115 protein-coding genes, 1 tRNA gene and 1 pseudogene (2 of these 117 only partly in view) are annotated in these 109412 nt (G+C 62.4%); 57 read left to right on the top strand and 60 right to left on the bottom strand.

Annotated elements, in window-relative coordinates:
* The 3 genes in view from ACIPO9_RS10975 to ACIPO9_RS10965 are tightly spaced (each overlapping or abutting the next) and all read left to right on the top strand, a layout consistent with a single transcriptional unit that may run on beyond the window.
* Positions 1 to 206 carry the 3' end of an acyl-CoA dehydrogenase family protein gene (locus ACIPO9_RS10975; RefSeq protein ID WP_400780815.1) on the top strand. The gene continues 826 nt to the left of window position 1, outside the view, so the window shows 206 of its 1032 coding nt (coding positions 827–1032); its start codon lies off the left edge, out of view; the stop codon is at positions 204 to 206.
* On the top strand, positions 203 to 976 hold the full coding sequence (locus ACIPO9_RS10970) for a PIG-L deacetylase family protein (RefSeq protein WP_400780812.1): 774 nt from the start codon (positions 203 to 205) through the stop codon (positions 974 to 976). Before ACIPO9_RS10975 ends, ACIPO9_RS10970 begins: the two co-directional genes overlap by 4 nt.
* Complete coding sequence (locus ACIPO9_RS10965) at positions 973 to 1578, top strand: class I SAM-dependent DNA methyltransferase (protein WP_400780809.1); 606 nt, start codon at positions 973 to 975, stop codon at positions 1576 to 1578. The genes ACIPO9_RS10970 and ACIPO9_RS10965 overlap by 4 nt, the downstream gene beginning before the upstream one ends.
* Before the next feature lie 746 nt (positions 1579 to 2324).
* Here the strand turns inward: ACIPO9_RS10965 and ACIPO9_RS10960 are convergent.
* Complete coding sequence (locus ACIPO9_RS10960) at positions 2325 to 3032, bottom strand: GNAT family N-acetyltransferase (protein ID WP_400780806.1); 708 nt, start codon at positions 3030 to 3032, stop codon at positions 2325 to 2327.
* Between the two features lie 110 nt (positions 3033 to 3142).
* On the opposite strand from ACIPO9_RS10960, the gene ACIPO9_RS10955 reads away from it, so the two are divergent.
* The 6 genes from ACIPO9_RS10955 (at position 3143) to ACIPO9_RS10930 (ending at position 10963) form a co-directional block, all read left to right on the top strand.
* Positions 3143 to 4000 (top strand): LysR family transcriptional regulator, encoded by an 858-nt coding sequence (locus tag ACIPO9_RS10955; RefSeq protein WP_400780804.1) that lies wholly within the window; start codon positions 3143 to 3145, stop codon positions 3998 to 4000.
* A gap of 98 nt (positions 4001 to 4098) precedes the next feature.
* Complete coding sequence (locus ACIPO9_RS10950) at positions 4099 to 5304, top strand: MFS transporter (RefSeq protein ID WP_400780801.1); 1206 nt, start codon at positions 4099 to 4101, stop codon at positions 5302 to 5304.
* Between the two features lie 242 nt (positions 5305 to 5546).
* On the top strand, positions 5547 to 6239 hold the full coding sequence (locus ACIPO9_RS10945; protein ID WP_400780798.1) for a response regulator transcription factor: 693 nt from the start codon (positions 5547 to 5549) through the stop codon (positions 6237 to 6239).
* A complete protein-coding gene (locus ACIPO9_RS10940; RefSeq protein ID WP_400780797.1) occupies positions 6239 to 7588 on the top strand; it encodes a histidine kinase sensor domain-containing protein in 1350 nt (449 codons plus the stop codon). The genes ACIPO9_RS10945 and ACIPO9_RS10940 overlap by 1 nt, the downstream gene beginning before the upstream one ends.
* 231 nt (positions 7589 to 7819) lie before the next feature.
* Positions 7820 to 10060 (top strand): TonB-dependent siderophore receptor, encoded by a 2241-nt coding sequence (locus tag ACIPO9_RS10935; protein WP_400780795.1) that lies wholly within the window; start codon positions 7820 to 7822, stop codon positions 10058 to 10060.
* Between the two features lie 18 nt (positions 10061 to 10078).
* On the top strand, positions 10079 to 10963 hold the full coding sequence (locus tag ACIPO9_RS10930) for an alpha/beta hydrolase (RefSeq protein ID WP_400780794.1): 885 nt from the start codon (positions 10079 to 10081) through the stop codon (positions 10961 to 10963).
* Between the two features lie 150 nt (positions 10964 to 11113).
* Here ACIPO9_RS10930 and ACIPO9_RS10925 read toward each other — a convergent pair whose 3' ends face one another.
* Positions 11114 to 12022 carry a LysR family transcriptional regulator gene (locus ACIPO9_RS10925; protein WP_400780792.1) on the bottom strand — a complete coding sequence of 303 codons (909 nt, stop codon included), beginning with the start codon at positions 12020 to 12022 and terminating at the stop codon, positions 11114 to 11116.
* A 98-nt stretch (positions 12023 to 12120) separates the two neighbouring features.
* Between ACIPO9_RS10925 and ACIPO9_RS10920 the strand changes: the two genes are divergently transcribed.
* A complete protein-coding gene (locus ACIPO9_RS10920; RefSeq protein ID WP_400780791.1) occupies positions 12121 to 13104 on the top strand; it encodes an aldo/keto reductase in 984 nt (327 codons plus the stop codon).
* Positions 13105 to 13167: 63 nt separating this feature from the next.
* Entirely contained in the window at positions 13168 to 13935 is a 768-nt protein-coding gene (locus tag ACIPO9_RS10915; protein WP_400780788.1) for a carboxymuconolactone decarboxylase family protein, read from the top strand.
* A 14-nt stretch (positions 13936 to 13949) separates the two neighbouring features.
* Here the strand turns inward: ACIPO9_RS10915 and ACIPO9_RS10910 are convergent, their stop codons facing one another.
* Both ACIPO9_RS10910 and ACIPO9_RS10905 read right to left on the bottom strand, forming a co-directional pair.
* Positions 13950 to 14918, bottom strand: coding sequence for an XdhC family protein (locus ACIPO9_RS10910; RefSeq protein ID WP_400780787.1), 969 nt, complete (start codon positions 14916 to 14918; stop codon positions 13950 to 13952).
* Between the two features lie 378 nt (positions 14919 to 15296).
* A complete protein-coding gene (locus ACIPO9_RS10905) occupies positions 15297 to 16643 on the bottom strand; it encodes an MFS transporter (RefSeq protein WP_400780785.1) in 1347 nt (448 codons plus the stop codon).
* A gap of 134 nt (positions 16644 to 16777) precedes the next feature.
* On the opposite strand from ACIPO9_RS10905, the gene ACIPO9_RS10900 reads away from it, so the two are divergent.
* Both ACIPO9_RS10900 and ACIPO9_RS10895 read left to right on the top strand, forming a co-directional pair.
* A complete protein-coding gene (locus ACIPO9_RS10900) occupies positions 16778 to 17656 on the top strand; it encodes a LysR family transcriptional regulator (RefSeq protein WP_400780783.1) in 879 nt (292 codons plus the stop codon).
* 413 nt (positions 17657 to 18069) lie between these two features.
* Positions 18070 to 19305: a carbohydrate porin gene (locus ACIPO9_RS10895; RefSeq protein ID WP_400781065.1), complete on the top strand. Its 1236-nt coding sequence runs from the start codon at positions 18070 to 18072 to the stop codon at positions 19303 to 19305.
* Positions 19306 to 19516: 211 nt separating this feature from the next.
* Here ACIPO9_RS10895 and ACIPO9_RS10890 read toward each other — a convergent pair whose 3' ends face one another.
* Both ACIPO9_RS10890 and ACIPO9_RS10885 read right to left on the bottom strand, forming a co-directional pair.
* Positions 19517 to 20422, bottom strand: coding sequence for a LysR family transcriptional regulator (locus tag ACIPO9_RS10890; RefSeq protein ID WP_400780780.1), 906 nt, complete (start codon positions 20420 to 20422; stop codon positions 19517 to 19519).
* 81 nt (positions 20423 to 20503) lie between these two features.
* Positions 20504 to 21160: a peroxiredoxin-like family protein gene (locus ACIPO9_RS10885; RefSeq protein ID WP_400780777.1), complete on the bottom strand. Its 657-nt coding sequence runs from the start codon at positions 21158 to 21160 to the stop codon at positions 20504 to 20506.
* 348 nt (positions 21161 to 21508) lie between these two features.
* On the opposite strand from ACIPO9_RS10885, the gene ACIPO9_RS10880 reads away from it, so the two are divergent.
* Complete coding sequence (locus ACIPO9_RS10880; protein WP_274133945.1) at positions 21509 to 22363, top strand: CAP domain-containing protein; 855 nt, start codon at positions 21509 to 21511, stop codon at positions 22361 to 22363.
* 172 nt (positions 22364 to 22535) lie between these two features.
* On the opposite strand, the gene ACIPO9_RS10875 is transcribed toward ACIPO9_RS10880, so the two are convergent.
* Both ACIPO9_RS10875 and ACIPO9_RS10870 read right to left on the bottom strand, forming a co-directional pair.
* Positions 22536 to 22961, bottom strand: a complete 426-nt coding sequence (locus ACIPO9_RS10875) for a hypothetical protein (protein WP_400607559.1) — start codon at positions 22959 to 22961, stop codon at positions 22536 to 22538.
* A 336-nt stretch (positions 22962 to 23297) separates the two neighbouring features.
* Positions 23298 to 23921: a cell wall hydrolase gene (locus ACIPO9_RS10870; protein WP_274133946.1), complete on the bottom strand. Its 624-nt coding sequence runs from the start codon at positions 23919 to 23921 to the stop codon at positions 23298 to 23300.
* Between the two features lie 300 nt (positions 23922 to 24221).
* Here ACIPO9_RS10870 and ACIPO9_RS10865 point away from each other — a divergent pair, with 300 nt between their 5' ends.
* On the top strand, positions 24222 to 24893 hold the full coding sequence (locus ACIPO9_RS10865) for a murein L,D-transpeptidase catalytic domain family protein (RefSeq protein WP_400780776.1): 672 nt from the start codon (positions 24222 to 24224) through the stop codon (positions 24891 to 24893).
* Here the strand turns inward: ACIPO9_RS10865 and ACIPO9_RS10860 are convergent.
* Both ACIPO9_RS10860 and ACIPO9_RS10855 read right to left on the bottom strand, forming a co-directional pair.
* The gene (locus tag ACIPO9_RS10860) at positions 24884 to 26224 is read right to left on the bottom strand and encodes a dicarboxylate/amino acid:cation symporter (RefSeq protein ID WP_274133947.1); all 1341 of its coding nucleotides are present in this window, start codon (positions 26222 to 26224) and stop codon (positions 24884 to 24886) included. The two genes, ACIPO9_RS10865 and ACIPO9_RS10860, sit on opposite strands and share 10 nt — an antisense overlap.
* Positions 26225 to 26418: 194 nt before the next feature.
* Positions 26419 to 27474 carry a tartrate dehydrogenase gene (locus ACIPO9_RS10855; protein ID WP_400780773.1) on the bottom strand — a complete coding sequence of 352 codons (1056 nt, stop codon included), beginning with the start codon at positions 27472 to 27474 and terminating at the stop codon, positions 26419 to 26421.
* Positions 27475 to 27611: 137 nt separating this feature from the next.
* Between ACIPO9_RS10855 and ACIPO9_RS10850 the strand changes: the two genes are divergently transcribed.
* Positions 27612 to 28535, top strand: coding sequence for a LysR family transcriptional regulator (locus tag ACIPO9_RS10850; RefSeq protein ID WP_400607568.1), 924 nt, complete (start codon positions 27612 to 27614; stop codon positions 28533 to 28535).
* Positions 28536 to 28642: 107 nt separating this feature from the next.
* Here the strand turns inward: ACIPO9_RS10850 and ACIPO9_RS10845 are convergent, their stop codons facing one another.
* Entirely contained in the window at positions 28643 to 29809 is a 1167-nt protein-coding gene (locus ACIPO9_RS10845) for an ABC transporter ATP-binding protein (RefSeq protein ID WP_400780771.1), read from the bottom strand.
* 225 nt (positions 29810 to 30034) lie between these two features.
* Between ACIPO9_RS10845 and ACIPO9_RS10840 the strand changes: the two genes are divergently transcribed.
* The 6 genes from ACIPO9_RS10840 to ACIPO9_RS10815 all read left to right on the top strand — a co-directional run bounded on the left by ACIPO9_RS10840 (position 30035) and on the right by ACIPO9_RS10815 (position 36143).
* On the top strand, positions 30035 to 31066 hold the full coding sequence (locus tag ACIPO9_RS10840; RefSeq protein WP_400780770.1) for a zinc-binding dehydrogenase: 1032 nt from the start codon (positions 30035 to 30037) through the stop codon (positions 31064 to 31066).
* A gap of 76 nt (positions 31067 to 31142) precedes the next feature.
* Positions 31143 to 32477, top strand: a complete 1335-nt coding sequence (locus ACIPO9_RS10835) for an ABC transporter substrate-binding protein (RefSeq protein WP_400780768.1) — start codon at positions 31143 to 31145, stop codon at positions 32475 to 32477.
* A gap of 135 nt (positions 32478 to 32612) precedes the next feature.
* Entirely contained in the window at positions 32613 to 33518 is a 906-nt protein-coding gene (locus ACIPO9_RS10830; RefSeq protein ID WP_400607575.1) for a carbohydrate ABC transporter permease, read from the top strand.
* A 1-nt stretch (position 33519) separates the two neighbouring features.
* Positions 33520 to 34386 (top strand): carbohydrate ABC transporter permease, encoded by an 867-nt coding sequence (locus ACIPO9_RS10825; protein WP_400780765.1) that lies wholly within the window; start codon positions 33520 to 33522, stop codon positions 34384 to 34386.
* A gap of 34 nt (positions 34387 to 34420) precedes the next feature.
* Positions 34421 to 35401, top strand: coding sequence for a sugar-binding transcriptional regulator (locus ACIPO9_RS10820; RefSeq protein ID WP_274133955.1), 981 nt, complete (start codon positions 34421 to 34423; stop codon positions 35399 to 35401).
* Between the two features lie 22 nt (positions 35402 to 35423).
* A complete protein-coding gene (locus tag ACIPO9_RS10815) occupies positions 35424 to 36143 on the top strand; it encodes an SDR family oxidoreductase (protein ID WP_400780763.1) in 720 nt (239 codons plus the stop codon).
* On the opposite strand, the gene ACIPO9_RS10810 is transcribed toward ACIPO9_RS10815, so the two are convergent.
* On the bottom strand, positions 36130 to 37650 hold the full coding sequence (locus ACIPO9_RS10810) for an FGGY-family carbohydrate kinase (RefSeq protein WP_400780761.1): 1521 nt from the start codon (positions 37648 to 37650) through the stop codon (positions 36130 to 36132). The two genes, ACIPO9_RS10815 and ACIPO9_RS10810, sit on opposite strands and share 14 nt — an antisense overlap.
* Before the next feature lie 109 nt (positions 37651 to 37759).
* Positions 37760 to 38728 carry an XdhC family protein gene (locus tag ACIPO9_RS10805; protein WP_400780759.1) on the bottom strand — a complete coding sequence of 323 codons (969 nt, stop codon included), beginning with the start codon at positions 38726 to 38728 and terminating at the stop codon, positions 37760 to 37762.
* A gap of 205 nt (positions 38729 to 38933) precedes the next feature.
* Here ACIPO9_RS10805 and ACIPO9_RS10800 point away from each other — a divergent pair, with 205 nt between their 5' ends.
* The 4 genes from ACIPO9_RS10800 to ACIPO9_RS10785 all read left to right on the top strand — a co-directional run bounded on the left by ACIPO9_RS10800 (position 38934) and on the right by ACIPO9_RS10785 (position 42459).
* Positions 38934 to 39845, top strand: a complete 912-nt coding sequence (locus ACIPO9_RS10800; RefSeq protein WP_274133959.1) for a LysR family transcriptional regulator — start codon at positions 38934 to 38936, stop codon at positions 39843 to 39845.
* Positions 39846 to 39984: 139 nt separating this feature from the next.
* The gene (locus tag ACIPO9_RS10795; protein ID WP_274133960.1) at positions 39985 to 41187 is read left to right on the top strand and encodes an NAD-dependent formate dehydrogenase; all 1203 of its coding nucleotides are present in this window, start codon (positions 39985 to 39987) and stop codon (positions 41185 to 41187) included.
* 6 nt (positions 41188 to 41193) lie between these two features.
* A complete protein-coding gene (locus tag ACIPO9_RS10790; protein ID WP_400780756.1) occupies positions 41194 to 41706 on the top strand; it encodes an HPP family protein in 513 nt (170 codons plus the stop codon).
* A 339-nt stretch (positions 41707 to 42045) separates the two neighbouring features.
* Complete coding sequence (locus ACIPO9_RS10785; RefSeq protein WP_400607593.1) at positions 42046 to 42459, top strand: PaaI family thioesterase; 414 nt, start codon at positions 42046 to 42048, stop codon at positions 42457 to 42459.
* Here the strand turns inward: ACIPO9_RS10785 and ACIPO9_RS10780 are convergent, their stop codons facing one another.
* The 5 genes from ACIPO9_RS10780 to ACIPO9_RS10760 form a co-directional block, all read right to left on the bottom strand.
* Complete coding sequence (locus ACIPO9_RS10780) at positions 42460 to 44910, bottom strand: TonB-dependent siderophore receptor (protein WP_400780754.1); 2451 nt, start codon at positions 44908 to 44910, stop codon at positions 42460 to 42462.
* A gap of 104 nt (positions 44911 to 45014) precedes the next feature.
* Positions 45015 to 45968 (bottom strand): FecR domain-containing protein, encoded by a 954-nt coding sequence (locus tag ACIPO9_RS10775; protein ID WP_400780751.1) that lies wholly within the window; start codon positions 45966 to 45968, stop codon positions 45015 to 45017.
* Complete coding sequence (locus tag ACIPO9_RS10770) at positions 45965 to 46501, bottom strand: sigma-70 family RNA polymerase sigma factor (protein WP_400780749.1); 537 nt, start codon at positions 46499 to 46501, stop codon at positions 45965 to 45967. Before ACIPO9_RS10770 ends, ACIPO9_RS10775 begins: the two co-directional genes overlap by 4 nt.
* Positions 46502 to 46754: 253 nt before the next feature.
* Positions 46755 to 47477 (bottom strand): dienelactone hydrolase family protein, encoded by a 723-nt coding sequence (locus ACIPO9_RS10765; protein WP_400780746.1) that lies wholly within the window; start codon positions 47475 to 47477, stop codon positions 46755 to 46757.
* 74 nt (positions 47478 to 47551) lie between these two features.
* Complete coding sequence (locus tag ACIPO9_RS10760; protein WP_400780743.1) at positions 47552 to 48094, bottom strand: sterol desaturase family protein; 543 nt, start codon at positions 48092 to 48094, stop codon at positions 47552 to 47554.
* Between the two features lie 235 nt (positions 48095 to 48329).
* On the opposite strand from ACIPO9_RS10760, the gene ppnN reads away from it, so the two are divergent.
* The 3 genes from ppnN to ACIPO9_RS10745 all read left to right on the top strand — a co-directional run bounded on the left by ppnN (position 48330) and on the right by ACIPO9_RS10745 (position 51022).
* Positions 48330 to 49703, top strand: a complete 1374-nt coding sequence (ppnN, locus tag ACIPO9_RS10755) for a nucleotide 5'-monophosphate nucleosidase PpnN (RefSeq protein ID WP_274133968.1) — start codon at positions 48330 to 48332, stop codon at positions 49701 to 49703.
* Between the two features lie 129 nt (positions 49704 to 49832).
* Positions 49833 to 50414 carry a GNAT family N-acetyltransferase gene (locus ACIPO9_RS10750; protein ID WP_400607605.1) on the top strand — a complete coding sequence of 194 codons (582 nt, stop codon included), beginning with the start codon at positions 49833 to 49835 and terminating at the stop codon, positions 50412 to 50414.
* A gap of 161 nt (positions 50415 to 50575) precedes the next feature.
* Positions 50576 to 51022, top strand: coding sequence for a CBS domain-containing protein (locus tag ACIPO9_RS10745; protein WP_274133970.1), 447 nt, complete (start codon positions 50576 to 50578; stop codon positions 51020 to 51022).
* A 173-nt stretch (positions 51023 to 51195) separates the two neighbouring features.
* On the opposite strand, the gene ACIPO9_RS10740 is transcribed toward ACIPO9_RS10745, so the two are convergent.
* Entirely contained in the window at positions 51196 to 51891 is a 696-nt protein-coding gene (locus ACIPO9_RS10740) for a hypothetical protein (RefSeq protein WP_400607786.1), read from the bottom strand.
* Positions 51892 to 52167: 276 nt separating this feature from the next.
* On the opposite strand from ACIPO9_RS10740, the gene ACIPO9_RS10735 reads away from it, so the two are divergent.
* From ACIPO9_RS10735 to ACIPO9_RS10725, 3 genes are all read left to right on the top strand, one after another.
* Complete coding sequence (locus ACIPO9_RS10735) at positions 52168 to 53325, top strand: murein transglycosylase A (RefSeq protein WP_400781064.1); 1158 nt, start codon at positions 52168 to 52170, stop codon at positions 53323 to 53325.
* Between the two features lie 21 nt (positions 53326 to 53346).
* Positions 53347 to 53949, top strand: a complete 603-nt coding sequence (locus ACIPO9_RS10730; protein WP_274133990.1) for a GNAT family N-acetyltransferase — start codon at positions 53347 to 53349, stop codon at positions 53947 to 53949.
* A gap of 198 nt (positions 53950 to 54147) precedes the next feature.
* On the top strand, positions 54148 to 54654 hold the full coding sequence (locus ACIPO9_RS10725; protein ID WP_400780742.1) for a MarR family winged helix-turn-helix transcriptional regulator: 507 nt from the start codon (positions 54148 to 54150) through the stop codon (positions 54652 to 54654).
* On the opposite strand, the gene ACIPO9_RS10720 is transcribed toward ACIPO9_RS10725, so the two are convergent.
* From ACIPO9_RS10720 to thrS, 13 genes and pseudogenes are all read right to left on the bottom strand, one after another.
* A complete protein-coding gene (locus ACIPO9_RS10720; protein WP_274133973.1) occupies positions 54651 to 54854 on the bottom strand; it encodes a DUF2934 domain-containing protein in 204 nt (67 codons plus the stop codon). The genes ACIPO9_RS10725 and ACIPO9_RS10720 overlap by 4 nt on opposite strands.
* A gap of 204 nt (positions 54855 to 55058) precedes the next feature.
* Positions 55059 to 55406, bottom strand: a complete 348-nt coding sequence (locus tag ACIPO9_RS10715) for a glycine zipper domain-containing protein (protein ID WP_274133974.1) — start codon at positions 55404 to 55406, stop codon at positions 55059 to 55061.
* A gap of 120 nt (positions 55407 to 55526) precedes the next feature.
* Entirely contained in the window at positions 55527 to 55946 is a 420-nt protein-coding gene (locus tag ACIPO9_RS10710) for an RDD family protein (RefSeq protein ID WP_274133975.1), read from the bottom strand.
* 92 nt (positions 55947 to 56038) lie between these two features.
* Positions 56039 to 56251, bottom strand: a complete 213-nt coding sequence (locus tag ACIPO9_RS10705) for a hypothetical protein (RefSeq protein ID WP_400780740.1) — start codon at positions 56249 to 56251, stop codon at positions 56039 to 56041.
* Between the two features lie 179 nt (positions 56252 to 56430).
* A tRNA-Pro gene (locus ACIPO9_RS10700) sits at positions 56431 to 56507 on the bottom strand.
* Between the two features lie 90 nt (positions 56508 to 56597).
* A complete protein-coding gene (locus tag ACIPO9_RS10695) occupies positions 56598 to 56954 on the bottom strand; it encodes a MerR family transcriptional regulator (RefSeq protein WP_274132880.1) in 357 nt (118 codons plus the stop codon).
* Positions 56935 to 57237: an integration host factor subunit alpha gene (ihfA, locus tag ACIPO9_RS10690; protein ID WP_002553164.1), complete on the bottom strand. Its 303-nt coding sequence runs from the start codon at positions 57235 to 57237 to the stop codon at positions 56935 to 56937. Before ihfA ends, ACIPO9_RS10695 begins: the two co-directional genes overlap by 20 nt.
* A 3-nt stretch (positions 57238 to 57240) precedes the next feature.
* A complete protein-coding gene (gene pheT, locus ACIPO9_RS10685; RefSeq protein ID WP_274132879.1) occupies positions 57241 to 59622 on the bottom strand; it encodes a phenylalanine--tRNA ligase subunit beta in 2382 nt (793 codons plus the stop codon).
* A 35-nt stretch (positions 59623 to 59657) separates the two neighbouring features.
* Positions 59658 to 60673, bottom strand: a pseudogene (gene pheS, locus ACIPO9_RS10680) (phenylalanine--tRNA ligase subunit alpha).
* A gap of 102 nt (positions 60674 to 60775) precedes the next feature.
* The gene (gene rplT, locus ACIPO9_RS10675) at positions 60776 to 61132 is read right to left on the bottom strand and encodes a 50S ribosomal protein L20 (RefSeq protein ID WP_081818697.1); all 357 of its coding nucleotides are present in this window, start codon (positions 61130 to 61132) and stop codon (positions 60776 to 60778) included.
* Positions 61133 to 61160: 28 nt separating this feature from the next.
* The gene (gene rpmI / locus ACIPO9_RS10670; protein WP_274132877.1) at positions 61161 to 61355 is read right to left on the bottom strand and encodes a 50S ribosomal protein L35; all 195 of its coding nucleotides are present in this window, start codon (positions 61353 to 61355) and stop codon (positions 61161 to 61163) included.
* Between the two features lie 60 nt (positions 61356 to 61415).
* Positions 61416 to 61967: a translation initiation factor IF-3 gene (infC, locus tag ACIPO9_RS10665; RefSeq protein WP_274132985.1), complete on the bottom strand. Its 552-nt coding sequence runs from the start codon at positions 61965 to 61967 to the stop codon at positions 61416 to 61418.
* The gene (gene thrS / locus ACIPO9_RS10660; protein ID WP_400607622.1) at positions 61967 to 63889 is read right to left on the bottom strand and encodes a threonine--tRNA ligase; all 1923 of its coding nucleotides are present in this window, start codon (positions 63887 to 63889) and stop codon (positions 61967 to 61969) included. Before thrS ends, infC begins: the two co-directional genes overlap by 1 nt.
* A gap of 391 nt (positions 63890 to 64280) precedes the next feature.
* Here thrS and ACIPO9_RS10655 point away from each other — a divergent pair, with 391 nt between their 5' ends.
* Positions 64281 to 64595: a hypothetical protein gene (locus ACIPO9_RS10655; protein ID WP_274132875.1), complete on the top strand. Its 315-nt coding sequence runs from the start codon at positions 64281 to 64283 to the stop codon at positions 64593 to 64595.
* A 297-nt stretch (positions 64596 to 64892) separates the two neighbouring features.
* On the top strand, positions 64893 to 65105 hold the full coding sequence (locus ACIPO9_RS10650) for a cold-shock protein (RefSeq protein ID WP_003179963.1): 213 nt from the start codon (positions 64893 to 64895) through the stop codon (positions 65103 to 65105).
* Between the two features lie 60 nt (positions 65106 to 65165).
* Here ACIPO9_RS10650 and ACIPO9_RS10645 read toward each other — a convergent pair whose 3' ends face one another.
* The gene (locus ACIPO9_RS10645) at positions 65166 to 65489 is read right to left on the bottom strand and encodes an I78 family peptidase inhibitor (protein ID WP_400780736.1); all 324 of its coding nucleotides are present in this window, start codon (positions 65487 to 65489) and stop codon (positions 65166 to 65168) included.
* 334 nt (positions 65490 to 65823) lie between these two features.
* Here ACIPO9_RS10645 and ACIPO9_RS10640 point away from each other — a divergent pair, with 334 nt between their 5' ends.
* Positions 65824 to 66021: a hypothetical protein gene (locus tag ACIPO9_RS10640; RefSeq protein ID WP_274132873.1), complete on the top strand. Its 198-nt coding sequence runs from the start codon at positions 65824 to 65826 to the stop codon at positions 66019 to 66021.
* Positions 66022 to 66028: 7 nt separating this feature from the next.
* Here the strand turns inward: ACIPO9_RS10640 and ACIPO9_RS10635 are convergent, their stop codons facing one another.
* From ACIPO9_RS10635 to ACIPO9_RS10605, 7 genes are all read right to left on the bottom strand, one after another.
* Entirely contained in the window at positions 66029 to 67057 is a 1029-nt protein-coding gene (locus tag ACIPO9_RS10635) for a nucleoside hydrolase (protein WP_400780734.1), read from the bottom strand.
* Between the two features lie 41 nt (positions 67058 to 67098).
* The gene (gene rbsD / locus ACIPO9_RS10630) at positions 67099 to 67503 is read right to left on the bottom strand and encodes a D-ribose pyranase (protein ID WP_400780732.1); all 405 of its coding nucleotides are present in this window, start codon (positions 67501 to 67503) and stop codon (positions 67099 to 67101) included.
* Complete coding sequence (rbsK, locus tag ACIPO9_RS10625) at positions 67500 to 68417, bottom strand: ribokinase (protein ID WP_400780731.1); 918 nt, start codon at positions 68415 to 68417, stop codon at positions 67500 to 67502. Before rbsK ends, rbsD begins: the two co-directional genes overlap by 4 nt.
* Positions 68418 to 68451: 34 nt before the next feature.
* Positions 68452 to 69477: a LacI family DNA-binding transcriptional regulator gene (locus tag ACIPO9_RS10620; RefSeq protein ID WP_400780728.1), complete on the bottom strand. Its 1026-nt coding sequence runs from the start codon at positions 69475 to 69477 to the stop codon at positions 68452 to 68454.
* A gap of 1 nt (position 69478) precedes the next feature.
* The gene (locus ACIPO9_RS10615) at positions 69479 to 70474 is read right to left on the bottom strand and encodes an ABC transporter permease (protein WP_274132867.1); all 996 of its coding nucleotides are present in this window, start codon (positions 70472 to 70474) and stop codon (positions 69479 to 69481) included.
* Complete coding sequence (locus ACIPO9_RS10610) at positions 70474 to 72024, bottom strand: sugar ABC transporter ATP-binding protein (protein ID WP_400780726.1); 1551 nt, start codon at positions 72022 to 72024, stop codon at positions 70474 to 70476. Before ACIPO9_RS10610 ends, ACIPO9_RS10615 begins: the two co-directional genes overlap by 1 nt.
* A gap of 67 nt (positions 72025 to 72091) precedes the next feature.
* Entirely contained in the window at positions 72092 to 73051 is a 960-nt protein-coding gene (locus tag ACIPO9_RS10605) for a sugar ABC transporter substrate-binding protein (RefSeq protein WP_400607638.1), read from the bottom strand.
* Positions 73052 to 73361: 310 nt separating this feature from the next.
* On the opposite strand from ACIPO9_RS10605, the gene ACIPO9_RS10600 reads away from it, so the two are divergent.
* Positions 73362 to 73631, top strand: a complete 270-nt coding sequence (locus ACIPO9_RS10600; RefSeq protein WP_274132863.1) for a hypothetical protein — start codon at positions 73362 to 73364, stop codon at positions 73629 to 73631.
* 8 nt (positions 73632 to 73639) lie between these two features.
* Here the strand turns inward: ACIPO9_RS10600 and ACIPO9_RS10595 are convergent, their stop codons facing one another.
* Positions 73640 to 73942: a DUF1883 domain-containing protein gene (locus tag ACIPO9_RS10595; protein WP_400607641.1), complete on the bottom strand. Its 303-nt coding sequence runs from the start codon at positions 73940 to 73942 to the stop codon at positions 73640 to 73642.
* Between the two features lie 55 nt (positions 73943 to 73997).
* On the bottom strand, positions 73998 to 74222 hold the full coding sequence (locus ACIPO9_RS10590; protein WP_274132862.1) for a YgdI/YgdR family lipoprotein: 225 nt from the start codon (positions 74220 to 74222) through the stop codon (positions 73998 to 74000).
* A 203-nt stretch (positions 74223 to 74425) separates the two neighbouring features.
* Here ACIPO9_RS10590 and ACIPO9_RS10585 point away from each other — a divergent pair, with 203 nt between their 5' ends.
* On the top strand, positions 74426 to 74677 hold the full coding sequence (locus ACIPO9_RS10585) for a DUF1654 domain-containing protein (RefSeq protein WP_400780724.1): 252 nt from the start codon (positions 74426 to 74428) through the stop codon (positions 74675 to 74677).
* Between the two features lie 113 nt (positions 74678 to 74790).
* Positions 74791 to 75855 (top strand): endonuclease/exonuclease/phosphatase family protein, encoded by a 1065-nt coding sequence (locus ACIPO9_RS10580; protein ID WP_400607643.1) that lies wholly within the window; start codon positions 74791 to 74793, stop codon positions 75853 to 75855.
* 58 nt (positions 75856 to 75913) lie between these two features.
* On the opposite strand, the gene ACIPO9_RS10575 is transcribed toward ACIPO9_RS10580, so the two are convergent.
* Positions 75914 to 76243 carry a hypothetical protein gene (locus ACIPO9_RS10575; protein ID WP_400780721.1) on the bottom strand — a complete coding sequence of 110 codons (330 nt, stop codon included), beginning with the start codon at positions 76241 to 76243 and terminating at the stop codon, positions 75914 to 75916.
* Positions 76244 to 76724: 481 nt separating this feature from the next.
* On the opposite strand from ACIPO9_RS10575, the gene ACIPO9_RS10570 reads away from it, so the two are divergent.
* Both ACIPO9_RS10570 and ACIPO9_RS10565 read left to right on the top strand, forming a co-directional pair.
* Entirely contained in the window at positions 76725 to 76949 is a 225-nt protein-coding gene (locus tag ACIPO9_RS10570; protein ID WP_274132858.1) for a DUF6555 family protein, read from the top strand.
* Positions 76950 to 77032: 83 nt separating this feature from the next.
* Positions 77033 to 77287 carry a hypothetical protein gene (locus tag ACIPO9_RS10565; RefSeq protein ID WP_274132857.1) on the top strand — a complete coding sequence of 85 codons (255 nt, stop codon included), beginning with the start codon at positions 77033 to 77035 and terminating at the stop codon, positions 77285 to 77287.
* Between the two features lie 200 nt (positions 77288 to 77487).
* Here ACIPO9_RS10565 and map read toward each other — a convergent pair whose 3' ends face one another.
* The 3 genes from map to ACIPO9_RS10550 all read right to left on the bottom strand — a co-directional run bounded on the left by map (position 77488) and on the right by ACIPO9_RS10550 (position 78948).
* Positions 77488 to 78273: a type I methionyl aminopeptidase gene (map, locus tag ACIPO9_RS10560; protein WP_274132856.1), complete on the bottom strand. Its 786-nt coding sequence runs from the start codon at positions 78271 to 78273 to the stop codon at positions 77488 to 77490.
* Entirely contained in the window at positions 78270 to 78521 is a 252-nt protein-coding gene (locus ACIPO9_RS10555) for a ParD-like family protein (RefSeq protein WP_274132855.1), read from the bottom strand. The genes map and ACIPO9_RS10555 overlap by 4 nt, the downstream gene beginning before the upstream one ends.
* Before the next feature lie 88 nt (positions 78522 to 78609).
* On the bottom strand, positions 78610 to 78948 hold the full coding sequence (locus ACIPO9_RS10550; RefSeq protein WP_400607648.1) for a helix-turn-helix domain-containing protein: 339 nt from the start codon (positions 78946 to 78948) through the stop codon (positions 78610 to 78612).
* A 190-nt stretch (positions 78949 to 79138) separates the two neighbouring features.
* On the opposite strand from ACIPO9_RS10550, the gene ACIPO9_RS10545 reads away from it, so the two are divergent.
* Complete coding sequence (locus ACIPO9_RS10545; protein WP_274132852.1) at positions 79139 to 79294, top strand: hypothetical protein; 156 nt, start codon at positions 79139 to 79141, stop codon at positions 79292 to 79294.
* A 37-nt stretch (positions 79295 to 79331) separates the two neighbouring features.
* Here the strand turns inward: ACIPO9_RS10545 and ACIPO9_RS10540 are convergent, their stop codons facing one another.
* Positions 79332 to 79547, bottom strand: coding sequence for a hypothetical protein (locus tag ACIPO9_RS10540; RefSeq protein ID WP_400607650.1), 216 nt, complete (start codon positions 79545 to 79547; stop codon positions 79332 to 79334).
* Between the two features lie 134 nt (positions 79548 to 79681).
* Positions 79682 to 80713, bottom strand: a complete 1032-nt coding sequence (locus ACIPO9_RS10535; protein ID WP_400780718.1) for an Ldh family oxidoreductase — start codon at positions 80711 to 80713, stop codon at positions 79682 to 79684.
* Positions 80714 to 80852: 139 nt separating this feature from the next.
* On the opposite strand from ACIPO9_RS10535, the gene ACIPO9_RS10530 reads away from it, so the two are divergent.
* Positions 80853 to 82136: an NAD(P)/FAD-dependent oxidoreductase gene (locus tag ACIPO9_RS10530; RefSeq protein ID WP_400780717.1), complete on the top strand. Its 1284-nt coding sequence runs from the start codon at positions 80853 to 80855 to the stop codon at positions 82134 to 82136.
* On the opposite strand, the gene ACIPO9_RS10525 is transcribed toward ACIPO9_RS10530, so the two are convergent.
* Positions 82057 to 82311, bottom strand: a complete 255-nt coding sequence (locus ACIPO9_RS10525; RefSeq protein WP_274132849.1) for a hypothetical protein — start codon at positions 82309 to 82311, stop codon at positions 82057 to 82059. The two genes, ACIPO9_RS10530 and ACIPO9_RS10525, sit on opposite strands and share 80 nt — an antisense overlap.
* Before the next feature lie 347 nt (positions 82312 to 82658).
* On the bottom strand, positions 82659 to 82847 hold the full coding sequence (locus ACIPO9_RS10520) for a hypothetical protein (protein WP_274132848.1): 189 nt from the start codon (positions 82845 to 82847) through the stop codon (positions 82659 to 82661).
* A 224-nt stretch (positions 82848 to 83071) separates the two neighbouring features.
* On the opposite strand from ACIPO9_RS10520, the gene ACIPO9_RS10515 reads away from it, so the two are divergent.
* Positions 83072 to 84889, top strand: a complete 1818-nt coding sequence (locus ACIPO9_RS10515; protein ID WP_274132847.1) for a monovalent cation:proton antiporter-2 (CPA2) family protein — start codon at positions 83072 to 83074, stop codon at positions 84887 to 84889.
* Positions 84890 to 84896: 7 nt separating this feature from the next.
* Here the strand turns inward: ACIPO9_RS10515 and ACIPO9_RS10510 are convergent, their stop codons facing one another.
* Positions 84897 to 85802 carry a LysR family transcriptional regulator gene (locus tag ACIPO9_RS10510; protein ID WP_400780714.1) on the bottom strand — a complete coding sequence of 302 codons (906 nt, stop codon included), beginning with the start codon at positions 85800 to 85802 and terminating at the stop codon, positions 84897 to 84899.
* A 114-nt stretch (positions 85803 to 85916) separates the two neighbouring features.
* On the opposite strand from ACIPO9_RS10510, the gene ACIPO9_RS10505 reads away from it, so the two are divergent.
* Complete coding sequence (locus ACIPO9_RS10505; RefSeq protein WP_400780712.1) at positions 85917 to 86774, top strand: NAD(P)H-binding protein; 858 nt, start codon at positions 85917 to 85919, stop codon at positions 86772 to 86774.
* Here the strand turns inward: ACIPO9_RS10505 and ACIPO9_RS10500 are convergent, their stop codons facing one another.
* Complete coding sequence (locus ACIPO9_RS10500; RefSeq protein WP_400607666.1) at positions 86775 to 87650, bottom strand: LysR family transcriptional regulator; 876 nt, start codon at positions 87648 to 87650, stop codon at positions 86775 to 86777.
* Positions 87651 to 87888: 238 nt separating this feature from the next.
* On the opposite strand from ACIPO9_RS10500, the gene ACIPO9_RS10495 reads away from it, so the two are divergent.
* Positions 87889 to 89418, top strand: a complete 1530-nt coding sequence (locus ACIPO9_RS10495) for an MFS transporter (RefSeq protein WP_400780709.1) — start codon at positions 87889 to 87891, stop codon at positions 89416 to 89418.
* Between the two features lie 18 nt (positions 89419 to 89436).
* Here ACIPO9_RS10495 and ACIPO9_RS10490 read toward each other — a convergent pair whose 3' ends face one another.
* Together ACIPO9_RS10490 and ACIPO9_RS10485 are read right to left on the bottom strand one after the other, a co-directional pair.
* Positions 89437 to 90726 (bottom strand): diguanylate cyclase domain-containing protein, encoded by a 1290-nt coding sequence (locus ACIPO9_RS10490; RefSeq protein WP_400780708.1) that lies wholly within the window; start codon positions 90724 to 90726, stop codon positions 89437 to 89439.
* A 112-nt stretch (positions 90727 to 90838) separates the two neighbouring features.
* Complete coding sequence (locus tag ACIPO9_RS10485) at positions 90839 to 91975, bottom strand: glycerate kinase (protein WP_400780705.1); 1137 nt, start codon at positions 91973 to 91975, stop codon at positions 90839 to 90841.
* Here ACIPO9_RS10485 and ACIPO9_RS10480 point away from each other — a divergent pair.
* Both ACIPO9_RS10480 and ACIPO9_RS10475 read left to right on the top strand, forming a co-directional pair.
* Positions 91962 to 92261: a hypothetical protein gene (locus tag ACIPO9_RS10480; RefSeq protein ID WP_400780703.1), complete on the top strand. Its 300-nt coding sequence runs from the start codon at positions 91962 to 91964 to the stop codon at positions 92259 to 92261. The two genes, ACIPO9_RS10485 and ACIPO9_RS10480, sit on opposite strands and share 14 nt — an antisense overlap.
* Positions 92252 to 93457, top strand: coding sequence for a diguanylate cyclase (locus tag ACIPO9_RS10475; protein ID WP_400780701.1), 1206 nt, complete (start codon positions 92252 to 92254; stop codon positions 93455 to 93457). The genes ACIPO9_RS10480 and ACIPO9_RS10475 overlap by 10 nt, the downstream gene beginning before the upstream one ends.
* A gap of 123 nt (positions 93458 to 93580) precedes the next feature.
* On the opposite strand, the gene ACIPO9_RS10470 is transcribed toward ACIPO9_RS10475, so the two are convergent.
* Complete coding sequence (locus ACIPO9_RS10470; RefSeq protein WP_274132838.1) at positions 93581 to 94666, bottom strand: sugar diacid recognition domain-containing protein; 1086 nt, start codon at positions 94664 to 94666, stop codon at positions 93581 to 93583.
* Between the two features lie 190 nt (positions 94667 to 94856).
* On the opposite strand from ACIPO9_RS10470, the gene ACIPO9_RS10465 reads away from it, so the two are divergent.
* On the top strand, positions 94857 to 95183 hold the full coding sequence (locus ACIPO9_RS10465; RefSeq protein WP_274132837.1) for a helix-turn-helix domain-containing protein: 327 nt from the start codon (positions 94857 to 94859) through the stop codon (positions 95181 to 95183).
* Between the two features lie 166 nt (positions 95184 to 95349).
* On the opposite strand, the gene ACIPO9_RS10460 is transcribed toward ACIPO9_RS10465, so the two are convergent.
* Positions 95350 to 96051, bottom strand: coding sequence for a FadR/GntR family transcriptional regulator (locus tag ACIPO9_RS10460; protein ID WP_400780698.1), 702 nt, complete (start codon positions 96049 to 96051; stop codon positions 95350 to 95352).
* Positions 96052 to 96412: 361 nt separating this feature from the next.
* On the opposite strand from ACIPO9_RS10460, the gene ACIPO9_RS10455 reads away from it, so the two are divergent.
* The 8 genes from ACIPO9_RS10455 to ACIPO9_RS10420 all read left to right on the top strand — a co-directional run bounded on the left by ACIPO9_RS10455 (position 96413) and on the right by ACIPO9_RS10420 (position 105221).
* Positions 96413 to 97741, top strand: coding sequence for an MFS transporter (locus tag ACIPO9_RS10455; RefSeq protein WP_400610449.1), 1329 nt, complete (start codon positions 96413 to 96415; stop codon positions 97739 to 97741).
* A 61-nt stretch (positions 97742 to 97802) separates the two neighbouring features.
* Positions 97803 to 99146, top strand: coding sequence for a glucarate dehydratase (gene gudD, locus ACIPO9_RS10450; RefSeq protein ID WP_400610295.1), 1344 nt, complete (start codon positions 97803 to 97805; stop codon positions 99144 to 99146).
* Positions 99147 to 99420: 274 nt separating this feature from the next.
* The gene (locus ACIPO9_RS10445) at positions 99421 to 100074 is read left to right on the top strand and encodes a DUF1345 domain-containing protein (RefSeq protein WP_400780696.1); all 654 of its coding nucleotides are present in this window, start codon (positions 99421 to 99423) and stop codon (positions 100072 to 100074) included.
* 209 nt (positions 100075 to 100283) lie between these two features.
* The gene (locus ACIPO9_RS10440; protein WP_400780694.1) at positions 100284 to 101243 is read left to right on the top strand and encodes a D-2-hydroxyacid dehydrogenase family protein; all 960 of its coding nucleotides are present in this window, start codon (positions 100284 to 100286) and stop codon (positions 101241 to 101243) included.
* On the top strand, positions 101243 to 101893 hold the full coding sequence (gene pncA, locus ACIPO9_RS10435) for a bifunctional nicotinamidase/pyrazinamidase (RefSeq protein WP_274132831.1): 651 nt from the start codon (positions 101243 to 101245) through the stop codon (positions 101891 to 101893). The genes ACIPO9_RS10440 and pncA overlap by 1 nt, the downstream gene beginning before the upstream one ends.
* Positions 101894 to 102069: 176 nt before the next feature.
* Positions 102070 to 102978: a formate/nitrite transporter family protein gene (locus ACIPO9_RS10430; RefSeq protein ID WP_400780691.1), complete on the top strand. Its 909-nt coding sequence runs from the start codon at positions 102070 to 102072 to the stop codon at positions 102976 to 102978.
* Between the two features lie 187 nt (positions 102979 to 103165).
* Positions 103166 to 103849 carry a response regulator transcription factor gene (locus ACIPO9_RS10425; RefSeq protein WP_274132829.1) on the top strand — a complete coding sequence of 228 codons (684 nt, stop codon included), beginning with the start codon at positions 103166 to 103168 and terminating at the stop codon, positions 103847 to 103849.
* Positions 103827 to 105221 carry a sensor histidine kinase gene (locus tag ACIPO9_RS10420; RefSeq protein WP_400780689.1) on the top strand — a complete coding sequence of 465 codons (1395 nt, stop codon included), beginning with the start codon at positions 103827 to 103829 and terminating at the stop codon, positions 105219 to 105221. The genes ACIPO9_RS10425 and ACIPO9_RS10420 overlap by 23 nt, the downstream gene beginning before the upstream one ends.
* Before the next feature lie 229 nt (positions 105222 to 105450).
* On the opposite strand, the gene ACIPO9_RS10415 is transcribed toward ACIPO9_RS10420, so the two are convergent.
* The 4 genes from ACIPO9_RS10415 to ACIPO9_RS10400 all read right to left on the bottom strand — a co-directional run bounded on the left by ACIPO9_RS10415 (position 105451) and on the right by ACIPO9_RS10400 (position 109115).
* On the bottom strand, positions 105451 to 105861 hold the full coding sequence (locus ACIPO9_RS10415) for a hypothetical protein (RefSeq protein WP_274132827.1): 411 nt from the start codon (positions 105859 to 105861) through the stop codon (positions 105451 to 105453).
* A 156-nt stretch (positions 105862 to 106017) separates the two neighbouring features.
* The gene (locus tag ACIPO9_RS10410) at positions 106018 to 106863 is read right to left on the bottom strand and encodes an amidohydrolase family protein (RefSeq protein WP_400780687.1); all 846 of its coding nucleotides are present in this window, start codon (positions 106861 to 106863) and stop codon (positions 106018 to 106020) included.
* Positions 106864 to 106917: 54 nt separating this feature from the next.
* Positions 106918 to 108207: an MFS transporter gene (locus tag ACIPO9_RS10405; RefSeq protein WP_400780684.1), complete on the bottom strand. Its 1290-nt coding sequence runs from the start codon at positions 108205 to 108207 to the stop codon at positions 106918 to 106920.
* Between the two features lie 176 nt (positions 108208 to 108383).
* Positions 108384 to 109115 carry a GntR family transcriptional regulator gene (locus tag ACIPO9_RS10400; RefSeq protein ID WP_274132824.1) on the bottom strand — a complete coding sequence of 244 codons (732 nt, stop codon included), beginning with the start codon at positions 109113 to 109115 and terminating at the stop codon, positions 108384 to 108386.
* Positions 109116 to 109345: 230 nt separating this feature from the next.
* Between ACIPO9_RS10400 and ACIPO9_RS10395 the strand changes: the two genes are divergently transcribed.
* Positions 109346 to 109412: the 5' end (the start) of a hypothetical protein gene (locus tag ACIPO9_RS10395; protein ID WP_400780681.1), read on the top strand. The gene runs 800 nt beyond the window's last position; only the first 67 of its 867 coding nucleotides appear in the window; the start codon lies at positions 109346 to 109348; its stop codon lies off the right edge, out of view.

The following is a 109412-nucleotide window of genomic DNA, read 5'->3' as shown; positions in this document are numbered from 1 at the left end:
TGCGCGCCCAGGTGGAAATGGCTGTCGAACAGGTGCGTCAGCACGTGGGCCGCGCACTGGGCGCCACGCCATTCTGTCGCGACTCGCACTTTGCCCGGCTGGCAGTGGATTTGCCGGTCTTTATTCGTCAGAGCCACGCCGAACGGGATCTGGCGCACCTGGGCCAGTTACTGGCCAAACAGGAAACGGAGGATTGGACCCTATGAACATGGCCCTGAGTAACTCAGATCCCTTTGGCGTGCGTGGCACACCCTTGACCGACTGGCAGACCAGCCCGGCACTGCAAGGCGTGCGCCCCATTACCCTCAGCGAACTGGTGCCCACCGGCTCGCGGCTGGTGGTGCTGGCGCCTCATCCGGACGACGAAATCCTCGCCTGCGGTGGCCTGCTGGCGGGGATGGTCGGGCGGCGCAATCCTGTTCAACTGATCTCGGTGACTGATGGCGAGGCCAGCCATGCGGATTCGCCGCAGTGGCCACAGATGATGCTGCGTCTGGAGCGGCGCAAGGAAAGCGAGCGCGCCGTCGCCCGGCTGGGCTTCGATGTGCAGCGTCTGTGCTGGCAACGCCTGGGCATCGCCGACGGCCAGGTGGCGGATCGGGCGGAATCGCTGATCGCCCTGCTCAGCGAAGACCTGGGGCCTGACGATGTGGTGATCACCACCTGGCGACACGACGGCCACTGCGATCACGAAGCCGTAGGCCATTGCGCCGCTCAGGCAGCGGCCAATACCGGGGCGACCTTGCTTGAGACACCGGTGTGGGCCTGGCACTGGGCCGAGCCAAACGATCCAAGAATCCCCTGGGCCCATGCACGCAAGCTGGTGCTCAATGACGAGCAGCAGCGGCGCAAGCGCTGGGCCATCGAAGCCCATGCCACCCAGTTGCAGACCGACTCCAGCACCGGTAGCGCCCCGGTCCTGGCTCCTGACACGCTGGAGCGCATGCTGCAGCCTTTCGAACTGGTGTTCCTGTGAGCCTGCCTGCCGACTATTTCGATGAGCTGTTCGCCGACAGCGACGATCCCTGGGCGTTTCGCACCCGCTGGTACGAGCAGCGCAAACGCGACCTGACCCTGGCCGCACTGCCCCGCCAGCGCTATGAGCGGGCGTTCGAACCCGGCTGCGCCAACGGCGAGCTGAGCGTGGCGTTGGCCCAGCGTTGCGACAGCCTGGTGTGCATGGACCTCTGCCCGCGCGCCGTGGAACTGGCCGTGCAGCGGCTCAAGCGGTTTTCCAGGGCCAGGGTCGTGCAGGGCCGGTTGCCTGAGGACTGGCCCGAAGGCGCGTTCGACCTGATCGTGGTCAGCGAGTGGGCCTATTACCTGACGCCTGCCTCGTTCATCGAGGTGATCGACCACATGCTCGCCAGCCTGACGCCCGACGGCGCCGTGCTGGCCTGCCACTGGCTGCAACCGATCGACGGCTGCGCCATGACCGGACGCGAGGCCCACAGCCTGCTGCATTCAAGGCTGCGACTGCATCGCACCTTGCGCCACGAGGAACCGGATTTCCTGCTGGAGGTGTGGAGCAGACAGCCTGGCGGCATCGATCTGGACGAACAGGTTCGGGAGGCTTGAGCGTAGTGCGCACTATCCGGGTCTGGCACAAACCTGTAGGAGCGCGCTTGCCCGCGACGGCGGTGCTTCACTCGACATCGAGGTGTCTGGCCTGACGCATTCGCGGGCAAGCGCGCTCCTACGGAATCGGGTTGGTCACGCCACTTGAGAACAACCCTCACCCACGTAGCAGCACGGCCGGGCGGCGCTCCGCTTGCCGGCGTCGGCGGTCTCGAAATCCCCGACGCCGGCAAGCCGGACTGCTACGGATTTGCGTGGTGCGCGCTATCCGGGTTTGGCACACACCTGTAGGAGCGCGCTTGCCCGCGACCGCGGTGGTTCACTCGACATCGAGGTGTCTGGCCTGACGCATTCGCGGGCAAGCGCGCTCCTACGCAATCGCGGTGGTCACACCACTTGAGTACAACCCTCACCCACGTAGCAGCACGGCCGGGCGGCGCTCCGCTTGCCGGCGTTGGCGGTCTCGAAACCGCCGACGCCGGCAAGCCGGGCTGCTACGGATTTGCGTGGTGCGCGCTATCCGGGTTTGGCACAAGCCTGTAGGAGGGCGCTTGCCCGCGACGGCGGTGGTTCACTCGATATCGAGGTGTCTGGCCTGACGCATTCGCGGGCAAGCGCGCTCCTACGCAATCGCGGTGGTCACACCACTTGAGGCCAACCCCTATCCCTGTAGCAGCACGGCTTGCCGGCGGGGGCGGCTTTGGAATCGCCGACGCCAGCAAGCGGAGCGCCGCCCGGCCGTGCTGCTACTGGGTTGGGGATTGCGGGTCGTTAGCGGCTAACCGGCCCATCACGAACAACCGTGCCTGGCGGGTCATCTGGTCCAGGTGGCGGTCGCGCTGTTTTTCGGCGTCCACCATGGCCCGTTTGCCGTGCTGGTTGAGCAGGTACGCATGGATCTGCCGCACTTCCACCGAGCTGTAGATCGGCGCCACGTCGAGCACCGCGAGCAAGCCGTCGGTCTGTCGGTCCCGCGTGTTCATCACCACCTGTGGTCCGCGGGCGGACAGCACCTGAAACCCCATCGCCTCGAAGTACGGCACCTTGCCGACAAAGCAGGCCAGTTCCGCATGGGGGTAACGCTCGAGCATTTTTTCCAGCATCGTCCGTGCGATACCCTGCCTGCGCCGGGCTGCCCGCACCGCCATGTACGCCACCGCACAGGCCTGCGGATCATCCTGCACCGGCAGGTACAGCAGAAAGCCTGCGACAATCGACGGATCCTCGGCATCCAGCGCGACGATCAATTCCACTGGCATGCCCCGCGAGCCATCCATCGCCTGCAGGTACTGGTGCACTTCATGGCCCACGCCATACTGATACAGCGGGTACAACGGGTTGCTCGGGGCGATGCCGACCATGCTGATGTCGGTCACGTAGTCGATCACCAGCTGCATGATCTGGCTGTCGATCGATTCCGGTGGGGTGTTCGCAAGGCGCGTGATGGTGAACATGGAAATCCTGATGAAGGCTGAACCGGAGCATCATACCGGCTTCTGCCGGCGCGCTCGAATTGCTAAGGTGAGCGGCCGCAATCCCACTTTTTCAGGACCCCGCCGCGACCATGTTCGACTGGGACGATCTGCGCTTCTTTGCAACCTTTGCCCGTGAAGGCAGCCTCGCCGCCGCAGCCCGCACGCTGGGCGTCGAACACGCCACGGTGGCGCGGCGCATTGCATCGCTTGAAGCCTCGCTCGCACTCAAGCTGGTGGACCGCCGTGGCCGGGTCTATGAACTCACCGCCGACGGGTTGCGCGTCAGTGAATTCGCCGAGCAGATGTCCAGCGCCTCCTTCGCCCTGCAACGCTTTGCCGGTGGCGAGCATGACCGCATCGAAGGCGAGGTGGTCATCTCCTCGCCCCCGGCCTTTCTCGCGACCCTGATCGCCCCGAACATCGGCCGGCTGCGCGAGCGCTATCCGGGGCTGAAGGTGCGCATGGTCGGTTCCAAATCCATCGCTTCGCTGGCGCGCAAGGAAACCGACGTCGCCCTGCTCTACGCCCGCCCCGAAGAGGCCCAGGTGGTGGCCAAACACCTGGCCGACCTGCCCTTCTCGCTGTACGCCAGCGAACGTTACCTGGACAACCACACACCTGCCGACTATCAGTTCATCGGCTACGACCAGAGCATGGAACATTCGGTGCAACAGCAATGGTTGCGCGGCCATCTGGACGGTCGGGCGCTGGTGATTTCCAGTAATGACCTGCGGGTCCAGGCCCAGGCGGCCGCCGGCGACGGCGGGCTGGTGTTGCTGCCCGGCTTTCTCGCTCACGAGTACCGGCTCAAGCGCGCTCCGGCCTGCGACACCGCCCTGAGCCTGCCCGTCTGGCTGGCCTATCACGAGGACTTGCGCAACGCAGGCAAGATTCGCGTGGTGCTGGATTTCCTCATCGAATGCCTGGCGTCACCCGACCCCATGTGAATTTTTTCACATGCCGTATGCGCCTGCGGCCAATTCCCGCCCCTCATGCTGCTCTCTATCCTCGGCGGCAACAGAGAAATCCATGAGAGGCTTTTGCCATGAACGTTCAACCCCCACATTCGGGAAATCTGCCCATCTTCAGGGCCGCCTGGATCGTCACTGCGGTGTTCATCTTGTCCAACGCCGCCACCCCGCTCTACAGCCACTGGCAGCAGAGCCTGGGGTTCGGCTCCGGCACCCTGACGGTGATTTTCGGCTGCTACATCCTTGGCCTGCTGCTGACCCTCGCCGTGGCCGGGCAACTGGCTGACCACTATGGCCGCAAGGCGCTGTTGGTGCCGGGAGTGGTGATCGCCATTGTCGCCGCCTTGCTGTTCGAACATGCAGACAGCGTCGCCATCCTGATGCTGGCCAGGCTGCTCAGCGGGATTTCAGTGGGGATCGTGGTGTCGGCGGGCATGGCCAATGTGGTCGAACACGCGAGCGAACAGCGCAAGCCCTTCGCCTCGTTGATCGCCTCGGTGTCGATGGTCCTGGGCGCAGGCACCGGGCCGTTGCTGGCAGGCGTGATCGCGCAATACGTTGCAGCGCCCATCGACTGGGTGTTCAACAGCGAAATCCTGCTGTTGCTGCTTGCCTTGCTGGTGGTGATGCGCCAGCCCGCTGTCAAGCTGGGCACAGGGCGCTTTCGGCCGAAGCTGCCATCGGTGGCCGCAGAACACGTCGGCATCGTGGCACGTGGCGTTTCGTTCTTCGGTCCGGGGCTGACGTCCACCTGTTTCGTGCTGGCGCTGGGGCCGAAAATGCTCGCCACCCTGTTGCACGCCAACAGCCCGCTGATTGCCGGGTTCATGGCTTTTGCGATGTTTCTCACCGCCGTGGGTGTGCAGTTTGCGGCCAAAAAGCGCGGCATGAACCAGGTGTTCATGCTCAGCGGCCTGATGACGATTCTGGCGATGGGCAGCCTGTGGACCGCCCTGCAACTGGGCTCACCGGCCTGGCTGATCGCCGCGGCACTGCTGGCCGGTGCTGGGCAAGGCTTTGGTCAACTGGGCGGCCTGACCCTGATCGCCCGGAACGTCGCGCCCAAGCGCCGTGCCGAGGCCAACGCAATCTTCAACATGGGCGGTTATGTGCCGGCGGGAATCATTCCGGTGGTGACCGGGTACCTGATTGACCTGTTCAGTTTGCACGTGGCGATCAGTGTCTTGGCGGGCGTGATCGCGGGGTTGGCGGTATTGGCACTTGTGGCGTTGTACCGCAGCCATGCCAGCCAGCGGTGCGAGGGTGTGCAGTCGGTGTGAGGCATTTCCAAGATCGCCCCGCCGGCAAGCCGTGCTGCTACGAGGGGATCGACATAAGCCCGTAGCAGCCGGGCTTGCCCGCGGGTCGATCTTCAAACCGGCACATCCACAACAATCAAAACGTCAACCGCGTCGGCACTGCGCCGCGTAGGACATCACTGAACGTTTGCGCAAACAGGCCAGGAATGAGATATTCGCAACCGCGAACGATTCTCATAAAGTCATTTCACCTAAGCCTCCCCATGACCCCTACTCTGCTGCTGGTCGAAGACGACGCGCGCCTGCGCAATGACCTGGACCTGCATTTTCAAAAGCGCGGCTTTGCCGTGACCGCCTGCCAATGCGGCAATCAGGGCCTGGCGGCGGTGCAAGCCAGGCGTTTCGACCTGGCACTGCTGGATATCATGTTGCCCGGCATGGACGGCCTGACATTGCTCGAAACCCTGCGCACGGAGGACGACACGCCGGTGATGCTGATGTCGGCCCTGGGTGCCGAGCAGGACCGCATTACCGGGTTTACCCGGGGCGCCGACGATTACCTGCCCAAGCCGTTCAGCCTCGCCGAACTGGATGCCCGCGCCAATGCGTTGCTTCGCCGGATGGCCCGCACCCAGGCGCCCAAGGTCGCCCGTGACGACGCCCTGGTGCAGTTCGATGACGAGGTGCAGGACGTCACCCATGCTCATCAACGTGCAGGGTTGACCGCTTCGGAATACCGGCTGCTGATGACCCTGCGCGAGCACGCCGGTGAAGCCCTGAGCAAAGCGTTTCTCTATCAACAGGTGCTGCACCGGATCTACACCCGGCTGGATCGCGGGCTGGACGTGCACGTCTGCAACCTGCGACGCAAGCTGCTCGCCGTGGGGGTCAACCACCTGCAGATTCAGGCCGTGCGCGGCCAGGGCTACATCCTGATCGACACGGACAGAAGCTGATGCGTCGTCATCCGTTGCTGTGGAAGCTGGCGCTTCTGCAGATTTCCTTCTGCCTGCTGCTGACGTGGATCATCTGGACCTGGGGCCTCTCGGCCGAGCGCAGCACCTACTTTCTGGATCAGGCGGACCGGCTTTATCTGGCCCGCTACGCGCAACAGGCCGAGCAGATCTGGCGCGATCAGGGTGCGACAGGCATCGAGCAGTTTCGTCATCGGCTGGCGGATGAAGAGAACACCTGGGTGGCGATCATCGGTCCCCATCTGGAGAGCCTGGGCACGACGCGGCTGACCGCACTGGAATCCAGTCACCTGACCTTCATGCGCAAACTCGACTGGCCCATGAGCCGGCGCCTTCAGGATGAGCTGCCCTTCGTCAGCATCGAATTTCCCGAGGCGCCGGAACAGGGCCGGCTGGTCATGCAATTGCCCGAACGCCTGCTGCCCGGCGGCCTGACACCCTGGACCCACGTGCTCAGCCACGGGGTCATGCCGACGCTGCTGGCGGCCTTGCTCGGGCTGTTGATCTATCGGCATCTGGTGGTGCCGCTCAACCGCCTGCGCGACCGCGCCGACAGCCTCAAGGCCGATGATCTGGACAGCGCCGGCCCAGGTTTGCCGCTGATGAACCGGCGCGATGAACTGGGTGAACTGGCCGGCGCCTTCGAGCACATGGCCGAGCGTCTGCGCCAGAGCCTGAACCAGCAGCGGCTGTTGTTGCGCACCCTGTCCCACGAACTGCGCACACCGCTGGCGCGCTTGCGCATCGCCCACGACAGCGATCTTGCCCCCGAGCAATTGCGAGCGCGGCTTGATCTTGAAATCAACGACATGCAGCGCCTGCTGGAAGACACCCTCGATCTGGCCTGGATGGACACCGAACGCCCGCAACTGCCCACTGAGCCGGTGCTGATGCTGTCGATCTGGGAAGCGCTGTGCGAAGACGCCTGTTTCGAAAGCGGCTGGTCACCGAGGCGCCTGTTGTGCCTGCTGGGCACCGACTGCTGTGTGCAGGTGCATCTGGACAGCGTCGCCCAGGCTCTGGAAAACCTGCTGCGCAATGCCATTCGTTTCTCACCGCCACAGGGCAAGATCACCCTCTCCGGTTGGCGCGAGGACCATCACTGGCACCTGTGCCTGCAGGATGAAGGGCCGGGCGTGGCCGAGGACGATCTGGAAACCATCTTCGTGCCCTACCAGCGTCTGGACACCAGCAGCGAAGGCTTCGGCCTCGGCCTGGCCATCGCCCGCCGCGCGGTGCAGTTGCAGGGCGGCAACCTGTGGGCCAGTAACGGCACGCCCGGGCTCATCATGCACATGACGTTGCCAGTGGCCCATGAGCACCAACCGTAGCAGCACGGTTTGCTGGCGAGGGCGTCCTTGAAGCCGCCCCCGCGGGCAAGCCCGGCTGCTACGGGTTTGGTGGTGTTCACAACATTTGCGTCCACCCCGGATCCCGTAGCAGCACGGCTTGCCGGCGGGAGCGTCCGCAAGTGTTTAGAAAGTTAATGCGCTTTACTCGCAAAAAGCAGTCATTATCATTCGTGATCTTCCTGCGTCATGTCGTTCCCTCGGAGATCATCGATGTCGTTGCGCCCCCTGCCCTCACTTGCCCCTTTCGTGCTGCTGTCCGGCTGCCTGCTGGCGGGCGCCGTCCACGCCGCTGCTGAACCGGAGCCATCCAACGCCATCCAGTTGCCTGACCAGAACGTGGTCGCCACCGCCGAAGAAGAGATCAGGCAGGCACCGGGGGTGTCGGTCATCACTGCCGAGGACATCAGGAAACGCCCGCCCGCCAATGACCTGTCGCAGATCATCCGCACCATGCCGGGCGTGAATCTGACCGGCAACTCCAGCAGCGGCCAGCGCGGCAACAATCGCCAGATCGACATCCGCGGCATGGGCCCGGAAAACACCCTGATCCTGGTGGACGGCAAACCGGTGGGCAGCCGCAATTCGGTGCGCTACGGCTGGCGTGGCGAACGCGACAGCCGCGGCGACACCAACTGGGTGCCGGCCGATCAGGTCGAGCGCATCGAAGTCATCCGCGGCCCTGCTGCGGCGCGTTATGGCAACGGTGCTGCGGGCGGCGTGATCAACATCATCACCAAGAAGGCCGGTGCCGAAACTCACGGCAGCGCCACCGTCTACACCTCGTTCCCGACCCACAAGGACGAAGGCGCCACCAAGCGCATGAACTTCGGCTTGAGCGGCCCGCTGACCGACACTCTCAGCTACCGGGTGTACGGCAACGTCGCCAAGACTGATGCCGACGACGCCGACATCAACGAAGGCCACGAGTCGCTGCGCACCGGCAACCAGATCGGCACCCTGCCCGCTGGCCGCGAAGGCGTGCGCAACAAGGACGTCAACGGCCTGCTCAGCTGGCACCTGACGCCCGAGCAGACCCTGGAATTCGAAGCCGGCTTCAGCCGCCAGGGCAACATCTACACCGGCGACACCCAGAACACCAACAGCAACGCCACGGTGAAGAACCTGCTGGGCCACGAAACCAATCGCAGCTACCGCGAAACCTACTCGGTGACCCATCGCGGCGACTGGGACTTCGGCAGCACCCTGGCCTACCTGCAATACGAAAAGACCCGCAATAGGCGCATTAACGAGGGCCTGGCGGGCGGCACTGAGGGTATTTTCAGCAACAGCGATTTCTACACCGCCACTCTCCACGACCTGACAGCCCATGGCGAGGTCAACCTGCCGCTGCACGCAGGCGTGGACCAGACCCTGACCCTGGGCAGCGAGTGGGTCGAGCAGAAACTCGACGACCCCAGCGCCAACACCCAGACCACCAGCGAAGGCGGCGCCGTCAGCGGCCTGGCCAGTACCGGGCGCGACACCAGCTCCGAAGCGCACATCTTCTCGCTGTTCGCCGAAGACAACATCGAGCTGTTCGAAGGCACCATGCTCACCCCGGGCCTGCGCTTCGATCACCACGACATCGTCGGCGACAACTGGAGCCCGTCGCTGAACCTGTCGCACCAGTTGACCGACACCCTCACCCTCAAGGCCGGTATCGCCCGCGCCTACAAAGCGCCGAACCTGTATCAGCTCAACCCCAACTACTTGCTCTACAGCCGCGGCCAGGGCTGCTACGGCCAGACCACCAGTTGCTACCTGCAAGGCAACGACAGCCTCAAGGCCGAAACCAGCGTCAACAAGGAACTGGGCATCGAGTACAAGGCCGATGGCTGGGTCGCGGGCCTGACGTACTTCCGCAACGACTACAAGAACAAGATCGAGTCGGGCCTGTCCCCGGTCGGCAGCGCCACCGGCGGCACCGGCACCTATGCCAATGCGGCGGTCTATCAGTGGGAAAACGTGCCCAAGGCACTGGTCGAGGGCCTTGAGGGCAACCTGACGATTCCATCGGCCGAGGCGCTGACGTGGAACAACAATTTCACCTACATGCTGCAATCGAAAAACAAGGAAACCGGCGATGTGCTGTCGGTGACGCCCAAGTACACCCTCAACTCGATGCTCGACTGGCAGGCGACCAACGACCTGTCGTTCCAGGCCAGCGTGGCGTGGTACGGCAAACAGAAGCCGAAGAAATACGACTACCACGGCGCGCGGGTGACCGGCAGTTCCAACAACCAACTGTCGCCGTATGCCATCGCAGGTGTCAGCGGCACCTACGCCATCACCAAAAACCTGAGCCTGACCACCGGCGTCGACAACCTGTTCGACAAGCGCCTGTTCCGTGAGGGCAACGCACAGGGCGTGGCCAACATCGACGGCGCGGGCGCGGCGACCTACAACGAGCCTGGCCGCACGCTGTACACCAGCCTGACCGCATCGTTCTGAACCTGACGAGACCGCCTGATGAATTTTTTGATGAGACCTCTGGCGCTCGTCCTGCTGCTGGCTGTGCCGGGGTTGACCACCCTGGCGCGGCCCGCACCGGATCAGCCGATGGACACGCAGATCCTGGAGCGCCAGGACCTGCCCTACAGCTTCACCTCGTTCGATCTGGATTCAGCCGATGGCGAGCGCCATTACCGGATCTGGATCGGCAAGCCGCACAAACCGGCACCTGCCCAGGGCTATCCCTCGTTGTGGATGCTCGATGGCAACGCGGCGTTGGGTGCGTTCGACGAGGCTGCGCTGAAGAAGCTGGCGCAGGGACAGGCGCCCGTGCTGATCGCCATCGGCTACCAGACGCCGCTGCGCATCGAGCGTAACGCCCGCACACTGGACTACACCCCGCAGCGTCCGGATGCCGCGACACAGACCGATCCGTTGACCCAGGTGCCCAGCGGCGGCGCCGACCGGTTTCTCGACCTGCTGCGCGACCGGATCCGGCCGCAGGTGGCCGGGCAATTCAAGCTCGACGAACAGGAGCAGACGCTGTGGGGTCACTCCTATGGCGGGCTGCTGGTGCTGCACACGCTGTTCATCCGCCCGCTGCTCTTCAACCACTATGCGGCGGCAAGCCCGTCGTTGTGGTGGGACGAGAAGCTGATCGAGGAAGAAAGCGGACAACTGCGCACGCCCCACGCCAGCCTGCTGCTGATGCGCGGCAGCGCCGAACCCGCCACCCCGCAAGCGACACCGGCGGCCGGTGCGGATCGGCTGGCCAGGCAACTGGTTGAAAGGCTCAAGGGGATTGCAGGGTTGAAGCTTGAGTACCACAGCTTCGACGGCATGAGCCACGGCCAGACCCTGCCGGCTTCGCTTGAGTATGTGATGGAGCGGTTCTACCGGTAGAGACTCTGTTGCCGGTGCGCAACGACCATTCTGTGGGAGCGGGCTTGCCCGCGAAAGCGGTGGGTCCGTCAACCCTGATGTGTGAGGACTAACGCATTCGCGGGCAAGCCCGCTCCCACAGGCAGGTGTTGTGAGGCGTGCTTGAGATCGCTACCGGTCTTCCTGGCTTGCCGCCCATTCGCGCACGGCTTCGGCAAACAATCGCAAGGCCGTTGGCGGATGGCGGTTGGCCGGGTAATACAGGCAATGAGCGGGGTAGGTCGGGCCCCACTCCGGCAACACCTGCACCAGACGCCCGGCCTCAAGGTGCCCACTCACCTGGTCCAGCGGCACCCAGCCAATCCCGACCCCGGCCAGCGCCGCTTCGATCATCAGATTGAGGTTGTCCAGGGTGATCGGCCCGTCGACGTCCAGGCTCGTACTCTGCTCCTGATACTGCATGTCCCAGCGAAACAGCGCACCACTGGCAAAACGAAAACGGATACAACGGTGTTGCCTCAGATCCTGCGGCGTCACCGGCGCTGGATGACGCGCCAGATACTCGGGCGACGCCACCGCACCAAACACCATCTGCGCACCGAAACGCACGGCGATCATGTCCCGGGGCACATCATCGAGAATGCGGATCCCGGCATCGAACCCCTCCCCCACGATGTCCAGCAGCTTGCCGTCGGCGATGAACTCCAGGTGGATGTGCGGATACTTCGCCAGAAAACCCGGCACCACGTGCCGCACCAGCGGACGAAACGCCGATTCCGAAGCGCTGATACGAATCGAACCTGACGGCGTATTGCGCGCCGAGGTGACCTCGTTGACCACGTTGGTCAGGTCAACGAGCAACGGGCGCACGCCCTGAAGCAACTGCGCACCCGCCTCGGTCAGCTTCACCGAGCGCGTGGTGCGGTTGAACAGGCGCATCTCCAGACGCGCCTCAAGGTTGCGCATCGAATGGCTCAGCGCCGAAGGTGAAACCCCCAGCACCCGGGCCGCACCACTGAAACTCTGGTGCTCGGCAATTGCGATGAAGGCGGTCAGCTCGGGCAAGTCGGCACGAATCATTTATGAATTTTCCTCATGTACTCATGCAGTCTCTGGCAGATTGTTGAGGATGGTACAGGAATATAAGGTGTGTTGAATGCCAATCGAGGAGACAACAGATGCAACAGCGCACACTGGGCAACAACGGTCTTACGGTTTCGGCCATCGGTCTGGGCTGCATGGGCGCAAGCTTCGCCTACGGCCCGGCGATGGAAAAATCGGCCGCCATTGAGTTGATTCATGCCGCCTTCGACCAGGGCGTGACCTTTTTCGACAGCGCCGAAGCCTACGGCCCCTTCACCAATGAAGAGCTGCTTGGCGAGGCGTTGGCGCCCTTTCGCGATCAGGTCGTTATCGCCACCAAATTCGGCTTCAAGAACGGCGAAGTCCCCCAAGGACTGGACAGCCGCCCCGAGAACATTCGTGCCGTGGCCGAAGCCTCGCTCAAGCGCCTGCAGACCGACTGCATCGACCTGTTTTATCAGCATCGCGTCGACCCGAACGTTCCCATCGAAGATGTCGCCGGGACCATCAAGGACCTGATCGCCGAGGGCAAGGTCAAGCATTTCGGCCTGTCCGAGGCCGGCGTCGACTCGATCCGCCGTGCCCACGCCGTGCAGCCAGTGGCGGCCCTACAGAGCGAATACTCGCTGTGGTGGCGTGAGCCGGAGAAGGAAATCCTGCCGTTGCTCGAAGAGCTGGGGATCGGCTTCGTGCCGTTCAGCCCGCTGGGCAAGGGTTTTCTGACCGGCGCCATCGACGCCAGCACCACCTTCGCCCAAGACGACTTCCGCAACGTCGCGCCGCGCTTCACCGAGGAAAACCGCAAGGCCAACGCCCGACTGGTAGAGGTACTCGGGGTGCTGGCGGACGATAAAGGCGCCACCCGCGCGCAAATCGCGATTGCCTGGTTGCTCGCGCAAAAACCCTGGATCACCCCCATCCCCGGCACCACCAAGCTCCATCGCCTGGAAGAAAACAACGGGGCGGCGACCATCGAGCTGACAGTCTCGGACCTGCACGCCATCGACACGGCCCTGCGCCAGATCCAGATCGTCGGCGAGCGTTACCCCGCGCACCTGCAAAAGAATGTGAACCGCTGATTCTGTCCCTTACCGCCCCTCGCCGCTTATGTGGCGGGCGGGCCCTTGCACAGGTGCACACCCATGAAACTCACCACCACCACCCTGGCCAGCGTGTTGTTTTCCGCGCTGGCGAGTGCCGAAGAAGGCAAACCGCGTCCCGACCCCAAGCCCTCGCCGGACGTGTTGCAGGTCACGCCTCAACTGTATGCATACACCACCGACCTGTTGTTCGGAGAGGTGTGGAAACGCCCGGGCCTTGTGCCCCGCGACCGCAGCCTGATTACCCTGGCCGCCTTGGTCGCCAGCGGCCAGACGGCGCAAATGACCGGGCACATCAAGCTTGCGCTGGACAATGGCGTGAAGCCGAGCGAGATCACCGGCCTAATCACCCACCTGGCGTTCTACAGTGGCTGGCCCAACGCGATGTCGGCAGTGGGCGTCGCTAAACAGGTGTTTGCCGAACGAGGGCTGGACCCCGCGCAAATCACCCCGCCGCCCAGCGAGCCCCTGCAACTGGACCCCGACAGCGAGGCCAAACGCCGAGCTTCGGTTCAGGGCTCGGTCGGCGCGACGGCGCCGGAGTTGGCGCGCTATACCAATGACGTGCTGTTCGGTGATCTGTGGCGCCGCACTGACCTCACGCCCAGGGACCGCAGCCTGATCACCGTGGCAGCGCTTATCACTCAGAACCAGTCCGCCCAACTGACCTTCCACCTCAACCGTGCGATGGACAACGGCCTGACCCGCGAGCAGGCGGCGGAAGTGGTCACTCATCTGGCGTTTTACGTGGGCTGGCCGAAGGCGATGTCTGCCGTACCGGTGCTCAAGGACGTGTTTGCCGCACGCTGATCCCGATCCGCCAGTCACAGCGCCCGGCGTTCGACGCCGCTGGACACCCGAATGATATCGGCCATCACCGCGATGCCGATTTCAGCGGGTGTCTTGCTGCCAAGGTTCAGCCCGATGGGCGCGTGGATTCTGGCCAGTGCGGTCTCGTTCAACCCACCAATGCGCACCAGCCGCTCGCGGCGGGTATCGCTGGTGCGCTGGGAGCCCATGGCGCCGATGTAGAACGCCTGGGTGCGCACCGCTTCGAGCAGGGTCAGGTCGTCCAGGCGCGGGTCGTGGGTCAGCGCCACCACCGCCGTTGCGCCGTGGCAGCCCCCTTCCGAGATGAAAACCGCAGGGAGTACCGGCACCAGTTCCACCCCGGGCATGGAGAAACCTGCGGTCACCTCGGTGCGCGGGTCGCACAGGATGACCTCGTACCCCAGCGCCAGCGCGTAGTTGGCACAATACTCGGCCACCGGTGAGAGCCCCGCCAGCAGCAGGCGAAAGGCTGCGCCAATGCGAACCGAAATACAGCCGTCGTCCACCGCGACACGGGGCTCGTTCATTGCGCCGGGGCGGTGGGTCCTTTCGCAACTCTCGAGAAAAACCCGGCGGGTGACGAGTTCACCGCCGGTCAACGCCTCCTCGACGCAGGCCAGATGGGCGCGGTTGGCCTCATCCGGCGTGATGAATTCCACCAGCACATCGAGGACGCCGCCACACGGCAGCTTCAAGGTCGGGGCCAGCCCGCCTTCGCCGTAACGAACCACCTGATTGCCCGGCGGGAACTGGCCGTTGGCAACGCGCTCGAGAAAGTCATCCTCCACGCAACCGCCGGACAGCGAGCCGCGATGCTCCCCGGTGGGCAGCGCCACCAGCATCGCCCCCGGCCCGCGAGGTGCCGAGCCGAAGGTCGACACCACCGTGCACAACCATATCGACTCCCCGGCAGCGAGCCACTGGCGGGCCTTTTGTATCACTTGTAGATCGAGCTGTTTCATCAAGCGCCTACCTGCTGCAATGACCAATGCCTTGGTGAAACGGGCGGAAATGAGCTGGGCCTGTAATGCCCTCAGCCTGTTCATTGATTCCGACAGGCTTTCACTGCAAAAGTGAGCACTGATGTGTCCTGAACTGGACCAATGGCCCGTCGCCAGCCAAAAAACAGGCATGGGCGTCAAACGGCGACGTTATAGACGGGCAGCAGAGATGACTATACGGATGTAATGACACAGGCTCTTGAGCCGGATTCATCAATCAGCGAAATGATATGGGAAGACGAGGAAATCGGTAGGGAGCGGCGCAACAGATTGAAACCACTGTCCGCCGCCTTGATACATCCTGCAATGATTGTTCGGGCGCGTCCCTGCGCCAGGGGATCAGCGCAGCACCACTCGCTCGAAACGCCCTGCCAGAACGGCATAGGCAAATACCCCGAGCAACCCGTGGGCCGCCACGAACCACAGGGCGGTGTTGAACGAGCCGGTGGTGGCGACGATGTAGCCGATCACCAGCGGCGTGATGATCCCGGCGATGTTGCCGATGCCGTTGAACACGCCGCCGCTCAACCCCACCATGTTTTTCGGCGCCGTGTCGGACAGCACTGCCCAGCCCACCGCTGCCAGGCCCTTGCCGAAGAACGCAATGGCCATCAGGGCGATGACGATCCAGTTGGCGTCGGTGAAGTTGGCCAGCACCAGCACGGTGGACATCAGCATGCCGATCAGGAACGGGGTCTTGCGGGCAATGGAGGGGTGTATGCCGCGACGGATCAGCAGGTCAGACAACATCCCGCCCAGTACACCGCCGGAGAAGCCGCAGATCGCCGGCAACGCAGCCACCCAGCCTGCCTCCATGATGGTCATGCCACGGCCCTTGATGAGGTAGATCGGGAACCAGGTGATGAAGAAATACGTCAGCGCCGTGATGCAGTACTGCCCCATGTAGATCGCCCACAGGGTACGGCTGGTGAACAGCTGACGGACCTCGCCCCAGTTGGTTTTGCTCTTCTGTTTTGTGCGATTGAGCTCCAGATCCACCAGGGCGCCGCCTTCGCGCATGTAGTCCAGTTCCTTGGGGCTCAGGCGCTTGTCACTGTGGGGCTCGCGATACAGGGCGAACCAGAACACGCTCAGCACCAGGCCCAGCGCGCCCATCCACAAAAACACGTGTTCCCAGCCGAGGGCGTGGGTCAGCCAGGCCATCAACGGGGTGAACAGCACGACCGCCATGTACTGCGCCGAGTTGAACAGTGCCGAGGCCGTGCCGCGCTCGCTGGTGGGGAACCAGCACGAAACGATGCGGTTGTTGGCCGGAAACGCCGGGGACTCCACCAGCCCCAGCATGAAGCGCATGGCGAACAGACTGATCGCCGCGGATGCGCCCATCAGTCCGAACCAGCCCACGGTGCCCTGGGCCATGGTGAACACCGACCACAGCACCAGGCTTGCGCCATACACACGCCGCGCGCCGAAGCGGTCGAGCAGCCAGCCGCCGGGGATCTGCCCCAGGGCGTAGGCCCAGGCGAATGCGGAGAAGATCATGCCCAGCATCATCGGGTCCAGGCCCAGGTCCTTGACCACGCCGGTGCCGGCGATGGACATGGTCGCCCGGTCGGCATAGTTGATCACGGTGACGATGAAGATCATCGAGAGAATCAGAAAACGGTGGCGGCCGACCTTCGCTTGCGCGTCGGCATAGTCCGCTGGAAGGGCTTTGCTGAGCATGGTGTGTCTCCCTCCCGCTCCCTGTAGGGCGGGCATATTGTTTTTGTTGTCGTACAACCTCGTCGCGATGATAGGAGCAGGGATCGATTCAGGTCTAACATAGAGACTGTATGGATTGATGCGGATATTGAATCGTGGAATTACATCAACTGCGCTGCTTCGTCGCGGTGGCCGAGGAGCTGCATTTCGGCCGCGCCGCGATCCGCATGCACATGACCCAGCCGCCCCTGAGCCGACAGGTGCAGTTGCTGGAACGGGCGTTGGGGATTCAACTCTTCGAGCGTAATAACCGCTCGGTCAGGCTGACGACTGCGGGGGCGGGATTCCTGCGTGATGCGCGGCACATCCTGGCGTTTTCCGATCAGGCGGCCGACGGCGCGCGACGCCTGGCACGGGGTGAGGCCGGCAGCCTGACGCTGGGGTTCACAGCGGTCAGCGCCTATCAGATGATTCCCCAATTGCTGGCCCGTGCGCAGGAACAGCTGCCGGGTTTGCAATTCACCCTCAGGGAGATGGTGTCCAGCGCGCAACTGGAAGCGCTGGCCGCGCACCGGATCGACGTCGCCTTCGTGCGGCAGATCAACGACGCCGACGGGCTCGATGGGCAGTTGATCAGCCGCGAACCTTTGCTGGTGGTGCTGCCGCACAATCACCCGCTGGCAAGGGAGACGGCCATTGCCGTGAACGCCCTGGATCAGCAGGCATTCGTGATGTATGCCCCCGACGAAGGCCGCTATTTCTACGATTGCATCGCCGGCCTGTTCGCCCTGAGCGGGGTGAAGCCGCGCTACGTCTACCACCTGGGGCAGACCCATACGGTGGTCAGCATGGTCAAGGCCGGACTGGGCCTGGCCATCGTCCCCGCCTCTGCCGCGCAGCTGCACAGCGAGGGTCTGGTGTTCAAGCCGCTGCTCGATGCGCAACTGCATGCCGAGCTGTACATGGTCTCGCGGCACGACAACGACAATCCGGCGTTGCCGGCTTTCAGGCGGCTGGTGGAAGGCCTGAACTGACACAGATCCTGGCCGCAGACCGTAGGAGCGCGCTTGCCCGCGATCTGCCGGGGACCGGCAGCAAAACCAGACGGCGCAGTTCCTCCAGATACTGCGCATCCACCAACGTTGCTGCCGCTTCGCGCCAGATCGCGGGCAAGCGCGCTCCCTCGGCCAGATGCCGATCGAGATCGTCCAGGAACAATGACCTACGACGATAGTCGCAATCGCCAAAATGAATTAACTAGTCGGTACATAAATATGTTTTCATGTCGCCCGCTTTTGAGCGCGCCTGCGCATCCCCCTTCTTTTGCCGCCCTCGCCCTTGGGGGTGGTCTTATGTAATTTCAGGTTTCTTGATGAGCACTCCTTCGCATTTCTTCGCAGATTCCGGCTCGCGCCGTGGGTTTTCTACGGCGCTGGTCGTCGGTTCCATGTTGGCAATGGCGGCGTCCGCGCCGGTGATGGCCGATGACTGGATGGACCGCTCGACCATGACCGGCGATTGGAATGGCAGCCGTACGCGCCTGGCGGAACAAGGGGTCAAGCTCACCGGAGACTACAGCGGCGAGACCGTCTACAACGCCCACGGCGGCAAGCAGCGCGGCACCCGTTACTCGCAGAACGTCAAGCTGGGTGCGCAGTTCGATCTGGGCAAGCTGCTGGACCTGGAAAGCGGCGGCAAGGTGCAGTTGACCATCAACGACCGACGCGGCAACGACGGCTCCGGCGATCTGGTCGGCAACCGCCTGCCGGTGCAGGAAAACTACGGCGGGCTGTACACGCGCTTGACCGAACTGAGCTACGAAAACACCCTGTTCACCCCGGCCTTGAACGTCAAGCTGGGCTACATGGCCATGGGCAACGACCTGGGCGGGCTGTCCAGCGGAATCCTGTGCAACTTCATGAACGCCGGTTTCTGCGGCCACCCGCTGGCGATGTCCGGCGGCAGCGGCTGGAGCAACTACCCCAACGCGCACCTGGGCGGCATGGCCAAATACCGCTTCACGCCGAACTTCGCCGTGCAGGTCGCCGCCTTCAAGGTCGATGCCGCAAGCAACGGCAATTCCAGCCGCGCCTGGCACGTCACCCCCAAGGACAGCACCGGCAATATCCTGCCCATCGAAGCGATCTACAACGTGCTCGGCGACATGCCCGGCGAGTACCGCGTCGGTTACTACTACGACACCTCTGACGCGCCGCGCATTGGCACCAACAAGGAAGTCGCCGGCCGTGAAGGCTCTTACTTCCTGATGGACCAGGCCGTGTGGAATTCCGATGAGGTGAGCGGTCGCAACGTGCATGTGTTCGGCCAGTTCTCCAACGCCAGCGCAGCCGCCGCGCCGTTTCGTCGCTGGTACTCGACCGGTCTGGCGTTGAAGAAGCCGTTCGTGTCACGCCCCAATGACACCGTCGCCATCGGCTATGGCCGCGCGGTATTCAACTCGCGCAGCCGCGACGTGCAGGAAAACGCAGCCCTGGCCAACGGTCAGGACTTTCCTGATCTGGCCAGTGGCGAAGGCCTGGTGGAGATGACCTACGGCGCACAAGTGACGCCATGGCTGACCTTGCGCCCGTCGGTGCAGTACATCATCGAGCCCGGCGCGTTCTATGGCGAGAACATCGACAACACCTTGATCGTCGGTTTGCAGGTCAAGGCCACGTTGTAACGCCTGACCCGTAGCAGTCTTGGCCGGGCGGCGTTCCGCTTGCCGGCGACGGCGGTCTGAAGATCGCTCCCGCGGGCAAGCCCGGCTGCTACGGGGGCGTGGTTGCCTGCGGGATTCGAGGTCGACTCAGACCCGTAGCAGCACGGCTTGCCGGCGGGGACGGCCGCAAGATCGCCCTCGCAGGCAAGCGGAACGCCGCCCGGCCGTACTGCTACGGGTTCGCCGGGGCCGGAAGACCGCCCAGCAACGCGGCCACGTAATCGACGAACACCCGCGCCTTGGCGCTGCTCATGCGTCCTGCGGGGAAGACCGCCCACAGGTCGATGGGGGGCAGCGTCCAGTCGTCGAGCACGGTGACTACCTCGCCGCTCGCCAGCTCCGGGGCGAACATCCATTCCGAGGCCATCACCAGCCCCAGATTGGCGCGCACCGCCGCTCGCACCCCTTCCGCCGCCGTCACCCGCAAGCGCCCGATGGGCGATGCATTGCACACCTCATCCCCTCGGCGCATCTGCCAGTTGTTGCCACCACTGCCCCGGCTGTAGACCACCGACTGATGGTGTTCCAGATCCCGCGGATGGCTCGGCGTGCCATAGCATTCAAGGTAAGCGGGCGTGGCAATGATCCGACGCTTGCCCCGGGCGATGCGCCTGGCCGTCATCGAAGAATCGTCCAGGTCCCCCATGCGCAGGGAAACGTCGATGCCCTCCTCCACCAGATCGACGCTGCGATCATCCAGCACCACGTCGATTTCCAATTGTGGATGCTGAGCCAGCAACGGCCCCAGATACGGCACCACGTGCATGCTGGCGAAGGTCACGGCGGCGCTGACCCGCAGGCGCCCGGTAAACCCCGAACCTGCCCCGCGCACGGCGGCATCGGCTTCGTCGGCCTGATCGATGGCCCTGCGCGCAGCGTCGTAGTAGGTCTGCCCGGCTTCAGTCGGCGTCAGGCCCCGGGTGGTGCGCAGCAACAGGCGCGTGCCCAGATTCTCCTCGAGCGCCGCGATGGACTTCGACACCGCCGGCTGTCCGACGCCCAGACGTTTCGCAGCGGCGGAAAACGAGCCGGTTTCCACAGCGCAGATAAAGGTTTGCATCGCGGCCAGGCGATCCATCGACACTCCTCGGCAAGACTCAAGACAGATCAATACGCAAGAGGCCGCCACAACAGTGACGGCCCGGTTGCATTGCAGGTTTCAGCCACGCAGCGCGGGCAGCAAATCAGTGGGTTCCGGGCGCTGAGTGTAATCCGGATTGACCTCGGCGTATGCGATCACGCCATCCTGGCCAATCACGAAACGGCCCGGCATCGGCAGCACCCAGGCGTCGTCATCGTTGAACACCGGCAGGTCGTTGCCAAACCCCTTGTACAGGTCGATCAGGTAGTCCGGCAGTTTGAAACGCAGGCCGAAGGCTTCGGCGACGCGGCTTTTGACGTCACTGAGAATCGGGAAGCTCAGGTGATTCTGGCGCACGGACTTGCGGCTGTTGACGCGGGTCTGCGGCGAGATCGCCACCAGACTCGCGCCCAGCTCACGGTACTGCGGCAGTGCCTCTTCCAGCGCTTGCAACTCCATGTTGCAGTACGGGCACCACACGCCCCGGTAGAAGCTGATCACCAATGGCCCCTTGGCCAGCAGTTCGGCGGAAGACACCGGGTTGCCCTCCGGGTCGTTTAGGGTGAAGACCGGCGCCTTGTCACCCACTTTCAGGGTGCGCAGGGCCTGGCCCGAGGCGATCAGCTCGTCCGTGGCGCGCTTCATGATCGCGTGCACCGGCGCCGGGGCGTTGTAAGGCGGTTTGCCAGCGACGAAATCGGCTTTGAAGGCATCGAGTCTTGCTTGCAGGGTCATGGCGGTATTCCTTATAGAGGGTGAAGGTTTCGACGCCCCCATCCTCTCAATCCGCCTGCCCGCTCAGAAGACGGGGCCGGGTGATAACAGCCATTCCTGAGGGGACTGGCTGGAAGGTGCTTGTCTGCAAAAGCTTTCATGGATGGAATCTTGTCAATGCAAGGCGGGAATCGAGCAGAATGGTGGCAAGGCAACTCAGGCAGGATGCAGTTGGTCACAGTGTTTTTTGCCCACATCATTGCAAAAAGCTGCCATCACACTGCAACCTCCGCAGATTCTGTCGCTCAGACTATTTCGATACTGACAAAATCGCGCATCATGGCCGCAGCCAGTTCAAGGGAGATCCACATGCGCTTCACCTCATTCACTACAGGTCTTGCAGCCTTGTCATCGCTGCTGATGTTGACCGGGACCGCGCTGGCCAGCGAAGAAACGCAACTGATCCAGTCCATCAATACCTTCCGCAGCCAGGCCCAGCCTTGCGCCAACGTGGTGTCGCAGGAACTCCCTCCCCTGACCGCCGACCCGCGCCTGAACCTGCCGGCCACTGGCAGCGTCGATCTGCAACAGGTGCTGGCCCGGGCCTCGTATCCGATGGTGACGGTGCAGGCGATTTCACTGTCCGGCCCCCGGGATGCGCAGTCGGCCATGAAGGCGGTGCAGGAAAGCTTCTGCCAGGTGGTGCTCGATCCGCAATTCGTCGATGTGGGTGTCAGCCGTGTCGACCGTGACTGGCGCATCGTACTGGCGCGGCCGCTGCTGGCAGGCGGGCTGGGCAACTCCCAGGCTGAAGGGCAGAAACTGCTCGGGCTCATCAACGCCGCCCGCAGCGTGCCCCATCAATGTGGCGGACAGCCTTACGGCCCTGCTTCGCCCTTGACCTGGAACGACAGCCTGGCCAGCGCCGCCGAGGGCCACACCCGCTCGATGGCCAACAACAACTACTTCGACCACAAGGGCCGCAACGGCGGAACGCCGGGGGACCGGGCTGAACTGGCGGGCTACATCGGCCAGCAGATCGGCGAAAACATCGCCGCAGGCCAGGACAGCGCCCGCAAAGTGGTCGAAGGCTGGCTGGCAAGCCCCGGCCATTGCGCCAACCTCATGAACCCGGCGTACCGCGAACTGGGCGCGTCCTATGCGACCGATCCCAAGAGCGATGCGGGGATTTACTGGACGGCGATGTTTGGGGTGCAGCAGTAGTCGGGAGCCTGCCTGGAATCGGTGAGCGCCACAAAACCTGTAGGAGCGCGCTTGCCCGCGACAGCGTCAGGCCTGCCCCATTGATGGAGTCTGACACACCGCCGTCGCGGGCAAGCGCGCTCCTACAGGCGTTGCCTCCACCTCGCTAGCCCTTTGATGAGCAATGAGGGGCTCAATGGACGACTGAATCCCACAGGGTTTTGCGGTCGATGTGGCAAACACACCGCTCAATCATCCCCTCTGCGTTGAGGGTGAGAATGTCCACGCCCTCGCAGTAGATGTTCCGATTCTTCGGATCCCCGACGACAATGCCGCACATCGAAGCACGCAACGCCCATTCCCATGCATAGGCGCGGGCAGTGGCGCAGCCGAACAGCATCAGCGTTTCAAACGTCATGTCAGGAAAGTTGACCCACGCCACCTGTTCAAGATGGGCTTTCATCCTGGACTTTGGGATGAGCGGGTGTGGTTTGTCTATGTAGATGGCGCCGTCTGCCATGGAAGATACAACCAGATCAGCATTGCGGTGTATCCAGCCGTTCACGTAATCGGTCACCTGGCTGGGCAGCGGAGTCGAGTTGCTCGTTTGCGTTTTCATCGGAATGTCCTTATTCAACGGAACCACATGAATAAGGGTAGCGGAACGCAAAGGCCCAATGGCTGGCTGGGGACGGTCGGCAACGGTGGTGGATGAGCGCCACTGGATTTGTAGGAGCGCGCTTGCCCGCGATGGCGTCAGGCCTGCCCCATTGATGGCATCTGACACACCGCCGTCGCGGGCAAGCGCGCTCCTACAGCGGGTCGAGGTCCGGGCTGGAGTCGTTGAGCGCCACTGGATCTGTAGGAGCGCGCTTGCCCGCGATGGCGTCAGACCTGCCCCATGGATGGCGTCTGACACACCGCCGTCGCGGGCAAGCGCGCTCCTACAGAAGTCTCACTTGGCCTTGCCGTCCCGGGGCTTGTAGAACAGGAACTTCCCGGTTTCGGCGGTCTTGATGTACTCGCTCGCCCAGTCTGGCTTGACGTTGCGGTCGTGGAAATACATCGCGCCTTTGGTGCGGTCGGTCAGTTGCTGGTTGAGGGCCTTGCGGGCGATTTCCTTGGAGGCGGCGTAGCGGTCATCCTCCTTGACCTGATCGGAGCGCCCGTCGCACCACCAGGAAAACTGACAGGCCTTCTTCTCAACACCCTGCTTGACCACTGCGCAGATGGTGTCTGGATACCCTTCATGGCCAAGGCGATTGAGCACCACGCTGGCCACCCCTTCCATGTCCGCGTCGCTGCCACCCTTGGCTTCCCAATAAATGGTGCGCGACAGGCACACCAGCGCATCATCCACCGGCTGCACGCCAGCAGGATCCACCGCCTGGGCTTCGGATTTGGTAATGGTTTCGCTCTTGGGCACTGGTGATGTGGGGCCGTCCTTTTCCGCAGCTTTTTCTTCCAGTACCTGAGCCTTGCTGACCACGGCCTCAGGTTGCGGGGTGGCGTCGGCGGCCAGCACGGAGCTTGCCAACAGCGTCAGCAACAGGCCGGTAAACAGAGAAGTGAGGCGCATCGTCGAACCTTCTTTGCGAGGCCGATCATTCCTGCACCCGTGTCACGCCTGCGGTGCCATTTCAAGGCTCGCCAGGCAGCAACGCACGGAACATCGCAAGCTGTCTTCGACAAGTTATGGGTTGTTATGAATGGAACGCCGAACAGCAAGCGCAACTGTAAAACAAGTCGCTGGGAGCAGCATAGTGGCCCTTTGGCTTTATGCAATGGGCGCGTGACATCGGGATCACTGAGGCTTGCCAAACACGGGTGTGGTTGAGGATATTGGCGGCTACCTTCACAGCCCGTGCAGTGCCTGCCGATGCCGTTCAAACCGTGGATTCTGCCAGCGCTGATGCTCTGCACAAACCTTGCGTGTGCAGCCTCCCCGCCCTCGCTGCAAGCGGCCTTGCAACAGGCCGCGCCGGATGCCGACCCCAAGGTGATCGAGCTTGCAGTGCAGTCGGCACAATGCCGCGCCGGGCAAACCCCGCTTGAGCCGACACGCCTGGCGGTCATCGATTACTCGTTGCCCTCCACGACGCCGCGCCTGTGGGTATTCGACCTGCCCAAGCGCAGCCTGCTGTTTCGCGAGCTGGTGGCCCACGGGCGCAACAGCGGCGAAAACCTGGCCACGCATTTCTCCAACGAGTCGCAAAGCCTTGCGTCGAGCATCGGCCTGTACAGCACGCGCGAACCCTACACCGGTCGCAACGGCTATTCCCTGCGCATGGACGGCCTGGAGCCGGGCTTCAATGACCGGGCGTTCGAACGGGATGTGGTGATTCACGGGGCCGATTACGTCAGCGATGCCTTCGCCCGCGAGAATGGCCGACTCGGCAGAAGCCACGGCTGCCCCGCTGTGGGAAGCGGCGTGGCCAGGCCCTTGATCGATACCCTGAAAGACGGGCAACTGCTGTTCATCTACTACCCCGACGCGCAGTGGCTCAAGTCATCGACCTTCATCCACTGCGCGCCAACGCATCAGCCCTGAGAAACGCTCCCCAGCGCAGGCCGAAGCCCCGTTGACGACGATGGCGCTTTCTCGACAGGCTGCGGCTGCGCGACAGGCTCAGGCTCGCCATTGAGGGCACGGTGCATCTTCGCGGTGTCCAGCGCCCCGACCCACTTGGCGATGGCCATGGTGCCCACGCCGTTGCCAATGGTGTTGGTGATCGCCCGCGCCTCGGACATGAAGCGGTCCACGCCCAGCAGCAAGACCATCCCGGCCACCGGAATCGTCCCCAGCGACGCCAGGGTTGCAGCCAGGATGATGAAGCCCGAACCGGTCACCCCCGCCGAGCCCTTGGAGGTGAACATCAACACCGCCAGCACGATCAACTGGTCAGTCAGGGTCAGCGGCGTGTTGGTGGCCTGGGCAATGAAGATCGCCGCGATGGTGTAGTAGATCGCTTGGCCGTCGGGGTTGAAGGTCAGACCCGAGGGAATGATCATCCCGGCCACCGGCTTGGATACACCGGCCTTTTCCATCTTGGAAATCATCTGCGGCAGCACCGATTCCGAAGAGCTGGTGCCGAGCACGGTGAACAGTTCTTCCTTGATGAAGCGCAGGAACTTCCACAGGCTGAAACCGCTGTAGCGGCAGATCGGTCCGAGCACGAAGATCACGAACAGCGCGCACGTCAGGTACACGCAAGCCATCAGCTTGCCCAGCGAGAACAGCGAGCCGAAGCCGTACTTGCCGATGGTGAACGCAATCGCCCCGAACGCGCCGATCGGTGCCAGGCGCATGACCATGTTGACGATGCGAAACATGCCCTGCATCAGGCTGTCCAGCGCATCGACGAACACCTTGCCGCGCGGCCCGACCTGCGCCAGCGCCACGCCCAGCAGGATCGAAAACAGCAGGATCTGCAGCACGTTGCCCTTGGCGAACGCATCGACGATGGTGTCGGGGATGATGTTCATGACGAAGTCCATGAACGAGTCATGCTTGACCGCTGCGGTGTAGGTGGCAAGGCTCGAGGTGTCCAGCGTCGCGACGTCGATGTTCATCCCGGCGCCGGGCTTGAACACGTCGACCACGATCAGTCCGACCACTAGCGCCAGGGTCGAGACCACCTCGAAATACAGCAGCGCGCGAAAACCCACGCGCCCCAGTTCTTTCATGCTTTCCATGCGCGCGATGCCCGACACCACGGTGAGGAAAATCACCGGGGCCAGCAGCATCTTGATGAGTTTGATGAAGGCATCGCCCAGGGGTTTGAGCGAGGCAGCCGTGTCGGGAACCAGCACGCCGACGATGGCGCCGAGGATCACCGCGATGAGTACTTGGACGTAGAGCTTGGACAGGATTCTTTTCATGACAGGGCCCTGATTTTTTATTGTTGTCAGGAATAGCTGAGGTCAGGCCGAAGCCCAGTCTCTGTAGGAGCGCGCTTGCCCGCGATGACATAGTGTCAGCCAACTCATTCGTTGCAGACCTACCGCAATCGTCGGAATGCCGCCCAGAGCAAGCGCGCTCCTACAATCAGCATCTGTGTAGCCTGTGATTCGAATCAGCGATTGATCAGCGCCAGCACCGCATCGGTGATCTGCCGGGTGGTCGCCGTGCCGCCCAGATCAGGCGTGTGCAGGCCGCTTTCGGTGACCGCTTCGATGGCCGACATCAGCTGCTTGGCCGCCGCCGGCTCACCCAGGTGTTCGAGCATCAGCGCGGCGGTCCAGAAGGTCGCGACCGGGTTGGCCACGCCCTTGCCGGTGATATCGAAGGCCGAGCCGTGGATGGGTTCGAACATCGACGGGAACTGGCGCGACGGGTTGAGGTTGGCGGTGGGCGCAATGCCCAGGCTGCCGGACAGCGCGGCGGCCAGGTCCGAAAGGATGTCGGCGTGCAGGTTGGTGGCGACGATCACGTCCAGCGTCCCGGGTTTGAGCACCATGCGCGTGGTGACGGCGTCCACCAGTTCCTTGTCGATCTTCACGTCCGGGTAGTCCTTGGCGACTTCGTAGAAAATCTCGTCCCACAGCACCATGCCGTGCCGCTGGGCGTTGGATTTGGTGACCATGGTCAGATGCTTGCGCGGACGGCTGCGGGCCAGTTCGAAAGCGAAGCGATGGATGCGCTCGACCCCGGCACGGGTGAACACCGACACCTCGGTGGCGACCTCTTCCGGCAGGCCACGGTGCACGCGACCGCCATTACCCGAGTACTCGCCTTCGGAGTTTTCGCGCACTACCACCCAGTCGATCTGCTCGCCGTTGTGCAGCGGGCTCTTCACGCCTGGCAGCACCCGGGCCGGGCGCACGTTGGCGTATTGGTCGAAGCCCTGGCAGATCGGCAAGCGCAAACCCCACAGCGAAATGTGGTCCGGCACGTTCAGCGCACCCACGGCGCCGAAGAAAATCGCGTCGAAGGTTTTAAGCTCCGCAAGGCCGCCTTCGGGGATGTAGTAGCCGTTTTTCAGATAATTGTCGGAGTTCCAGTCGAAGTGTTTGAAGTCCAGCGCAAAGCCGGATTTCTTCGACAGGGCCTGCAGCACTTCGACGCCCGCGGCAATCACTTCCACGCCGATGCCGTCGCCTGGGATCGCTGCAATCTTGTATGCGCTCATGTTCAACTCCACTCTCGAGACGTTCTTGTTTTTCCCCTTGAACAGGGCTGTTCAAGCGGGGTGTGAGCGGAGTATATGTAGTGAAACCAAAGCAGTGAGTTCCTTGAAATCACTACATCCATAACTTTGAGTTACGAATGAATCAGTCTCTGGACCTGCAGTTTTTCTACCTTCTGGCCAAGCAAGGCAGCCTTGCCGCGACGGCCCGGGAGCTGGGTGTGACGCCGCCAGCGGTGAGCAAACGCCTGACGGCCCTTGAGGCCCGGCTGGGCATCCGGCTGGTCAACCGCACTACCCGCTCCATGAGCCTGACCGCCGAGGGTGAGCTGTATTTCTCCCACGCCGCGCGGATCCTCACGCAGATCGAAGAGGTGGAGCAGTTGGTGAGCAGCAGCCGCGCCACGCCAAAGGGCCTGATCCGGGTCAATGCGTCACTGGGCTTCGGGCGGCGCTACATTGGTCCGGCGCTGGCGGCGTTTTTCGCCCGTTATCCGGAGGTGGAAATCCAGCTGGAAATCAGCGACCACCCGCTGGATCTGACCGCCCACGGTTTTGACCTGGGCATCCGTTTCGGCACCCTGCCCGACGCGGCCTTTCATGCCCGCAAGATCGCCTCCAACCGGCGCCTGTTGTGCGCATCGCCCCTGTACCTGGAAAAACATGGCGTGCCGACGCGCCTGGCAGATCTGCAGGATCACAACTGCATTTTTCTGCGCCAGAACGAAACGCCTTACGGGGTGTGGAGTTTCACCAACGGCGGCAAGACGCAGAACGTCAAAGTGCGAGGCGCGCTGGGCTGCAACGATGGCGAGGTGGCCCTGAACTGGGCGCTGGAGGGGTTCGGCATTCTCCTGCGCGCCGAGTGGGACATCGCTCGCTATGTACGCAGTGGTCGCCTGCGGCTGGTGCTCGAAGACCAGACCCCGACCCGAGCCGACGTCTACGCGGTGTATCCGCAGCAATTACACCTGTCGGCGAGGGTGCGCAGCCTGATCGATTTTCTGGTGGAGCGCTTCGAGCACATCGACCACCTGGAGGAGACGATGTCGGAGCGGGAGTAAAACACCAACCATTGCTCCGACACCGATCCCTCGTAGCAGCCCGGCCGGGCGGCGATCCGCGTGCCGGCGGGGGCGATTTCAAGATCATCCGCGGGCAAGCCCGGCTGCTACAGGGGTGAGGTGGCTTGCGCGATGACCGAACCGGCGTGCAGGGCACCGCCGTCGGTGTAGGTCTGGGTGTAATGCCGAAGGTGCGCCAGCGCCTGCCCCTGCTCGTCGAACAGGTGACAGCGCGCCCCTGATACACCCACCGCCAGCGTCTGCCCGGCCTTGACCGAAGACATACCGTCGCCCTTGACCATCAGGTCGCTGCCCTCGGCGGTCTGGGCATGGGTGAAGGTCTCGCCGCCCAGGTGCTCAACCACCAATGCGGTCACTGGAATCTGCGCATCCCCTGCCCCACGCTCGGACAGATGCTCCGGGCGCAGACCCAGGGTCAGCGGCTGATCGGGGCTGACGTTCTCACCCTTTACCGGCACCAACAGCCTGGCGCCGCCCGGCAGGCTGACCTGCACCCCCTCGGCACTCACCAGCACTGCCTGCACCGGCAGGAAACTCATCTGCGGCGAGCCAATGAAGCCTGCCACGAAGCGGTTGCGCGGGTGGTGATACAGCTCGAGCGGCGAGCCCACCTGTTCGACGCAGCCTTTGTTCAGCACCACGATCTTGTCGGCCAGGGTCATGGCTTCCACCTGATCGTGGGTGACGTAGATCATGGTCGCCTGCAGGTCGGCATGCAGTTTGGCGATCTCGATGCGCATCTGCACCCGCAGCGAGGCGTCGAGGTTGGACAAGGGTTCGTCGAACAGGAACACCTCGGGCTCGTGCACGATGGCACGCCCGATCGCCACCCGCTGACGCTGACCACCGGAGAGCGCCTTGGGCTTGCGCTCCAGCAGCGGTTCCAGTTGCAGGATGCGCGCAGCGTTGCGCACCTTGGCTTCGATCTGCTCGCGAGGGGTCTTCTGCATCTTCAGGCCGAAGGCGATGTTGTCGTAGACCGACATGTGCGGGTACAGCGCGTAGGACTGAAACACCATCGCCACGCCCCGGTCGGCGGGCTCAAGGTAGGTCACGTCCCGGGCGCCGATGCGTATCTGGCCCTGGGTGATGCTTTCAAGCCCCGCGATGCAGCGCAGCAGGGTCGACTTGCCACAACCGGACGGCCCGACGAACACCACGAATTCGCGGCTTTCGATGTTCAGGTGGATGTCGTGCAACACCTTGATATCGCCGTAGGCCTTCTCGATGCCGGTCAAACTGAGCTCAGTCAAAATCGTGTCCCCTGGATTTATTGTTGTCGGGTTGCGTTGCATCTGTAGGAGCGCGCTTGCCCGCGACGGCGGCGTGCCTGTCGCCATCGCGGGTGCCTGACACATCGCCGTCGCGGGCAAGCGCGCTCCTACGGCGATATCAGCGAGTCTGGAACTTGACAGCAAAATATTTCGCTCTACGATCATTTGTAATTCTAAAAATACAAATGTCAAGGAGCACACAGAATGCGGGCTGCGTATATCCATGGCATCCGCGACATCCGTATCGGCGAAAAGCCGGTGCCGGTGCCTGCGGCCGGTGAAGTCTTGTTGCGGGTCAGCGCGGTCGGCGTGTGTGGCAGCGATCTGCATTACTACAAGGAAGGCGCCATCGGCCACGCCCGCATCACCCAGCCGTTCATCGCCGGGCATGAGTTCGCCGCCCGCGTGGTCGATGACCATCCGCACTTGAACCTCATGGCCGGGCAACTGGTCGCGGTGGACCCGGCCAAACCCTGCGGGCAGTGCGAATGGTGCCATCGCGGCCACGTCAACCTCTGCCCCCACGTGCAGTTCCTCGGCTCCCCGCCCCACACTCACGGCGCGATGACCGAATACATTGTGGTCGCGCCCAGCCAGATCTACCCCGTCCCCGATCACTTCACCCCGGTTCAGGCAGTCATGCTCGAACCCCTGGGCGTGGCGATCCATGCGATGGACCTGGCGGGCAGCAAGAAACTCTTCGAAACGGTCGCCATCATCGGCTGCGGCCCCATAGGCCTGTGCCTGCTGCAACTGGCGCGAATGCTGTGCAAGAAGGCGATCTACGCCATCGACCCGATCAACTACCGCACCGAAAAGGCCCGCCAGTTGGGTGCCGATGAGGTGTCCGCCGATCACGCCGCCATCGCCGAATGGACTCAGGGGCGCGGCGTCGACCTGGTGCTGGAGGCGACCAACTCCCCGGAAGGCTTTCAGATCGCCGCGCAATCGGCGCGCATTGGCGGCCGGGTGGTGCTGGTGGGCATTCCCGATGGCGACCAGTACGCGCCCCTGAGTGCTTCGTTGCTGCGGCGCAAGGGGCTGGACATTCGCATGTCCCGGCGCATGGGCCATGTGTATGACCGGGCAATTGAACTGGTGGCGCAAGGCTCGGTGGACGTCGATTGCCTGGTGACCCATCGCTTCGACCTGGCCCAGGCCACAGAAGCGTTCAGTTACCCCTCGGAATTTCTCGACGGGGCGCTCAAGACGGTGATTCTCCCCCACCCCGAATAAGCAGTGCTGTAACTCCCGACGCGCGTCAGCGCACACAACGCGTAATCCTCACCAACAAGAACAAAGAGGTCACGTAATGAACAAGCTGGTATGGAATGCCCTGGCCCTGTCAATCGCACTCGGCTCAGGCGCCGCCCAGGCCTGGACGCTCGAAGAGGCCGCAACGCCCTACAAGGGCACCGAGATCAAGGCCATTTTCCTCGACCGCCCAGGCTACGCCGCCGCCATCAAGCTGCTGCCCGAGTTCGAGAAGAAAACCGGGATCAAGGTCAGCTACGAAACCATCCCCTACGAGAACAGCCGCGAACGCCAGGTGCTGAGTTTCACCTCCGGCGAACAGCTCGACGTGGTGCTGACCGACGTGGTGTGGATCGGCGAATTCGCCGGCAACGGCTGGCTGGAACCGGTGACCACCTTCACCAAGGACCCCAAGCTCGCGGACCCGGACCTCAAGCTCGACGGCTTCTTCCCGATCCTGCTGGAGTCCTTCGGCGGCTGGGACAACCAGACCTACGGCCTGCCCTTCGATAACTATTCGGGCCTGCTGTTCTACAACAAGTGCATGCTCAAGGATGCAGGCTTCGACAAGCCCCCTGCGACCTGGGACGAGGTGCTCAAGGTCTACGGGCCCAAGCTCACCGACAAGGCCAAGGACCGCTACGCCTACGCCCTGCAATCGCGCCGTGGCGAGACGCAGTCGGCGGACAGCTTCATGCGTTTCCTCTGGCCGTTCGGTGGCTCGCTGCTGGACGCCAACTTCAAGTCCAACCTCAATTCCAAGGCCTCCCAGGAAGGCCTGCAATTCCGCCAGGACCTGATGAAGTTCATGCCGCCGGGCATCGTCGACTATGACCACAACGAAGCGGTCAACGCGCTGGCCCAGGGCAAGGTGGCGATGATCACCGAGTGGTCGGCGTTCTACAGCACCCTGGCCGACCCTGCAAAATCCAAGATCACCGACTGCCTGGCCGTGGCCACCGAGCCCAAGGGGCCTGCGGGGCTCAAGCCGGCGCTGGGCGGGTTCTCGCTGGGGGTCAACGCGCACTCGGACGACAAACAGAAAGCCGCCGCGTGGCTGTTCATCCAGTGGGTGACCTCCGAAGCCATGGCCAAGCCGTACCTGGAGGCCGGTGGCGTGAGTGGGCGGATGTCGGTGTACAAGGATCCTGAGGTGCAGAAGAAATACCCGTTCGTGCAGCCGATGGTGACCTCCTGGGAAGGCGGCGTGCCTGACTACCGTCCACGCTTCCCGCAATGGCCGGAAATCTCCGAAGTGGTCGGCGAAAACGGCACCGCCATCATGCTCGGCAAGACCAGCGTCGAAGCCGGAGCCAAGGCCATCGGGACGAAGATGGAGGACATCCTCAAGAAGGCGGGCTATTACGACGGCAAGGTCAAGTTGCTGAAGTGATCCTGCTCCCCGTAGGAGCGCGCTTGCCCGCGATTGCGGTGTGCCTGTCGCCATCTGGGGTGATTGACACGACGCCGTCGCGGGCAAGCGCGCTCCTACGGGGCTGTATCGATGTCCGTACACGAGATTCGACCCATGTCCGATAACAAGAAACCACGCTTCCCCACGCTCTGGAACAACACCCGGGCGGCCTTTTCCTTCCTCGCGCCAGCCACCGTTGCGCTGGCGCTGATCGGGATCTTTCCCACCGTGTTCGCGCTGGTCAATTCGTTCCGGCAGTACAACCTTGCACGGCCCAAGGACCCGACGCCCTTCATCGGCTTCGACAACTACCTCAACGTGCTCAACGACGCCTCGTTCTGGGCGGCGCTGGGGCGTACCGGGCTGTTTCTGGTCACCGTTGTGCCGATTCAACTGGCCCTGGGGCTGGTCATCGCCCTGCTGCTGCACAAACCGGGTCTGTCAGGCTTCAAGCTGCTGGCGCGCATGAGCCTGGTGATCCCGCTGGCCACCGCCCCTGCCGTGGCCGGGTTGATCGGCCGGCTGATCTTCAACCGCGATTTCGGCGTGGCCAACGCCTTGCTGGCGATGCTCCACGCAGGTCCCGTGGAATGGCTGGGCGACACCACCAACGCCTTCATCGCCGTGGCCTTGATGGACATCTGGCAATGGACGCCCTTTTGCGCGCTGGTGCTGCTCGCCGGGCTGACCATGGTGCCGAACGAAATCGAAGAAGCCGCACGTCTGGAAACCCGCAGCCGCTGGCAGATCGTGCGCTACGTGCAGCTGCCCTTTCTGCTGCCCAGCGCGACGGTGATCCTGATCCTGCGCACCGCCGACATCCTCAAGATGTTCGACACTGTATTCACCATGACCCGCGGCGGGCCGGGCGCGGCCACAGAGCTAGTCAGCGTGTACATCCAGCGCATCGGCTTTCGGGTGTTCGACCAAGGGGTGGCCTCGGCGCAGGCGATCCTGCTGCTGATCCTGACCATCGTGCTGGCGCGGCTGTACATCAAATTCGTTTACCGGGAGATCTGACATGGCAACTGTTCCTGCCGCCCACGTCGTGGCCACGCCTGTACGCACCCGCCCGCGCATGAAAGTCAGCGCCTGGCATCTGGTGGGCCTGTTGGCGATCTTCCTGTTCGCGGTGTTTCCGTTCTACTGGATGGTCGCCACCAGCATGAAGACCCAGGCCGAAGCGCTGGCCTCGCCGCCGGTGTGGCTGTTCACCCCGCACCTGGACAACTACGTCAAGGTGCTGTTCGAGCGCGACGTGCTGCATAGCCTGGGCAATTCGCTGATCGTCGCCGCCTGCACCACCGTGCTCGCCGTGGGTCTGGGTACACCTGCGGCCTATGCGCTGGCACGGTTCGAGTTCAAGGGCAAGGAGGACCTGTGGTTCTGGTTCATCACCAACCGCATGTTGAGCCCGATTGTCGTGGCGTTGCCGATCTTCCTGATGGCGCGCAACCTGGGGCTGATCGACACGCACCTGGTGCTGATCCTGATCTACCTGACCTTCAACCTGCCCATCGTGGTGTGGATCTGCACCGACCAGTTTCGCGGCGTGCCCAAGGACCTGGACGAAGCCGCACGCCTGTCCGGCGCCTCGCGCTTCACCATCTTCTGGCGCATCGCACTGCCGCTGGCGATGCCGGGCGTGGCGGTGTCGGCGATTTTCTCGTTCATCTTCTCCTGGAACGAGCTGCTCTACGCGCTGGTGCTGACCCGCAACGTAGCGCGCACGGCACCGGTGACCGCCACCAGTTTCATGAGCGGCTATGATCTGCCCTGGGGTGAGATCATGGCCACCGGCACGCTGATCGTGTTCCCCGTGATCATTTTTGCATTGATGGTTTCAAAGCATCTGGTACAAGGTCTGACCATGGGCGCCGTGAAATAGGCGCCGCGCTTCCCAGGTTTTGAAGGACGCCGCCGTGCACAATCGCTATCCGGAATTTACCGCCGACACCGATACGGTGAACGCGGAGGATCAACTGAACATCCGTATCGCCTGGTATTACTACGTCAACAGCATGACCCAGCAACAGATCGCCGACCGCCTGGGGATCACCCGGGTGCGGGTCAACAAGGCCCTGGCGACCTGCCGCGAAACCGGCGTGGTGCAGATCCGCATCAACTCGCCGCTGGCCTCCTGCGTGGCCCTGGAGGAGCGCCTGCAGGAGCGCTTCGGCCTAGAAAGAGTCACCGTGGCGCCCTCGCCGGACGATCCGTCGAGCATCTTTCGCGTGCTGGGCGTCGCCGTGGCGCCAAGCATCGAAGAGTCCCTGAGCGACGGGTGCATCGTCGCCGTTGGCTGGGGCCGGACCCTGCGCCAGGCGGTTCGTGAGCTGCAGGGCCGTTCGCTGCCGAACACCACCGTGGTCTCGCTGCTGGGCGGCCTGCATTACGGCTCGGCCAACAACACCGTGGAAATCGCCTCGAGCCTGGCAGGGCTGCTGCAAGGCTCCTATTACTACCTGGCCGCCCCGCTCTTTGCGCCGTCGGAGCACTACCGCGACATGATCCTGGCCGAAGCCTCGGTGCAGGCGGTGTTGGGCAAGGCGCGGGAAGCGGACGTCGCATTGCTTACCGTGGGTGACCTGAGCGAGCGCTCGCTGATGCTGGAACTGGGACTGGTCAACCCCGAGGACGCCCGCTCGCTGCGCGCCGCCGGTGCCGTCGGCGATCTGCTCGGGCGCTGGCTGGACCGCGACGGCATCGAGGTCAATCACCCGCTCAACCGCCGGGCCATCTCGCTGGACCCGGACGACCTGCGCAAGATCAAGAAAGTCGTGCTGGTGTCCGGCGGCCCGTACAAAGCCGAAATCATCCGCGCCGTGTTGCTGCGCAACGTCGTCCACGAGCTGGTGATCGACGAGAGCGCGGCCCTCGAGTTGCTCGAACAAGAACCCTGACCCAACCTCTGGAGCCACCTTCATGCCCTCCCACGATTTCATCGGCAAACGCATTCTGGTCACCGGGGCGGGCAAAGGCATCGGTCGCCAGACCGTCGAGTGGCTCAGCCGCTGCGGCGCCGAGGTGATCGCCCTGGGCCGCAATCCGGCCGATCTGGCCTACTGCGAACAGACGCTGGTGGTTGACCTGGCGGACGTGGCCGCAACCCAGGCGGCGGTGGCGTCGATGCTGCCCATCGACCTGCTGGTCAACTGCGCCGGCGTGGTCGAGCTTGAGTCCTTTCTCGACACCTCGGTGCAGACCTTCGACCAGATGATCGCGGTCAACACCCGTGCGCCGATGGTGGTGGCCCAGGTGGTCGCGCGGGATCTGATCGCTCGCGGGTTGCCGGGGGCCATCGTCAACGTGTCGAGCCTGGCGGCCGCGGTGGGCACCCGGGATCACGCCGCCTACTGCGCGTCCAAGGCGGCGCTGGATGCGCTGACGCGGGTCATGGCCGTGGAGCTGGGGCCGTACGGAATCCGGGTCAACAGCGTCAACCCGGTGGTGACCCTCACGCCCATGGCCGACAAGGCCTGGAGCGACCCGGTCAAGGCGGCGTCGATGCTGTCGCGCATTCCATTGGGGCGTTTCGTGCAACCGGATGAAATCGCCGCGACCATCGCCTTTCTGCTCAGCGAGGACGCAGCGATGATCAACGGCGTGACCCTCACGGTGGACGGTGGATTCAGCGCTGGTTGAGTTTTGCCAGGCGTGGATAAAGGTCGCGCAAGCGCGGGTAGAGTTCGCTGTACAGCGCCAGCAGTTCGCGATGAAATTCCCGCAGCGCTGGGTTGGGTGAGAACGTCTCGCCGCCCTGGGTCATGGCCTGCGCCGCACTGGCGAAATCCTCGTACCAGCCCGCCCCTACGGCAGCTGCGATTCCGGCGCCCAGGCTCGACGCTTCCTGAGTGACGGCGCGAATCACCGGGCGGTCGGTGATGTCGGCGATGATCTGGCACCACAATCGGCTCGCCGCGCCGCCACCGATTGCAACGAAAGCATCGACCGGCTCACCCGTGGCCTCGACCATGCGCTGAGTGGCCAGGGCCTGCTCCAGGGCGATACCTTCGAGCACGGCGCGGTAGATCTGCGCCCGGCCGTGATCCGGTGACAACCCAAGCAGACAGCCCCGCGCATCCTGGTCCCAATAGGGGTTCATCACCCCGTTCCAGTACGGCAACAGAATCAACCCTTCGCTGCCGGGTGCGACGCGCGAGGCATCTATCTCCAGCCGGATCAGGCTGTCGGGCTGAGCAACCACGTCGATTTCGAAAAACTGCTTGAGCAGGCTGTTGATCAGCAGCGTGCCGGAGCGCAAGGACGTTTCCAGCACGTAGCCTTTGCGGTCAATGGCGCAAAGGGTTCGGAAGGCGTCGTTCACCCGAGGGGTTGCGGCGTAGACGCCAGAGACGATGGCGGTGCCCAGGTTCAGATACGCCGTACCGGGGCTGACCACGCCGATGCCAAGGCCGCCGGCCTGCCCGTCACCACCGCCGGCGACCACGAGCGTGCCGGCAGGCAAACCGGTCAGCGCATGGGCGTCTTCAGTGATTGTGCCCAGCACGGTGCCGGGAGCGCAGGCCTTGGGGAAACAGTCGCTGGCCAGCGGGATAGGCAGCGCCCCCAGCACATCCTCCGCCCAGCGATGCTGGTGGATGTCGAAGGCACCGAACGGGTCGGCGCTGGCCCAGCTTGTCACGAAGGCGCCGGTGAGCTTGCGCACGAGCCAGGCGTGGGGGTCGTAGACGTGGCGAATCTTGCGAAACAGGTCAGGTTCGGCATCGGCCAGCCAGGCCAGGCTGTAAATGGCCGGCGCCCAGTCGTGGGGCTTGCCGGTGATGCTGTGCAGGCGCTCGTGGCCAACCCGCTGGCACAGCGCTGATACCTCATCCTTGCGGCGCTCGTCGAGCCAGAGCATCGCCGGGCGCAGCAGTTGGTCACGGGCGTCGGTGACCGCCACCGTTTCGCGCTGGTTGACCACCGCCACCGCCGCGATGGCGCGGCCCTCGATCTGAGCCAGCAACGATTTCACTGCCTGTTGCGTGGCGCACCACCAATGTTCGGGGTCCTGCTCGTAGGCATTGGGTGCCGGACGCGACAACGTAAGCGGCGCCCGCCCCTGGGCGACCAGCACGCCCCGCGCATCCCAGGCAATGGCCTTGCAGGTGGTGGTGGAAAGATCGATACCGATGACCAACTCGTGCATGCGCGCCCTGCTCCGTCCGTGCGTGACAACCTGCGAATCGTAGCCCAGGACGCACGCCCTTGCGCCATCGGAATGAAACCCCGTGTGTCCACCACGGCGCACACCGCATTCAAACCCGCTCCCGCGCCACGCCGTTTCTCACGCGAACGATGTCCGCCAACACCGCAAGGGCGATTTCCGCGGGTGTCTTGCTGCCCAGCGCCAGGCCGATGGGGGCATGGATGCGTGCCAGCGTCGCCTCGTCCATCCCGGCAATCCGGTGTAGACGCTCCATGCGTTTCTCGCTGGTTTTCTGCGACCCCATGACCCCGATGTAAAACGCCGGGCTGTTCACCGCCTCCATCATGGTCAGGTCGTCCAGCCGTGGATCATGGGTCAGCGCCACCACCGCCGTAGCCTCATGGCACCCCCCTTCGGCGATCCAGCGCGCCGGCAGAATCGGTTCAAACCGCACATTGGCGATCCCCAATGGATGCTGAAACTCTTCGCGGGGCTCGCAGATAATCACCTCGAAATCCAGCGCCACGGCAAATTGCGCACAGAACAACGCCACCGTCGAAACACCCGCGATGACCAACCGCTGAGCTGCGCCGAACCGCACGCGCAACCGATCCCCGGAGCGTTCCACACGCGGGCCGTCCTGGTTGTCTTCGAGCAGTTCTGGATCAGCGAACGGCAAGCGCCATTCCCGCACCAGCCGCCCGCGCCCCAGCAGCGCCGATTCCAGCCGACGAAGGTGCTCGACATTCGCCCCATGGGCCTCAAGCCGCTCGACCAACACCTCCAGCACCCCGCCACAAGGCAGGCGCACTTGCGGTGCGTCGCTGCCGTCGCCATAGCGCACCAGTGCAATGGGCTCGGCAAAACCGCCCTGGGCAACCCGCTGCAGGAAATCGTCCTCGATGCAGCCCCCTGACAGCGACCCGCAGCTCGCGCCATCGCTTCTGGCGACCAGCAATGCACCGGGCGGGCGCGGCGATGAGCCGAAGCTGGCAATCACGGTGCACAGCCACACCGTCTGCCCCGATTCGAGCCAGTGGATTGCCCGTTGAATCACCTGCAGATCAAGCGGTTGCATGGCGAACACTCTTTTCATGAAGTAAACACTTCATGAAAAGGCAAGATCGATGCCATCTGCGAGATACGCCATCCGGGTCCATCCCGCCCGGCCCTATCGTTATATCCAACGCTATACAACGATCGTTCTCTGTGCTGATCTGTATCCTTCGGTGACAACTGCACCGCTCCAATACCCACAATAACGACAACGGAACCGCTCACCCATGCTCCTGCGCCAACTGACCTACCTGGTGACGCTCGCCCAAGAACAGCACTTCGGCCGTGCCGCAGAGAAATGCAACGTCTCGCAGCCGGCCTTTTCCGAGGCCATCCGCAACCTGGAACAGGACCTGGGCATTTCAGTGGTGCAGCGCAGTCGCCGCTTCGAAGGGCTGACCTGCGACGGCGAGAAGGTGCTGGTCTGGGCGCGGCGGATCCTCGCCGATTGTGGCGCCATGCGTCAGGAGGCCGGCCACGACGAGCAAGACCCCGCCGGCGTGTTGCGCCTGGGGGCCATCCCGACGGTGCTGTCGATGGTGCCGCTGATGACCGACTCCTGCCTGACCGCCTACCCCCGCCTCAATCACGAGGTGTACACCCTGGCGACCTCGGACATCCTGCAGCGCCTGGCCAATTTCGAGCTGGACCTGGGCATGACGTACCTGGCCGACGTTCGCTTGCAGGCGTTCGAAACGCTGCCGCTGTTCAAGGAGCGCTACGTGCTGATCGCCCGGGACGACACGGCCCTGAGCCACGAACAAAGCCTGACGTGGGACGCCGTGGCGCAACTGCCGCTGTGCCTGTTGACCCGCAACATGCAGTGCCGCAAAGGGGTGGACGACGCCTTTGCCCGAGCGGGCGTATGCGTGACACCCAGGGTCGAGACCGACTCGATGATGGTGCTTTACGGTCACGTACGCTGCTCGGGGTTGTACAGCGTGGTGCCCCACAGCGCGCTCTCGATGAGCGAGATGCGCGAAGAAATTACCGCGATTCCCATTGTCCCGGAGCTGGCCAGGGAGATCGGCCTGGTGTTTCTGCGGCGCGATCCGCAACCGCTGCTGATCAATTCGGCGCTGAACGTAATCCGTTCACTGGACCTGCAAAGCCGGGTCGACTCCTTCCTGCGCTGTTGATCGGTCTGTCCGATCTATAGATCGGAACAAGCGATTGGCTCTGGATCGCAGCCTCCCCGAGGATGGCTCGCAAGCGGCAACGATCCGCTTCGGCGAGTGGCATGACGCGCCCTCGTTCATCCAACAATCAGGAGGCACCATGGCGAAAATTGTTTGCGTACTCTACGACGACCCGGTCAACGGCCAACCCCAGTCCTACGCCCGCGATGATCTGCCCCATCTGGAACGCTATCCCGACGGCCAGACGCTGCCGACCCCCAAGGCCATCGACTTCCAGCCCGGCACGCTGCTGGGCAGTGTTTCGGGTGAGCTGGGATTGCGCAAATACCTGGAATCCAACGGCCACCAACTGGTCGTGACCTCCAGCAAAGACGGCGTAGACAGCGTGCTGGATCGCGAACTGCACGATGCCGAGATCATCATTTCCCAACCGTTCTGGCCGGCCTACATGACCGCCGAGCGCATGGACAAGGCACCGAAACTCAAGATGATAGTCACCGCCGGCATCGGCTCCGATCACACCGACCTGCAGGCGGCCATGGACCGCGGCATCACGGTGGCCGAAGTGACCTACTGCAACAGCAACAGCGTCGCCGAACACGTGGTGATGACCACCCTGGCGCTGGTGCGTAACTACCTGCCGTCGCACAACTGGGTGCTCAAGGGCGGCTGGAACATCGCCGACTGCGTGGCCCGCTCCTACGACGTCGAAGGCATGCACGTCGGCACAGTCGCTGCCGGGCGCATCGGCCTGCGCGTGCTGCGTCTGCTCAAGCCATTCGACATGCACCTGCACTACATGGACCGCCATCGCCTGCCCGAAGCGGTGGAGAAAGAGCTGAACCTGACCTACCACTCGACGCTGGAAAGCCTGGCCAAGGTCTGTGACGTGGTGACGCTCAACTGCCCGCTGCACCCTGAAACCGAGCACATGATCAACGGCGATTCGCTCAAGCACTTCAAGCGCGGCGCGTATCTGATCAACACCGCGCGGGGCAAGCTGTGCGACCGCGACGCCATCGCGGCGGCACTGGAGAGTGGCCAACTGGCAGGCTACGGCGGCGACGTCTGGTTCCCGCAACCGGCACCTGCCGATCACCCATGGCGCGGCATGCCCCATCACGGCATGACCCCGCACATTTCCGGCACCAGCCTTTCGGCGCAGGCCCGCTATGCGGCAGGTACCCGGGAGATTCTCGAGTGTTATTTCGAGAACCGTCCGATCCGCGACGAGTATCTGATCGTCCAGGGCGGCAAACTGGCCGGCGTCGGCGCGCACTCCTACAGCGCGGGGAATGCGACCAAAGGGTCGGAAGAAGCCGAACGCTTCAAAAAACGGTAACGCCCCATGACCCAGCTCTCATCGACAGTGCCAGGTACTCTGGCCACTTCCCGACGGGCGCGGATCGGCCAGCTGTTGCTGGCCGGTCTGGGGGCATTCCTGGCATTGAGCGTGGTCGGTGCAGTGACCACGCTCAGCGAGCAGCCCTTGCTGATCGGCTCGTTCGGCGCATCGTGCGTGTTGCTGTTCGGCTTTCCCAAGGGGCCGTTCTCCAGGGTGCGCAATGTCATTGGCGGGCATGTGCTGTGCTCGACCATCGGCATGGCCTGCCTTGCCTTGTTCGGCCCGGGCATCGCACCCATGGCCCTTGCGGTGGCGCTGTGCGTGATGGCCATGGCAATCACCGGCACCACGCACCCACCTGCGGGCGGCAACCCGATCATCATCTTCATGACCCAGCCCGGCTGGACCTTCATCCTGATACCGACCCTGGCAGGGGCCGTGCTGCTGGCGGCGATTGCCTGGGTGTACTGGAAAGCCTCCACCTGGCTCAACGCCCCGCCCGGCAATATTGGTTGATGCCGCGTAGCCGTCCGGCTTGCCGGCGATGGCGATGCCGAAAACGCCCCCGCCGGCAAGCCGTGCTGCTACAGGGTATGCGGCGGGACACAAATTCCGTCAACACCCACGCCTCCACGTAGCAGTCCGGCTTGCCGGCGATGGCTATTTCGAGGACGCCGACGCCGGCGAGCCGGACTGCTACGGGGCGGAGGTGGAAGGTAAGCTTGAGTTCACCAAATCCCCGTAGCAGCCGGGCTTGCCCGCGGGGGCGGCTTCGAGTGGGCACAGATCTGCGGTTCGTTGACAACCGGCCCTGGCTCATCAACTCTTGCCCATCGGCACAGGCAGGAGCTTACGATGGCGAGCAAAGAAGAAATCGCGGCGTTCATCGCCCGGGAGTTTCCGCAGACGCGGATTGTGGTCGAGGCGGTCGGCGATCAGCGGGCGACCATTTCCCAAGTCGTCGAACACACCGACCTGCGCCCAGGCGGCACGGTGTCGGGGCCGACGCTCATGGCGGTGGCCGATGTGGCGCTGTACGTCGCGGTACTTGGCGTGATTGGCATTGTGCCGCTGACCGTGACCACCAGTCTCACAATCAACTTCCTGCGCAAACCCGAGGCCGGGCGGCGGATCATCGCCGAATGCCAACTGATGAAGGTCGGCAGGACCCTGGCCATCGGCGAAGTCTCGCTCTACTCCGAAGGCCTGCCGGACGCCGTGGCGCACGTGGTGGGTACCTACTCGATCCCACCACAACAGCGGCTCTGATCAGAACTTCCAGCGCGCATTGACCACCGCATTGCGCGGCTCGCCGTAGCTGCCGGAGTTGAACGTGCCCAGCCCGTCGTAATACTTCTTGTCGAACAGGTTGTTGACGTTCAGCCCAAGGCTCAGGTGCTCGTCCACTTTATAGTTGGCCAGCAGCCCCACCACACCATAGGGACGCTGATGGGCCTTGGTGTTGAAGTCCTCGTTGACCGCGTAGATATCGCTCTGCCAGGTCATGTTGCCGCCCACGGTCAGCTTGTTCAGCTCGCCCGGCAAGCGGTAGGTGGTCCCCAGCTTGAACAGGTTCATCGGCTGGTTGGTCTCGACCCGGTTGTCGTCCTTGTCGTGGGATTCGCGGTAGGTGTAGCCGCCGAGGATGTTCCAGCCCGGCAGGATTTCACCCGAGATTTCCGTCTCGATACCGCGCGTGGTGGTGCCGCTGATCGCCCGGTAGATTTCCTGCGGGCCGCTGTCGTCCACCAGTTGCGGGGTGTTTTTCTGTTTGACTTCAAACAGCGCCACGCTGGCATTGAGCGCGCCATCGAGGAACTCGCCCTTCAGGCCGATCTCGTAGTTGTCACCTTCAAGCGGCTCCAGCGACGTGCCGCCCGCCGTCTTGTAGAACGTCTGCGGCAGGAAGATGCTGGTGTAGCTGGCGTACACCGAGTACGTCTCGTCGAGGTCGTAGATCACCCCGGCATAGGGCGTCACCACGCCGGTCTTCTTGGTGCGGTCGCGGCCAGTTGCTTCGCCGGTCAGATCGTCGCTGGTGTCGTCACGCTCGTTCCACGAACTGACCCGCGTGCCGAGGATGACCGACAGCGAATCCGTAGGCTTCAAGCGCAACGCACCGTAGACGCCGTTCTGGCTCAGGCGGCTGAGGTTTTCTTCGGTCTTGCCCAGGTGCAGCTTGCCGCCGGGGTTGCCGTCGTACTGGTAGATATTGTCGACCGAAGGCGTGGCACGCTCGTAAGTCGGGAAGTTGAGGTGGGTGTAGGCGACGTTGGCGCCGAACACCAACTCGTGCTCGCGGCCGCCCAACTGGAACGGCCCGGTAACGTAAAGGTCGGCGTTGTCCTGGGTCTGGTAGCTGTCCAGGCGGTTGACGAACATCGACACCCCGGTGCCGGTCTCGAACTCCGGAGCGCCTGCGCTGGCCGAGCCGACCACCCCGTGACGGTAGGCGTACTGATGGCTGTAAGCGGCCTTCAGGGTCCAGTCGTTGGCCAGTTTGTGCTCAAGCACGGTGCTGAAGTTGTAGTGGCTGTTGTCCAGGTAACTCCACTTGGCGCCAGGGTTGAACGAGCGAGAGAAATGGGTCGCTGTGCCATTGCTGTTGAACAGCGGGATGTGGCCGAAGCTGACCCCGTCCGAATCGTTGTTCTGATAGTCCAGGCTGAAGCGCAGCAAAGTGTCCTCGCTCAGGTCCACGTCCACCGCGCCGTACATCACGCGTTTTTCCGTGCTGTACCAGTCGATGAAGGATCGCGAGGTTTCATAGGCGCTGACCAGCCGCCCACGAATGTTGCCGCTCTCGGTCAAGGGGCCGGACACATCGGCCTCGGCGCGGTACTTGTCCCACGCCCCCGCCTCGCCGTACACATACCCCTGGAAATCATCGGTGGGGCGTTTGCGCACCAGGTTCAGCGTGGCCGATGGCGTACCCGCGCCGCTGAGCAGGCCGGTGGCGCCGCGCACGACTTCCACGCGGTCATAGATCGCCATGTCAGCCAGGGTGCTGGTGAACTGCTGGGATTCGTTGACCGTCTGCGAAGGAATGCCGTCGTACTCGAAGTTCTGGATCTGGAAACCGCGTGAATAAAAGGTGTAGCGATCACTGTCGCGGTGGTTGCTGGACAGGCCCGGGGTAAACTTGACCACATCGTCCAGCGAGGCCAGGTGATGGTCGGTCATGACCTGACGCGGGATCACGGTGACCGACTGCGGCGTCTCGCGCAGGGACAGGCCCATCTTGGTCGCGGTGCTGGTCTGGCGCGGCGTGTAGGTGCCGCTGTATTCGGTGGTTTCATCGATCCCGGTGCCCACCACGCTGGTGGCACCCAGTTGCAGGGCCGAGGATTTTTCTGCGCGGTACAGCACGTAGACACCCTGGGCGCCGGGGGCTGCAATCAGGTCCGAACCTGCCAGCAGCGTGGCGAATCCCTGTTCGACGCTGTAGCTGCCATTGAGCCCCGCGCTCTGCTTGCCATCGGTCAGGCCCGCCTGGAATGACAGCACGATGCCCGCCTCATTGGCGAAACGCCCCAACACCGCACCCAGCGGGCCCGGTGCGATGGCATAGCTTTTCTGCACGCTGGCCGCCTGCGCGTAGGCACCGCCCAACAAGACCGGTTCCAGCCAGGCAAGCGAAGCCCCGAGTACAGCGAGTTTCAGTGTGTTCTGGGGCTTGAATGCACGAAGGTTTGCAGCCGGTTTGTTCGGGTTACGCATGCTCTCTCCTGAGGCCCGCTTGGCGGGCGTTGTAAGGGGTTCTCACAAGGAGTCGCGCGAGCTTGCGCAAATCGACAATGCGAATGCGAAACAGAATCAAATAATTATGCGAGGGCGCTTTTCGCGGTCAGACGGACCCACCAATCGGTGCGCCGCTCGACCTTCACCGGCAAGGAACGGGCGATGGCCGACAAGGCCAGGTCGATGTCATCCAGCGGATAGGAGCCGGAAACCCGCAAGTGGGCGACCTCGGGCGCGCAGCCCAGGTAGCCGCTGCGGTAGCGCTGCAACTCGCCGATCAGACGGTCCAGGCGCCAGCCATCGACGACCAGCCGGCCGTTGATCCAGGCGTCGGCAGAGGGACCCAGCGGGTACTGGTCGAACAGCGCTTGGGTATTAAAACTGACGGCCTGACCGCTGGGGATGACGACGTTCTCACCGGCCTGCGGGCGAACCGCGACGGCGTGCTCGAACACCCCCAATTGAGTGAATCCATCCTGCTGCCTGACGCTGAAACGGGTGCCCAGCGCCTGCATCGCGCCTTGTACGCTGCGCACGATAAAGGGTCGCGGGTCCTTGGCGGTGGCGATGAAAATCTCCCCGGCGCGGAGTACGATAAGGCGGGTCTGCGCGGTGTAGGCAATGTCCACGGCGCTGGCGGTGTTGAGCACCAGCGTGGTGCCGTCATCGAGAGTGTGGGTCAAGCGCTCGCCGGTGCCGGTGCGCAGATCGGCCAGCAACACCGGTGCCTGACGATACCCCGCCCAACCCAGCGCGCCTACGCCGACACCCAGCACCAGGCCTTTGAGCAACCCACGCCGCCCGGCCACTGCAACGCCACGCCCTGCCCGCTCCAGCACCTGATAACCCAGCGCGCCCTTGGCATTGCCCAGTTGCGTCTGCAACAGCCCGACTCGCTGCCAGGCCCATTGATGCAGCGGGTTTTCGTCGTGCCAGGCCTGCCACTGGCGCTGCACCAGCGCGTCGCCCGGCGCCGCGCCCAACCGGGCGAACCAGTGGGCGGCCAGGCTCAATGCCTGGTGTTCGGGAGAACTCACTGGCCGTGCTCCAGCGCGAACAGCAGGCAATGCTCGGTGGCGCGAGCGATGTACTTGGTAATCGAGCTGACCGACACGCCCATCTGCGCCGCGATCTCCTTGTATCCGAGTCCTTGCAATTGCGAGAGCAGGAACGCTTCCTTCACCCGGCTGCCGAGGCCGCTGAGCATGGCGTCCAGCGCGTGCAGGGTTTCCAGCAGGATCAGCCGGTCTTCGGGGGATATCACAAAACGTTCAGGCTGTTCGGCCAGCACCTGCAGATAGGCCTGCTCCACCGAAGTGCGCCGGAAGCTGTCGACCATCACTCGCTTGGCGATGGTCACCAGAAAATGCCGGGGCTCGATCAGCTCGCTGGCCACCGGCGCCTTGCGCTCAGCCACGAGCACCCGCATGAAGGTGTCCTGGGCCATGTCCGCCGCCTGATGGGAACATCCCAGACGGCCACGCAGCCAGTTCACCAGCCAGCCGTGATGCGCACCATAAAGCGCAGCGACGCCCTGCTGGTCGTTGGAAGAAGAGAGAGGGACAGACATGATGAGCGTTGCGGCCAAATGATAATGGTTCGCAATATATTTCAATCCGATACATTCGGCAACGAAAGGAGCGCGCCCCTTTCGCGTTTTCCTGCAGGAGCGTGGCTTGTCCCGCGATCGGCTGCGCAGCAGTCGTAAAGTCAGCGAACTCGGTGTGTCTGACACTCCGAGTAATGCGGATTTGCTGCCGGTTCCCGGCAGATCGCGGGACAAGCCACGCTCCTACAGGATTATCTGCGCTCGGAAATTGTGCTTAGCCCCAGAGCGTACGGCCAAAGAACGTCAGCGCCCTGTCCCACGCCAGTTGCGCCCAGATCGGGTCGTACTGGGTGCCGGGAATGCGTCCGGTGCCGACGGCGGTCTCGTTGGCGAAGGCGTGGTGCGCCAGGTAGCGATGGAATTCGATGTCCACCCCTCCCTCACTGAGCTTCTCTTCGAGCTTGTCGACGTTTTCCGCGGGGAAGAATTCGTCCTGGGTCGCCCAGTGCGCCTGAACGGGCACCTTGATCGCCTTGGGATCGAGGTATTCCAGCGGCGGCATGCCGTAGAACACCACGCCTGCCGTCAGTTCGGGAATGAAATTCAACGCGAGCAAGGTCAAGGCGCCGCCCATGCAGAAACCGGTGACGCCGACGTTCTGGGTGTGGCCCTTGAGGTACTGCACGGCACCGCGAATGTCCTGGGTGGCCGCGTCAGCGAAGTCGAGTTTGCTCATCAGGTGATGGGCTTCTTCTTCCTCGACGGTCATCTCGCCGCGATACAAGTCCGGCACCAGGGCCAGGTAGCCCGAAGCCGCCAGGCGATCGGCCACGCCGCGGATCTGGTCGTTGAGCCCCCACCATTCCTGAATCACCACGATGGCGGGTGCGCCTTCAGGTTTCGCGGGGCTGGCCAGGTAGCCGCTGACGCTTTTGCCGTCCGGGCGCTGGTAGGTGATGGTCTTGCTGGATGCTGCAGATGCAGTGGCTGTATTCACGAGGCTCTCCCGATTGACATGAAATGCCTTGAACGCTGGCCGACAAACCCGTCAGCCAGCCCGAGCACACTGTTCTACGGGACTTGATCGAGACTGGAAAGAGGCGATGCGTTGCCAAGGTCGATTCGCGCCCCGGGAACGGCTTCGGACGAGCGCGGGCGTTTCATTTCCCGCAGCTGCTTTTGCAGGGTCGCCACCGGTGGCGCGTACAGGAAACCGAACGACACACTGTTGCGCCGGCCCTTGACCGCGTGGTGCATCAGGTGCGCCTGATACAGCCTGCGCAGGTAACGGTTGCGTGGTCGGGGCCGCAGCGGCCAGTGGCGATGGACCATGCCGTCGTGCACCAGAATGTAGATCAGCCCGAAGGCCGCCACGCCCGCGCCCACCCACTGCAACGGGTCATGGCCGCTGTTGCCGAGCACGATCAGCCCGACTGCCACCAGCCCCAGTACCAACAGGTAGATGTCATTGGTTTCGAAGGCGCCCAGTTGTTCTTCATGGTGTGAGCGATGCAGGAACCAGCCCACGCCATGCATGACGTACTTGTGCGCAAGAAAGCCGACACCCTCCATGGCGATGAGGGTGGCCAGGAATATCGAGAAATTGAAAATCATGAGGTAGGAAACATCGTATCGAGGTTGCCGCAGGCGTCCGGACGTCGAGGTGCAGCATACCGGGGCGGGCCGGAAAATCAAAAATCCGCTGACCGAACGGGGTTTTCACTCACAACGTTTGCTTTCCTGACCGAGCAATGTAAAAAATGGCTGCAAGGGTGAGCGCAAACTCGCTCACTGTTCCAATGCCTGCCACCGACACCGGATGACCGGCATCGCTTTCAAGGAATTCAGAATGGCTCCAAGAAACGTAATCAACGCTCAAGTCAGCCCCAAAGGTAGCCTGGAGACTCTGTCGCAACGTGAAGTCCAGCAGCTCAGCGCCGCAGGCTCTGGCAGCATCTACAACCTCTTCCGCCAGTGCGCCCTGGCTATCCTCAACACCGGCGCCCATGTCGATAACGCAAAAACCATTCTCGAAGCCTACAAGGACTTCGAAGTGCGTATTCACCAGCAGGACCGCGGCGTGCGCCTTGAACTGCTGAACGCCCCGGCCGACGCCTTCGTCGACGGCGAAATGATCGCCAGCACCCGGGAAATGCTCTTCAGCGCCCTGCGCGACATCGTCTACACCGAGAGCGAGCTGGACAGCCAGCGCATCGACCTGAGCAATTCCCAGGGCATCACCGACTACGTTTTCCACCTGCTGCGCAACGCCCGCACCCTGCGCGCCGGCGTCGAGCCGAAGATGGTCGTGTGCTGGGGTGGCCACTCGATCAACACCGACGAGTACAAATACACCAAGAAAGTCGGCCACGAACTGGGCCTGCGCAAACTGGACATCTGCACCGGCTGCGGCCCGGGCGTGATGAAAGGCCCGATGAAGGGCGCAACCATTGCCCACGCCAAGCAGCGCATCCATGGCGGCCGTTACCTGGGGCTGACCGAACCCGGCATCATCGCCGCCGAAGCGCCGAACCCCATCGTCAACGAACTGGTGATCCTGCCGGACATCGAGAAGCGTCTCGAAGCCTTCGTGCGGGTCGGCCACGGCATCATCATTTTCCCGGGCGGTGCCGGTACCGCTGAAGAGTTCCTCTACCTGCTGGGCATTCTGATGCACCCGGACAACGCCGGCCTGCCGTTCCCGGTAATCCTGACCGGCCCGCGCAGCGCCGCCAGCTACCTGGAGCAGTTGCATGCGTTCGTCAGCGCCACCCTGGGCGAGGAAGCGCACAAGCATTACCAGATCATCATCGACGATCCGGCCGAAGTCGCCCGGCAGATGACCGAAGGCCTGGCCGCCGTGCGCCAGTTCCGCCGCGAACGTGCCGATGCGTTTCACTTCAACTGGCTGCTCAAGATCGAGGAAAGCTTCCAGCGGCCATTCGACCCGACCCACGCCAACATGGCCAGCCTGCAACTGAGCCGCAGCTTGCCGCCCCACGAACTGGCGGCCAACCTGCGCCGGGCGTTCTCCGGCATCGTCGCCGGCAACGTCAAGGACAAGGGCATCCGCCTGATCGAGGAGCACGGTCCGTACGAGATCCACGGCGACGCCGAGGTCATGCAGCCGCTGGACCGCCTGCTGCAGTCGTTCGTCGAGCAGCACCGGATGAAGTTGCCGGGTGGCGCGGCGTACGTGCCGTGTTATCGAGTGGTTTCCTGAGACACATCTCCCTGTAGGAGCGCGCTTGCCCGCGACGGGTCCACCGGCCACCTTCACGGTGTCTGACCCGACGCGTCGCGGGCAAGCGCGCTCCTACAACTACCTTTGCCCTGATGAAGCCGCTTGCCCATGATCCACATCCGCCCCATGACGCCCGAAGACTTCGAACGCTTCTGGCCCACCTTCCAGGCCGTTATCAAGGCGCAGGAAACCTACGCCTACGATCCCGACCTGACCTACGAGCAAGCCCTGCACCTGTGGCTTGAATATCCTCTGCACACCCTGATCGCCGAAGACGACGGCGTGCTGCTGGGCAGCTATTACCTCAAGGCCAACGCCGCAGGCCCCGGCAGCCACGTCAGCAACTGCGGCTACATGGTCACCCAAGAGGCCCGTGGCCGCGGCGTGGCCCGGCAGATGTGCGAGCACTCCCAGCAATTGGCCCTGGACAGCGGTTTCAGCGCCATGCAATTCAACTCGGTGGTCGCGACCAACGAAGTCGCGGTGGCGCTGTGGCACAAGCTGGGTTTCGAAACCGTCGGCCGCCTGCCCCGCGCCTATCGCCATGCCCGCCTCGGACTGGTGGATTGCCTGGTGATGTTCAAATGGCTGGCCGACATGCCGCCATCACGCAAGGCCAAGAGCCCCTTGTTGATCGGGCGCAAGAACATCGAATCGGTGGTGTCTCGCCCTCGTCGTCCCCGCCCTTGAAACGCCGGCCACGGGGTAAAGTGTGACAAACAGCGCCAACTGACGTTTTTCGCACAATACGTGCCGCATCCAAACTTGCCGGAATGCCTTCTCTCAACGATTCTTTAGGGACGGCCCGACTCCCGGGGCCGTGTTCACCTATAAGCGCCGGAGAGGCCAGCATGACGACCGTAGCCGAACTACTGAAGTTGAAAGACAAGCACCACGGTGAAGTTCATACCGTCAGACCGGACCAGATGGTGATCGACGCGATCAAATTGATGGCCGAAATGAACATTGGTGCCGTACCGGTGGTACAGGGCGGCAAGGTGGTGGGGATCGTCAGCGAGCGCGACTACGCCCGCAAGATGGAACTGGCCGGACGCGCCTCGGTAGGCACGCCCATCAGTGAAATCATGACCCACGAGGTGAAGACGGTGGGTCCTCAGCACAAGATCGACCAGTGCATGAACATCATGACCGACGGTCGCCTGCGGCACTTGCCGGTGGTCGAAGACGGGCGACTGGTGGGCCTGCTGTCCATCGGCGACCTGGTCAAGGCAGCCATCGCCGAACAGGCCAGGTTGATTCAGAAGATGGAAGAATATATTCGGGGCGATTCTTACTAGCAGTTGTCTGTGTAGCAGTCCGGCTCGCCGGCGTCGGCGTCCTTGAAATCGCCCCGCGGGCAAGCCCGGCTGCTACGGGCCTGAGGCGCATGCTGAATGTGCGGCCACCCGCCGCCCCTTAGCAGCACGGCTTGCCGGCGGGGACGATAGTCGAAGCGACCCATACCCAAGCCTCACTGCACGGGCAAAAAATTCAGAAACAACAGGCTCTGCGCATAATTGAGCCCGATCCTGCGATAACGCTCATCGAGCATCTGCGCCAGCAAATCCAGCCGCGCCACGATCTTGCCGAACTCGGTGGCAAAACTCAGGTTGGTGCCCTCCTCCGAAATCTCGTTGGAAAACAGCATCAGCTCGCCATTGGCATTCTGCCGCTGACCCAAGAGCCAGGTGGCCTTCTCGATGTTGCGCGCTGCGTTGCTGACAAAGGTCGGATTGATCTGATCGGTCATGAAAAACTCGGTCCGCCCGCCATGGGCGGTGACCAGCATGCTGCCGATCGCGTAGATGAACGCGCCGACCCGATCCCCGAGAAACTCAGGACTCAGGGCGTAGCTCAAGGCCGCCAGATCGCGGCGATTACCCAACTGCGCCAGCGGTGTACGCTGCTCGATGGCATTGCGCACATTGCGTTCAGCCGAGCGCGCATCGACAAAGCCTGATTTGCGCCACTCCGCCGGGTTGCGCAGATACAGCTTGTTCATCAAAAGATACAAACTTTCCAGGTTGTCGTGCATAGCCAGGGTCGCCATGCGATCGACGCTGGTCTGGAAGAATTCCTGGGGTTTGGTTTCGCTGAACTGGGTGGCCACGTCGCGACCGTCCTGGCGCGTGCAGCCCACGGCGCAGAGCGCCGCAAGGCACAGCATCGACAAGGCGCGGCCGCGTCGGCGCACTCGAATAAGGGAAGAATCAGAGGCCATCAATCACAGGTTTCAACAATCTGGACGCCCCGCGGCTCGCGGCGTCCCGGCCATGGATAGAGCGACAAACCGGGAAAAAGTGCGATATCGGGGTAAATTGGCCTTACATCGGCCCGCGCCCGCCCACCCACAGGCCTGGGAAAATGCTTCGCCGATTTGACGTCGCCCTCGCCTTTCACCAAGCTAGCCGCCTTCACTTGTTTTCAGGAAACACCCCGCGTGATGACCCCAAGCCTGCACTGGCGCCGCTTTCTGTTTTGCCTCGCCCCGCTGATCGCCCTGCTCGCCGCCTGTGACGGCGGTGCACCCAAGACCAAACCGTCCGAAGCCACCACCTACGTGAGCGTCGAGTGGGACAAACTGCCTGCCGTGAGCGATCAGGACCTGATGGCCGGGTACAACAGCTGGTTCTCGGCCTGCAAGCGTCTGGCCAAAGATCCGGTATGGGGCAGCACCTGCGCCATGGCGGCACAGGTGCCGGCCACCCCTGCGGCGGTGCGCGATTTCCTCAAGAACCAGTTGCAGGTCTACAGCCTGCGCTCGTCAGAGCATGGCGCCAACGGCCTGATTACCGGCTACTACGAGCCTATCTACAAAGGCAGCGAGCAGCACAATGATGCGCACCCGGTAGCGATCTACGGTGTACCGGATGACCTGATCATCGTCAATCTGGACAGCATCTACCCGGAACTCAAGGGCAAACGCCTGCGTGGCCGTCTGGATGGACGCATCCTGCGTCCGTATGACGACGCCGCAACCATTGGCGAAAAAGGGGTGAATGCACCGGTCCTTGCCTGGCTGGAAAACCCCATCGACCTGCAATTCCTGCAGATCCAGGGATCGGGCCGGGTGCAACTGGAGAACGGCCGCCAACTGCGTATCGCCTACGCCGACCAGAACGGACACCCCTACAAACCGGTGGGTCGCTGGCTGGTGGAGCAAGGCCAGTTGACCAAGGACGAAGTGTCCATGGGTCGCATCCGTGACTGGGCCATCGCCCATCCTGAGCGCGTCCATGAATTACTGGGCAGCAACCCCAGCTACGTGTTCTTCACCCTGCGCCCGGACAGCAACGAAGGGCCCCGCGGCTCGCTGAACGTGCCACTGACGGCTGGCTACAGCGTGGCCATCGACCGCAAGGTGATTCCGCTGGGCAGCCTGCTGTGGCTGTCTTCGACCCGCCCCGACGGCACGCCCCTGGTGCGCCCGGTCGCGGCTCAGGACACCGGCGGCGCCATCGCCGGTGAAGTGCGCGCCGACATGTTCTGGGGCACGGGCGATGCGGCCGGCGAACTGGCTGGGAACATGAAGCAACAAGGCCAGATCTGGATGCTGTGGCCCAAGGGCGCCGCGCTGCCAGACGCCAAACCCAAGGGATAATCACGCGTGAGTAGTCAGGTGATGGAAAGCGAACAGGTCATTTTGAGCGGTCAGGCGGTCGAGTTGCGCCCGTTGCAGGCTTCACACGCCGCTGAGCTGGTACAGGCGGCAAGCGACGGAGAGCTGTGGAACATGAAGGTCACGGTCATTCCAGGCCCCGAGACGGTGGATGGCTACATCGCCACGGCACTGGCCGGACGCGAGGCGGGCACGGTCATGCCGTTCGTCATCGTGCGCAAGGACACCGGCCAGGTCGTGGGCAGCACCCGCTTCTGGAAGATCGACCGCAAGAATCGCAAGCTGGAAATCGGCCACACCTGGCTTGGCCAATCGGTGCAGCGCTCGGGGTTGAACACCGAGATGAAGGCCCTGCTGCTCGAATATGCCTTTGAAACGATGCAATGCGTGCGCGTGCAGTTCACCACCGACGAACTCAACGACAAATCCCGCGCCGCCATCCTGCGCATCGGTGCCAGACAGGAAGGCATCGTGCGGCACGAACGCATCATGCCCGACGGCCGCAAGCGCAACTCGGTGCGTTTCAGCATCATTGATGACGAATGGCCGGAAGTGAAAACCATGCTGGCCGCGAAGATGGCGTCCCGCCTCACGCCCATCCCGTAGCAGCACGGCTTGCCGGCGGGGGCGTCCTCAAGATCACCCGCGGGCAAGCCCGGCTGCTACGGTTTGTCGGCGTTCGCAAGTTTTTGCAGGAGCGCCCTTGTCCAAGACGGCAAAGGCCCATACCTGACCAAAAAACCTTGTCGACACCCCACGTGCAGGCATAATCGCGCCTATCCAGGCCTTTGCGAGTAACCAGCTTTGAAAAGCGCGACACCCTGTTCAGATTTCGCCCCGCTGCCCAGCAGCTGCGCCAACGGTTCGGTACGTCGCGCGTCGCGCCGCCTTGGACAGATCTATGACGAAGCCTTCGTGGAGTGCGGCCTCAAGGCCACGCAATACTCGCTGCTGTCGCAGATCGCCCGCTACGGCCAGCCCAAGATGCGCGAGCTGGCACAGGCTCTGGTCATGGACCTCTCGGCCCTGGGCCACACGCTCAAGCCGCTGGTGCGCGACGGACTGGTGGACTTGCAGGTAGACGGCAATGACCGGCGCTGTCGGCGGGTGATGCTCACCCCTGCCGGCCAACGGAAATATGAACAGGCGCGCAAAGTCTCCGAGCGCGTCTCGCACATCTTCGATCAGACCTTCGGCGTCGAGGAAACCATCAAGCTGCGCGAGGCGATGGACTTCATCGCCTCGGAAGGCTTCGCCCGCACGCTGCTCGAACAATTGCAGACCATCGAGGCCCCAGTACCCACCCCTTAGTGCGGGCCCGGCTTGTCCTTGGGCGAGGGAAACAGCGTATCGACCCTCTGCCCCTTGCCTGCGCGCACCGGGGCCATCGCGGCGGACTCGGCCAGCTTTGTCGCCATCTCCCAATGCCGGGCTTCCTGCCCCTGAGGCTGGCCCTCGGTTTCCCAGATCAATTGCGCGAGTTGACGGACCGCGTCTTCGTCGACATTCATCCCGCCCCCCCTTTCAAGTCTCGGCAAACGCATCCCCGGCACCCGTTCGGCACCGCCCCCGTTATTGGTCACGACTGCAGGTTCCGCGTAGGGCCACCGACGATGACGGTGCACAATCGGCAGCCACGACCGGGCGGGCACGAACAACCCACCCGCAAGCCTGCGCATCGTGACAATACCCCTGCGGCTCACGTTGAATCCCCTTCAGCGTGAGCGGCGAGCGAGCAGCAGACTGACTACCATGCCCACGCCCGCCGCCGCTCCCACCGCAGCCCAGGGATTTGCCCTGACGAACCGTTGCGCGTCATTCAATACCCTGGTGATTGGAGGCTGGTGCACAAACGGCGGCTCGGGTGATTCCCCGTACCCCCTGCGGCTCTCCAGGAACTCAACCAGCCGGGCACGCGCCTGGGCCGTCCTGTCTTCATGCAACGCATCGCCTGCGGCCAGCAATGCGTTGGTTTCATTCAGAAAAGTATTCAGCTGCGACCGGGTCTTCTGATAAAGATCGTCGTTCAGCGTTTGGGCAACGTCATTGAGCATCTGAGTCATGGCATCACACCAGGTTAAGGCTGTGGAAACTGGTTGACCAAAGCTTCACCGGATTTGTTCCATGAGCTGGATCACAGGATGCAGCAAACTGATATGACACTGCTTCCCCGCGGCCTGGCGTTAGCGCGAACGAATCACGATCGTCGATGCCAGCATGTCGCCGAGGCGCTTGCGCGAGCCGAAGAAGATGAAGATCCAGTCCAGGATGCTCAGAAAGGGCGTGGTGATATTGCGCACGAACGACTGGTAGATATTGCAGTTCAGATAGCTGCGCTCGTCGATGACCGACATGCCCAGCAGCTTCTTGCCCACGCTCTGCCCGTTGGGCAAGGCGTCGGAAAGCAGGTAGTAGCCCGCTGCAGATCCCAGTGCCAGTACCGCAACCACTGTCGGCGGCAAGTGAATGAACTCCGCGACTTTCGCCACCACGATAAACAGCAGATACGTCACCAGTGTGTCGATCATCTGCCCTCCCCACCGGCGCCCTACGCCTGCCAGATTGTTGGGTTTCTGGTAAGGAGTGGTGTTCTGGTCTTCCATGAGTGCTGCTCGCTGTAAATATTGGAAACACTTTATCGGCCACACAGCGCCGATGTTTAGCCCCAATCAAAGGCAAGCGAGAAGCTTACAGATCAGACCATGGACGAGGGAGACGCCACCGCATCGGCCGCCACCTCGATGGCGATGACCGCATGTGCCACGTCGTCCGAGTCATAAAGGATGTCATTGAGCATCGACTCGATGGCGGTTTCACGAAGAGCGTCCAGATCCATGCCCTGCTCCTGAGCCGCCACCAGGACTGCCTTGAGTGCCATGCGTAGGGGTTTTTCTTTGTTATCGCTCATGGTCTTGTCCGGTTTTCCAAGGGTGTTGGATGGCGGGTGCACGGCATAAAGCGCCCTCATTCATGGGAGACGCGATAAGCGTAGGCTACATACGGCCTGGAAGCCTGGCGGTGGGAAAATTTTATCGCGCCCATGAAAAAGCCCAACCTGAAAAGATTGGGCTAAGTCATTGAATAATATGGTCGGGACGGAGTGATTCGAACACTCGACCCCTAGCACCCCATGCTAGTGCGCTACCGGACTGCGCTACGCCCCGACTAGGCGTGTATCTGATTTCGCTTCTTGTGAAAGCGTCGAGGAATATACCCTAAGCTTTTGAAAGATGGAAGTATTTGATGACGCGGCGCTATTTGCGCAGGACCACCAGAACATCTTCCAGCTCGACAATCATCTGTCGGATCAGCTGCTTGTATTGCAGGGAATCGTCCTTGACCTCATCGCTGGAGAGGCGCAGGCGCGCCCCGCCGATGGTGAAGCCCTGATCGTAAAGCAGCGCGCGGATCTGCCGGATCATCAGCACGTCCTGGCGCTGATAATACCGGCGATTCCCGCGGCGCTTGACCGGGTTGAGCTGAGGAAATTCCTGTTCCCAATAACGCAGAACGTGCGGTTTGACCGCGCAGAGCTCGCTGACTTCACCAATGGTGAAGTAGCGTTTGCCGGGAATAGGCGGTAGCTCGTCGTTATGACTTGGTTCCAGCATAAGCCTCAACTCGGGCCTTCAATTTCTGCCCTGGGCGAAAGGTGACCACACGGCGAGCTGTAATCGGAATTTCTTCCCCTGTCTTGGGATTTCGACCCGGTCGCTGGCGTTTATCTCGCAGGTCAAAATTACCGAATCCGGACAATTTGACCTGCTCGTTATCTTCCAGAGCGTGCCTGATTTCCTCAAAGAACAGCTCAACCAGTTCCTTGGCTTCTCGTTTATTCAGGCCTAGCTCTTCGTACAGACGTTCGGCCATCTCAGCTTTCGTCAGAGCCCCCATACGCTACTTCCTTAACGTGGCGTTTAACCTTTCCTCAAGCGAGGTGAGAATTTGCTGCGTCGAAGCGTTTACCTCATCGTCAGTAAGAGTGCGCGATGGATGTTGCCAGGTCAAGCCAACTGCAAGGCTTTTTCTATGCGGATCAATGCCTTTACCCTGATAAACATCAAATAGCCTGAGGTCTGTCAGCCATTGCCCTGCATTTTCACGGATTACGTCCATTACCGCAGTGGCCGCAACCTCGCGATCAGCCAGCAACGCCAGGTCCCGACGCACTTCCGGGAAGCGCGACAGTTCGTGGAATTTCGGCAGACGGCCCTCGACCACATCGGCCAGAACCAGCTCGAACACGAACACCGGACGATCCAGACCCAGGGTCTTGGCCAGTTCCGGGTGGATCGCGCCGAGGTAGCCGACTTCACGGCCATCACGCTCGATACGGGCGGTCTGGCCTGGGTGCAAGGCTGGATGTTTGCCCGGTACGAAACGGAAATCATCCAGTGCGCCACTGAAGCCCAGCACGGCTTCCACGTCAGCCTTGACGTCGAAGAAGTCCACGCCATCACGACCCTGCGCCCAGCCTTCCGGCAGGCGACTGCCGCAGATCACACCTGCCAGCATAGGCTCTTGTTTCAAACCTTCCAGTTGGCCGACGAAACGCAGGCCACTTTCGAACAGGCGCACGCGGTCCTGCTGGCGATTGAGGTTGTGTTGCAACGCCTTGACCAGGCCCGGCCACAGCGACGAGCGCATGGCGGCCATGTCAGCGGAGATCGGGTTGGCCAGCAGCAGCGGCTCGACGCCCGGGCTGAACAGCTCGAACCATTTCTGATCGATGAAGCTGTAGGTAATCGCTTCCTGGTAGCCGCGCGCAACCAGCAGGCGGCGCAGTGCAGGCAGGTCGCCCCTTGATTCGGAGCGTGCTTGCGGAGCCAGGCGGGCCTGAGGGTAACGAACCGGCAGACGGTTGTAGCCGTACAGGCGGGCCAGCTCTTCGATCAGGTCCACTTCCAGGGAAATGTCGAAGCGGTGGCTTGGCACTTCTACGCGCCACTCGCCCGCCGCCTGCGAAGACACCTCCAGGCCAAGACCGCTGAGCAGGCGCTCGACTTCGGCAGCTTCCATCTTCATGCCCAGCATTTGCTCGATACGCTCGGCACGCAGGGTGACCGGAGCAATCGACGGCAGGTGCTGCTCGCTGACGGTTTCAATGACCGGACCGGCTTCGCCGCCAGTGATTTCCAGCAGCAGGCCAGTGGCGCGCTCCATGGCTTCACGGGCCAGTTGCCAGTCCACGCCACGCTCGTAGCGGTGCGAGGCATCGGTGTGCAGGCCGTAGGAACGTGCCTTGCCCGCGACCGCGATCTGGTCGAAGAAAGCGCTTTCCAGGAAAATGTCGCGAGTGGTCGCGGTGTTCACGCCGCTGTGCTCGCCGCCCATGACGCCGGCGATGGCCAGTGCACGTTGATGGTCGGCAATGACCAGGGTGTCGGCACGCAGGCTGACTTCCTGACCGTCCAGCAATACCAGCTTCTCGCCCTCTTCGGCCATGCGCACGCGAATGCCGCCGTTGATTTCGGCGAGATCGAAGGCGTGCAGAGGCTGACCCAGTTCAAGCATCACGTAGTTGGTGATGTCGACGGCGGCATCGATGCTGCGCACTTCGGAACGACGCAGACGCTCGACCATCCACAGCGGGGTCGGACGCGACAGGTCGACGTTACGGATGACGCGACCCAGATAACGCGGGCAGGCAGCCGGCGCGAGCACTTCCACCGAACGCACTTCATCGTGGACGGCTGGCACTGCAGCCACCTGCGGGCGGGTGACCGCGGCGTCGTACAGGGCGCCGACTTCGCGGGCCAGGCCCGCCACGGACAGGCAGTCGCCACGGTTCGGGGTCAGGTCGACCTCGATGCTGACGTCGTCCAGTTCCAGCCAGGCACGGAAATCCTGACCGACTGGCGCATCGGCAGGCAGTTCCATCAGGCCGTCATTGCCCTCGCCCACCTGCAACTCGGCCTGGGAGCAGAGCATGCCGTTGGACTCGACGCCACGCAGCTTGGCTTTCTTGATCTTGAAGTCGCCGGGCAATTCGGCACCGATCATGGCGAACGGAATCTTCAGGCCAGGGCGCACGTTTGGCGCGCCACACACCACCTGGAAGGTTTCCGAACCGTTGCTGACCTGGCACACGCGCAGTTTGTCGGCGTCCGGGTGCTGCTCGGTGCTCAACACTTCGCCGACCACGACGCCGGTGAATGCACCGGCTGCCGGGGTCACGCTATCGACCTCGAGGCCGGCCATCGACAGACGAGCAACCAGCTCGTCGCGGGAAACTTGCGGGCTGACCCAGCCGCGCAACCATTGTTCGCTGAATTTCATTCTGTTCTCCTGATTATTCGTGACGTGCGTGAGGCCTAGCGGAATTGCGCCAGGAACCTCAGGTCGTTGTCGAAGAACAGGCGCAAGTCATTGACGCCGTAACGCAGCATGGCCAGGCGTTCTGCCCCCATGCCGAAAGCAAAGCCCTGGAACTCTTCGGGGTCGATCCCCGACATGCGCAGCACGTTCGGGTGCACCATGCCGCAGCCCATGACTTCCAGCCAGCCGGTCTGCTTGCAGACGCGGCAGCCCTTGCCACTGCACATCACGCATTCCATGTCGACTTCAGCCGATGGCTCGGTGAACGGGAAATACGAAGGACGGAAACGCACTGCCAGTTCTTTCTCGAAGAACACGCGCAGGAACTCCTCGATGGTGCCTTTCAGGTCGGCGAAATTGATATCGCGGTCGACCAGCAGGCCTTCGACCTGGTGGAACATCGGGGAGTGAGTGATATCGGAGTCGCTGCGATACACACGGCCTGGGCAGACGATGCGGATCGGCGGCTTGTTCGCTTCCATGGTGCGGACCTGTACCGGCGAGGTATGGGTGCGCAGCAACATGTTGGCGTTGAAATAGAGGTGTCGTGCATCGACCGGGCCGGGTGATGGCCTGGGATGTTGAGCGCCTCGAAGTTGTGATAGTCGTCTTCGACCTCCGGGCCTTCGGCGATGCCGTAGCCGATGTGGGTGAAGAACTGTTCGATACGTTCCAGAGTCCGGGTGACAGGGTGCAGACCGCCAGTGGTCTGTCCGCGGCCAGGCAGGGTCACGTCAATCGACTCGGCGGCGAGTTTGGCGGCAAGATCCGCTTCCTCGAACGACGCCTTGCGCGCATTGAGAACCTCTGTGACACGCTCCTTGGCAACGTTGATCAGGGCGCCGACCTGCGGACGCTCTTCAGCCGGCAGATTGCCCAGGGTCTTCATCACCTGAGTCAGTTCGCCTTTCTTGCCGAGGTAGTGGACCCGGATTTGCTCCAGGGCATTGATATCTTCGGCGCTTTGCACAGCCTCAAGTGCTTGAGAGACCAGCGCGTCCAGGTTTTCCATGTACAGACTCCAGATACGAAATAGGGGAAGAGCTTACAAGGCTCTTCCCCTATCTATGACGTTTAACACCGGGCCCCGAAGGGCTCGGTGATTGCCGGGGACTTAGGCCAGAGTGGCTTTAGCTTTCTCGACAATCGCAGCAAACGCCGCTTTTTCGTTCACTGCCAGATCAGCCAGAACCTTACGGTCGATTTCGATCGACGCTTTTTTCAGGCCAGCGATCAGACGGCTGTAAGACAGGCCGTTGATGCGAGCACCAGCGTTGATACGAGCGATCCACAGAGCGCGGAACTGACGTTTTTTCTGACGACGGTCGCGGTAGGCGTATTGGCCTGCCTTGATTACCGCTTGCTTGGCAACACGGAATACGCGTGAACGCGCGCCGTAGTAGCCTTTAGCAAGTTTCAGAATTTTTTTGTGACGCTTACGGGCAATGACGCCACGCTTTACACGAGCCATGAGTAACTTCCTCTATCTTTGATCAAAATTAACGAAGGCGCAGCATGCGCTCGACTTTTGCCACGTCGGACGGATGCAGCAGGCTGCTTCCGCGCAGATGACGCTTACGCTTGGTCGACATTTTGGTCAGGATGTGGCTCTTGAAAGCGTGCTTGTGCTTGATGCCATTCGCGGTTTTCAGAAACCGCTTAGCTGCACCACTTTTGGTCTTCATCTTTGGCATGTTCGGATACTCCGCATTCAGTTGATAAACATAACCGCAAGGCCTGCCGTGCCCTGGGGGTTATTTCTTTCTTTTCGGGGCGATGACCATGATCAGCTGGCGTCCTTCCATCTTAGGATGCTGTTCGACCGAACCGTATTCAAGCAGGTCACCTTCAACCCGCTTCAACAGTTCCATCCCCAGCTCCTGGTGGGCCATCTCACGACCGCGAAATCTCAAGGAAATCTTGGCCCTGTCCCCGTCACTCAGGAAACGTACCAGGTTGCGTAGTTTTACCTGGTAATCCCCTTCCTCCGTCCCTGGACGAAACTTGATTTCTTTAATCTGAATCTGCTTCTGGTTCTTCTTCGCTTCGTTGGCCTGCTTCTTCTTCTCGAAGAGGTGCTTGCCGTAGTCCATCACCTTACACACAGGTGGCTGGGCGTCTGCGGAGATTTCCACCAGATCCAACTTCGCTTCTTCAGCTATACGAAGCGCTTCATCAATCGAGACGATGCCAATCTGCTCGCCGTCTGCGCCAATTAACCGAACCTCGCGTGCCGAGATATTCTCGTTGATCGGGGCTTTCGGTGCAGCTCGTTTATCTTGTCTCATTTCACGCTTAATAATAATTACTCCGAATCTTGGCGACCACGCCGGGAAACCGCTTGTGCAAGGAACTCCGAGAACTGGGCGACCGGCATCGAGCCGAGGTCTGCGCCTTCACGGGTACGCACAGCGACAGTTTGCGTTTCGACTTCCCGGTCTCCGATGACGAGGAGATAGGGAACCTTGAGCAACGTATGCTCGCGGATTTTAAAGCCGATCTTTTCATTTCTCAAGTCGGACTTGGCACGAAACCCGCTTTGAGCCAGTGTTTTTTCCACCTCAAGGGCAAAATCTGCCTGTTTATCAGTGATATTCATGATCACTGCCTGAGTTGGAGCCAGCCACGCAGGGAATGCACCTTCGTAGTGCTCGATCAGAATTCCGATGAAACGCTCGAAGGAACCGAGAATCGCACGGTGCAACATGACCGGATGCTTGCGACCGTTGTCTTCCGAAACGAATTCGGCGCCCAAACGGATAGGCAGGTTGAAATCGAGCTGCAATGTACCGCATTGCCACACGCGACCCAAGCAATCCTTGAGGGAAAATTCGATTTTCGGACCGTAGAACGCACCTTCGCCCGGTTGCAGGTCGTAAGGCAGGCCTGCGCTGTCCAGTGCGGCCGCCAGTGCGGACTCGGCGCGATCCCACAGGTCATCGGAGCCGACGCGCTTCTCGGGACGGGTCGAGAGCTTCATCTCGATGTCCTTGAAGCCGAAATCGGCGTAGACGTCCATGGTCAGTTTGATGAACGCGGCGGACTCGGCCTGCATCTGCTCTTCGGTGCAGAAGATGTGCGCGTCGTCCTGGGTGAAGGCACGCACACGCATGATGCCGTGCAGTGCACCCGATGGCTCGTTGCGGTGGCAGGCACCGAACTCGGCCAGACGCATCGGCAGCTCGCGGTAGCTCTTCAGGCCCTGGTTGAACACCTGCACGTGGCAAGGGCAGTTCATCGGCTTGATGGCGTAGTCGCGGCTTTCCGACTCGGTGGTGAACATGTTTTCGGCGTAGTTGGCCCAGTGTCCGGATTTCTCCCACAGGGAGCGATCGACCACCTGCGGAGTCTTGATCTCCAGGTAGCCGTTCTCGCGCTGGGTCTTGCGCATGTACTGTTCGAGTACCTGGTACAGGGTCCAGCCGTTCGGATGCCAGAACACCATGCCCGGCGCTTCTTCCTGGGTGTGGAACAGGCCCAGGCGCTTGCCGATCTTGCGGTGATCGCGCTTTTCGGCTTCTTCGATACGCTGGATGTAGGCCGCCAGTTGCTTCTTGTCAGCCCAGGCAGTGCCGTAGACACGCTGCAGCTGTTCGTTCTTCGCATCGCCGCGCCAGTAGGCGCCGGACAGCTTGGTCAGCTTGAACGACTTGAGGAAACGGGTGTTCGGCACGTGCGGACCGCGGCACATGTCGACGTATTCTTCGTGGTAGTAGAGGCCCATGGCCTTTTCGTTCGGCATGTCCTCGACCAGGCGCAGCTTGTAGTCTTCGCCACGGGCCTTGAACACTTCGATCACTTCGGCGCGCGGAGTGACCTTCTTGATGACGTCGTAATCCTTTTCGATCAGCTGCTGCATCCGCTGCTCGATCGCTGCCAGGTCATCCGGGGTGAACGGGCGCTCGTAGGCGATATCGTAATAGAAGCCGTCATCGATCACCGGGCCGATGACCATTTTCGCCGTCGGGTACAGCTGCTTGACCGCGTGACCCACAAGGTGCGCGCAGGAGTGACGAATGATCTCGACGCCTTCCTGGTCCTTCGGGGTGATGATTTGCAGACTCGCGTCGGCGTCAATGATGTCGCTGGCGTCAACCAGTTGGCCGTTGACCTTGCCGGCAACGGTGGCCTTGGCCAGGCCTGCACCAATGGATGCGGCGACCTCGGCTACGGAAACCGGGTGATCGAAAGAACGTTGACTGCCGTCGGGAAGAGTAATAGTTGGCATGGCGCCTCCTCTCCTAGTGGTGACCCCTACCAAAGGTCACGTGGGTTGGGATAGAGCCAGTACGCGATTCGGTGGTGTACCTGCCTCACAGTGGCAGGAGCCCAAAGGCCAACCGTTTGACCGAACCAGAGTGACTGGATGTACGAAATCGGCAGGCATTGCAACGGGCAACCCCTGACCCGCGAGGCGCAAAAGCGCTGCAGGACGCGCATCCTAGCACAGCGCAGCGGCTCTGCGGTGGGTATGCGAGCGCCATGAACCAATAAACTTTTCGGTAAATACCGTAGGAAAACACCCTGCACTGAACTGGAGCCGATCCCTGCCGTCAGATAAACCGAGGCCCGTTAAAGACTTGCGCCAACGCAGGTCCCACCGATAAAAGGAATCAACCATGAAGCTTCTACGTGTTGCCGCCCTCCTCGCACCATTGGCGTTGACTCTTCCGCTCAGCGCTCATGCCGCCATGGACGCGAAGACCAAAACCAGCTACATGAGCGAGTGCACCGCCGCCGCCACCCAGAACAACCCGGGGATGGACGCCAATGCCGTCAAGGCTCATTGCGAGTGCGGAGCCCAGCAGATCAACAAGAACTTTTCGGACAAGGAAATTGCTTCGCTGAATGACAAAACGACGCCTCCGAGTACCGAAATGACCTCTCGCCTGCAAAAAGCGGTGGGCGAAAACTGCCTGAAGGGCAAAAAATAAAAAATTTACACTTCTCTACAAAAGCGTCGCCCGCAGCCTGCGGAAGATTTTCGACGCAATCGCTGAAGCCCGCCAAACTCGCGGGCTTCAGTCATTTGACGAGACAGTTTGATGGGTGTCGAAGAGGCCTGAATCGGGCCACTGGCAAATGATTTGGACGTATCTATTTGCGTCATTGGCGCAAAGTTCTTACTGAAAAAGTCCAGCTTTCACACAATTCGACTATGATACCTCGCGTGTGCCCAGTTGGCCTGAGCAGCACAGCACTACTGAATATTATGTTTTTGGAGATACACCATGTCTAATCGCCAAACCGGCACCGTAAAATGGTTCAACGATGAAAAAGGCTTCGGCTTTATCACTCCACAGGGTGGCGGCGACGACCTGTTCGTACACTTCAAGGCTATCGAATCCGACGGTTTCAAAAGCCTGAAAGAAGGCCAGACTGTCTCCTTCGTGGCTGAGAAAGGCCAAAAGGGCATGCAAGCCGCTCAGGTTCGCCCGGAGTAATCCGAGCGCGCTGAAAAAACCCCGTCACTGACGGGGTTTTTTTATGCCTGCGTGAAAGCTTCAGCCGCAGTTGACGCGGTTGACCGTGGCCGCCTGGTCAGTGTTCAGATTCAGGCGGTCGGAGCGGTACTCCATGGTAATCATGTCGTTGGGACCCAGCACGCGTGCGGTCTGCGCACCGGCCTTGACCCGCGCCTGCTCGAGCAAGGCCGGCGTTGCCGGTTTGCCGACTGCGAACTGTGCAGCGGCGGCATCACAGCGGGAATGACCCAATTCGGTCGCGGCGCTACTTTCGGCGGGCTTGGACGATTCGGACGTCGTGCTACAACCTGCCAGCAGTGCCGCTACCAGAACCAGACCCGATGATGCGTATTTCCAGGGCATACAGCCTCCTTGTGTTTACGTGAACCAGAACCTCTGCGACAGCACCCGGCCCGCTTGGTTTCCCCGGGAGGCGGCGAAGCCGTGCAGATCGGCAGATCTGGCTGGATATGGAGTCTGCCCGAGCCCGGGTTTGACGCAAGCATGCAAATCGTCACAAAACGTTTGGTAACTTCCTCTGCCGCCACGCCAAAAGCACGCTCGATGCCTGACGCGAGCGGCGTTTCATGCCTAAGTAGCAGTGTGCAGTCCTGAGCAAAATGCTTTACTGCGCTGCCAGCCAGACGCGCTGGCACGGACACCAGGATCGTGATCGGTTTTTTAAGGACGTCAAGACATGGCAAGCGTAAGCATCGTTGCTGACATCAGGGCCAGATGGTCCCAGGGCCAATGCGCCCACAGCCCCGGCAGCGCCGAGGAGTTGGCGATCATCGCAGTTGACCTTCTGGTCAGGGAACTGGGCACCGACGGCGCCCAGGTGTTCATGGACCAGGTGTTTCTGCGCTACGCCAGCGAGGCCTTGAGCGACGCCTGAGCATGGGTCACTTGAGCCGCGCCAGGCGCTCGGTCAGCAGATCGAAGAAGCCCTGAGCATCGCCATTCTCGATCCAGAACACATTCCTGGGCTGGCCCAGGGTGTCATACCAGTCGGCGACGGTCTGGCCAAAGCCCGGCCCTTCGCGGCTGTCGATCACCACGTTGATCTGCCTGCCGGTGAACAGTTCGGGCTTGAGCAGCCAGGCAATCACGCTGGCATCGTGTACCGGGCCGCCTGGCAACCCGTAATGCACCATGTCCGCCTTGACGTACTCATTGAGAATATTGCCCACCAGCTTACCGGCGTTGTTGTTCAGCGCCTCGATCTGTTTGAGGCGCTGCTCGCTGGTCAGGATCTTGTGGGTCACATCCAGCGGCACATAGGTCAGCTTGACGCCGCTGGCGAGCACCACCTTGGCCGCATCCGGGTCGGCAAACAGGTTGAATTCGGCCACCGGGGTGATGTTGCCGCCATTGAAATGCGCACCACCCATGACCACCACTTCCTTGATCCCCTGGGTGATTTCCGGCGCCTGGATCAGCGCCAGCGCGAGGTTGGTCTGCGGCCCGAGCATCGCAACGGTGATGCTGTGGGGCGCAGCCTTGCTCAAGGTCTCCACCAGGTACTGCACGGCGTTACCCTTGGCCAGGCCCTTGGCGGGTTCGTGCACCTCGACGCCCGGCAAGCCTCCCTTGCCGTGGATGTTCTCGGCGTAGATCGGCGGGCGCACCAGTGGCCGCCCTGCTCCGGCGTACACCGGCACCTCTTCGCGCCCTGCCCACTCGCGGGCAAGACGGGCATTGCGCGACGTCTTGTCGATGCGCACATTGCCGGCAACCGTTGTGATCGCCAGGACATTGAGCTCATCCTTCGACGCCAGTGCCAGAAGCAGGGCCACGACATCATCGGCGCCCGGATCGGTGTCGATGATCAGGTCACGGCGTTCGGCGGCCTGGGCCGCAGTGGCGGAGAAGATGGCCAACAGTGCGATGCTCCGGATCAGGTCGAGGAATGAAAGACGATTCTTGTGCATGTGAAACTCCCTGTTTCATGGGTATGGAACATAGTGCGAAATCAGAAGACCACACCTGCGACCAGCGCAATGTTGGTGTAGGGCTGGCATTCCCCTGTGCGCACGATGGCGCGGGCGCTGCGGCTCAATTGCTTGAGCGCTTCATGGCTGACCACCCGTTGCTCGCCCAGGCCGCCTTCTGCGTTGAGCCTGTCCAGAACGCTCAGCGCCGGAGGCTGCTTGAGACGAATCTCTTCTGCCAGCACATGGCTTTCCACCTGCATTTCTGCCAGCACCGTATCCAGCACGCTGACGAAATCCGGAACGCCCCGGGTCAGGGCCAGGTCGATGAGCTCCACGCCAGGGGGCACCGGCATACCGGCGTCGACAATCATCAGCACATCGCCGTGCCCCAGGGAGGCGATGACCCGCGACAGTGCAATATTCAACAGCGGCGTCTTTTTCATGGTTGATACCCCTGGACTTCAGCGAAGGTTGGAATGGACGGCTGGGCGCCCGAACGGGTGACAGACAACGCCGCTGCGATCTGTCCGAAACGTATCGCCTCGGCTTCGGATTTTCCGTCAGCCAATGCCGCCGCAAATCCGCCGACGAAAGTGTCGCCCGCTGCAGTGGTGTCCACCGGCTTGACCCTGGGCGCAGGGAAATGCTCGACACGTTCCTGGCTTGCGAACAACGCGCCCTGCTCGCCCAGGGTCACCACCACCTTGCCGACGCCTGAGGCGAGCAGGGTTTTCGCGGCGGATTCGGCACTGGCCGGGCTATCGACCGGCAACCCGGTGAGCGCCGTGGCTTCGCTTTCGTTGGGGATCAGGTAATCGACCCAGCCGTACCATTGCTCTGGTAGCGGGCCGGTGGCGGGTGCCGGGTTGAGAATGACGGTCTTGCCCAGTTCATGACCGCGCTTGAGCACGTGGCCCACCGTGCTCTCGGGCACTTCCAACTGGCAGATGATGACTTCGGCCTGCTGCAACAGAACGTCGAAACCGTCCACCACGCTGGCGCTTACATGCCCGTTGCCGCCGGCAACGATGACGATGGCGTTCTGGCTGTTATCGTCGACCACGATCAAGGCAACGCCAGTGGACTCACCGGCAATGGTCGTCACCGCCTGGCAATCGATGCCTTCGGTCAGCAACGCACTGCGCAATTGCTCGCCGTAGGCGTCGTCACCGACACAGCCGATCATCGCGACGCTGGCCCCCAGCCGCGCGGCGGCCACCGCCTGGTTCGCGCCCTTGCCGCCCGGGACGGTCACGAAGGATTGCCCGGCCAGGGTTTCTCCGGCGCGCGGCAGGCGCGGCGCCCTGGTCACCAGGTCCATGTTCAGACTGCCCACTATCACTACTTTTGCTTGCATGACGTCAATACTCTTCAATCCGGCCTCAGCCGGCTCAGCGAAACTCGTTGAATGCGTTGGGCGGTGGCGCCGTGGACTCGCGCAGCACCATGCTCGGTGCGACGATCGACTGTTGCACATCAGGCGCCTCACCGCGCGTGGTGATCCTGCGCAGCAACACCTCGGCGGCGCGCTCACCCAGTTGCAGGATCGACTGCCCCACGGTGGTGAGCGCGGGGTAGACGAACTGGCTCATCTGGATGTCGTCGAAACCGACCACCGACAGATCGGCCGGCACTTTTACATTGCGCTCGGCCGCCGCACGCAGCACACCGATGCCTACCATATCGTTGGCAGCGAAGATTGCCGTGGGGCGATCTGTTTCCAGCAATGTACAGGCGGCCTGATAGCCACTGGGCCCGGTGAAGTCGCTCTCCACCACCCAGCTGTCCTGTACCTCGACGCCTGCTTCGCGCATCGCCCGCTGATACCCGGCCAGACGCATGCGCGCCACGCTGGTCTGCGCCGGACCGCAGATGCAGGCGATATGCCGGTGGCCCAGTTCCAGCAGGTGCGAGGTCGCAAGCCAAGCACCCAGTTCGTGGTCGATCCGTACCAGGTCCGCAGAAATGTTTTCCAGATCCCGGTCGACGATCACCAACGGGGTGCGAACAGCAGCCAGGCTTTCGACCAGGCTGTCGTCGCCGCCCACCGAGGATACGATCAGGCCATCCACGCGTTTTTCCAGCAACACGCGCAGGTAATTGCGCTGTTTTTGCAGGTTATCGTCGGAATTGCAGAGGATCACGCAAAAGCCGTTGCGTTCGCAGTAGTCCTCGATGCCGCGGGCAAGTTCGGCGAAGTACGGGTTGATGCCATTGGGGATCAACAAGCCGATGGTGGCCGTGGACTTGGCCTTCAGCGAGCGCGCCACGGCACTGGGCACGTAGTCCAGTTGGGTGATGGCCTCCTCCACTTTCTTGCGCACGGCGTCACTCACTGGCCGTGTGCGGTTCAGCACATGGGAAACCGTGGTATAGGAAATGCCTGCAAGTGCCGCAACGTCTTTGATAGTGGCCATATCAGCCCCGCCGTTTCGCGCGGTGGCTGCGGTAGGTGTCGAGGATCACGGCCACGACGATCACGGCACCTGTGATGATGCGCTTGGTGGGTTCGGTCGCGCCGATCTGCGCAAGCCCCGCCGCCAGCACCGAGATGATCAGGACCCCGAAGAAGGTACTGATGACCGAACCGCGGCCGCCCATCAAGCTCGTCCCGCCAATCACGACGGCGGCGATGACCTGCAGTTCCAGACCGGAACCGGCGTTTGGATCGGCAGCTTCCAGACGGGAAATCTGGAACAGTGCGGCAATGCCCGCCAACAATCCCATCAGGGAAAACACCAGGATCTTGTAGGGCTTGGGATTGATCCCCGCCAGACGCACGGCTTCCTCGTTGGTGCCGATGCCGATCAGGTAGCGTCCGAACACTGTGCGGGTGAGCACCGCTTGCGCCGCGAAGATTACCAGCAGCGCAATCACGAACGACGGCGAGATGCCAAAGGCGAACGGGTTGGACAGCCAGGCGAAGGAGTCGCCGATGTACGCGGTGCGCGAATCGGTCAGTTGATACGCCACGCCCCGGGCCATTTCCAGCACGCCCAGGGACACGATGAACGATGGAATGCGCCAGGCCACGGTGATCGAGCCGGTCAGCGTGCCTGCGGCGGTCGCGCAGGCGATGCCCAGCAACGCCGATGGCAGCACGCCCCAACCCCAGCCGAGCATCGCGACACTTACCGCCGACGCCGCCAGCGCCAGCACCGAACCGACCGACAGGTCGATGCCGCCGATGATCAGGATGAACGTCATGCCCACCGCCAGCACCATCAGGTCAGGGATCTGGTTGGCCAGGGTGCTGAACGTCTCATAGGACAGGAAGTGATCGCTGAGCAACGAGAACAGCACGATCATCGCCAGCAGGGCGCCGGCCAGCCCCAGGTAGGTGCCAAGGCCGAAATAGTTGCCGCTGCGCTTGCCTGGCGATGGCAGCGCGGCTTGTGTGGTAGAGGTTTTCATCAGGCAGTCCTGGGCGCGGCTTCAGACAGCAGCGCATCACGTTTTTGATAGCCGGCAAAGGCAGCGGCAAGAAGTTCGTCCTGGGTCCAGTGGTCGCGCTCGAAGGTGTCGATCAGGCGCCCGGCGGAAAGCACACCGATGCGATCGCAGATCAGCATCAGCTCGCGCAGGTCGCTGGACACCACCACCAGCGCCCGGCCCTGGCGCGTCAGCTCGCCAAGCAGCGCATAGATGTCGAATTTGGCGCCCACGTCGATGCCGCGGGTGGGTTCGTCGAACAGCATCACCTGGCAGTCGCGCTCCAGCCAGCGGCCGATCACCACTTTCTGCTGGTTGCCGCCGGACAGTTCCGACACCAGTTGCGTCGGACTGGAACTGCGAATGCGCATGGCCTCTACCTGACGCCGGGCCAGGGCCATTTCTGCGGCGCCGTTGACCACACCGGCGCTGGAAATCGCTTCCATGTTGCCCAGCGCGATATTGGCGCTGATCGACTGCGACAGCAGCAGGCCTTCACCCTTGCGGTCTTCGGTAATCAGGGCGATACCATGGCTGACAGCGTCCACCGGCGAGTTCACCCGCACCTGCCGAAGCGGTTGCCCCACTTCTACGGTTCCGCTGTCGGCGATGTCGGCGCCGTAGATCAGCCGCAGCAACTCGGTACGCCCCGCGCCGATCAGTCCGGAGATGCCAAAGATCTCGCCGGCGCGCACGTCGAAGGACACATCGCGAACCTTGTCCGAGCGGCTCAGCCCCTTGACCGACAGTGCCACTTCACCGATCTGCCGTTTGCCCAGATCGATATGCTCGCCCAGCTCGCGGCCGACCATCAGCGTCACCAGCTGCTCGCTGTTGTAGTTGGCCATGGCAGCGACGCACACCAGCTTGCCGTCGCGCAGCACGGCAATGCGCTGGGCGACACGGGCCAGCTCTTCAAGGCGGTGGGAGATATAGATGATGGACACACCGCGATCCTGCAGGCGCGTGATCTGCTCGAAGAGCATTTCGACTTCGCGGGCCGTCAGCATGGCGGTCGGCTCGTCGAGAATCAGCACATGGCAGTCGCCGATCAGGTTACGGGCGATCTCGACCATCTGCTGATGGCCAATGCCCAGCTCGCTGACCAGGGTGTCGGGGTCGATGGCATCCAGACCCACCTGGGCCATGGCCCGGGTCGCGTCTTCGCGCAGCTTCTTGCGATTGATGAAACCGGCCCGGCTGGGCAGGTTGTCGAGAAACAGGTTTTCGGCCACCGACAGCGTCGGCAGCAGGTTCAGTTCCTGCATGACCATGCGCACGCCGAGCTTCTCGGCCTGGGTACGACTGGCTGGCTGGTAGGGTTGCCCCTGGAATTGCATCTGGCCGGTGGTGGGCGTGACCAGGCCACCGATGATTTTCGACAGGGTGCTTTTGCCTGCGCCATTTTCCCCGGTCAGCGCCAACACTTCCCCGCGCATGAGCGTCAGGTCGATGTCACCGAGAACAGGTTGGGCGTAGGTTTTGCCAATGCCACTGACAGATAGAACAGCGGCCTGAGCAGACGCTGACATAACGCTCTCCACGCGCCTGCCCCTACGGGCAGACGCTGCTTACAGATGATTGCGACAGATCCCGCGCTTACTGCGCCTTGGTGACCAGCTCGACCGGGGTCTCGATAACGCCGTCCTTGATGTCGAGCTTCTCGCCCTTGACCATTTTCAGTGCGGTATCAATGCCGAACACAGCCTGCCGGGCGGCAAACTGGTCAGCTGTCGCCAGCACGCGACCATCCTTGAGCATAGGCTTGATGGCATTGATGTTGTCGTAGCCTACGACTTGCACCTTGCCGGTCTTGCCTGCGGTCTTGACTGCGGACACTGCACCCAGCGCCATGCTGTCGTTGCCGGCCAGCAGTGCTTTCAGGTTCGGGTGAGCGGTGAGCATGGCAGCGGCCACGGCGTTGCCTTTGTCGATTTCCCAGTTACCCGACTGGGTGGAGACGATCTTCATCTGCGCGCCATCCATCGCATCCTTGAAGCCTGCGGTGCGTTGCTGGGCGTTGGTGGTGGTCGGCACGCCTTCGATGATGCCGACTTCGTCGCCTGCGGCCAGTTGCTTGGCCAGGTAGTCACCCACCAGCTTGGCGCCTTTGCGGTTGTTCGGGCCTACGAAAGGCACTTCGATGTTCTTGCTTTTCAGCACATCGGCGTCGAGTTGGTTGTCGATGTTGACGACCTTGATACCGGCATCCATGGCCTTCTTGATGACCGAAGCCAACGCTTTGGAATCAGCGGGCGCGATGACCAGCGCGTCGACTTTCTTGACGATCATCTGGTTGACGATGTCGATCTGCGCGGCAGTGTCGGACTCGTTCTTGATGCCGTTGGAGATCAGGTCGAAATCGGCGGAATGTTGTTTCTGGTATTCCTTGGCGCCATCTTCCATGGTCAGGAAGAACTCGTTGGCCAGGGATTTCATCACCAGAGCGACGGTCGGTTTCTTTGCGTCATCGGCGAAGGCAGAGGTAACAGGCAGGGATACAGCGCCAGCGGTGAGCATGGCTACAGCAAGAAGACGTGCAGCGAATGGCAGCTTCATGGAGTCACTCCGATATTTATGATTATTGTATCGGCAACGAATGCGGGTCATTTTTGGCAACGCTGACCAGAAGCAAACGTTTGCGTGGTCGAAACTATGGGCAATCGCTCAATGCTTTGTCAACTGCGCAGGCACCGCAACCGCTGAAATGCCTGACCTTTGCAAGCCTTTGTGAGCTTAGACTCAAATAGAAATATTATTCGCACCCAGGGCCTGTAATCAGTGCGGCTGCGCTAATATGCCCGCCGTCAGGCAGCGCCACGCTGGCAGCGGTGTCGCACTATTTCGATGGATGTGGGGAACAACAACGATGGACCCGGCCGTAACGGACACACGCGCCGAGGAAGGATCAGATCCGGCCTCGGACTTCATTGCGTCGATGATTTCTTCCCTTCCCGGTTCAGGTGCGATTGGCAAGAGCCGGGAGGCTCAACGACAGTGGTATGAATCCCTGTCGCAGGAGCAGCAGATGCAGGTCCGCGACAGGATCCGCGCCGAGATTTCACGCATCCGGTCCCAGTTCGGCAAGCGAACCGACTCGATTGCCGCGCCTGCGGTCAGGTTCCGCGATTACGGTTGAGCCGCGCTTCAGCCCAGCCTTGAGCCTGAACGTCGAACGATCTTGATCGAGTGTTTGACGTTCGGCTTGCGGGTCACGCTGATCGCCCTCTGGGTCACGGTGTCGATCGTGATGTTCCAGAAACCGGTGCTGGGCACCACGATCTTCGCCGGAAACCGGTCGAACGCGCCGCCGTGATAGGTGTGGCGCCCGCCATTCTTGAAACTGCGGAAATTGGCGTCGCTCATGAGGCGGATGTTGCAGGTGTTGGAACACTCGATGACCACGATGTCGTCTTCGTTGAGGTGTTCGCGCTGGTGGATGAATTTCACGGGATGTTTCCAAGAATAAAAGCCTGGGTGCCAGAATATCACGGCACCCTTTGGCTTAGTCCTCTTCCTTCACCGTGGCAACTTCGTCTGCCCGGACCTTCACGGTCTTCCCGGAAATGTCCTTGAACTCGTAGAAACCATCGTCGCTCTTGGTCTTGGGCAAGTCCTTGGTCACGTATTGCGTGCCGTTCTGCAAGGTCACCACCGTGGCAGTCGAGCATCCGGCCAGCAGGGTGCAACCGATCAGTGCCGCGCACAGCCCCAACCCTTTGATATTCATGACAACTCCTTTATTTCCGATCATCGCGAACCGAATCGCCAACAGAGAATCTGATCGGTTTGATCGACTTTGGTTCGCTGGCGGGAAATCAATGATGAAATCAACGGACCACAGCCTCGTGAGAGTTTGTCTTACGTCGATGTTGCGAAACGTCCCACTCTGAAATACTGTATGCACGTACAGCAATAACAAGGGATTTCTTCGTGTCTGATACCACCTCTTCAGCGGCCGCCCTGCCCGGTTCCTACGAACGCCTGGGCGTACGCATCCAGAAAATCATCAACGCCCCCACGGCACAGCGCTCCCGCTCTGCCCTGATCTTCCGCTTGGCGGACGAGCAGGAAGATGACTGGAACCAGTTGCTGGAGGAGATCGCCGAGAACGACAACGTCACCCTCGCCTGGCGCGATGATGGCGGCGTGCAGATCTTCTGGACCGTGCCCAGGGAAGACTGATTCGTGCAGGCCTGACCTGCGTTTCCTTCGCCCGCATCCCCCTGTAAATCCACCCGCCGACGAGACCCGCGCTCGTTCGGCTTTCGTTTGATCAAGCCTCTAGTTGGTAAATGATGTTCAGATTTTTTGTTTCGCTGTTGCTGGCCCTTTCTTTTCTGCAAAACGCGAGCGCCGACGTCAATATCGGCACCTGGAACCTGGAGCACCTGAGCGTGCGCCCCAACAAGGACTTTCAAGGCATCGCCAAGGTCGCGCAGAAGGTCGACTTTCTGGCCGTGCAGGAATTGATGAACGAAGAGGCGCTGGATGCGCTGGCCAAGGAGTTGAGCAAGCAGACCGGCAAGCACTGGAGCGCCATGGCCTCTCACGCCGTGGGGCGTAAGTCCTACAAGGAAATGTACGGTTTCGTCTGGCGTGACGACGTGGTGGCCTATGAAGACGGCGCGGTGACTTACCTGGACCGCAACGACACCTTCGAGCGAGAGCCGTACTCCGCCCGCTTCAAGTCACTCAAGGACGGCACCACGTTCGTGGTGGCGACGGTCCACATCCTGTACGGCAAGAGCCAGGCCGACCGCGCCTCGGAGATCACCGCGCTGTCCGATTACTGGACCTGGCTGAAAGACACCTACCCTGGCAACAACCAGATCATGCTGATGGGTGACTTCAACACGCCACCGACCTCCCCTGCCTGGGGCAATCTGGATGCCAGCGCCAAGCCGCTGGTGCTGACCGGGGCGAGCACGCTGTCGACCACCGACGGCAAGTTTTCGAACCTGTACGACAACATTTTCGTCAGCAAGAACTCAGCGATCCGGGTCAACAACGTGCAGATTTTCAACTACCCGAAATTTCTGGGCATGACCCACGCGCAAGGGCGCGACAGTGTGTCGGACCATGCACCGGTGTTCATCAGCGCGAACTTCAGTGGTGGCAGCCAGGCCACCGCGCCAACTCAGGCCAAGGCACCGCTGCCCAACCCGATGAAGCCTTCGACAGCCGCCAACGACAGCGGGAAAAACCTCACCGTGGCCATTCGCGGCAACAGGAAGACCATGGTTTATCACCGCCCGGGTTGCCCGTCCTATGACGCCATTGCCGAGCAGAACCGCGTCGAGTTCGCCAACGCGGCCGCCGCCGAAGCACAGCACTATCGCCTGGCAGGGAACTGCCACTGATCGAAGGGATGACCGGGAGGGGCGCAGGCCACCTTCCGGTCATACGGCATGGCGGGTGCTACTTGCGCGCCAGATCGTGCTGGATGCAACCCTCGTAGTAGGTCTGGCGTACTGCCGAAGGCTTGAGGCGTGAACGGCTCCTGTAGGTCTGCTCGGTGATGCCCACCGCCATCTTGCGCATCCACGGCTTGGGATATTGCCTGCCCTGCAACTTCTTGCGTGCGCTGTACAGCGTGGTGCCTGAGAGCTTGGATTGCTGGGCAGTCTGCGCCACGCCAGCGCCCCATTTGCAGACTTGCTGGTCGTTCTTGCTGATGCTCCGGGCCTCGGCCGGCAACGCTGCCGCCATCAAGATAAACGCCACCACGCCCAAACCCATTCTACGCATACGCCCTCGTCCCGGAATTGCCTGAAAAGAAAGGATTTTTTCAGAAAACAGCACCCATGCGGGCCATCAGATTGCCTTTTTTCACAAAACATTTCGATTGGCCTGCTTCAGCGACGTCACGCACTTTGGGACGCCGGGCAATGCCTATCCAAACACGTGCAGTTACACATTGCTTCGACGCTTCGGATAGAACTGTCCATCCAAACAGATATGGCACAAGGCCGCTCATCGGCCACCGGTTCAAAAGCCCGCCAAACAATGCAATTCTCTCGCGGTCGGTAGCCAATGCACAGCATGTGCAGCTACTCGTCTCAGGCAGAGAAAACGCGGCACGATCCCGGGCAATGTATTGATACAGCCTGTATCGATCTCGAAATGAAGTGACAGCACCCCTGATGCATGGGGTAGGCATTCTGTCAGGTACATCAGGAAGTACTCAATTTCAGAGCGGCGTGCACGACGCCCCACAGGCCAGATGACGATGAATGACTCTAGGGATTTTGAAATTCATTACCAGTTTCGCGGCGAATCCAGACAATTTTCCCACCACGCACGGCACCTGTGCGAAAGCGAAGCCTTGCACTTCGCCACCCTGCACGCAGGTGTGGGCGATCTGGACGGCACCTTCACCGCAGGCCCCTTGCGGCTCGCCATGCGCCATGCCGAAGGGCTTGGCGTGACTCAGGTTCAATGGAAACGCGCCTGAAACGATAAAAGTCCAAACCAACGCCCGATGCGGTGGTCGGTATCTACAAGCAGCGCTCATTACACCAGCAAAGCGAGGAAGATATGACCATCGACAACACGCTGAAGAAAGAGGTTCTCACCCGACTGTTGCACGCCCACCCAGGCGGCCTTGGCAAGGAGGTGCTGGACAATTACCGAGGAGAGCACGCCGTTGCCGACACCCTGGAACACCTGCAGCAGGCAGGCCTGATTCATGACGGTTGCGTTGACAGCCCCGCCAAAGGCGAACGCACCCTGAAATACCCGGTCAAGCTGAGCTCTGCGGGCGTCGATGCGGCCAAACAGCTCCAGGGCTGACCTGCCCTGAACGTAAAAAACCGGCTAAGGCCGGTTTTTTACTGGGTAACGGTCTGGTGTTCTCCCCAAGTGCTGCACGCCTGATCATCCATGAGCCGGTCAGGGGCAGCACTCCAGGGGAACGAGAATAAGACTACAAGCTGGGTCGCTTTTTCGTCACTGAATCAATTGTGTCTTAATTCGTCTGGAGGCGTTCTGCCTCACACCGGCGGGTAGCTGCCAGTGCCATCCGGCCACGGGGTCAGCAGTTCAAAGCCGGTCTGGGTCACCGCCACCATATGCTCCCACTGCGCCGACAGGGACTGGTCGCGGGTGAGCACGGTCCAGCCGTCATCGAGCACATGGGTGCCAGGCTTGCCGGCGTTGATCATCGGCTCGATGGTGAACACCATACCGGGCTTGAGTTTCAGGCCCTTGCCTGCAGCACCGTAATGCAGCACCTGAGGCTCTTCGTGGTATTTGCGGCCAATGCCGTGCCCGCAATACTCGCGCACCACGCTGAAGCCCTCGCGATAGGCCACGGTCTGGATCGCGTGGCCGATATCTCCCAGGGTCGCGCCAGGGCGCACCGCGTGAATACCTGCCAGCGTGGCTTCGTAGGTAGTTTCCACCAAACGCCTGGCCAACGGGCTGACTTCGCCGACGTAGTACATGCGGCTGGTGTCGCCGTACCAGCCATCCTTGATGACCGCCACGTCGATGTTGACGATATCACCTTCCTTGAGAATATCGTCCGCACTCGGAATACCGTGGCACACCACGGTGTTGGGCGAAATGCAGGTGGTCTTGGTGAAGCCGTGGTAGCCGACGTTGGCCGGCGTGACCTTCAACTCGTTGACGATGTAGGCGTTGCAGATGTCATCAAGGGCTTCGGTGCTGACACCCGGCTTTACATAAGGGCCAATCATGGCCAGCACATCGGCAGCCAGGCGCCCCGCTACCCTCAGACCGACCAGATCGGCTTCGCTCTTGATGCTGACGCTCATTGCAGCACCGCCTTGACCTGAGGTTCGCTGACCGTCTCGTCGGGCTGTAGCCCATGCAGCGCGTGGCCCGAGGTTTCGGCGCGAATCAGCAACTGACAGATGTCACTGTAGTTCAGACCCGGATTGAGCTCTGCCAGCATGCCGACGCGCATCCAGTGCTCGGCCTGGGCATTGATGGAGCGGCTCAGCGCAGCGCTGGCCGAGCGGATGTTAGCGTGCATGTGTTCGGAAATCTTGACCAGTCCCATAAATGACCTCGCGATGAATATACGAAGCATATACGTTTCGTATACTGCTTCACAAGCTCGCTGTCAGTATGGGTAACACATGCGCAGGCTAGCTCGCAGGCTCGGGGGCACACTCGGACAACGATGTGGCCAACTGCGAGATGGCCTCCTGATCGTCTTCGTTGAGCGCCCGGTAGTGGGTGATGATTGCCCTTTCCGCGTCGTTCAGCGTGTCCATGGTCAGGGGTGTGCGTTCGCCCGACACCACGTACAGCACGTCCATCCCTTTCTTGCCCAACGCGACGAGGTAGTCGGCACGCGGAATGCGCTCGCCATTCTCGTATTTGCCCTGGGCATTGGCTTCAACACCGCCAATGGCCCCGAACTCCTGTTGCGAGAGCCCCAGGCGTTTGCGCTCTTCTTTCAAGCGGGTACCAAGATCTTTCATCAGACGGGCCTCGAAACGGGTTGTGTCTAAACCAAGACCCCATTGGTCCGAGGGAGTTGCCATCTACCCGACAATTGTTCAAGCTGCGCGCTTTTGGGCCTCATGGAATCCCGGAGCAGGCCGATAGATTCGGATGGACAGTTTGCCATTTGCAATGGCAACCCGATTTCTGCAGTTCGGAGAACCAGACGTGATCACATTTTTGTTAGGTTGGTGCGTGTTGTCGGTCATTGGTACGCTGATCGCACTGAGCCTGATCAGAACCGGCAAACGGCGCCAGCCTGACGCCGACAGCCTGGCCACTCAGGAAGCCCCGGTCGCAGTACCGCTGCCCCAGCAAAACTGAGCCCTGCAAGGCTCGACATCCGCCTGCGCGGGCAGAATCACTCTGCCGCGCGCTGCACGCTTTCCGATGGATAATCAGCGTTGCCGGCCACCAGGGCCATGTCAGCGCTGAACTGGCGAACGCCCGCCGCCAAAGCCAGAAAATCCTCGCGCTGCATCTCATTGCCCCAGACGCTGCTGAACGTGGCTTCCGATGCCTGCGCGGAGAATGAAGTGTGGGCGATGACTTGATTCATTTGGATGGTCGATTGCATGGTCGATGCCTCTTTCTCGAATACTGTTTAAACATACAGTATTTTTATCGACCTGCAAACGCAAGTGCCGATTCGACGAGCGGTCATGCCCTGCCCGGCGCGTGAAACCGCCAGACAGGACACACCGCCGGGCATCAGGCGGTGGCCAGTGCCTTCAAACGTTCAAGGTCGGCGACCGACAGTACGATCCCCTCTGCCAGCGAGCGCTCACGCTGACGATAACGGCGATCCCCCGGCATGCGTCGCTGGCCAACACCGTGCATCTGCCTGACCAGTTCCTCGCTGCGCTGGGCAAAGCTCTGGCCGCTGCCCTTGTCCGGGTCGATGACGATAATCGTCTGTCCTGTCCAGGGCGTCTGGGCACCGGGGGTGCTGGACATGTCGAATTCGAACGAGAAGTTGCCGCCGGTCAGGGCCGCCGAGAGCAGCTCGACCATCATCGACAGCGCCGAACCCTTGTAGCCACCGAACGGCAGCAGCGCCCCGCCATCGAGAATGGCCTTGGGGTCCTCGGTCGCCTGCCCTGCACGGTCCACGCCCATGCCCGGCGGCAGCATGTGACCTTCGCGCGCGGCAATCTGTACGTCGCCATGGGCGATGGCGCTGGTGGCCATGTCGAAGACAACGGGTTGCCCGCCGGCCCTGGGGGCTGCGAAGGCAATAGGGTTGGTGCCGAACAGTGGTTTTTGCGCGTCGTGCGGCACCACGCAGGTCATGCTGTTGACCACGCTCAACGCCACAAACCCCTCTTGGGCGAAGGGCTCGACGTCCGGCCAGAGTGCGGCGAAATGGTGAGAGTTGCGGATGGCCAGAATTGCGATGCCAGCCGTCCGGGCCTTCTCGATCAACAGCGATTTGGCCGCCTGCATCGCGGGCTGGGCAAAACCGCCGCCTGCATCGACGCGCACGAACGCTGCGCCCACATCTTCCACCTTCGGCACCGCGTGCCCGTTCACCCAGCCCGCCGCCAGTGACGACAGATAGCCCTTGATCCGGAAAATACCGTGGCTGTGGGAGCCGTCGCGCTCAGCGCTGGCGCAGTTTTCCGCCAACACAGCGGCGACCTCCGGGGATGTGCCGTTGCGCACGAATACCTGGGTGAGCAATTGCGTCAGTTCGCTGAAGGAAATCGTCTGGGTGTGAGCGGAATCGCGGGGTGAAGACATCTGAAGCTCCGGTGTGATTATTGGAAGTGGAGGTCGAACAGAAGGTGCGCGCATGGAGAGTACTGCGCCGCGACAACCGGGTAAACTGCCGACCTGCTCGTTGCCCAACCTTTGCTCATTGCCGATCAAGGATCGTTCCATGGATTGTCAGACCCTCGTTTTGGGCGCCGGAATCGTTGGCGTCTGTTCCGCGCTTCATCTGCAAATGCAAGCTCCAGGCCAGCGCATCGTGCTGCTCGACCGCGATGAACCGGGCCGCGGCACCAGCCATGGCAATGCGGGGCTGATCGAGCGTTCCAGCATCATTCCTTATGCCTTCCCCCGAGAATGGTCGCGGTTGCTGCGCTACGGCCTCAACCGGCAATCCTCGATGCGTTTCAGCCCGGCGTTCCTGCCAAGGCTCGCGCCCTGGCTGCTCGAGTACTGGCGCCAGTCCTCGCCGGCCAATCTGGCCAAGGCAAGCCTGGCCATGCAGCCGCTGATTCAGCGCTGCGTCGATGAGCATGACCTGCTGGCCGAGGCGTCTGGGATGACCGGGCTGTTTCGCGCCAGGGGCTGGATAGAGTTCTATCGCGATCAAAAGGAATTCGACCTGGCCGCAGCGGATGCCAGAACCTATGACCAGTACGGGCTGCGCTTCGACATCCTTGATGCCGAGCAACTGCGCGAGCGCGAACCTGATCTGCACGGGGTGGTCGGGGGCATCCACTGGCTGGACCCGAAAAGCGTGACCGACCCTGGTGCGCTGGTGCGCGGTTATGCAGCCCTGTTCGTGCAGCGCGGTGGCGTATTGCTCAAGGGTGATGCGCGCAGCTTGCGTCAGCAGGGTGATGGCTGGCAGGTGCAGAGCGAGGAAGGAGCGGTCAATGCGACTGACGTGGTCGTCGCGCTGGGGCCGCAATCGGCGGACGTATTTTCAGCCCTGGGCTATCACATTCCGCTGGCGATCAAGCGCGGCTACCACATGCACTACGCCACGCAACCGGGGGCCCAGTTGCAGCACTCGGTGATCGATGCCCAGGCAGGTTACGTGCTGGCGCCCATGGCGCGCGGGATCCGCCTGACCACAGGCGTCGAGTTCGCACCCAGTGACGCAGCGCCCAACGAGATCCAGTTGCGCCGCTGCGAGGCGCTCGCTCGCACGCTGTATCCGCTGGGGGAACGCCTGGATGCCGAACCCTGGCTGGGACGCAGGCCTTGCCTGCCGGACATGCGCCCTGTGATCGGACCGGCGCCTGGGCACAAGGGGCTGTGGTTCAACTTTGGCCATGCTCACCATGGGCTGACCCTGGGACCGGTGACGGGTCGATTACTGGCGCAGATGATGGCGGGCGCGCCGACCTTTACTGATCCTGCGCCCTACAGTCCGGCTCGCTTTCGCGGCCAGGCACCACTTGCAGGCACATGGGCAGGTCGCAGGTGAGTGGATCGGCGTCGTCGGGCTCGATCCGGTAGATCTCGGTGTAGCCGATGGGCTCGGCCTTCTCGGTCGCGGTTCCGATGGTGACCCAACTGGAGCACGGTTTGCCAGCGGGCGCGGCCGGGGTGGCAGGCTGGCCGGAGGTGGCGAGGATGGCCGCGGTGATTGTCTTGAACATGTGAACTCCAATTGCAGGTGCGGGCTGACGCCGTGGGCAATTCTGGAGGGCAATGCCGGAGAGTTCAAAGACGGTTCTGTAACCTGGCAATACGAGTGGCGGGGTTTGACGGGTGGGGCTCGCGCATTGACGTCGCGCATCGAGATCAAAGGCGTTGGGTGACCACCGACCGTAGCAGCACGGCTTGCCGGCGGGGGCGATCTCAAGGACGCCATCGCGAGCAAGCTCACTCCTACAGGGTTGGGGTCACGAGACCCGTAGCAGTCCGGCTTGCCGGCGTCGACGTCCTCCAGATCACTCCCGCCGGCAAGCCGTGCTGCTACGGGTGGGTTGATCTGCGATCCGCCTCAGCGTTTGACCTTGCGGCGCATGATGCCATTGATGACCACGACGACCACGGCGATGGCCATGGCGATGTACTGGAAGGTCTTCTGGTCGAGCACGCCGATCTGCTGCAGGTGCGAGAGGCCGAGCATGATCCCGAGCACGGCCAGGGCGATGATGATCGAGTAGATAAGACGCTGTTTGATGGTCATTGCAGGTTTCCTGAAGGCGGATCGAATCGTTTGCGCAATGCAAAAATCGCCTGACATCTTACGCCGTCGCGGGGGCGCCCGCATCCCGAAGCGCCGCGCGGCACTGCGGCGAAGCGTCTCGGGCGAAGCTCGCTGTCACTTTTGCGTGGTTTAATACGCGCACTTTACGTTCGTGAACGTTTAATTCTGTTCCATCTTCTTTCTGTCGGACCTAGGAGTTCCCAATGCCCCATGAAGGCAGCCTGCTACAGGCCGCAGTCGTGTTTCTGCTCGCCGCAGTCGTGACCGTCCCCCTGGCCAAACGTCTGCAACTGGGCGCCGTGATCGGTTACCTGATCGCAGGCGTCATCATCGGCCCTTCGGGGCTTGGCCTGATCGGCAACCCCCAGAGCGTCGCCCATATTTCCGAACTTGGCGTGGTGTTGCTGCTGTTCATCATCGGTCTTGAACTGTCGCCCAAACGCTTGTGGGTCATGCGCAAGTCGGTGTTCGGCGTGGGCCTGGCGCAGGTGCTGCTGACAGGGGTGGTGATCGGCACGGTCGCCCTGCTCGTCTTCGGCCAGCCGCTCAACAGCGCCGTGGTGCTGGGCCTGGGCCTGGCGCTGTCGTCCACCGCCTTTGGCTTGCAAAGCCTGGCCGAGCGCAAGGAACTGAACGCGCCCCATGGTCGCCTGGCCTTTGCGATCTTATTGTTTCAGGATATTGCCGCAATCCCGCTGATCGCGCTGGTGCCAATGCTTGCCGGCGGCGACCACGCGACCTCCAGCAGCGATTCGCTGCGTCACGGCCTGCAAGTGCTCGGCGGTATCGCGGTGGTGGTGATCGGCGGTCGTTACCTGCTGCGCCCGGTGTTTCGCATCGTCGCCAAGACCAAGCTGCAGGAGGTGTCCACCGCCACGGCGCTGCTGGTGGTCATCGGCACCGCGTACCTGATGGACCTGGTCGGCGTCTCCATGGCCCTGGGCGCTTTCCTTGCCGGGTTGCTGCTGGCCGACTCGGAATACCGTCATGAGCTGGAATCGCAGATTGAACCCTTCAAGGGTCTGCTGCTGGGCTTGTTCTTCATCAGCGTCGGCATGGGTGCGAATCTTGGCCTGCTGATCGACTCCCCCCTCACCGTACTGGGCCTGACCCTGCTGCTCATCGGCCTGAAACTGCCGCTGCTGTTCGTCGTCGGCCGCCTGGCCGGTGGCCTGGGCAAGCAGAGCGCGCTGCGTCTGGGCCTGGTGCTGGCTGCCGGCGGTGAATTCGCCTTCGTGGTGTTCAAGATCGGCCGTGACCAGGGCCTGTTCGACGCAGCGCTCTACGACACGCTGGTGCTGACCATCACCCTGTCGATGGCGCTGACGCCACTGCTCTTGCTGGTCATGGCTCGCTGGCTCAAACCCAAGCCCGTGGTCAAGGAAGTGCCGGAGGAATACAAGGAAATCGACTCGGACGATCCACGGGTGGTGATCGCCGGGATGGGCCGCATGGGGCAGATCGTGGCGCGTATCCTGCGTGCACAGAACATCCCGTTCATTGCCCTGGACACCTCGGTGGAGATGATCGAGTTCACCCGCAGTTTCGGTAATGTGCCGGTGTTCTACGGCGACCCGCTGCGTCCGGAAATCCTGCGCGCGGCCAAGGTCGACCAGGCAGAATACTTCGTCATCGCCACCGACGATCCGGACACCAATATCAAGACCGCGGAGCTGGTGCGCAAGCTCTACCCGCACCTGAAGATCATCGCTCGCGCCCGTAACCGTCAGCACGTTCATCGCCTGCTGGATCTGGACGCCGAGGCGGTGCGGGAAACCTTCTACTCAAGCCTGGAAATGACCCGCCGCACGCTGATCGGCCTGGGCCTGACGGAAGCACAGGCAGCGGCGCGGATCAGCCGCTTCAAGCGTCACGACGAACAGGTGCTCAACCGCCAGCACCTGATCTACGACGATGCGACCAAGGTCATGCAAAGCGCGCTGGAGGCCCGCAAGGAGCTGGCCGAACTGTTCGAATCCGACCGAATCGACGAGGAAGCCGAACAGGCGGCCCGCCACTGACCGCCAGTTAGCGGCTTAGAGACACCACAAACTCCAGGAAAGCCCGCACCTTCGCGGGCGGCAAGTGCCGCGACGGGTACAACGCGTAAAGCGGGAAGTACTCGTCCGGCCAGTCGGGAAACAGCTCCACCAGCCGCCCCTCCCGAATCGCCGGTTCCACACCCAGCGCCAGCACCTGTGCCACCGCCTGCCCCTGCTCGCAGATGCGGTGCATGGTGCCTACGTCATTGACCATCAACCGCCTGCGGGTGTTGAGGACCAATCGCTCGCCCTCACGCTGAAATTCCCACGCAAATGGCCGCCCGGTCTGAGGATCGCGGAAGTCTATGCAGACGTGCCGGGGATCTTGCAGATCGCTCGGATGCTGTGGCCGGCCATGTTTTTCCAGATAGGCCGGTGACGCCACGGTCAGCACGCAAGTCTTGAGCAATTGACGGCCGATCAGCGACGAAGACGGCTGTTCGCCGAAGCGCACCGCCAGATCCACCCCATCGGCCACCAGGTCACCCAGTTCATCGCGGGTAACAAGATCCAGTTCCAGCTCAGGGTAAGTCGCCATGAAATCCCCCAGCGCAGGCGCCAGGATCAGCCGCGAGAAATAAGGATCGACATTGACCCGCAACCGCCCGCGCACCGCCGTGGCACTGCCCGACGCCTGGGTCGCGGCCTCCTCCAGCCCGGCCAGCAGTGGCGCCACTTCCTCGTACAGGCGGCGCCCTTCATCGGTCAGCTTGACCGAGCGCGTGGTGCGGTCGAACAGGCGGATGCCCAGTCGCGATTCGAGCCGGGCGACGGCGCGGCTGACCCCGGACTGGGTCATGTCCAGCACCTCGGCAGCCTTGACGAAGCTGCCGGTGTCCACCACCGCCGACAACACCCCCATACCGCTGGCCAAACGTGCATCGAAGCTCATTGATGATTTCTCGGCATGAATTCAATGACACCCATGCTATCGGAGAATCCATCGCCACCGCGCACTATTTGCGGCAATGGCGACATCGGGTCGTCCCTTTTGAGGAATGAATGCATGTACACGATCATGGGCGTGACCGGCCAGGTGGGCGGTGAAGTGGCGCGTAACCTTCTGGCGGCAGGCAAGCCGGTGCGCGCCGTGGTGCGCAGCGCGGAAAAAGGCAGCGCCTGGGCACAAAAAGGCTGTGAGGTCGCAGTGGCTGACGTCGACGATGTCTGCGCGTTGACCCAGGCCTTCCAGAACAGCACCGCAGTGTTCATCCTGTTGCCGCCCAACTTCTCCCCTGCGCCAGGCTTCCCGGAAACCCGCAAGGTCATCGCCAACCTCCACGAGGCGCTGGCCAACGCCCGCCCCGGCAAGGTGGTGTGCATCTCGACCATTGGCGCCCAGGCGACCCAGCCCAACCTGCTCAACCAGTTGCAACTGCTGGAACAGAGCCTGTCGACGCTGGAGTTGCCCGTGACGTTCCTGCGGCCCGGCTGGTTCATGGAGAACTGCCAGTGGGATATAGACCCAGCGGTCGAAAACGGCATCATCCCAAGCTTCCTGCAGCCCCTGGACAAGCCGGTGCCCATGATTGCCACCGCCGATGTCGGCCGCGTGGCCGCGGACTTGCTGCAAGAGCAGTGGTATGGCAAACGCATCGTGGAGCTCGAAGGTGAGGAACCGGTCACGCCCGCGCTGATTGCAGCCACCTTCAGCGAGTTGCTGGGCAAGCCGGTGACGATGCAGACGGTGCCCAGAGACACCTGGCATGCGCTGTTCACCGCTCAGGGCATGAGCAACCCGCTGCCACGGATGCAGATGCTCGACGGTTTCAACGAAGGCTGGATTCGCTTCGAGGGGCTGCCGCGCAAGGGTCAGGTCAGCCTCAGGACCGCGCTGCAGCAACTGCTCGGCCGGCCGCGCTGATCAAGCCTGGCGAGCGGCTTTCACGTGCTCGATGAAGCGCGTGACGGCCGGGGCTTTCTCGTAGCGGCGGTGAATCAGCGACAGGTACGAGGTGGGGTGGCAGTCTTCGATGCGCCGATACAGCACATTGGGCAACTGGATGTGATCGACCACTGACTCCGGCACCACCGCCACGCCCTGCCCCATGCTCACCAGCGCGATGACCGACACCAGCGTGCCCGGTTGCGGCCCCAGGGTCGGGGCAAACCCTCCCTGGGCTGCAACTTCGAGCGTGCCTGAAATCTGTTCGGGCAGAATGAACGTCTCGTTCTGCAGATTGAGCGCGTTGATGGTCTTGAGCTTGCACAGCCAGGAGCTGTGCGGCAGCGCCAGGGCGAAGCCTTCGGTCAGCAGCTTCACCGCACTCAATGAATCGGGCAGGCTCATGGGCGAGCGAATGAAGCCCACGTCAAGCCGCCCTTCCTCGACCATTCTCGGCAGAACCGGCATCAGGTATTCGGTGATGGTGAAGTCGATGTCCGCGTACTGCTCCCGGAAGCGACCGACCTGTTGCTGAAGCACGCCGGAGAATACCGCCGAGGCCACGTAGCCCAGTTCGATCCGGCCCGCCTCCCCACGTCCGGCGCGCTGCACGTTGTATTGGGCAGTCTCGAACTGGCGCACCGCCAACTCCGCTTCGATCTGCAAGGCACGGCCGGCGTCGGTCAGGCGCACTTCGCGCTGCTCGCGCACGAACAGGCGGGTGCCCAGTGCGCTTTCCAGGTCCTGGATCTGCCGGGTCAGGGTCGGCGGCGCAATGCCCAGTTGCTCGGCGGCGCGGGTGAAGTGCCGATGACGGGCGACCGCGAGGAAATAGCGAAAGTGACGGATTTCCATTGACGTTACCTTGCAGGTAATGAAATTGCCGAAGGCAGGTAACGAAGCATAAGCCATCCAGCGATATTCTGTACGTATCAAATCAGTCCCGTAGGAGCGCGCTTGCCCGCGACAGCGGTGTGTCATTGAACGTTGTGATGTCTGACACACCGCCGTCGCGGGCAAGCGCGCTCCTACAGTTGAAAATACCTGTAGAAAATACGTTAGCCAAAACCTAACAAGCTCCGGAGTCACCGCCATGCCGCAACCCAGCCCCCGCATGACCCTGCTCACCGCCTCCGGCGTGTGCTCGCTGATCGTGCTCGATACCAACATCGTCGCCGTGACGCTACCCAGCATTGCGCGGGATCTGGGTGCCGGGTTTGCCGACATCGAATGGGTGGTCAGCGCCTACATGCTGGCGTTCGCCGCACTCCTGCTGCCGGCAGGGAGCCTGGCGGACCGTTTCGGCCGCAAGAAGATGCTGCTCACGGGCCTGGTGCTGTTCATTCTCGCCTCGGTGGGCTGCGGCGCGGCGCCGGATATCCTGTTTCTCGACATCGCTCGTGCGATCAAAGGCGTTGGCGCGGCCTTGCTGTTGACCTCGGCGCTGGCAACCATCGGCCACGTCTTCCACGACGAAGCCGAACGGGCCAGGGCCTGGGCGTTCTGGGGCGCGTGCATGGGGGTGGCGATGACGGCGGCGCCCACGGTCGGCGGGCTGATTGCCGAACTGGTTGGCTGGCGCTGGATTTTCTACCTCAACCTGCCGGTGGGCCTGGTGCTGCTGAGCATGGTGGCGCGCAACATCGGTGAGTCGCGCAACGAGCAATCGGCGCGCCTGGATCCGGTGGGCAGCCTGTTTTTCAGCGCCAGCCTGCTGAGCCTGATCTGGGGTCTGATCGAAGCCAACCGCATCGGCTGGGACAACCCGCTGACCTTCGCCCGGCTGGTGGGCGGCATCGCCCTGCTGGGGCTGTTCGTGGTGGCCGAGCGCTTGCAGCAGCGGCCGATGGTCGATCTGCAACTGTTCAAACATCCGCGCTTCATCGGCGCCCTGCTGGGAATGTTCGCCTACGCCGGTTGCGCCCAGGTGATGATGACGCTGCTGCCGTTCTACCTGCAGAACGGGCTGGGTTTCAGCGCCATCAGTTCGGGGCTCGGAATGTTGCCGTTCGCCATTACCATGCTGCTGTGCCCGCGCCTGGGGCCCCGGCTTGCGCGGCACCTGTCGCCGGCAGCGATCATGGCGCTGGGGCTGACGCTGGTGAGCGCCGGCAACCTGCTGTGCGCCGTGGCAACGTCCATGGGCGGCTATCCCGCCTTCGCCATCGCCATGGCGGTCACCGGCGCAGGTGCGGGGTTGCTCAACGGCGACACGCAGAAAAACATCATGGCCTGCGTGCCCCGCGAGCGCACCGGCATGGCTTCCGGGATGAGCACCACCATGCGCTTCAGCGCGATCATGCTGGCGGTCGGCGTGTACGGCGCCCTGCTCGCCAGCCACACCCTGAGCGCTCTGAACCTGAACCTGCGCAACGGCGCGCCGGACTGGCTCGATCAGGCGCAGTTCATTGCGTCCCGGGTGGTGGCCGGTGACATGAGTGCCGCGCTGCAGGCGGTCGATGCCAGTGCCCGCGAGGTGGTGCAGCCGCTGGCGCAGCAGGCGTTCGTTCAGGGCTTTGGCTCGGTGTTGTGGGTCGCAGGCTGCGTCGGGCTGCTGGCCGCAGCGCTGGTGGGCACGCTGATGCGCAAACCCATTCCAGCCCTGCAACTGGCGAGCGCCTGAATGTCCGCCGCTTTGCAGTTACTGTCCGGAGGCGAAGCGGTACTGCCCCTTGCCCCGTTGCTTGGCCTCGTACATGGCCGAGTCGGCGGCTCGCATCAGGTCTTCCACCGTGCCGCCGCAGTCCGGCAGGCACGCGATGCCGATGCTGGCGCCCAGGCGAAACCGTTCCTGATCGGCCGACACCTGCCTGATCAGTTTCTGGGCGACAGCGGCGGCATCGTCTGAGGTGTTGATGCCTTCGATGATGACCGTGAACTCGTCACCGCCCACCCTCGCCAAGCGGTCGTATGGCCGAAGACACGCCTGCAACTGGCTGGCGACCCAGCGCAGCGCCTCGTCGCCGCGCTCGTGGCCGGACTGATCGTTGATCTGTTTGAAGCCGTCCAGATCCAGATACAACATCACGCTCATCTGCCCGGAACGCTGGTTGCGGGCGATGGCCCCTTGCAACGCCTGCTCGAACCCACGGCGGTTGAGCAGCCCGGTCAGGGCATCAGTGATGGTCAGGGCTTCGAGCTTGAGGTGCAGCTCGCGCACCGCTGACATGTCCAGCGCCAGAATGGTCATCGCGTCCTGCCCCGGTGGCAAGGGCGAGCAGGACAACGCCACCGGCACGCTCTGGCCCTGGCGGGTACGCAGGTTGGCATCGTGCAGGCGAAGGCTTTCGCCCCGTTGCCAGTGATCGCGCCAGATCGACTCCGCCCAGCTCTGCTCCTGGGGCGTTTGCACCCAGGCCAGCAGGTGGGTGCCCTGCAGCTCATCGCCGGAACAGCCGAGCATGCGGGTGATGGCCGGGTTGGCAAAGCGGATGGTGCCGGCGCTATCGACCACCAGAATGCCTTCGGCGGTGTTGTCCAGGATCGAGGCATTGAATGCCCGGGCCTGCTCCAGTTGCGCCGTGGTCTGGATCAGCCCGCGCCGGTAGCCATCATGGGCCAGCAGCACGCGAGCCTTGTGCAGCAGCAAGGTGGGATGCACAGGCTTGGTCATGAAATCGACCGCGCCGGCGGAGTAGCCCTGGTCGAGGACCTCCTCGGTCTGGCGCATGCCTGAAATGAAAATGATCGGCGTGAAACGGGTGTCGGGGTCGGCACGCATCCGCCGTGCGACTTCGAAGCCGTCCATGCCCGGCATCTGCATGTCCATCAGCACCAGGCCGATCCTGCCGGTGGCCAGACACGTCAGCGCCTTGGCTCCAGAGTCGGCACAACGAACCGTTCTGCCGAGGTCTTCGAGCAACTCCTGCATTTGCTCCAGGTTTTCTTCCTGGTCATCGACCACCAGAACTTCCAGTTCCGCACCTTGCACCTGCACCTCCCTGCCCTGCATCCCGCGTCTCTCGCGCCCCTGGCGAGAACCTCACGCGGGCGAGCTCGGGTTAGAGCATAGCCGCCCGGCTGCAATACGGAAGTTGCGGGCCTCAGCGTGCGGCCAGGCGCCAGACCCGCGCCAGGTCCCGGGCGCGGTCATGCAGCAGGGTTTCGGCGTTGCTGCAGGCCTGCTCCAGGGTCATCGGCCCGCTGGTCAAGGCAAAGGCAGCGCTGATGCCGTGCTCGTACAGGTCGGCATAGCCGTCGCCCAGGGTGCCGGCCAGCACAATCACCGGGACTTGCTTGCGCTGGGCGATTCTGGCGACGCCAAACGGCGTCTTGCCGCGCAGGGTCTGGGCATCGAACCGGCCTTCGCCGGTGATGACAAGATCAGCGCCCTGCAGCGCGTCGGCAAGGCCGGTCAGGTCCGCCACCACCTCGACGCCGGGCCGGAACGACGCATTCAGATACGCCTTGGCCGCAAAGCCCATGCCGCCCGCAGCGCCACTGCCGGGGTGCTCGCTCTCATCACGGCCCAGCACCTGCGCCGAATGCTCGGCAAAGTGTTTCAAGGCGGCATCCAGCGCCAGCACCTGCTCAGGCGAAGCGCCTTTCTGCGGGCCGAAGATGTGCGAAGCGCCGTGGGGGCCGCACAGTGGGTTGTTGACGTCGGCGGCCACCTCGAACTGCACATCCTTCAGGCGCGCATCCAGATGATCGACGTCGATGCGTGCGACCTTCGCCAACGCCAGGCCGCCCGGCGGCAAGGGTTCATCCTGACTGTCGAGAAAGCGTGCGCCGAGCGCTGCGAGCATGCCGGTGCCTGCGTCGTTGGTCGCGCTGCCGCCGATGGCCAGGATGATCCGCTGCGCACCGGCATCCAGCGCGGCGGCAATCAGTTCGCCCGTGCCGTAGGTGGTGGTCACGGTGGCATCGCGCTGCTCCAAGGTCAGCAATTGCAGACCGCTGGCCATGGCCATCTCGATGATCGCGGTGCGCGTCTCGGCCAGCCAGCCCCACTGCGCCTGAACGCTGTGGCCAAGAGGACCTGTCACCTGGTTCTGCATCCACCGCCCGTCGCAGGCGGCCAGCACCGCTTCGATGGTGCCCTCGCCGCCATCGGCCATGGGGCACTCGACAAGCTGCGCGTCTGGCCACACTTCCCGCAAACCGCTGGCAATTGCCTGGGCCACGCCTTGGGCACTGAGGCTGTCCTTGAAGGAATCCGGGGCGATGACGATTTTCATGTTGTTCTCCTTATCCGATAGTCGCGATCTTCTCATTAGCGGCGAGATTTTCCGCCAGCCCGTCGCACAACGCCCAATGAACCGCGTTGTTCATATGAACAAAAATCCCCGGCACGACGACTGGCAATCGACGCTGTGCTGGTTTTTACCTATAGAAAAAGAGTCGCAGGCCTTAATGCCACTTTTTCTGACAACTATGACACTATATAGCCACTATTTATTTAAGGTCTCTGGCCATCCCGCAGACCGTCCCTCGCCGATGAAAGCCGTCGATTTATGCTGCTGAACGATCCGGTCACCCTGCTGTTCATCATCATTCCCTTCGGACTCATGACCACGCTGATGCTGTGCCTGTCGTATGTCGGCACCAGCAGCCACCGTGCGCCGCTGCATTGGTGGATTGCCGGAGACCTGGTGCTGGCCGCCTACCGCGCGGTGGATCTGCTCCAGCCCGGCGTCATTGCACAGGGTCCTGCGTGGTTGGGCCTGCTTGCCCCGCAAACGGCATTCATCGCCAACACCGCCGGACTGTTGCTAGCCATCGGCTGCCATACCCTGGCCCTGCATCAACTGGCCGAACGCCGCCGCGACTGGCGCTGGCATGGGCGCATCCTGCTGGCGCCACTTGCGATGTATGGCGCAGGGGCCAGTGTGCTGCTGCACAACGGCTTCATGTTGCCGTGGTTTTTCCTGTTGTGCGTCGTCACCATTGGCATTCAGTTCGCGGTGACCTGGCCTTTGAGAAGGCAGTTTCGCGGGGCCTGGGCGCTGCTGGCCGGGCACGTGGCATTATTGATCTTTCATGCCCACTCCACCGTCACCCTGGCACTGGATCCGCCGCCTGCCCTGGATTTCAGCGAGCCGGACATGTTTTCCCTGCCCGCTCTGGGGATGGATTTCATGGTCTCGTTCCTGTTCACCCTGAGCTTCGCCCTGATGCTGCAGGAGCAGTTGCGCCAGCAAGTGGTGCAATTGAGCGTCACCGACACCCTGACCGGCGCGCTCAACCGCCGGGGCGCGGTGTCGAGTATCCTGCAACAGGAACGACGGCAGAACGCGACGCAACGCTATCCACTCTCGGTGGCGATGATCGACCTGGACAACTTCAAGCGCATCAACGATCAGTTCGGCCACGCCACCGGGGATGCGGCGCTGCAATTGTTCGCCCGCACGGTCAACCGGCTCAAGCGGGTGGACGACGTGTTCGTGCGCTGGGGTGGCGAGGAGTTCCTGCTGGTGTTCCCCGGCACCGACATCGCCCAGGCCCAGCATTTCATGGGGAGGCTGCGCGAGGCGCTGAGCGAGGAAGCGCGCACGCCATCGCTGCCCTTGCCGATCGGCTTCAGCGCAGGCCTTGCCCAGACCGGGGCGATGGACAGCCGCGCCGATTTCGAAACCCTGCTGCGCGCGGTGGACAAGGCCCTGTACCGCGCCAAGCGGGTGCGCGGGCGGGTTGAAGTCGTTGAAGCGGTGGATCTCTAAGAACGCCTCGACCCTGTAGGAGTGAGCTTGCTCGCGATCCGGTCGATCAGGCGACGCACAGTGACTGGACGAACGCCAATCGCGAGCAAGCTCACTCCTACAGGGTTTGCGGCGCGAACGATGTCAGCGCGGCAGCATCTGCATTCCCAGGTACAGCCGCAACAGATCGTCGGTGCGATAGGGATCGCAGCCGCTGACCTCGGCGATCTTTTCCAGCCGGTAACGCAAGCTGTTGCGATGGATGCCCAGGGCATCGGCGCAGGCCTGGTTTTCCCCGCTGTAATCAAACCAGGCGCGCAACGTGTCGAGCAATTGCCCGTTGCCTTGCAGACGCAACACCGGCTCGGCGACGCCTTCGGCCAGCCAGTCATCACGGTTGCGCCAGAACAGCACCGCCAGCCGATGCACCGCCAGGCGCAGCAGCTTGCGCTCGGGCTGAACGTGGCGGGCATAATCGAGCAGGTCCCGGGCGGCGGCACAGGCGTTGCGCAGCGAAGCCAGATCACTGGAAGGCTCCGCCGTGGCCATGCGCCTTACCGGCCAGCCCTGCTCGTCGAACTGCTCGAGCAGCAGCGCATCTTCGCGGTCCTTGCCCGCTGCGCGGCACCAGTACACCAGGCCCGGCTCGCAGGACACACACCAGCTGTTGGCATAACGGCCATTGAGCCAGGCGGCCACCTGCCCGGCGTAGGCTGCGCCCTCGGGCAACTCGATCAGCACCGCCTGACGCGGTAGCTGCGGTTGCAGGCCCAGTTGCTCGGCTTCGTCGATCAGGTGCGCAGGGTTGTCGCCCAGCAACAGCCGGGAGAGCAGGTCTTCACTGCGCTGATGCCGCCACTGCTGGTCCGCCTGCTGCCTGCGATGCTCCAGCAGCATCTCGGCGGTCATCTTCACCAGCGCCCCATACACCCGAACCTCGTCCGGCTCACCGGTGATGCCCAGCACGCCGACCAGCTTGTCATCCAGCATCAACGGCAGATTCACCCCCGGCCGCACGCCATTGAGGCGCTTGGCGGTGTGGGAATCGATCTCCACCACCCGACTGTTGGCCAGCACCAGCTGCGCGCCCTCATGCCGCGTATACAACCGCTCAGCCTCGCCGCTGCCGATGATGATCCCCAGGTAATCCATCACATTGACGTTACACGGCAGAATCGCCATCGCCCGGTCAACGATGTCCTGGGCCAGGGCGTGGTCAAGGGCAAACATGGGAGACGTCCGCGCAACGAGGGATTTGAGGGTTCATACACATCACGAATTGTTTTTAGAGGTGGGTGGAGTCTGCCTGAATCTTGGTACGAGTGCGATTGACCGCTAGCATGGTCTATCCATCATAAGTAATATCGATAAATTGCTTATAAATTACTTATAAAGATGGATAGACAGTATTGGGGGACCGATGAGCGCACCTACTAACAACGTACAAATCATCAACGGCCCTGACGGCAAGCCTGCGTTTGTGGTCATCCCCTACGACGACTATATCGGTCAACACGGTGGGGCCGATCTGATCCCCCATGAAGTTGTCAGCCTGATGGTCGAAGGTGCAACGCCGATTCGCGCCTGGCGGGAGTACCTGGATCTGACCCAGGATGAGGTCGCCAGGCGACTGGGAATCTCACAGCCCGCTTATGCTCAGCAGGAGTCGGTTTCTCGCCCTCGCAAATTGACCCGTGAAAGGATTTCCAGAGCTTTCGGCATTCGCCCCGATCAGCTGGATATCTAAAGCTGCGTCCAAAGGATCGGCCTGACATGCGTATTTGTAGCAGCACGGCTTGCCGGCGGGGGCGGCGTGCCTGTGACGAATAAGCCGCCTGACACGCCGCTCCCGCCGGCATGCGGAGCGCCGCCCGGCCGGGCTGCTACGAGTCAGGTGTTGTAACGCATGGCGTTCAGTCCACTGGCGCCAGGCGCTCGCGGCTGTTGCTCAGATGAGTCCACATGGCGGCGCGTGCGGCGTCGGGGTCTTGCCTGCGGATGGCGGCGAGGATCGCTTCGTGCTCCAGATTGGCAAGGTAGGCGTGATGGGTGAGGCTGCTGCCGGCCCTTTCGCTTGAGCCGATCCGGCTGCGCGGGATCACTGCGTTGCCGAGGTTCTGCAGAATCTCGAAGAAATACGGGTTGCCGGTGGCCTCGGCGATCAGCAGGTGAAAACGTCGGTCGGCTTCCACACAACTGTCTTCCTTGGCCAGCAGATCCTGATAATCGTCCAGCGCCTCGCGCATGGCCGCCAGGTGCGCCGGGGTTCGGCGCTGGGCGGCCAGGGCCACCGCCTGGGTTTCCAGCCCCATGCGCAGCTCGATCATGTGCCGCACGCTGAACGCGGTTTCCATCTTCAGATGCAGGCCGCTCTGCTCCGAACGCGCCAGCACGAAGGTGCCCTTGCCCTGATGGGTCTCGACCAACCCCGATGCCTGCAACTTGGAAATCGCCTCGCGGACCACGGTGCGGCTGACACCGTGCTCACGCACGATCTCGTTTTCCGAGGGCAGCTTGGCGCCAGGGGCAATGGCGCCCATGAGGATGCGCTGGCTCAGGTCAGTGACCAGGTCGGTGGCTAGATTGTGCTGACGGCGTTTGGGAGGTGTCTGCATGATCAGTTGTACGAAGAGTGATTGACGAAGCGATCAGGAAACCTCCCAACCCTACTTGTATTTTTTCATCAGGACTGGGGCCCGACAACACCGACAGTGTTATCCCGACCTACGCCTGAGAGCCCCTGAAACGCCCACAGAACAGGCATCAAACCCGCGTCCACACACTCATTCAGCTTGTCGTACAAGCAAGAATATTGCGCCGGATAATTCTGCGCAAGCCCCGCAAAACCAGTTGCACGGCGAAACATTACTTGTATGATGACTAACAACAAGGGACACACCTTGTCACACACATGGCAACAACCCGCATAAAAATAATCAGTGGGAGTCAACAAGAGTGAACACATCCTCACCCCGGATGGCCGACGCCAACGATTCCGTGCTGCAATCGGCGGTCTCCAAGGTCAAACGCCACATCCTGCCGCTGTTCGTCATCATGTTCATCGTCAACTACATCGACCGGGTCAACATCGGGTTCGTGCGTAGTCACATGGAACACGATCTGGGCATTGGTGCTGCCGCCTACGGCTTCGGCGCCGGTCTGTTCTTCATCGCTTATGCGCTGTTCGAAGTTCCGTCCAACATCCTCATGCAGAAAGTCGGCGCCCGCCTCTGGCTGACCCGCATCATGTTCACCTGGGGCCTGGTGGCTGCAGGCATGGCGTTCATCCAGACCGAAACCCACTTCTATATCCTGCGCTTTCTGCTGGGTGTGGCCGAAGCCGGATTCTTTCCAGGGGTGATCTACTACTTCACCCGCTGGCTGCCGGGTGCCGAACGCGGCAAGGCCATTGCCATTTTCCTCAGCGGTTCGGCGTTTGCCTCGCTGATTTCCGGCCCGCTGTCCGGCCTGCTGCTGCAGATCGAAGGCCTGGGCTTCCATGGCTGGCAGTGGATGTACTTCATCGAAGGCATGTTCTCGGTTGGGCTGTGCGTCTTCGTCTGGTTCTGGCTGGATTCCAAGCCCCACGATGCCAAATGGCTGACCACCGCCGAACAGGACGCGCTGGTCAATGCCATCGACGCCGAGCAGCGTGCCCGTGAAGCGGCAAACCCGGTGAAGCTGTCCATCGGCAAGCTGCTCAAGGACCCGCAGATCATCCTGTTCTGCCTGATGTATTTCTTCATTCAATTGACGATCTACGCCGCCACTTTCTGGCTGCCGAGCATCATCAAGAAGATGGGCGACCTCTCCGACTTCCAGGTGGGCCTGTTCAACTCGATTCCCTGGTTCATCGCCATCGTCTGCATGTACGGCTTCGCCTCGCTGTCGGCCAAATGGAAACACCAGCAAGCCTGGGTCGCCGCTGCGCTGCTGATCGCCGCCGCCGGGATGTTCATGTCCACCACCGGTGGTCCGGTGTTCGCCTTTGTCGCCATCTGCTTCGCGGCCATGGGCTTCAAGTCGGCGTCCTCGCTGTTCTGGCCGATTCCCCAGGGCTACCTGGATGCACGGATCGCCGCAGGTGTCATCGCGCTGATCAACTCGGTGGGCAACCTGGGCGGTTTCGTCGCCCCGACCACCTTCGGCATTCTCGAACAGCAGACCGGCTCGATCCAGGGCGGCCTGTATGGCCTGACCGCAACCTCGATCATCGCCGCGATCCTGGTGTTCACCGTGCGCACCTCGCCCAAGCCCGGCAGCGTGCCGGTCGCCAAGGCCGATGTCAGCCCGAGCCATTCGTGAAACGCCGAACCTCTTAATCAAGGCGCTGCCCGCAGCGCCCTCTACACCCAAGGATTGAGTCATGACCACACAGCATTCCGGCAGCACCCCCGTCATCACCGACATGCAGATCGTCCCGGTAGCCGGCCACGATGACATGCTGCTCAACCTCAGCGGCGCCCACGGCCCGTATTTCACCCGCAACATCGTGATCCTCAAGGACAACGCCGGCCACACCGGCGTGGGCGAGATTCCGGGCGGCGAGAAAATCCGCCAGACCCTGGAAGACGCGCGCTCGCTGGTGGTCGGCAGCACCATCGGCAACTACCAGAAGATTCTCAACGACGTGCGCCGCACCTTCGCCGAGCGCGATGCGGGCGGCCGTGGCCTGCAGACCTTCGACCTGCGCATCACCATCCACGCGGTCACCGGCATCGAAGCCGCCGTGCTCGACCTGCTGGGCCAGCACCTGGAAGTCCCGGTGGCAGCCTTGCTCGGTGAAGGCCAGCAGCGCGACTCGGTGAAAATGCTCGGCTACCTGTTTTACGTCGGCGATCAGAGCAAAACCAACCTGCCGTACCGCACCGAGCACGATGCCGACAACGAGTGGTTCCGCGTGCGTCACGAGGAAGCCCTTACCCCCGAGCGCGTGGTACGCCTGGCTGAAGCGGCCTACGCCCAGTACGGTTTCGAAGATTTCAAACTCAAGGGCGGCGTGCTCAACGGCGATGCTGAAATCGAAGCGGTGACGGCGCTGGCCGAGCGCTTCCCGAAAGCGCGCATCACCCTGGACCCCAACGGCGCCTGGTCGCTCAAGGAAGCCATCCGCCTGTGCCGCGACCAGCATAAAGTGCTGGCCTACGCCGAAGACCCGTGCGGCGCCGAGAACGGTTACTCGGGCCGCGAAGTCATGGCCGAGTTCCGTCGTTCGACCGGCCTGCGCACCGCCACCAACATGATCGCCACCGACTGGCGTGAAATGGGCCACGCGATCCAGTTGCAATCGGTGGACATCCCGCTGGCCGACCCGCACTTCTGGACGATGCAGGGTTCGGTGCGCGTGGCGCAGATGTGCAACGAGTGGGGCCTGACCTGGGGTTCGCATTCCAACAACCACTTCGACATTTCCCTGGCCATGTTCACCCACGCCGCTGCCGCAGCGCCGGGCAACATCACCGCCATCGACACCCACTGGATCTGGCAGGACGGCCAGCGCCTGACCAAAGAGCCGCTGAAGATCATCGGCGGCAACGTCGAAGTGCCGAAGAAACCCGGCCTGGGCGTCGAGATCGACATGGACCAGGTGGCCAAGGCTCACGAACTGTACAAAGGCATGGGCCTGGGCGCGCGGGACGACAGCGTTGCCATGCAGTTCCTGGTGCCGAACTGGAAGTTCAACAATAAGCAGCCGTGCCTGGTGCGCTGAGGCTCTCCACGTAAAGTGGCTGCGCTTGACCATGCTGCGTTAAAAACAGGCTCGGAATGCTCATTTAGGCCCCTAGACTCCGCTTCCTCGCCTGTTTTTGCCTTGCCTGGCCTTCGCTCGCCGACTTTTCGTGAAGACCCTGCCCGTTTGAACAGAACCACGTAAATTGCCAATTGGCGACCGGCGCGTAACCCCTTGCGCGCCGTTTTTCTTTACCCGCTCCACCGACCACGGCGTGCTAAGGTTCCAGCAGGTTATCGCCGTGAAGTCCTCCATGTCCCATATCGCCAAGACCCACCCTCGCCTGACCATCGCCTTCGCCCTGGGCCTGGCTGCCGGCATCGCCGCGGCCTTCATCGCGCCGAACATCACCCTGACCAGCAAATGCCTGATCGGCTGGAACGTCGGCGGCTGGATCTACATGGTCCTCATCATGCTGCGCACCTTTCGCTCCAACGCCGAAGACGTGCGGCGCATTGCCGAAGCCGAAGACGAGAACGCAGGCGTCGTGCTGGTGATGGTGTGCGTGGCCGCGATCGCAAGCCTTGCGGCCATCGTGCTGGAGCTATCGGGAATCAAGGACATGTCGTCCAGCGCCAAGGCCCTGCATTACGCCTTCACGGGCCTGACCATTGTTGGCTCGTGGCTGCTGACCGGGGTGATTTTCAGCCTGCATTACGCCCGGCTGTTCTACACCTGGGACGGCGAAGACAGCGCCCTGCGCTTCGCCGACAACGAGCAGAACCCCGATTACTGGGACTTCCTGTACTTCAGCTTCACCATCAGCGTTGCGGTGCAGACCTCCGACGTCGGCGTCGCCACCCGCAGCCTGCGCAAGGTAGTGCTGGCGCAATCGCTGATCGGCTTTCTGTTCAATACCTCGATCCTGGGGTTTTCGATCAACATCGCGGCGGGGCTGTTCAATTAGGTCCCACAGCATCCCCGGTCCGTAGCAGCACGGCTTGCCGGCGGGAGCGTCGTGTCAGTCACCTCCCTGGCGCCTGACACAGCGCTCCCGCCGGCAAGCCGTGCTGCTACGGGTGAAACAGCGCTGTCAGAGGGTTCCAACCCACGCACGGCAGGCGTACTGTGTGCGCCATAAAACCTGTGTGCTCCTTGAATGAGGCCTGAACCCAAATGACTCAGACGCTGAGAATTGCCGTACTCGATGACTGGCAATCCGTTGCCCGTGACGTGGTGGACTGGACAGTCCTGGACCCTATCGGCGACGTCAGCTTCCTGCACGAGTACCCTGCCGACACGGCGACCATGGTCGAGCGCCTGAAGGATTTCAACGTCATCTGCGTGATGCGCGAGCGCACGATCTTTGACGACGCCCTGCTCAGCCAGCTGCCAAATCTCAAGTTGCTGGTGACCGGCGGCATGCGCAATGCCGCCCTGGACCTCAAGGCCGCCGCGGGCCTGGGCATCACCGTGGTCGGCACCGACAGCTACAAATACGCCGCGCCGGAAATGACCTGGGCGCTGATCATGGGCGTGACCCGCAATATCGTCGACGAAGCCAACTCCCTGCGCGCCGGCAACTGGCAGATCGGCATTGGCAGCGACCTGTACGGCAAGACCCTGGGCATCGTCGGCCTGGGCAGCATCGGCCAGAAAATCGCCCGCTATGCCCAGGCCTTCGACATGAAAGTCATCGCCTGGAGCGAAAACCTCACCGCCGAACGCGCTGCCGAGCACGGCGTGACCTACGCCAGCAAGCAGGCGTTGTTCGAACAGTCGGACATCATCTCCGTCAACCTGGTGCTCAGCGACCGCAGCCGTGGCCTGGTGGACGCAGAATCGCTCAACCGCATGAAGCCCACCGCCTACCTGGTCAACACCGCTCGCGGGCCTATCGTCGATGAAGAGGCGCTGATCGACGTGCTCAAGCAGAAGAAAATCGCCGGCGCAGCGCTGGACGTCTACAGCGTCGAACCGCTGCCGGCCGACCACCCGTTCCGCAGCCTGCCGAACCTGTTGGCGACGCCGCACGTGGGCTATGTGACGGAAAACAATTACCGGATGTTCTTCAGCCAGATGATCGAAGACATCCAGGCCTGGCACGCCGGCGCGCCGATCCGGGTGTTTGCCTGATGAACGCCTCTTTGGCCCGACTGCCCGATGACCCGCGCGCCGCCCTGCTGGTCATCGACATGCAGTACGACTTCATGCCCGGCGGCGCGCTGGCCGTGGCCGAGGGCGATGCCCTGCTGCCGCTGGTGAACCGGCTGGGCGCACGCTTTCGCAACGTGGTCATCACCCAGGACTGGCACCCGGGCGGGCACATCTCGTTCGCTTCAAGCCATGCGGGCCGCGCGCCGTTCGACAGCATCACCCTGCCCTACGGGCCGCAGACGCTGTGGCCGGATCACTGCGTTCAGGGCAGCCCCGGTGCCGAATTGCACGCGGATCTGGCGATTCCCCATGCGCAGCTCATCCTGCGCAAGGGCTGCAACGCGGGCATCGACAGTTACTCGGCCTTCGTCGAGGCCGACCGCACCACCCAGACCGGCCTTGCGGGCTACCTCAAGGAGCGCGGCATCGACAGCGTGTTCGTGGTGGGCCTGGCGCTGGACTTCTGCGTGGCCTGGTCGGCCCTCGATGCGCGGGCGGCGGGGTTCAATACCTGGGTGATCGCCGATGCGTGCAAGGCCATCGACCTCAATGGCTCGCTGGACAAGGCGTGGCAGGAGCTGACGGCTGCAGGCGTCAAGCGCATCGACAGCGCCGATCTCATCGCTTAACCCCCATCTGCTGTAGGAGCGCGCTTGCCCGCGATTGCGGTGGGTCATTCACCAGAGGTGTGTCAGGCAAACCGCCGTCGCGGGCAAGCGCGCTCCTACAAGTCCGGGGGAGTACCGAACGACGGCAAGCGCGGCGTGTCTGAAGCAACAGCACGACCCACCACGAGCCCCCCGCCATGAACAGCAAAGAAGAAGACGGCAAGACCCCGGGCCTGACGCCGGAAGAAGAACGCGAGATCGATGAAAACCAGCCACCCCGCGCCGCCGTGCTGCACGAGACCATTCGCATGCAGGGCGACCAGGAGCTGGAGCGCAATGTCGCGGCGCTGTTCTGGTCGGCCCTGGCCGCAGGCCTGACCATGGGCCTGTCACTGATGGCCATGGGGTTGCTCAACTCGCGCCTGCCCGACGGCGATACCTTCAAGGTCATCGCCAGCGTCGGCTACAGCGCAGGCTTTCTGGCCGTCATCCTGGCCCGCCAGCAACTGTTCACCGAAAACACCCTGACGGCCGTCCTGCCAGTGATGACCAAGCCCACCCTCAACAACTTCGGACGTCTGCTGCGGCTGTGGACCGTGGTGCTGGTGGGCAACCTGTGCGGCACGCTGCTGGTGGCCTACGTGATGCTGCACCTGCCGATCTTCGACACCAAGACCGACGAAGCCTTTCTGGAAATCGGGCGCAAGGTGATGGAGAACGAAAGCACGACGATGTTCGCCAAGGGCATCGTCTCCGGCTGGATGATCGCCACCATGGTCTGGATGATCCCGTCCATGGAAAACGCCAAGATGTGGATCATCCTGATGATCACCTACCTGATGGCCCTGGGGGACTTCACCCATATCGTGGTGGGTTCGGCGGAAGTGTCCTACCTGGTGTTCGCCGGGGAACTGGCCTGGAAGGAGTTCTGGCTGGTGTTCGCCGGGCCTACGCTGGCGGGCAATATCATCGGCGGCAGCTTTATCTTTGCACTGATAAGCCATGCGCAGATTCGCAGTGAGAGTGGTACGCCGAAGAAAGAAAAGCGCCCTCGCTCGAATACCCACGAAAAAGCAAAATCCGAAGACGTACGCAAACCCCTGTAGGAGCGCGCTTGCCCGCGACCGCGGTCTGTCTTGAACACCTGCGTTAATGACACACCGCAATCGCGGGCAAGCGCGCTCCTACGGGGAGATGCGCCGGCATTCACCTTCTTAAATTATTTTTAAGAAATAGCAGCTACGTTTAAAGGCAAACTACAGCCTTCAGTCACTACGTGGTTCATAAAGCCCCATGACCCGAATTCTGACAATCGAAGACGATGCCGTCACCGCAAAGGAAATCGTCGCTGAACTCAGCAGCCATGGCCTGCATGTCGACTGGGTCGACAACGGCCGCGAAGGCCTGGTGCGTGCCGTCAGCGGCGATTACGACCTGATCACGCTGGACCGCATGCTGCCGGAAGTCGATGGCCTGGCAATCGTCACCACCATGCGCGCACTGGGTATCGCCACGCCGATCCTGATGATCAGCGCCCTGTCCGATGTCGACGAACGCGTGCGCGGGCTGCGTGCCGGTGGCGATGACTACCTGTCCAAGCCCTTCGCCTCCGACGAGATGGCCGCCCGGGTCGAGGTGCTGCTGCGCCGCAGCAACCCGGTAACCCAGGCCGAAACCATGCTGCGGGTCGCGGACCTTGAACTGAACCTGATCACCCGCGAGGCCAGCCGCGCCGGGCAACCGCTGAACCTGCTGCCCACCGAATACAAGCTGCTGGAATTTTTGATGCGCAACAGCGGCCAGATCATCACCCGCATGATGATCTTCGAGGAAGTCTGGGGTTACCACTTCGACCCTGGCACCAACCTGATCGACGTTCATATCGGTCGCTTGCGCAAGAAAATCGATCCCCCTACCCTGACGCCGCTGATACGTACCGTTCGAGGCTCAGGTTATGTCATTGCCGAACCCGTCTAAGGGCTGGCGCTCCTCCAGCAGCCGTCTGCTGGCGCTCTACAGTTTTCTGTTCGTGGCCTGGAGCAGCATCCTCATGGGGGTGCTGTACTGGGAAGTCACCAGTTACCTGAACACCCTGGCCCGGCACTCGCTGATGCAACGCCAGCAGCTGTTCTCGCGCTTCGAAGGCGCGCAACTCGATGACGCCCTGCGCACCAGCGACAAGTTCGACATCCGCACCGTGGACGCCTACGGCCTGTTCGACGACAACCTCAAACCCATCAGCGGACCGATCCGCGAAATTCCCGAAGGCCTGGCCCTCAATGGCCAGATCCAGGAACTGGACACCTGCATCGATTCCGACGACCCGAACCTGCCGCCCGCCAGTTGCGACGCCGTGGCGATCCACACCATGGACAACCGCTGGCTGGTGCTGGTGCGCGACAACGGCTCACTGTTCGCGGTCACCACCCTGATCCTGCGCGCGCTGCTGTGGGGTATTTCCCTGACGATCCTGCCTGGCGCCTTGGGCTGGCACCTGCTCAGAAGACGGCCGCTGCTGCGAATCCGCGCGATCCAGGCCAGCGCCGAGGCGATAGTCACCGGGGATCTGACCCGCCGCCTGCCGGTGTCTAACCGGCGTGACGAGCTGGACATGCTGGCCGACATCGTCAACGCCATGCTCGACCGTATCGAGCGGCTGATGAACGAGGTCAAGGGCGTCTGCGACAACATCGCCCACGACCTGCGCACCCCGCTCACCCGCCTGCGGGCGCAGCTTTACCGGATTCAGCAACAATCGGCCGAAGACTCGCCCCAGGGTGAGCAGATGGCCCAGGTCATCGCCGACGCCGACACCCTGATGGCGCGCTTTCGCGGGCTGTTGCGCATCTCCGAGCTGGAAGACCACCAGCGCCGCTCCGCGTTCGGGCAGCTCGATCCGGCGCCGCTGTTGCAGGAATTGCATGACTTTTACCTGCCGCTGGCCGAGGAAGGCCGCGTTTCGTTGCATCTGAAAGTAGCCGAAAACCTGCCACCGGTGGTGGGCGACCGCGCCCTGCTGTTCGAAGCGCTTTCGAATTTGCTGAGCAACTCGATCAAATTCACCCCGGCGGGCGGTCAGGTGCTGTTGATCGCCCGGGCCGAGGGCGAAACCACCTTCCTCGAAGTCCAGGACACCGGCCCCGGCATCCCCGACGCCGAACGCGATGCAGTGTTCAAGCGCTTCTACCGCAGCGAAACCGGCAACCAGCAGAGCGGCTTCGGCCTGGGCCTCTCCATCGTCGCGGCCATCGTCAACCTGCACGGCTTCAAACTGCGCATCGGCAACAGCCCCTCCGGCGGCGCGAGTCTGGTGCTGGAGTGCCGGCAGGTGTTGGCGTTGGGTGCATGACCAGAAATCTTGTTGTCTACACGGTCCGTAGCAGCACGGCTTGCCGGCGGGAGCGATCTTGAGGACGTCCCCGCGGGCAAGCCCGGCTGCTACAGGAGATTTGTGTAGCCCATAGAGTCCGTAGCAGCACGGCTTGCCGGCGGGAGCGGTGGGTCAGACAAAGATGTATTGCCTGACACGACGTCCCCGCCGGCAAGCCGTGCTGCTACGGGATAGTGTTACGAGAACATCACCCCGGCATGCAGGTGAAGTCTCTGGTGCGGCCCAACTGATGGCCTTGGGCGTCTTCGAGTTTGACGCTGTATTCCTCGCCCAGGCTCGATTCCACCAGTTTGTAATGCTCGCCAGCCTTGAACTGGTTGAAGCGGATGCCGGCCTCGCAGTTCATCTGGCCATCGTCGCCGTTGCCTTCGACGATCAGGTTGACATCAAGCTTATGGGCACCGGGTTTGACGTCGAAGTAACGGCCGTCATTCAACCGGTGGCCGTCCACATCCTCGGCCATCAGGACACCGGACGGTTCTTCCTGCAAGCCGATCCAGGCTTCGCTCGGGTCAGCCTTGGGCATGGGGCCTGCGCAGCCCGACAGCACGGCGACCAGGCCCAGCATGGGAACCAGCAATAACGAATTGGCGTTCATGGAACATTCCTCGACAGGTTGAAAATGCCCCGGACCCGGAGCGATTCTCTAGGTACCCAGCCTGCGCCCGAGGCCCATGAACGACAAATGAATACCCCATGAAACTGTGAGTGCGCCTGACTAACGATTTGTTCATCTGGCTGACAGCTGCGGGAATCAGGCCTCGACCGGCGCAAAATCAAACAGCACCTGCGGCGCCTCGATCAACAGCGAGCGCATCGCCTGGGCCGAGCAGCCCAGCGCCCGCAGTTGCTCGACGACGCTGGCGTAGCACACCCGGCCTTCATGCTGGGTGTGGGGCCAGTCGCTGCCCCAGACCATGCGCTGGGCACCGAAGCTCTGCTCCAGCAACGGCAGGGCTGCTTGGGCGAATTCGAGGTTTTCTTGTTCGTTGCCGTCCAGCCGATAGATGCCGGAAACCTTCATCCACAACCGGCCACTGAGCCCCAGTTCCAGCATTTTTTGAAACCCCGACTGATCCAGCCCCAGCCGCGCATCGGGACGCCCGAAGTGATCGATCACCACCTTGATGCCGAACGGCATCAGCCCGCGCACCAGGGTCGGAATGTCCGCCACGTGGCGATGCAGTTCCACATGCCAGTCAAGCTCGGCGATGTGCCCGAACAGCACCTTCCAGGCAGGCTCGGAAAAGTCCGGCAGCGCCTTGCCCATCAGGTTCAGGCGAACGCCGACCACGCCCAGCCGATCCATCGCCTCAAGCTCCGCGCGGCTGATGTCACGCTCGACCACCACCACACCGCGCAACTGCGTCGGCGCCTGTTTCAGGGCATCGAGCAGGTAGCTGTTGTCCGTGCCCAGAAAGCTCGGCTGCACCAGCACGCCGTGGCTCAGGCCGTGGACCTGCAGGTTGTGCCGGTACATCGCCAGGGTGGCATCGTAGTCGGGCGAGTAGCGTCGTGCCGAAGTCAGATCCAGCTCCCTGCTGAATACATGTGCGTGGCCGTCAATGCCAATGATCGACGCGGGAAAGGTATCGGACATGGGTCTCATCTATCAGAGGACGCGCGCAGCACCGGGCTGCGCGCAACAGGAACATCAAGCGCTGGCGGTTTCGTTGCGCGGGGTCGGGCCCTGGGTCGGGGCGGCGGTGTTTTCCAGGCTGCGACCGCGGGTTTCCGGCAGGCACAGCGCGGCGAGCACAGCCACGCCGTAGGCGATACCGGCATCGATACCGATGGCCGAACCCAGGGACATCGACTCGCTCATGTGGCCGACCAGGAACGGAAACACCGAGGACAGGACGCGACCGAAGTTGTAGCAGAAGCCCACCCCTGCCCCGCGCACGTCAGCCGGGTACAGCTCGTTGAACAGTGCGCCCAGGCTTGCCGGAATGCCGGCAGCGAAGAAGCCCAGCGGGAAGCCCAAAAACAGCATCTGGGTGTTGGTCAGCGGCAGGAAGACGTAGCACTGCACGGTGATCACGCAGCACAGGGCGAACAGCACGATGTTCATGCGGCGGCCGATGCGGTCGATCAGGAAGCCGCTGGCCACGCAGCCACACCAGAAGGCGACGATGATCACCGCCAGGTAACCGCCGGAGTTCAGCACCGACAGGTTGCGCTCGGTCTTGAGGAAGGTCGGCAGCCAGGTCATGACCGCGTGGTAACCGCCGTGGGCACCCAGGCCCAACAGGCCGCCGAGCAAGGTCACGCGCAGCAGTTCAGGACGGAAGATCCCGGCCAGGGACTTGAAGAAACTCTGCGGGATGGCGTTGGTCTTTTGCAGGCGCTGGAAGCTGTCCGGCTCCTCGACGTTGCGACGCACCCAGATAATCAGCAGCGACGGCAGCAGGCCCACCAGGAACATCACGCGCCAGGCGATATCGGCCGGGACGAACGAGTAGATCAGGGTGAACACGCCCACCGCCAGACCCCAGCCCACGGCCCATGCGCTCTGCACGGTGCCCATGACCTTGCCGCGGTATTTGGGGTTGATGGTTTCAGCCATCAATACGGCGCCTGCGGCCCACTCGCCGCCGATACCGAAGCCTTGCAGCGCCTTGACAACCAGCAGCGAGCTGAAGCCGGTGACGAACGCCGAGAGGAAGGTGAAGAACGAGAACCAGAGGATCATCCATTGCAGGGTGCGTACCCGGCCATAACGGTCCGACAGCGTGCCGCCGACCCAGCCGCCCAGCGCCGAGGTGACCAGGGTCACACCGCTGATCAGGCCCGCGTCGCCCTTGCTCAGGGCGAAGGCGGCGATCAGCGCCGGGATCGCCAGGCCGAACATCTGGACTTCAAGGGCATCCAGCGACCATCCGCCGAAACAGGCCCAGAACGTTTTACGCTCCCGAGGAGTGACTTGGCGATACCAGTTGAACATGGTTCTTGTCCTTATACGTGTGATGCGGCAGTTGTTGTTCAGCCCGTTCTCAAGTGACGGGCTTGATCCGAATCCGTAGGAGCGCGCTTGCCCGCGACCGCGGAATGTCTGCGACAACGTCTGACCTGACACGACGCAGTCGCGGGCAAGCGCGCTCCTACAGGGGGTATTCAGCCCTAGCGAATATCGACGCTGTAGCGGAAGTGGCTGGCATGGCCACGGGAGCGGCGCCATTCCAGTGGTTGACCGGCGTAATTGCGCGCCAGACGCTCGATCACCACCACCGGGCTGCCTGCGGGCACCTGCAGCAGCCGGGCGTGCACGTCGCTGATGGCCTCGGCGGTGAGGGTTTCCTCGGCGTAGGCCACCACCTGTCCGCACAGCTCTTCGTAGATGGGGTACAGCAGCGGGCCCTGTTTGCTCAGGTCGATTTCCAGCAGTGTCTGGAACTGCACCTGCGGCAGCCAGATTTCCTCCGCCAGCACCGGTTGCGCGTCCAGCAGACGCAGGCGGATCATGCGGATCACCGGGGCTTCCAGCGGCAGGCCAAGGGCCTGGGACACGGCCGAAGGCGACGTCACGGCATCGATGGACAGAATGCGGCTCTCCGGCACCTGACGCTCGCCGGACACGCTCTGGAAACGGAAGAAACGGAACAGCGAAGACTGGAACTGCGGACGGCGAATGAAGGTGCCGCGCCCCTGCTGGCGTTCCAGGATATTCTCGCCCACCAGCATGTCGATGGCCTTGCGCACCGTGCCGGTGGACAGGCAATACTCGCTGGACAACGCCGCTTCGGTAGGAATCGCCTCCCCCGGACGCCAACGGTTATTGGCGATCTGTTCGGCCAACTGGTCACGAAGGCGCTGGTAGAGTGGCAGGCGGACATCACTGGACAGTCTATTCATGGGAGGTGCTTCGCTGTTGTAGTTATATAGTCATCTATATGAATCTGAGCGAAGTATTATCCCGTTACAAATCATCGTCAAGGCCTGGGAACGTCCGTTCGGCGTATTTCTCAGCTCAGCGTCTCACTTTACAGATCAGCCTTTCCCACAGATCAGCGGGGAAGTACCCGGCAGCTTACCTCTGCAAAGCGTGACTAAGTGAGGTTTCCCTTTTTCAGGAATCCTCGGTCATGAATCTGAACTACACCCAAAATCTGCACGGCATTCTCAGCGGGTCCACCTTGCTCGATGAAGCCT

The organism is Pseudomonas sp. NPDC090203 (assembly GCF_044746765.1).
GTDB classification, from domain to species: Bacteria; Pseudomonadota; Gammaproteobacteria; order Pseudomonadales; family Pseudomonadaceae; genus Aquipseudomonas; species Aquipseudomonas putida_AD.
Note: the sequence above shows the minus strand (reverse complement) of the source record. Positions and strands in the feature narration are given on the sequence as shown.

What these genes read in the sequence shown, in the direction of transcription:
- ACIPO9_RS10970 (WP_400780812.1), top strand. Translation starts at nt 203, where the DNA reads ATGAACATGGCCCTGAGTAACTCAGATCCCTTTGGCGTGCGTGGCACA.
- ACIPO9_RS10960 (WP_400780806.1), bottom strand. Translation starts at nt 3,032, where the DNA reads ATGTTCACCATCACGCGCCTTGCGAACACCCCACCGGAATCGATCGAC.
- ACIPO9_RS10955 (WP_400780804.1), top strand. Translation starts at nt 3,143, where the DNA reads ATGTTCGACTGGGACGATCTGCGCTTCTTTGCAACCTTTGCCCGTGAA.
- ACIPO9_RS10950 (WP_400780801.1), top strand. Translation starts at nt 4,099, where the DNA reads ATGAACGTTCAACCCCCACATTCGGGAAATCTGCCCATCTTCAGGGCC.
- ACIPO9_RS10945 (WP_400780798.1), top strand. Translation starts at nt 5,547, where the DNA reads ATGACCCCTACTCTGCTGCTGGTCGAAGACGACGCGCGCCTGCGCAAT.
- ACIPO9_RS10940 (WP_400780797.1), top strand. Translation starts at nt 6,239, where the DNA reads ATGCGTCGTCATCCGTTGCTGTGGAAGCTGGCGCTTCTGCAGATTTCC.
- ACIPO9_RS10935 (WP_400780795.1), top strand. Translation starts at nt 7,820, where the DNA reads ATGTCGTTGCGCCCCCTGCCCTCACTTGCCCCTTTCGTGCTGCTGTCC.
- ACIPO9_RS10930 (WP_400780794.1), top strand. Translation starts at nt 10,079, where the DNA reads ATGAATTTTTTGATGAGACCTCTGGCGCTCGTCCTGCTGCTGGCTGTG.
- ACIPO9_RS10925 (WP_400780792.1), bottom strand. Translation starts at nt 12,022, where the DNA reads ATGATTCGTGCCGACTTGCCCGAGCTGACCGCCTTCATCGCAATTGCC.
- ACIPO9_RS10920 (WP_400780791.1), top strand. Translation starts at nt 12,121, where the DNA reads ATGCAACAGCGCACACTGGGCAACAACGGTCTTACGGTTTCGGCCATC.
- ACIPO9_RS10915 (WP_400780788.1), top strand. Translation starts at nt 13,168, where the DNA reads ATGAAACTCACCACCACCACCCTGGCCAGCGTGTTGTTTTCCGCGCTG.
- ACIPO9_RS10910 (WP_400780787.1), bottom strand. Translation starts at nt 14,918, where the DNA reads ATGAAACAGCTCGATCTACAAGTGATACAAAAGGCCCGCCAGTGGCTC.
- ACIPO9_RS10905 (WP_400780785.1), bottom strand. Translation starts at nt 16,643, where the DNA reads ATGCTCAGCAAAGCCCTTCCAGCGGACTATGCCGACGCGCAAGCGAAG.
- ACIPO9_RS10895 (WP_400781065.1), top strand. Translation starts at nt 18,070, where the DNA reads ATGTTGGCAATGGCGGCGTCCGCGCCGGTGATGGCCGATGACTGGATG.
- ACIPO9_RS10890 (WP_400780780.1), bottom strand. Translation starts at nt 20,422, where the DNA reads ATGGATCGCCTGGCCGCGATGCAAACCTTTATCTGCGCTGTGGAAACC.
- ACIPO9_RS10885 (WP_400780777.1), bottom strand. Translation starts at nt 21,160, where the DNA reads ATGACCCTGCAAGCAAGACTCGATGCCTTCAAAGCCGATTTCGTCGCT.
- ACIPO9_RS10880 (WP_274133945.1), top strand. Translation starts at nt 21,509, where the DNA reads ATGCGCTTCACCTCATTCACTACAGGTCTTGCAGCCTTGTCATCGCTG.
- ACIPO9_RS10875 (WP_400607559.1), bottom strand. Translation starts at nt 22,961, where the DNA reads ATGAAAACGCAAACGAGCAACTCGACTCCGCTGCCCAGCCAGGTGACC.
- ACIPO9_RS10870 (WP_274133946.1), bottom strand. Translation starts at nt 23,921, where the DNA reads ATGCGCCTCACTTCTCTGTTTACCGGCCTGTTGCTGACGCTGTTGGCA.
- ACIPO9_RS10865 (WP_400780776.1), top strand. Translation starts at nt 24,222, where the DNA reads ATGCCGTTCAAACCGTGGATTCTGCCAGCGCTGATGCTCTGCACAAAC.
- ACIPO9_RS10860 (WP_274133947.1), bottom strand. Translation starts at nt 26,224, where the DNA reads ATGAAAAGAATCCTGTCCAAGCTCTACGTCCAAGTACTCATCGCGGTG.
- ACIPO9_RS10855 (WP_400780773.1), bottom strand. Translation starts at nt 27,474, where the DNA reads ATGAGCGCATACAAGATTGCAGCGATCCCAGGCGACGGCATCGGCGTG.
- ACIPO9_RS10850 (WP_400607568.1), top strand. Translation starts at nt 27,612, where the DNA reads ATGAATCAGTCTCTGGACCTGCAGTTTTTCTACCTTCTGGCCAAGCAA.
- ACIPO9_RS10840 (WP_400780770.1), top strand. Translation starts at nt 30,035, where the DNA reads ATGCGGGCTGCGTATATCCATGGCATCCGCGACATCCGTATCGGCGAA.
- ACIPO9_RS10835 (WP_400780768.1), top strand. Translation starts at nt 31,143, where the DNA reads ATGAACAAGCTGGTATGGAATGCCCTGGCCCTGTCAATCGCACTCGGC.
- ACIPO9_RS10830 (WP_400607575.1), top strand. Translation starts at nt 32,613, where the DNA reads ATGTCCGATAACAAGAAACCACGCTTCCCCACGCTCTGGAACAACACC.
- ACIPO9_RS10825 (WP_400780765.1), top strand. Translation starts at nt 33,520, where the DNA reads ATGGCAACTGTTCCTGCCGCCCACGTCGTGGCCACGCCTGTACGCACC.
- ACIPO9_RS10815 (WP_400780763.1), top strand. Translation starts at nt 35,424, where the DNA reads ATGCCCTCCCACGATTTCATCGGCAAACGCATTCTGGTCACCGGGGCG.
- ACIPO9_RS10810 (WP_400780761.1), bottom strand. Translation starts at nt 37,650, where the DNA reads ATGCACGAGTTGGTCATCGGTATCGATCTTTCCACCACCACCTGCAAG.
- ACIPO9_RS10805 (WP_400780759.1), bottom strand. Translation starts at nt 38,728, where the DNA reads ATGCAACCGCTTGATCTGCAGGTGATTCAACGGGCAATCCACTGGCTC.
- ACIPO9_RS10800 (WP_274133959.1), top strand. Translation starts at nt 38,934, where the DNA reads ATGCTCCTGCGCCAACTGACCTACCTGGTGACGCTCGCCCAAGAACAG.
- ACIPO9_RS10795 (WP_274133960.1), top strand. Translation starts at nt 39,985, where the DNA reads ATGGCGAAAATTGTTTGCGTACTCTACGACGACCCGGTCAACGGCCAA.
- ACIPO9_RS10790 (WP_400780756.1), top strand. Translation starts at nt 41,194, where the DNA reads ATGACCCAGCTCTCATCGACAGTGCCAGGTACTCTGGCCACTTCCCGA.
- ACIPO9_RS10785 (WP_400607593.1), top strand. Translation starts at nt 42,046, where the DNA reads ATGGCGAGCAAAGAAGAAATCGCGGCGTTCATCGCCCGGGAGTTTCCG.
- ACIPO9_RS10780 (WP_400780754.1), bottom strand. Translation starts at nt 44,910, where the DNA reads ATGCGTAACCCGAACAAACCGGCTGCAAACCTTCGTGCATTCAAGCCC.
- ACIPO9_RS10770 (WP_400780749.1), bottom strand. Translation starts at nt 46,501, where the DNA reads ATGTCTGTCCCTCTCTCTTCTTCCAACGACCAGCAGGGCGTCGCTGCG.
- ACIPO9_RS10760 (WP_400780743.1), bottom strand. Translation starts at nt 48,094, where the DNA reads ATGATTTTCAATTTCTCGATATTCCTGGCCACCCTCATCGCCATGGAG.
- ppnN (WP_274133968.1), top strand. Translation starts at nt 48,330, where the DNA reads ATGGCTCCAAGAAACGTAATCAACGCTCAAGTCAGCCCCAAAGGTAGC.
- ACIPO9_RS10750 (WP_400607605.1), top strand. Translation starts at nt 49,833, where the DNA reads ATGATCCACATCCGCCCCATGACGCCCGAAGACTTCGAACGCTTCTGG.
- ACIPO9_RS10745 (WP_274133970.1), top strand. Translation starts at nt 50,576, where the DNA reads ATGACGACCGTAGCCGAACTACTGAAGTTGAAAGACAAGCACCACGGT.
- ACIPO9_RS10740 (WP_400607786.1), bottom strand. Translation starts at nt 51,891, where the DNA reads ATGCTGTGCCTTGCGGCGCTCTGCGCCGTGGGCTGCACGCGCCAGGAC.
- ACIPO9_RS10735 (WP_400781064.1), top strand. Translation starts at nt 52,168, where the DNA reads ATGACCCCAAGCCTGCACTGGCGCCGCTTTCTGTTTTGCCTCGCCCCG.
- ACIPO9_RS10730 (WP_274133990.1), top strand. Translation starts at nt 53,347, where the DNA reads ATGGAAAGCGAACAGGTCATTTTGAGCGGTCAGGCGGTCGAGTTGCGC.
- ACIPO9_RS10720 (WP_274133973.1), bottom strand. Translation starts at nt 54,854, where the DNA reads ATGAATGTCGACGAAGACGCGGTCCGTCAACTCGCGCAATTGATCTGG.
- ACIPO9_RS10715 (WP_274133974.1), bottom strand. Translation starts at nt 55,406, where the DNA reads ATGACTCAGATGCTCAATGACGTTGCCCAAACGCTGAACGACGATCTT.
- ACIPO9_RS10710 (WP_274133975.1), bottom strand. Translation starts at nt 55,946, where the DNA reads ATGGAAGACCAGAACACCACTCCTTACCAGAAACCCAACAATCTGGCA.
- ACIPO9_RS10705 (WP_400780740.1), bottom strand. Translation starts at nt 56,251, where the DNA reads ATGAGCGATAACAAAGAAAAACCCCTACGCATGGCACTCAAGGCAGTC.
- ACIPO9_RS10695 (WP_274132880.1), bottom strand. Translation starts at nt 56,954, where the DNA reads ATGCTGGAACCAAGTCATAACGACGAGCTACCGCCTATTCCCGGCAAA.
- ihfA (WP_002553164.1), bottom strand. Translation starts at nt 57,237, where the DNA reads ATGGGGGCTCTGACGAAAGCTGAGATGGCCGAACGTCTGTACGAAGAG.
- pheT (WP_274132879.1), bottom strand. Translation starts at nt 59,622, where the DNA reads ATGAAATTCAGCGAACAATGGTTGCGCGGCTGGGTCAGCCCGCAAGTT.
- rplT (WP_081818697.1), bottom strand. Translation starts at nt 61,132, where the DNA reads ATGGCTCGTGTAAAGCGTGGCGTCATTGCCCGTAAGCGTCACAAAAAA.
- rpmI (WP_274132877.1), bottom strand. Translation starts at nt 61,355, where the DNA reads ATGCCAAAGATGAAGACCAAAAGTGGTGCAGCTAAGCGGTTTCTGAAA.
- thrS (WP_400607622.1), bottom strand. Translation starts at nt 63,889, where the DNA reads ATGCCAACTATTACTCTTCCCGACGGCAGTCAACGTTCTTTCGATCAC.
- ACIPO9_RS10655 (WP_274132875.1), top strand. Translation starts at nt 64,281, where the DNA reads ATGAAGCTTCTACGTGTTGCCGCCCTCCTCGCACCATTGGCGTTGACT.
- ACIPO9_RS10650 (WP_003179963.1), top strand. Translation starts at nt 64,893, where the DNA reads ATGTCTAATCGCCAAACCGGCACCGTAAAATGGTTCAACGATGAAAAA.
- ACIPO9_RS10645 (WP_400780736.1), bottom strand. Translation starts at nt 65,489, where the DNA reads ATGCCCTGGAAATACGCATCATCGGGTCTGGTTCTGGTAGCGGCACTG.
- ACIPO9_RS10640 (WP_274132873.1), top strand. Translation starts at nt 65,824, where the DNA reads ATGGCAAGCGTAAGCATCGTTGCTGACATCAGGGCCAGATGGTCCCAG.
- ACIPO9_RS10635 (WP_400780734.1), bottom strand. Translation starts at nt 67,057, where the DNA reads ATGCACAAGAATCGTCTTTCATTCCTCGACCTGATCCGGAGCATCGCA.
- rbsD (WP_400780732.1), bottom strand. Translation starts at nt 67,503, where the DNA reads ATGAAAAAGACGCCGCTGTTGAATATTGCACTGTCGCGGGTCATCGCC.
- rbsK (WP_400780731.1), bottom strand. Translation starts at nt 68,417, where the DNA reads ATGCAAGCAAAAGTAGTGATAGTGGGCAGTCTGAACATGGACCTGGTG.
- ACIPO9_RS10620 (WP_400780728.1), bottom strand. Translation starts at nt 69,477, where the DNA reads ATGGCCACTATCAAAGACGTTGCGGCACTTGCAGGCATTTCCTATACC.
- ACIPO9_RS10615 (WP_274132867.1), bottom strand. Translation starts at nt 70,474, where the DNA reads ATGAAAACCTCTACCACACAAGCCGCGCTGCCATCGCCAGGCAAGCGC.
- ACIPO9_RS10610 (WP_400780726.1), bottom strand. Translation starts at nt 72,024, where the DNA reads ATGTCAGCGTCTGCTCAGGCCGCTGTTCTATCTGTCAGTGGCATTGGC.
- ACIPO9_RS10605 (WP_400607638.1), bottom strand. Translation starts at nt 73,051, where the DNA reads ATGAAGCTGCCATTCGCTGCACGTCTTCTTGCTGTAGCCATGCTCACC.
- ACIPO9_RS10600 (WP_274132863.1), top strand. Translation starts at nt 73,362, where the DNA reads ATGGACCCGGCCGTAACGGACACACGCGCCGAGGAAGGATCAGATCCG.
- ACIPO9_RS10590 (WP_274132862.1), bottom strand. Translation starts at nt 74,222, where the DNA reads ATGAATATCAAAGGGTTGGGGCTGTGCGCGGCACTGATCGGTTGCACC.
- ACIPO9_RS10580 (WP_400607643.1), top strand. Translation starts at nt 74,791, where the DNA reads ATGTTCAGATTTTTTGTTTCGCTGTTGCTGGCCCTTTCTTTTCTGCAA.
- ACIPO9_RS10575 (WP_400780721.1), bottom strand. Translation starts at nt 76,243, where the DNA reads ATGCGTAGAATGGGTTTGGGCGTGGTGGCGTTTATCTTGATGGCGGCA.
- ACIPO9_RS10570 (WP_274132858.1), top strand. Translation starts at nt 76,725, where the DNA reads ATGAATGACTCTAGGGATTTTGAAATTCATTACCAGTTTCGCGGCGAA.
- ACIPO9_RS10565 (WP_274132857.1), top strand. Translation starts at nt 77,033, where the DNA reads ATGACCATCGACAACACGCTGAAGAAAGAGGTTCTCACCCGACTGTTG.
- map (WP_274132856.1), bottom strand. Translation starts at nt 78,273, where the DNA reads ATGAGCGTCAGCATCAAGAGCGAAGCCGATCTGGTCGGTCTGAGGGTA.
- ACIPO9_RS10555 (WP_274132855.1), bottom strand. Translation starts at nt 78,521, where the DNA reads ATGGGACTGGTCAAGATTTCCGAACACATGCACGCTAACATCCGCTCG.
- ACIPO9_RS10550 (WP_400607648.1), bottom strand. Translation starts at nt 78,948, where the DNA reads ATGAAAGATCTTGGTACCCGCTTGAAAGAAGAGCGCAAACGCCTGGGG.
- ACIPO9_RS10540 (WP_400607650.1), bottom strand. Translation starts at nt 79,547, where the DNA reads ATGCAATCGACCATCCAAATGAATCAAGTCATCGCCCACACTTCATTC.
- ACIPO9_RS10535 (WP_400780718.1), bottom strand. Translation starts at nt 80,713, where the DNA reads ATGTCTTCACCCCGCGATTCCGCTCACACCCAGACGATTTCCTTCAGC.
- ACIPO9_RS10530 (WP_400780717.1), top strand. Translation starts at nt 80,853, where the DNA reads ATGGATTGTCAGACCCTCGTTTTGGGCGCCGGAATCGTTGGCGTCTGT.
- ACIPO9_RS10525 (WP_274132849.1), bottom strand. Translation starts at nt 82,311, where the DNA reads ATGTTCAAGACAATCACCGCGGCCATCCTCGCCACCTCCGGCCAGCCT.
- ACIPO9_RS10520 (WP_274132848.1), bottom strand. Translation starts at nt 82,847, where the DNA reads ATGACCATCAAACAGCGTCTTATCTACTCGATCATCATCGCCCTGGCC.
- ACIPO9_RS10515 (WP_274132847.1), top strand. Translation starts at nt 83,072, where the DNA reads ATGCCCCATGAAGGCAGCCTGCTACAGGCCGCAGTCGTGTTTCTGCTC.
- ACIPO9_RS10510 (WP_400780714.1), bottom strand. Translation starts at nt 85,802, where the DNA reads ATGAGCTTCGATGCACGTTTGGCCAGCGGTATGGGGGTGTTGTCGGCG.
- ACIPO9_RS10505 (WP_400780712.1), top strand. Translation starts at nt 85,917, where the DNA reads ATGTACACGATCATGGGCGTGACCGGCCAGGTGGGCGGTGAAGTGGCG.
- ACIPO9_RS10500 (WP_400607666.1), bottom strand. Translation starts at nt 87,650, where the DNA reads ATGGAAATCCGTCACTTTCGCTATTTCCTCGCGGTCGCCCGTCATCGG.
- ACIPO9_RS10495 (WP_400780709.1), top strand. Translation starts at nt 87,889, where the DNA reads ATGCCGCAACCCAGCCCCCGCATGACCCTGCTCACCGCCTCCGGCGTG.
- ACIPO9_RS10480 (WP_400780703.1), top strand. Translation starts at nt 91,962, where the DNA reads ATGACGATTTTCATGTTGTTCTCCTTATCCGATAGTCGCGATCTTCTC.
- ACIPO9_RS10485 (WP_400780705.1), bottom strand. Translation starts at nt 91,975, where the DNA reads ATGAAAATCGTCATCGCCCCGGATTCCTTCAAGGACAGCCTCAGTGCC.
- ACIPO9_RS10475 (WP_400780701.1), top strand. Translation starts at nt 92,252, where the DNA reads ATGCTGCTGAACGATCCGGTCACCCTGCTGTTCATCATCATTCCCTTC.
- ACIPO9_RS10470 (WP_274132838.1), bottom strand. Translation starts at nt 94,666, where the DNA reads ATGTTTGCCCTTGACCACGCCCTGGCCCAGGACATCGTTGACCGGGCG.
- ACIPO9_RS10465 (WP_274132837.1), top strand. Translation starts at nt 94,857, where the DNA reads ATGAGCGCACCTACTAACAACGTACAAATCATCAACGGCCCTGACGGC.
- ACIPO9_RS10460 (WP_400780698.1), bottom strand. Translation starts at nt 96,051, where the DNA reads ATGCAGACACCTCCCAAACGCCGTCAGCACAATCTAGCCACCGACCTG.
- ACIPO9_RS10455 (WP_400610449.1), top strand. Translation starts at nt 96,413, where the DNA reads ATGGCCGACGCCAACGATTCCGTGCTGCAATCGGCGGTCTCCAAGGTC.
- gudD (WP_400610295.1), top strand. Translation starts at nt 97,803, where the DNA reads ATGACCACACAGCATTCCGGCAGCACCCCCGTCATCACCGACATGCAG.
- ACIPO9_RS10445 (WP_400780696.1), top strand. Translation starts at nt 99,421, where the DNA reads ATGTCCCATATCGCCAAGACCCACCCTCGCCTGACCATCGCCTTCGCC.
- ACIPO9_RS10440 (WP_400780694.1), top strand. Translation starts at nt 100,284, where the DNA reads ATGACTCAGACGCTGAGAATTGCCGTACTCGATGACTGGCAATCCGTT.
- pncA (WP_274132831.1), top strand. Translation starts at nt 101,243, where the DNA reads ATGAACGCCTCTTTGGCCCGACTGCCCGATGACCCGCGCGCCGCCCTG.
- ACIPO9_RS10430 (WP_400780691.1), top strand. Translation starts at nt 102,070, where the DNA reads ATGAACAGCAAAGAAGAAGACGGCAAGACCCCGGGCCTGACGCCGGAA.
- ACIPO9_RS10425 (WP_274132829.1), top strand. Translation starts at nt 103,166, where the DNA reads ATGACCCGAATTCTGACAATCGAAGACGATGCCGTCACCGCAAAGGAA.
- ACIPO9_RS10420 (WP_400780689.1), top strand. Translation starts at nt 103,827, where the DNA reads ATGTCATTGCCGAACCCGTCTAAGGGCTGGCGCTCCTCCAGCAGCCGT.
- ACIPO9_RS10415 (WP_274132827.1), bottom strand. Translation starts at nt 105,861, where the DNA reads ATGAACGCCAATTCGTTATTGCTGGTTCCCATGCTGGGCCTGGTCGCC.
- ACIPO9_RS10410 (WP_400780687.1), bottom strand. Translation starts at nt 106,863, where the DNA reads ATGTCCGATACCTTTCCCGCGTCGATCATTGGCATTGACGGCCACGCA.
- ACIPO9_RS10405 (WP_400780684.1), bottom strand. Translation starts at nt 108,207, where the DNA reads ATGTTCAACTGGTATCGCCAAGTCACTCCTCGGGAGCGTAAAACGTTC.
- ACIPO9_RS10400 (WP_274132824.1), bottom strand. Translation starts at nt 109,115, where the DNA reads ATGAATAGACTGTCCAGTGATGTCCGCCTGCCACTCTACCAGCGCCTT.